Raw genomic sequence first — 115,343 nt, forward strand, 5'->3', positions numbered from 1 at the left:
CCCGTCATCACCCACGAATACCCCCTCAGCCAAGGCCTGGAAGCCTTCGAAACAGCCAGGAACTCCGCCACATCAGGAAAAGTACTCCTCAACTTCCAACCGGAATAGCACGATAAAGGACGCCCTGGTTCTGGCTGGTTCTGGGCGTTGTCAGCTCCGGCGGACGGGAAGGAACACCCGGGGCTGGTCCGTCCACGTTCCGGACAGCCGGGATGTGGTGCGGCGCATGATCTGTTCAGAAGCGGCCCGGGCCGTGGCGGCGTCCCCGGCGGCAACCGCTTCGGCGAGATCGACGTGCCACTGCAGCGCCCCCTCATGGGGGTGGTCCGGCATTAGTCCGTGGACCGTGCGCCCCGTCAGGGTCTCCGCCACCTGCCCCATCAGGTTGGCGAACATTTCGTTCCCCGATCCGGAAAGCAGGACCGAGTGAAAGGCGATGTCCAGCTCCAGGAACTTCTGCGCGTCCCCGGAGTGGCCGGCGTCGCGCAGGGCATGGGCAATGTCCACCAGCTCACGCCGGAGCTGTGCCGGGGCATTGTTCGCGGCCAGCTCGGCAGCTGCGGGCTCGACGGCGGAGCGCAGTTCGATCAGTGACCGCAGCTGGGCGCCGCGGGCGTCGCTGGACAGCCGCCAGCGGATGACCTGGGAATCGAAGGGGTTCCAGCGGCTCGGCGGCAGCACGCGGATCCCCACCCGCTTGGTGGTTTCCACGAGGCCCAGGGACTGAAGGACCCGCACAGCCTCGCGGACCACGGAACGCGAAACCTGCAGTTCTTCCTCAAGATGCTCGGCCAGCATGATGTGTCCGGTGGGCAGCTCGCCCGTGATGATCCGGGTGCCAAGGTTCTCAATGGCACGGTGGTGCAGGCTGGTCGACATGGACTCAAGCCTAAACTGGGATTGACTGGCCCCGTTCCACAAAGTGGGCACCGCTTCCCTCATGCCGATTGAATATATATGCTTTATTAGGATCCATCGGTTCGTGACAGCATGCTTCGCAGCGAACGCGGAGCCATCTGCACATCCATTGCACAACGAAATTGGAGTTTTGATGTCTGCACACATCGGTGTCACCGGCCTTGCGGTGATGGGCGCTAACCTGGCCCGCAACCTGGCCCGCAACGGCTTCACCGTTGCCCTGCACAACAGGTCCGTCGAAAAGACCGACGCGCTGCTCGAAAAGCACGGCACGGACGGCGACTTTGTCCGCACCGAAACGCTGCAGGAACTTGTTGACTCGCTGGAGAAGCCCCGCCGCGTCCTGATCATGGTCAAGGCCGGCAAGCCGGTTGACTCGGTCATCGAGCAGCTTGAACCCCTCCTGGAAGCCGGCGACATCATCATCGACGCCGGAAACTCCCACTACGAGGACACCCGCCGCCGCGAAGCCGCGCTGGCGAAGAAGGACCTGCACTTCGTCGGCATCGGCGTCTCCGGCGGTGAGGAAGGTGCCCTGAACGGCCCGTCCATCATGCCCGGTGGTTCCAAGGAGTCCTACGACGCCCTCGGCCCGCTGCTCGAAAAGATCTCCGCGCACGTCGACGGCAAGCCCTGCTGCGCCTGGATCGGCACCGACGGGGCCGGCCACTTCGTCAAGATGGTCCACAACGGCATCGAATACGCCGACATGCAGGTCATCGGCGAAGCCTTCGACCTCCTCCGCTCCGGCGCCGGCATCGAACCCGCAGACCAGGCCAAGATCTTCGAAGAATGGAACAAGGGCGAACTCGCCTCCTTCCTGATCGAAATCTCCGCCGAGGTCCTGGGCCACGTTGACACCCGCACCGGCAAGCCGTTCGTCGACGTTGTGGTGGATGCCGCAGGCCAGAAGGGCACCGGACGCTGGACAGTCATCTCCGCGCTGGAGCTTGGTTCCCCGACGTCGGGCATCGCCGAGTCGGTCTTCGCCCGCGCCCTGTCATCACAGTCCGAGCAGCGCAAGATCGCCCAGGAGCTCCTCGCCGGTGAGGAAATCGCCGTCGACGTTCCGGACACCTTTGTTGAGGACGTCCGCCAGGCGCTGTACGCGTCCAAGCTGGTTTCCTACGCCCAGGGCCTGGACATGCTGACTTCAGCAGCCAAGGAATACGGCTGGGACCTCAAGCTGGACGAGATCGCTTCGCTGTGGCGCGGCGGCTGCATCATCCGTGCAGAGCTGCTCAAGGAAATCACCAACGCCTACGCCGCCGAAGACAAGCCGGCCAACCTGCTGTTCGCCCCGGCGTTCACCAAGGCCATCGCCGAGGTCCTGCCGGCATGGCGCCGCGTGGTCTCCACCGCCGTCCAGCTCGGCATCCCCGTGCCGGTCTTCTCCTCTTCACTGGCCTACTACGACGGCCTGCGCCGCAAGCGACTGCCGGCCGCAGTGATCCAGGGCCAGCGTGACCTCTTCGGCGCGCACACCTACGGCCGCGTCGACGCTGAGGGCACGTTCCACACCTTGTGGGGCGAGGACAAGTCTGAAATCGAAGCAGTGGACACGCACTAATCCCCATGCTCTGATTGCATCAAGCTGCAAACCCTGCGGCCGGCACTTCCCGGATATTCTGGGAGCTGCCGGCCGTTGGCGTTTCCGGCAGCAGCCGCGGTGTCCGTCCATACCAAGGAGTCAGAATGCCCAAGCCAGTCGCATTTGTTACGGGAGCTTCCACGGGTATCGGCTTCGAGGCGGCGAAGAAGCTCAGCAGCCATGGCTTCATCGTCTACGCTGGCGCCCGCCGCGTGGACAGGATGGAGCCGCTGAAAGCGCTGGGCGTCCAGGTCCTGGCACTGGACGTGACGGACGACGACTCGATGCGTGCCGCCGTCGGCCGTGTCCTGGAAGAACGAGGGCGGATAGACGTTCTGGTCAACAACGCCGGCTACGGGTCCTACGGGGCGCTGGAACAGGTGGACCTGGCCGAAGGCCGGCGCCAATTCGAAGTGAACGTCTTTGGCCTTGCCAGGATGACCCAGCTGGTCCTGCCGGCCATGCGGAGTGCGGGCCGGGGCAGGATCATCAACATCTCGTCCATCGGCGGAAAATTCTACGAACCCCTCGGTGCCTGGTACCACGCCACGAAGTTCGCCGTTGAGGGCATGAGCGATGCGCTGCGGCTGGAACTCAAGCCGCACGGCATCGACGTCGCCGTTATTGAACCGGCAAGTACGCTCAGCGAATGGGGCCGGATTTCCGCTGACGGGCTGTTGGCCAGCAGCGGCGAGGGGCCGTACGCCGCCCAGGCAAAGCACATGGCGGATGTCCTGGCGTCCACGGACAGGCCGGAGACGTCAACGCAGCCAGCGGTGATTGCTGCGGCTGTACTGCACGCGGCCACGGCTGCGCGTCCCCGGACCCGGTATCCGGTGGGCAGGGGAGCGGCAGCCATTCTGGGCCTGCGGCGCGTCCTGCCGGACCGGATCTATGACGCGGTGGTCATGGCAGTCCTGAAGCGTGTTGCCGGGTAGAGGCTGCAGTAACGGATCAGATCCGGTATTCGATGTCGTACTCGGCCGGATCCACTGCGGGTTTGGTTTCGCGCTGGGCATCGCGGTGGCGCCACTTGGCGGGCACTCCGGTGACAATCGATTCCGGCGGCGCGTCCTTGACCACCACGGCGTTGGCGCCCACGGCGCTGTCCCGGCCGATGGTGATGGGTCCCAGGATCTTGGCCCCGGCACCGATGGTGACCCGGTCCTCAATGGTGGGGTGGCGCTTGACCTTGGCCAGGGAGCGGCCGCCCAACGTGACGCCGTGATAGATCATCACGTCTTCGCCGATTTCGGCGGTCTCGCCGATGACCACACCCATACCGTGGTCGATGAAGAAGCGCCGGCCGATCGTGGCGCCGGGATGGATCTCGATTCCGGTCAGGAAGCGGCCCAGCTGCGACACCAGCCGCGCCGGGAACCGCAGCCCCGGGCTTTGCCACATACGGTGCGTCAGCCGGTGGATCCAGATGGCGTGCAGCCCCGAATAGGCGAAAAAGTTCTCAAAAGAACCTCGAGCCGCCGGGTCGTGTGACCGGGCGGCGTCGAGGTCTTCCTTCAGTCTTGCGAAAAAGCCCACAAAGTTCTTTCTACAGGAAACGGGGCGACAACGGACTGATCAGCCGCGGATGTCGTCATAGAGCACGGTGGAGATGTAACGCTCACCGAAGTCGCAGACAACCGCCACGATCAGCTTGCCGGCATTCTCCGGACGCTTGGCAAGTTCCAGGGCACCCCAGACGATGGCGCCGGAGGAGATGCCGCCGAGGATGCCTTCCTTGACGCCAAGTTCACGGGCGACGCGGACGGAATCCTCCAGGGTGGCGTCCAGGACTTCGTCGTAGACGTTGGTGTCCAGGATTTCCGGGATGAAGTTGGCGCCGATGCCCTGGATCTTGTGCGGCCCGGGAGCGCCGCCGTTCAGGATGGCGGAGTCCTTCGGTTCGATGGCCACAATCTGGACGTCAGGATTGCGTTCCTTCAGGACCTGGCCGACGCCGGTGACGGTTCCGCCGGTGCCGATGCCGGCGACGAAGATGTCCACCTTGCCGTCGGTGTCGGACCAGATTTCCTCGGCGGTGGTGGTGCGGTGGATCTCAGGGTTGGCCTCGTTGGCGAACTGCTGGGCCCAGATGGAGTTCTCCGTGTTGGCCACGATTTCCTGGGCCTTTTCCACGGCGCCGCGCATGCCCTCGGAACCCGGGGTCAGCACAATTTCGGCACCGAACGCGCGCAGCATAACGCGGCGTTCGGTGGACATGGTCTCCGGCATGGTCAGGATGACCTTGTAGCCGCGGGCAGCGCCCACCATGGCCAGGGCGATGCCGGTGTTGCCGGAAGTGCCTTCAACGATGGTGCCGCCGGGCTTGAGGGCGCCGGACTTCTCGGCGGCGTCAACGATGGCCACGCCGATGCGATCCTTGACGCTGTTTGCCGGGTTGTAGAACTCCAGCTTGACGGCCACAGTGGCGCCCAGGCCCTCGGTGAGCCGGTTCAGGCGGACCAGCGGAGTGCCGCCGACCAACTGCGTTACATCGTCATAGATCCGTGCCATGTAGATATGCCTATCTCTCAAGAGTGAATGCTGAGGTCAGCCTAACGATGGCTGAGCGGCGCTGCTAAGCATTAAGCCATGCAGAGTAATATTTCCTGGCCTTGGCGAGCTTGGGATTGATGATCACCTGGCAGTAGCCCTGCTCGGGATACTTGGCGTAGTAGTCCTGATGGACCTCCTCCGCGGCATGGAACCGCGGCAGCCGGCTGACCTCGGTCACAATCGGGTGCGACCACAGCGCCTGGTTCCGTTCGATGGCTTCCTCGAAGAGAATCTTCTCCTCGGTGGTCTCATAGAACATGGACGAGCGGTACTGGGTGCCGACGTCGTACCCTTGGCGGTTGAGCGTGGTGGGATCGTGCAGGGCAAAGAACATGTCCAGGATGACCTCGGCCGGAATGACGGCCTCGTCAAAGGTGACGGCCACAACTTCGGCATGGCCGGTGGTCCCGCCGCAGACGGAGTAGTAGTCGGGGTACGGGTCGTGGCCGCCCGTATAGCCGGAAACCACCGAGCTGACGCCTTTGGTTATCTGGTAAACGGCGTCAAGGCACCAGAAGCAGCCTCCACCAAGAACAAAAGTTTTCATGACCTCTTCAATGGTTGAGTGCCCCGGATGATTCCCTGACCACCTTACGAGACTGTGACACATGCGGGCCAGATGGCTCCATGGGGTAAAAATGAGACTATGGAACCTGTGAACACCGGCGTTACAGATGCGGACAAGCACGACGACGGCACCCTTACCGGGGAGGACGCTGCAGCGGATGGTCCAGCTGCTCCCACGCTGGGCCAGGTGCTGCTGGCGGTCGAGGAACTCTGGCCCGAGTCCCTGGCCGAAAACTGGGACGAAGTTGGGCTCGTGGCCGGCCACCCCTCAGCGCCCGTTACCAGGGTGATGTTCGCCGTTGATCCCACGCTCACGGTGATCGAGGAAGCCGTGGAATGGGGTGCCGAGCTCCTGATCACCCACCACCCCTTGCTCCTCAAAGGCGTCACGTCGGTGGCCGCCACCACTGCCAAAGGGCAGGCCATCCACCGTCTCATCGAGTCCGGCACCGCTCTCCTGACCGTTCACACCAACGGTGATTCCGCCGTCGGGGGCGTTTCCGACGTCCTGGCTGATGCGCTGGGACTGGAGGGCGTTGTCCCGCTGACCGTTGCCGCAAACGGCCTGCCCGAGGAAGGCATCGGACGCGTGGGTGATCTGGCGGACGTGATGAGCCTGGGCGATTTCGCAGCCAGGGTGTTCGGCATCCTGCCGTCGGTGGCCGGGGGAGTCCGCGTGTCCGGGGATAAGGATGGGCTGGTGCGGCGTATTGCGGTTTGCGGCGGGGCCGGGGATTCCCTGTTTAACGAAGTGCGGGCCAACAACGCCGACGTCTATGTCACCGCCGACCTCCGGCACCATCCGGCGTCCGAAGCCCGGGAAGCGGCAGTGAACGGCCGGCCGTACCTGATTGACGTTTCGCACTTCGCCAGCGAATGGCTCTGGCTGCCCGCCGCTGCGTCGGCACTGGGCAATGTGCTCGCCGATCAGGGCCACGACGTCGAGATCCAGGTAAGTACCACCAACAGCGATCCGTGGGACTTCATTCTGACGCCGGGCTAAGCCTGGCGTGCGAACTCCGGAGCCGGTGGGGACCTGTCGAGCCTGGGGAGCACGCTAGGCGCTAGAGTCTATAGAGCGCCGATACGGTGCCCGGCTTCGGCCGGATTGGATTTAGCGGAGGTAAATAGTGGCCAAGGCAGCACCGGCGGAACAGTTGAAGTTGCTCGAACTGCAGGGGCTGGACGCAAAGCTCAAGTCCCTCTCCAACCGCCGTCGCGCCCTGGAAACTGATCCTCGGATCGAGGACCTGCAGTCAGCCCTTTCCGTCGCCAACGGTGAACTCGGCTCCGCCAAGATGGCCGTCCATGACGCCGAGGCCGAGCTGAAGCGCGCCGAGGCCGACGTCGAACAGGTCGCCTCCCGCATCGAACGCGACGAAGCCCGGCTCAACAGCGGAACAGGGCTGTCAAAGGACCTCGTGGCCCTGCAGAAGGACATTGCCTCCCTCAACAAGCGCCGGTCCGACCTTGAAGACGTGGAGTTGGAAGTCCTGGAACGCCTGGATTCGCTGCGCGAGCGCCAGGCTGCCCAGCAGCTCATCGTGGACAACGTCCAGGGCTCGTTCGGAGGCATCCGCGCCGAACTCGATGAGGCCCTGGCCGAGGTGGCCGCTGAAGCGACCGTTGTCCGCGGCAAGCGTGCCGAATTCGCTGCAGGACTCGACGCCGGGATGCTGGCTATTTACGAAAAGACGCTCGCTAAGCGGGGAGTGGGCGCCGCCCGGTTGTTCCACGGAACCTCTGAAGCCTCCGGCATGAAGCTGAGCCCCGGAGACCTCGCAGAAATCAAGGCCGCCGCCGAAGACGACATTGTGTTCTGCCCGGACTCCGGCGCCATCCTCGTGCGCTCCGCCGAGTGGAACACCCCCGCCCCAACTGCCTAGCAGCCCATGTAAGTAGCACTAACTGTCGTTTTGAACGTTCAAAACGACAGTTAGTGCTACTTAGTTGGGAAGGATGATGTTCAGGGCGTGCGGTTTCCGCGCTGAACCGTCAACCAACTCCGCGTCCCATTTCTCGCGCGCGGCCTTCAGCAGCTGTACCGGGGTCTGCGGGGCGTTGCCGCGGCGGGCAAGCAGGTGCCGTGCCAGCTCGCCGCGCGTGTGTTTCGCGAAGTGGCTGACCACCTTGCGCACCCCGTTGACCTCGGTGAACACGTTGATGGCCACCGTCTGAGCCGGCGGTGGTGCCCATGCCACGGCATACGTGCTGGAGCGGCAGTCCACGAGCAGATGCCCGGACACCGACTCCGCGAGGGCTTCCGAAAGCTGCGGCTTCCAGAACGAGGCGAGGCGGCCGACGTCGGGCAGTGCCGTTCCCATCGACAGCCGGTAGGCGGGCACACGATCGGCGAAGCGGATGGCACCCCACAGGGCCGAGATCACGAGCACCGAACCATCGGCCTTCCGGCGCTGCGCCGGGGTCAGCGTTTTGTAGCCGAGGGCGTCGTACAGAACGCCCGAATAAATCTGGTGCGCAGGGGCCGCCGGTTCGGCGTGGAGCCGGGTGTTGCGTTCGACGTCGTCCTGCAGTGATGCGCCGACGCCGAGCAGCGCGAGGGCATCCTCATGTGCACTCACCGTCCCCAGCGCTTCCAGGACCTTGGCCCGGTAGGTGTTGAGTTCAGGAAAACTCAGTGACGGCCAGTCGACGGCGGACCCGCGGACTGCGGGGGTCTTGCCTTCGGAGGGGGGAAGCAGAATCAGCACCGTACGATCCTACCGGCGACTGAGGGGCCTCCTTCCGGCGGTAGACTGGCTGCGGATGGGTTGACCAGGCGGCCGCGCGTCACGCAAGTGGCTCGAGGAACGTCCGGGCTCCGCAGGGCAGGGTGGTGGGTAACGCCCACTCGGGGTAACCCGCAGGCCAGTGCCACAGAGAACAGACCGCCTGCGTCTTCCGGCAACGGAAGCTCAGCAGGTAAGGGTGAAACGGTGGTGTAAGAGACCACCAGCTTCCCGGGTGACCGGGAAGGCTAGGTAAACCCCACCCGGAGCAAGGCCAGACAGGACACGTTTGAGGGCTGCCCGCCCGAGTGTCCGGGTAGGCCGCTGGAGGGCGTCGGCAACGGCGTCCGTAGATGGATGGCCGCTACTCCCGCGCTGGTAACGGCACGGGAGCACAGAACCCGGCGTATCGGTCAACCCATCCAACACCACCCGCCGGGCACCGACGCGCCCCGCATGTGAGTGATTTCACGCCGGTTGCGGCGGTCCGCGGTGTCGCTCCAGCCTAGAATAGAGAGCGAACGTAGAAGTTCTGCCGCCGGGTCTGCGTTCGCAGCCGGTGGCTTTTCTTTACGCTTCTCCACGGCACCCGGGATGGACCGCATCCTGCCGGTGCCAGAGCCCCTGGACAACATCAGGTGGCCGCCAACCGCGTACGACGACGTATGCGGCTGAACCGAGGAAGGTAGTTCTGTGAGCCAGACGTCAGATTCTTGTCTTGATACGTGGATGGGCCGGGAGGCTCTCGCCGAGGCCATGATTCCGGTGATTGGCCGGCTGTACCGCGAAAACAACGTGGTGACCAGCATTCACGGCCGCAGCCTGATCAACAAGTCCACTATGAACATCCTCAAGGCGCACCGTTTCGCCCGCCGCATGAGCAACACCGAGCTCCTGCTCGAAGAGACCGCACCGCTGCTGAACATCCTGGCTCAGCTGGAGCTAGGTGCGGCGGCCATCGACGTCGCCCGCCTCGCGGAGAAGTTCAAGGCAGAAGGCGACGGCGCCACCCTGGAAGAGTTCCTCCGCGCCGAGCTTGCCGAGGTAGTAGGCAGGCGTGGTGGCGATGACCGCACCAGCACCGACGTTGTGCTCTACGGCTTTGGCCGGATCGGCCGCCTGCTGGCGCGCCTTCTCATCGAAAAGGCCGGCGGCGGCCACGGCCTGCGCCTGCGTGCCATCGTGGTGCGCCGCGGCTCGGACAAGGACCTCACCAAGCGCGCCAGCCTTCTGCGCCGCGACTCGGTCCACGGCTCCTTCGAGGGAACCATCCGCGTGGACGAGGACGCCAACACCATCACCGCGAACGGTGTGCAGGTCCAGGTCATCTACTCGGACAACCCCGCCACGATCGACTACACCGCGTACGGCATCCACAACGCCCTGGTGGTGGACAACACGGGCCGCTGGCGCGACGCTGAGGGCCTGTCCCAGCACCTGCAGAGCAAGGGCGTTGCCCGCGTTCTCCTGACTGCCCCGGGTAAGGGCGCGCTGAAGAACATCGTGCACGGCATTAACCACGGCACCATCGAGGACACGGACCAGATCGTGTCCGCGGCGTCCTGCACCACCAATGCCATTACCCCGGTCCTGAAGGCCATCAACGACAAGTTCGGTGTGATCCACGGCCACGTGGAGACGGTCCACTCCTTCACCAACGACCAGAACCTGATCGATAACTTCCACAAGGGCGACCGCCGGGGCCGCTCCGCCGCGCTGAACATGGTCATCACGGAAACCGGTGCGGCCACCGCTGTGGCGAAGGCCCTGCCCGAACTGCTGGGCAAGCTCACGGGCAGTTCCATCCGGGTCCCCACGCCGGACGTCTCGCTGGCGATCCTGAACCTCAGCCTGGAAAACGGCACCACCAAGGATGAGGTGAATGATTATCTGCGTCAGATGTCCCTGCATTCGGACCTCCGCAAGCAGATTGACTACATCGATTCGCCTGAGGTTGTTTCCACGGACTTCGTCGGCTCGCGCCGTGCCGGCATCGTTGACGGCCTCGCCACGATCTCCAACGACAAGAACCTGATTCTTTACGTCTGGTACGACAACGAGTTCGGCTACAGCTGCCAGGTAGTCCGGGTTATGGAAGAGATGGCCGGTGTCAACCCGCAGGCGTTCCCCGCCAAGGAGGCCGCTGCGGCCTTGGCCGCAATCGCCGTCTAGGCCGTTTGCGGGCTGGCTGCCGGACATTCCCGGCTGGTTCGCTGGAATCAGCCGGGAATCGGGACCACACTGGTGGCATGGATAACGAAACTCTCCACGAGACCACCCTTGAACACGCCCTCGACGTCGCCAGGGCCAACCACAAAGAGGCCATCAGGCTCCTGGAGCAGGCCCGCGCGTCCCGGGCTTCCGGCGACGTCGGCGACGACCGCGTGCGCCAGCTCGAAGGGCTCCTTCAGGTTGCCGAAGAAGACCTGCGCCGTGTAGTCCGGGAGCAGTAGCCGGCCATAGCAGTAGGCGGATGTCCCGGGCCACTCGTCCTCCCCATTGTGGATAACCGCATGGGTGTCAGTGGGGTGGCCTAGGCTCTTCTGGTGCATTACATTTCAGGAAGAGCCGGTTGCCCATGACCGTCAGCTGGCGTGCCTACCGCCGTGCCCGCCGCCGCTCGAGGCAGGCCTGGGCTCTACTGGCGGTGCTGGCCGTGTCGGCAGTGGGCTCCGCGGGGTGGTTTTTCACCGCGGGCCAGTTCGCTGTGGCAGAACCGGCAATCGCCGGGCCCCGCGAGGCGCCTGTTTTCGACGGGACCTGGATGAAGCCCGTGATCCCGGTGCACGCTGTACCGCAGGGGAGTGCCCTGACCGCCCTCGAGCGGCTTTCCGTCAAGGGACGGGCTCCCAAAGACAATTACCAGCGGGAGGCCTTCGGGCAGGCCTGGCTGGACGTGGACCGGAACGGCTGCGACACCCGCAATGACATCCTCCGCAGGGACCTCACCGCTGTGGGCTTCACGGAGGGTTCCAAATGCAAGGTAGTGTCAGGGTCCATCCATGAGCCGTACACGGGCAAAGCCATGTTGTTCCGGCGTGGCCCGGAAAGCAGCAAGGAAATCCAGATCGATCACGTCGTGGCGCTCAGTGACGCGTGGCAGAAAGGCGCACAGGGGCTGACCCCGCAGCAGCGCCAGAGCCTGGCCAACGATCCGTTAAACCTCATCGCCGCGGACGGTCCTGCAAATCAGCAGAAGAGCGCAAGCGACGCCGCCACCTGGCTGCCGAAGAACAAAAACATCCGCTGCCATTACGTGGCCCGCCAGATCTCGGTGAAGGCATCCTATGGACTGTGGGTCACGCAGCCGGAGAAGGATGCGATGAAGCGCGTCCTGGACTCCTGCCCGGACCAGCGAACCATTACTGCGAGGTAATGCGTCGGCTCAGTGGCCGAACGGGTCCGGATCCACACCGGGCATCCAGGTCAGGCCGGGCACACCCCAGCCGCTCTTCTTGGCCAGTTTCATGGCCTTCCGTGCATAGCGGTCAATCAGCCGGTTGACGTAGAGCTTTCCGTCGAGGTGGTCGTATTCGTGCTGGATGACCCGTGCGAACCATCCGGTCGCTTCGAACTCCACAGGCTGCCCATGGCCGTCAAATCCTTCCACCCGCGCCCACTCCGCACGCTTGAGCGGGTATGCGCCGCCGGGGAAGGAGAGGCAGCCCTCTTCCTCTTCCTCGGGGTCCGGCAGCGCGCCAGAGATCTTGGACAGGGTCAGTACCGGGTTTACCAGGACCCCGATGGGCGGAGCGCCGTCGTCATTGGCGTACTTGTACACAAAGATTCTTTTGCCCACACCGACCTGCGGCGCCGCCAGGCCCACGCCGTTGGCGGCCTCGTTGGTTTCAAACATGTCCGCGATCAGGGTGCGCAGTTCGTCGTCGAAAACCTCCACCTCGGCGGCGCGGCGGTGCAGCACCGGTTCACCCCAGACGGTGATTGGCAGAACTGTCATGTCAGGCGGCCCTTCGTGCGTGCGGCGTGGCGCCGGCGGTTATGCAAAAAAATGGAGGCCGTACCGGATATCCGGTACGGCCTCCAAATGGACGGCTTTCACTGCCGCCCTATGAGGGTGAGCTACGGGGGTTGAACCCGCGACCTCCTGGACCACAACCAGGCGCTCTGCCAACTGAGCTAAGCCCACCATGCGCCCCACAGATTTCCCGGTAGTCCGGTGCTCTGGAAAGGCAACTCAAATAGCTTACCTGCTGTTTGAGGGTGCTTGCGCCATTTTTGGGCTTTTTGCGAAAATTTCCGCCAAACGTGGCGCAGATTACTCTTTCGGAATACCTGCTGTGCCCGGCGAGGCAGTGATGCGCTGGGCGACTTCACGGGCCGTGGCGCTGTCAGGCCCCGGAGCCGGAACGAAAACCGCCTCGCGGTAGTAGCGGAGCTCGTCGATGGAATCCTGGATGTCACCCAGGGCGCGGTGGCCGCCCTTCTTGGCGGGGGACTGGAAGTAAGCCCGGGCGAACCAGCGGCGGGAGAGTTCCTTAATGGTGCTCACGTCGATCACGCGGTAATGCAGGTGCTCCACAACGGCCGGCATGTCGCGGGAGAGGAAGACGCGGTCGGTCCCCACGGAATTGCCGCCCAGCGGTGCCTTGCGCGGGTCCGGCACCCACTTTTCGATGTATTCCATCACGGCGGCTTCGGCCTCGGCCATGGTCTTGCCGTGCGGCAGTTCCTTGAGCAGCCCGGACCGGGTGTGCATGTCCCTCACGAAGTCGTTCATCTGGGCGAGGGCCGCATCCTCAGGCTTGATCACCACGTCCACACCGTCGCCGAGAATGTTGAGCTCTGAGTCCGTCACCAGCGCCGCCACCTCGATCAGGGCGTCGTTCTTGATGTCCAGGCCGGTCATTTCGCAGTCGATCCAGACGATGCGTTCGTTAGATATAGGCACCGGACCAGCCTACCGTTTAGCTCCGGCGCAACCGTCCGATGCTAGGATTTCGGGTACATGGGGCGAGGATTTTGCCGCTGTGCGGTGTCTGCGCGGCCCGGGCGGCCACAGCCGCCCGCGGGACTGAAGCGCCGAGTGTAAAGAGATTGGACGATCCTAAGATGACGGCGCCTGTGCCTGCAACGGGGGAGATGGCGGCCAGCGTGATCCCGGAGCCCGGTGCGGCAGAAGTGGATAACGCCAGGTCCCCCATCCTTGCCGGTCTTGTCGGCTCGGTGCTTATGGTGTTCGGATCCCTCGGCGTCGGCTGGCTGGCCCCCGTTTCCGAACTCCGCCGCGTACCGATCTTTATCTGGATGCGGACGGAGGCCATCGGCGTTGCCCTGGCCATCGTGCTGGTTGCGGTAGGCGGCATGCTCCTGGTCCGCTCCTGGCTGAGGCTCGGCCAGCGGGTCCGCGTATGGGGGCCGGCGGCGCGAAAGGCAACGCTGCAGGCCATCGCAGCATGGGGCCTGCCGTTGATGTTCACCGTCCCGCTCTTCAGCCGCGACGTGTATGCCTACATTGGTCAGGGCAGGCTGATGGTGGAGGGGTTCAACCCCTACGAGAACGGCATCTCGGCGTTGTCCAACTATTTCCAGCTTGGCGCCGACAAGCAGTGGACTGAAGCTCCCGTGCCGTACGGCCAGCTGTTTCTGTGGATCGAGCAGTTTGTGGTCTGGTCCACCAACGTCCAGCCCGAGGCCAGCGTGATGCTTTTCAGGCTCGTGGCGCTGTTTGGTGTGGTCCTCTGTGTCATCTACGTGCCCAAGCTGGCCGAGCTTCACGGCGTCAATCCGCACCGCGCCTTGTGGCTCACCGCGGCCAACCCCCTGTTCCTCACCAACTTCATCGCCAGCGTCCACAACGACGCCCTCATGATCGGGTTGGCCCTTGCCGGGCTGTATTACGCGGCCACCAGGCGCGTGGTGCTGGGCATAGTCCTCGTCACCCTTTCCATCGCCGTCAAGCCCATCACCATCGTTTTCCTGCCGTTCATCGGCCTGATCTGGGCAGGCAAGAACGCCGGCTGGCCGCGGAAATTCCTGTTCTGGGGACTGACCGGAGGGCTGAGCCTAACCATTCTGTACGGCCTGAGCCTCGTCAACGGGTTCGGCTTCGGCTGGATCAATGGGCTGTCCGCCCCTGGCAGCCTCTTCATTTGGTACGCGCCGGTGGGCTTGGTGGGGCTGATGGTCGCTTCCGTTTCGAACGCCTTCGGCCTCGACGGGTGGACGCTCGCCGACTGGGTGTTCGACGCCGGCAAAATACTTGCCGTAGGCATCGTCGCCTTCCAGATATTCAGGGGTGAGCATGAGCGGCTGATCCGCCGCCTCACCTTGGGCTTTGCGGCCATTGTGGTGCTGGCGCCGATGATCCAGGCCTGGTACGTGGTGTGGCTCATCCCGCTGTTCGCGGTGACGGGCATCCGCAATGACTGGCAGGTCAAGGCCCTGTATTTCATCGTATCGTTCTTCATGATCTACGCCATTTCTGACCAGCTGGAGGTATTTCCCTACCTCCAGACCGAGGACCTGGGACTTGCCCTGGTCCTGGCCCGCTTCGCGGCGGCGATTACCGGCCTGCTTTTTGCCATGTACCTGATCTTCATGGATCCAGACACCAAAGGGCTTTTCCGGAAGTCGGCCGAACCGGTGACCGAACGCCCCGTTATCTAGTCTCCGCAGGCGCGGTTATCCGGCGCCGGTGATTCCCGCCGTCGTGCCCTGTTCCAGATGCCGCAAGGCTTCCTTCCGGGACAGCGGACTCAACCGCGTACCCTTTTCCACCACGAAATCGTGTACCCACTCCGGGTCCGTTTTGGCGTATTCACAAAGCGCCCAGCCAATGGCCTTCCGGATGAAAAACTCCGGGTCCGCCAGGTTCGGCTCAATGACAGCCCGCAGCAGGTCCTGATCCGTGCTGGCCTTGGCCTTCAACTGCGAGGTGATGGCCGACCGCCGGATCCAGAAGTCCTGGTCCGTGCTCCAGGCCAGCAGGAGTTCGGTCATCATGGGCCGGTGGGCCTGCAGAAGCCCGCCGATACGATGCGACACCCCATCCACGAAATCCCACCACGCGCCGGTGCGGATGATCTCCTCATAGACCGGGAGCATCAGCTGGTCACGGGCCACCAACCGGAGGCTTGTCAGGTCAATGGCCGCATAGCGTTCCTCGCATACTGTGGAGCCGCGCCAGAGTTCCAGCACCGTGGCCCGCAACTGGCCCGCCGACGTAACGGGGTGGACGGAAGCAGCGGCCAGCGCCAGCCGCCTGACTTCCGGGACTCTGACGCCCAGTGACGGCAGGGTGGACTTCATATACGCCTGCGCGCCAGTGGCCCGCACCGGGTCAGTCCGCTCCCGCAGCGCCGCGCGCACGGCATCCAGCAACTCGCGGTTCGGAGTCTCCGTACCTGGAGCATCCGTGACCGGTGCGTCCGTGTCCAGCGATTCGTCATTCGGCGACATTCGGTCCATGGTGCAACTTTAGCGAGGTGCCGGCGGCGTGGATGTCGGCCGGTCCATCCTCAGCGGGACGGCTCTAGAGTGGGACCAGACAAACTGCACGTTCCCGTGAACCGTGCTACCCGACGTCGGAGGTTCCCTGCATGTCCATGATCAAGACTCCCGAGCAGATTGCCCTCATGCGCGAAGCCGGGCGGGTGGTGGCCAATACCCTGGCGGCGGTGCGTCAGGCCGCCGGAGTGGGTGTCACCCTGCGTGACCTCGATGCGCTGGCCGCGGAGACGATTGCCACGGCGGGAGCCACACCGGCCTTCCTGGACTACCACCCGCGCTGGGCCGCAGTTCCCTTTCCCGGCGTGATCTGCACAAGTGTGAACGACGCCGTGGTCCACGGAATCCCCGACGGCTACAGACTCCAGGACGGTGACCTGCTAAGCGTGGATTGCGGGGCATTCCTGGAGGGCTGGTGCGGCGATGCGGCCGTCAGTTTCATTGTGGGAACACCCGATCCTGTGGACCAGGCCCTCATTGATGCCACGGATGCCGCCTTGGCCCGTGGGATCGAGGCAGCCCGGATCGGCAACAAAATGGGCGATCTTGCCTACGCGATCGGCGGCGCCGCGCGGCGGGCGGGCTACGGTCTGCTGGCTGACCACGGCGGCCACGGGATCGGCCGCACCATGCACGCCGAACCGCCGGTGCCCAACGACGGCAGGCCGGGACGGGGGATCAAGCTCACCGAGGGGCTGGTCATCGCCATCGAGCCTATGCTGATCCTTGGCCGCAAGGACGACTACTATCAGGACGACGACGGTTGGACGCTGCGTTCCGCCAACGGACGCCGGGCTGCCCACAGCGAACACACAGTGGCCATCACTGCCGATGGCCCGCTGATCCTTACGCTCCCTTAGGTCCGGTGAGGCTCAGGCGCACCATGGCCCGCCCTGGGACGGCGCTGCTGTCCACGGTGAACCCGGCGCGCAGGAAGAGGTTCAGCGTGCCGTGGTAAAGGTCTGCGGGTCCCGCGTTGGGCCGCTGCTCGCGGTCCACCGGGTAGCCTTCCACAACGTCGGCACCATTGAGCCGGGCATGCTCGACGGCGGCGCGCAGCAGCGCGGCTGCCACACCGCTCCGGCGGTGGCCGGCGGCGACCACGAAGCAGGTCACTGACCACACCCCGCCGGACGCATCCGGTGATGCTGTTTCGGAATCGGGCGGCCCTGGTTCCTCAGCCAGCCGCAGCATGCGGGAGCGAAGCACTCGGGGATAACAGGTCCGTGGCTCCACGGCACACCAGCCCACGGGCTGACCGTCGACGAAGGCGAGGACGCCGGGGGCGGGGGAGCCGCCGTCGAACCTTTCCTTCAACTGTGCCTTGCGGGCGGCCGGCCCCAGCGCGGAGTACTCCGGACCGGTGAGGGCAAAGAAGCGGCACCAGCAGCGGGGACGGCTCGCCGGGGCGGCTGAACAAGCGCTCGACGCCGTTCCACTGCGCCGCGGCCGTCGTCAGGCCGGGGGCGGGCCCGTCCGTCATGCTGGTCAGGCCGCCGACTCGGCGCTGGTCGGGTGTGCCACTTCGGTGCTGCGCCGGAGTATGACCTGGCCGGTTATCGGGGGCGATCCGGCATCGTCGGCGGACGGGCCGGCCGCGCTGCTGGCGGCCTGCCGTCCGATCTCCTCCAGGGGAAGGTGCACCGTGGAGAGGGCCGGCCGGAAATCGCGCAGAGTCTCAATATCGTCGAAACCGGCAACGGCGGCGTCGCGCGGGATCCGCAGTCCCTGGGAGCGCAGCGCGGCAGCGGTCCCGATGGCCATAACATCGTTGACGGCAAAGATGCAGAGCCGTTTTGTCGCGGTCCCGGGTTGGGACGCTGTGATCCGTGCAGCCAGGGCGAGGCCGGCCTCGAAGCCGCCCGCACGGGTGAAGTCCGTGCGGATGACGTCCGCGGCAGGCAGGCCGGCGCTGGCGAGGCCGCGCTGGAACCCACGGATCCGGTCGTCGGAGGTGAACAGCCCTTCCGGGCCGCCGACGATGACGAAGTCTTCTTCCCGCGACGCGGCCAGCTCGGTTGCGAGCTGCGCGGCCAGCTCCTCATTGGGCACACTCACCACGTGGTAGCCGTCCGCTGTCGCGGCCCCCACAATCCCGTGGCCGATCACGCCCACGTGGCCGCCGTTGCGGCAGTATCGGTCCAGTTCCGCAGCGAGTTCGGTGTTGCCTTCCAGGTCCTCGGTGCGGGAGGTCCGTGATCCTGCGATCACGATGGAATCGGCGCGGCGTGCGGCGAAGGCAGCCACGGCCTCCTTCTCACTGTCTGGAGCGCCCTCGGTGGTGGCCAGCAGCACCATCTTGTGCTGTTCCCTCGCGGCATCCTGGACGCCGCGGGCAATGGCTGCGAAGTACGGATCGGCAATGTCATGCACGATCAGCCCGATCAGCCCGGAGCTGGACTTGGCCAGCCCCTGCGCCTGGGCGTTGGGAATGTAGCCGAGGGATTCGGCGGCCTGGCGCACCCGGTCCGCAATATCCTTGCCGGGTATCCGGGCGGAGCCGTTCAGCACGCGGGAGGCGGTGGCCGGCGAAACGCCCGCCAGCCGGGCCACCTCGGTGAGGGTACTTGCAGCCACAACTTCTCCCGTTCGTACAGACTTTCAGCGCCGTTAGCGCCGCTTTCAGTATGGCAGTTTGAGGATACTTTGGGAAAGCGCTTGCCAACCCGAACGCGAGCGGTGCATGATGGACGCACTGGGAATGCGCTTTCCCAATATCCCTTGAGTAACACTGCTCACTCACCGTGGAGGACACATGGGCTTCGAAACGAAGACAATCCGCATCGCCATGAACGGCATTACCGGCCGCATGGGATACCGCCAGCACCTGCTGCGCTCCATTCTTCCCATCCGTGACGCGGGGGGCTTCACGCTGGAGGACGGCACCAGAGTCCAGGTCGAACCCATCCTGGTGGGCCGCAATGAAGCCAAGATCCGCGAACTGGCCGAACTGCACAAGGTGGCCGAGTGGACCACGGACCTTGATTCCGTGATCAATGACCCCACCGTGGACATCATCTTCGACGCCTCCATGACCAGCCTCCGCGCTGCCACGCTCAAGAAGGCAATGCTGGCCGGCAAGCACATCTTCACCGAGAAGCCCACGGCCGAGTCCCTCGAAGAGGCCATCGAGTTGGCCCGCATCGGCAAAGAAGCCGGCGTCACCGCCGGTGTTGTGCACGACAAGCTGTACCTGCCCGGCCTGGTCAAGCTCCGCCGCCTCGTGGACGAAGGCTTCTTCGGCCGCATCCTGTCCATCCGCGGCGAATTCGGCTACTGGGTCTTCGAAGGCGACGTCCAGGCAGCACAGCGACCGTCCTGGAACTACCGCAAAGAAGACGGCGGCGGCATGACCACGGACATGTTCTGCCATTGGAACTACGTCCTCGAAGGCATTATCGGCAAGGTCAAGAGCGTCAACGCCAAGACCGCCACCCACATCCCGGCCCGCTGGGACGAGGCAGGCAAGGAGTACAAAGCCACGGCGGACGACGCCTCCTACGGCATCTTCGAACTCGAAACGCCGGCGGGCGAGCCGGTCATCGGCCAGATCAACTCCTCTTGGGCTGTCCGCGTCTACCGCGACGAGCTTGTGGAATTCCAGATCGACGGCACGCACGGTTCGGCCGTTGCCGGACTCAACAAGTGCGTAGCCCAGCAGCGTGCCCACACCCCCAAGCCCGTCTGGAACCCGGACCTGCCCGTCACGGAATCCTTCCGCAGCCAGTGGCAGGAAGTCCCTGCCAACGCCGAGCTGGATAACGGCTTCAAGCTGCAGTGGGAAGAGTTCCTGCGCGACGTGGTGGCCGGCCGCGAGCACCGCTTCGGCCTGTTGTCCGCCGCCCGCGGCGTCCAGCTCGCCGAGCTTGGCCTGCAGTCCAACGACGAACGCCGCACCATCGACATCCCGGAGATCACGCTCTGATGACTTCCCTGATTCTTCCCACCCACGGCGGCGGCACCCGCGAGTACCGCCTCCAGGGCGGCGTGTCGTGGGCCCGCCCCACCGTCCCGCTCACGTCGCGGCGTGCCTACGCCGCCGCGCACGTCATTCCCGAGGTCCTGGCGGACAACACGCCAGGTGCCCCGGCCAGCCTCGACTGGGACGCCACCCTGGCGTACCGGCACGAACTCTGGTCCTACGGCCTCGGTGTCGCCGATGCGATGGACACCGCCCAGCGCGGCATGGGCCTGGACTGGGCCGCAACCCAGCAGCTCATCAAGCGCACCGGTGTGGAGGCCGCTTCGGTGGTCGCTGCCGGTGGCCCCGCTACCGCCGGGAAGACTGTGCGCGATCTCGTCTCGTGCGGCGCCGGCACCGACCAGCTGGACCTCGCGGCACTGCCCACCGGCAACGCAGGACTCGCCGCTGTCCTGGACGCCTACCGCGAGCAGATCGCCGTCGTCAGTGAAGCCGGACCCAAGATCATCCTGATGGCTTCCCGGGCGCTGGCCCGCGTGGCCAACGGTCCGGACGACTACCTGCACGTCTACTCCACGTTGCTGCAGGAAGTGGACCAGCCCGTCATCCTGCACTGGCTCGGAACCATGTTCGATCCCGCGCTGGCCGGCTACTGGGGTTCGGACGACGTCGCTGCCGCGACCGAGACCTTTCTGTCCCTTGTCCGCCAGCACGCGGACAAGGTGGACGGCGTGAAGGTATCGCTGCTGGATGCTTCGCACGAGGTTGCCCTGCGCGCTGCCCTGCCGGAAGGGGTCTGCCTCTACACCGGCGACGACTTCAACTACCCGGAACTGATCGACGGCGACGGCAGCCACCACTCGGACGCGCTGCTGGGCATCTTCGCTGCGATCTACCCTGCCGCATCGGTTGCGCTGCAGAAGTACGACGCCGGCAAGGCTGAGGAAGCGCGCGCCATCCTGGACTCCACCCGCGAGCTCGGCAAGCACATCTTCAGCGCCCCCACGTTCTACTACAAGACCGGGATCGCCTTCATGTCATGGCTCAACGGCAGGCAGCCCGGCTTCCAGATGGTGGGCGGCCTGCACTCCGGCCGCTCCGTCTGCCACCTGGCCAAGACCTTCGAACTTGCCGACCAGGCAGGGCTGCTGAAGGACCCGGCGCTCGCCGCGTTCCGGATGTCCGACTACCTGCGCATCAACGGAGTGGGAGTATGACATCCAATTCAGAACCGTCCCCTTTTTCACGGCTTTCCCTGAACAGCGCCACCACCAAGAAGCTGACGCTTGCCGAAGTTGTTGGTGGCTGTGTACGCGCCGGAATCCCCGCGATCGCCCCGTGGCGCGACCGGGTTGAAGAAGCGGGGCTGGACAAGGCCGCGAAGCTGATCAAGGACGCGGGCCTCCGGGTGTCCTCCCTGTGCCGCGGCGGCTTCCTGACAGCGCCCGACGCTGAGGGCCAGGCCGCCGCCCTGGCGGACAACCGCGCGGCCGTCCTCGAAGCCGCTGCGCTGGACACCAGGGAACTCTTCATGGTGGTCGGCGGCCTGGCGCCGGGGGAGAAGGACGTGGTGGCAGCCCGCCAGCGCGTTGCCGACCGCCTCGCCGATCTTGTCCCGTTCGCCACCGAGAACGGCATCCGGCTGGTGCTCGAACCCCTGCACCCCATGTACGCAGCGGACCGCGCCGTCATTTCGACCCTGGGCCAGGCCCTGGATCTTGCAGCCCCGTTTAATGCTCAGGCGGTGGGCGTCGCCGTCGACACCTTCCACGTCTGGTGGGACCCGGACCTGAAGGCCCAGATTGTACGTGCTGGCAGGGACGGGCGCATCGCCTCCTACCAGGTGTGTGACTTCAACATGCCCATAGCGGCCGATCCACTGCTGTCCCGCGGATTTATGGGCGACGGCGTCATCGACTTCGCCACCATCGGCACCTGGGTCAGGGACGCCGGGTACACCGGGGACATCGAAGTTGAAATCTTCAACCAGGAGATCTGGGACGCCGACGGAGATGCTGTCATGGAGACCGTCAAGGCCCGCTACGCGGAACTCGTCCTGCCCTACGTCTGATTCACACCGCAGGTTCGTAACACTCACACAACGAAGAACACCCCCGGTCCGAAGACCGGGGGTGTTCTTCGCTGACCGGCCCATCCGTAGCGGAGGTGCTGGTTCAACAACTTGTGCCCCAGGAGGGAATCGAACCCCCGACCGGCGGATTAGAAGGCCGCTGCTCTATCCCCTGAGCTACTGGGGCACGTGGCGCCACGACGATAGATCCGGCGCATCAAAAGTCTACATTGCCCCGACGCGCAGCAGCGTCAGCGTCGCGCACTGCCGGTACTCCTCCTCAACAGGGCGGTTGCAGGCAGGGTTGTGCACATACGCGAAGTTGTCCCTCGCGGTCCGGTGCCGTCCGCGCGAAGCTGGTTCTGCCGCTAAGGCGCTACCTTTCGAGACAGGACAAGACGATGACTGACTACCAAACATTCCGGGGCTTCGTTGCCACGGATATCAAGACCTCCACGACTCCGGGCGGCGTTGGCACCGCCTCGTTCCGCCTCGGTTCAACGGCGCGGCGTTTTGACCGGGCCACCAGCACCTGGGTGGATAGCCACACCAACTGGTTCAACGTCCAGGGCTACCGTCAGCTTGCCGGAAACATGGCCTGCAGCATCAAGAAGGGCCAGTGCGTCATCGTCGTTGGCCGGCTCAAGCTGCGCAGCTGGGAGAAAGACGGCCGGGTCTACCATTCGGCCGAAATCGATGCGGATTCCGTGGGTCACGACCTCAAGCGCGGTTCGGCCAACTACATCCGTACCAGCGACACCGGACTGCACCTCGTCTCAGACAACGGCGCGGCAGGGCAGGAGGCGTCAGCGGAGGGCAGCGGCGTCGGCCCCGCTGATCCTGACGAGGACGGCGGAGACCCGGAAGAAGGGGAGCACACGGACGACGACGCTGCAGCGTTGGGAGTCTTCCACGAGGATGCAGACGGCAACCGCATTCCGGTGGATGCTGAAACAGGCGAGCTCGCCGGAGCCACCGTCTGAAAGTGCTGGCGTTGGATACCGCACGGGACGCGGGCGGGCCCGGGGCCGGCAGTCCGCCCGCGCCGGGACCGTTCCGTCCCAGGCGTGGCCGCGTGGCAGAATGGCGGCATGAATCGCGCGACGGACAACCGGCAGGCAACCCCAATCACCAGCCGGGCCACCCGTTCCCGGCGGTTTGGGGCACGTGCGGGTCGGGCGCCTGCGGCGCTCGCCGGAAGCCTCCTGATGGTTCTTGCGCTTGCAGCCTGCACTGGCAGCTCCCCAACGGCGGCAGGCACGGGCGCTGCCACGCCCGGCGAAATGGCACCCCCCTCGGGGCTGGCAACCACGGGCTCCACCCAGCCGGCCGCCACGTCCCCGGCGGAGGATCCGGACACCGTGGCGATGAAACAGACTGTGACGGATGCGCTGGGGAAGCTGGCGGCGGGGACACCAAAGCCAGCCACAGCCCAGGTGACAGATGCCCTGACCGGCGCCGGGATTTCCCCGCCGGCGCTCGAAGTGTCGGCGAGCCGGACGCCTACCGGGCTGGAAGCTGATGCCATTGAGGTCGCTGTGTTGCAGGGCACGGACTGCGTGGTGGGACAGGTCCGTGACGGCAAGGTCACCGTTATCATTCTGCCTGTCTTGGCCAGCGGCAAGTGTTTCGTGGGAGCGGCTGCCTGACGCCTCGAATGTGAGTTAAGCCCGCCAACCCACTAGATTTGGAACCATGGCGGAATTTATCTACACAATGACCAATGCCCGCAAGGCAGTTGGCGAAAAACTCATTCTTGACAACGTAAGCATGTCGTTCTTCCCGGGCGCCAAAATCGGTGTTGTAGGCCCGAACGGTGCCGGTAAGTCCACCATCCTGAAGATCATGGCCGGACTGGACATTCCCTCCAACGGTGAGGCCCGGCTCAGCCCCGGTTACACCGTGGGGATCCTGTTGCAGGAACCGCCACTGAACGAGGAAAAGACTGTCCTGGGCAACGTCCAGGAAGGCGTTGGCGAGATCTACGGCAAGATCCAGCGCTTCAACGAGATCTCCGAGGAAATGGCCAGCCCCGACGCTGACTTCGACGTCCTGCTTGAAGAAATGGGTCAGCTGCAGGAAGCCATTGACGCTGCTGAGGCCTGGGATCTCGACTCCCAGCTTGAGCAGGCCATGGACGCCCTCCGCTGCCCGCCCGCGGACGCCGACGTGACGCTGCTCTCCGGCGGTGAGCGCCGCCGCGTGGCCCTCTGCAAGCTCCTGCTGCAGAAGCCCGACCTCCTGCTCCTGGACGAGCCCACCAACCACCTCGACGCCGAGAGCGTGCTGTGGCTGGAACAGCACCTCTCCAGCTACGCCGGCGCAGTCCTTGCCGTCACCCACGACCGGTACTTCCTTGACCACGTCGCGGAATGGATCGCCGAGGTTGACCGCGGCCACCTGTACCCCTACGAAGGCAACTACTCCACGTACCTGGAGAAGAAGCGTGCCCGCCTGGAAGTCCAGGGCAAAAAGGACGCCAAGCAGGCCAAGCGCCTCACCGAGGAACTCGAGTGGGTACGCTCCAACGCCAAAGGCCGCCAGACCAAGTCCAAGGCCCGTCTGGCCCGCTACGAGGAGATGGCTGCCGAGGCTGACCGCACCCGCAAGCTTGACTTCGAAGAGATCCAGATCCCGCCGGGCCCGCGCCTGGGCGGGCTGGTCCTGGAAGCCAGGAACCTGCAGAAGGGCTTCGACGACCGCACCCTGATCGACGGACTGTCCTTCACGCTTCCCCGCAACGGCATCGTCGGCGTCATCGGCCCCAACGGCGTGGGCAAGTCCACGCTGTTCAAAACCATCATTGGCCTGGAGCCGCTCGACGGCGGTGAGCTGAAGATCGGCGATTCTGTCAAGATCTCCTACGCGGACCAGAGCCGCGGCGGCATCGACCCGAACAAGACCCTGTGGGAAGTTGTTTCGGACGGCCTCGATTACATCCAGGTGGGCCAGGTCGAAATGCCGTCCCGCGCCTACGTTGCCGCTTTCGGCTTCAAGGGTCCGGACCAGCAGAAGAAGGCCGGGGTGCTCTCCGGTGGTGAGCGCAACCGCCTCAACCTTGCACTGACGCTCAAACAGGGCGGTAACCTGCTGCTCCTTGACGAACCCACTAACGACCTCGACGTCGAAACGCTCAGCAGCCTTGAAAACGCGCTGCTGGAGTTCCCCGGCTGCGCCGTGGTGGTATCGCACGACCGCTGGTTCCTGGACCGGGTGGCCACACACATCCTGGCCTACGAAGGCGACGAGGAAAACCCCGCCAAGTGGTACTGGTTCGAGGGCAACTTCGAATCCTACGAGGAGAACAAGGTAGAGCGGCTCGGACCCGATGCGGCCAAGCCGCACCGCGTGACGCACCGCCGCCTCACCCGCGACTGATCGCAAAGAAGGCCGGCACCCCGTCAGGGTGTCGGCCTTTCTGCTGCCTGCCGGGAGCCAGTCAGCCCGCTCTGCCAGCGGGCTCAGTCAGCCCGCTCAGCCTCAGTTCCGCCCGGCCTTGCGGATCTGGTGCTCCAGGACTTTGGACTGGAACGCGCCAACTACTTTGTTTTTCAGGTCGGTGGGAACCCGGACCATGCCCTCCTGCGCCACCGAGGCAACGTGCTGCCCGGCCCGGTTGAAAATTTTGCCCGTTGCGAGGCCGCGGGCTCCCTGGGCGCTGGGGGATTCCTGGACGTAGAGCAGCCATTCGTCCACCCGGGCGGGACGGTGCCACCACATGGCGTGGTCGAGGCTGGCGACACTCATGCCGGGCGTGATCCAGCTCAGCCCGTGGCGGCGCAGGATGGATTCCAGCAGCGTGTAGTCGCTGGCGTAGGCCAGGGCGGCCCGGTGCAGGTTTGAATCATCGGGCATGGGCCCGAACGTCTTCATCCAGACGGCGTTCCGGGCCTCCTTCTTGCCTTTGGCCGAAACGTAGAGCGGCGGGTCGACGTGCCGGATATCAAAGGGCCGCTCGTAAGCCCAATGCTGGGCGATGGGGTGGTCGAACTTGCCCAGCAGGTCGGCCGTGCTCGGCAGCGACTCAGGATCGGGAATGCCGGCGGGCATCTTGGATTCGTGGTCGAGGCCTTCGTCCAGGTCCTGGAAGGACGCGATCATCGAAAGGATGGGCACCCCTTCCTGGTAGGCATGGACACGCCTCGCCGAAAAGGACCGGCCGTCACGCAGGCGCTGGACACCGAACGTGATGGGCTTGTTGGCGTCGCCGGGCCGGAGGAAATAGCCATGCATGGAATGGACAAACCGTTCCGGGTCCACCGTCCTCATGGAAGCGACCAGCGACTGGGCCAGCACCTGGCCGCCGAACACACGCTGCCGGGGCTGCTGCTGCGATGGGCCAAGGAAGATGTCCTCATCCGTCCGGGCGCCCTCAAGCTCACCAAGGTCCAGGAGCTGGATGAGCGTTTCGGTGGGGTCGCCGCTGGGTGGCGCCAGCAGTCCGGTTTCGGCTTCAGTCATGGATCGACTCTAGACGCCGCCCGGCCGCTGCTCAACCAAGCTGCAGCCGGTAGTGTTCTTAATGTGTCTGACCTACTTACGAAGTCCTTCCGGTTCGCCGACCCGCGTGATCTCGCCGATCTGCGAACATTCACCACCCGTGCCAAGACGGTCGACGACGGCGCCATCCGGCTTCAGGCCGCAGGTTCCGTTCTCGCGGCCTACGTGTGCATTCTGCGGCCCCGCCTGTTGGGCGAATCCACCCCCACCATCCTGGGCCTGCGCACCATGGCGCTGGCGGAACCTTCCGCGATTGACGTGACGGTACCGCTCTCAGCCGTTCTTGACCGGCTTGCCAGGGCAGGGGAGGACGACGTCGAGCTGCCGGTTCCGCCGTCCACCGTCACCGAATCGTGGACAGGCGTCGGCGCACCGCGCACCGGCTGGGAACTGGTGGGTGCGTTGTCGGATGCTGAACTCCGGCGCGCGGCCGAAGCCGGCATCACCGAAGTGGCGGGCATCATGCCCGCCCAGCCGGGGGCGCTGATCGTCAACAACGCACGCGCCGCTGTGTGGGGCCGGGCCCTTGATGACTCCGGCCTTCCGGCAGGAGCCGCCTTCGCGGCCCTCACCCTGGGATTCCTCGCAGACGCGGACCAGAAGCTGTACCGGGCGGGCCGTTGGTTCCGCCTCAGTGGTCCACGCGGCCACGTCCTGGCACGCACCGGCAGCGGCCTCTAAAACCCGGCCAGCCGCCGTCGTACGCGCCCATACGCTAAGCCCGAAGGCCGCGTCAGGCCTCCGACGGGCTGTTCACCATGGACAGGGCGGCGCGTTCCATGTAGTCCCAGAGCGTTCCCTCGTACAAGGGTGGCAGTTCCAGGGCATCGACAGCGGTCCGCATGTGGAACAGCCAGCGGTCCTTGGCCTCCGGCGTGACCCGGAACGGTATGTGGCGCATCCGCAGGCGCGGGTGGCCGCGTTCCTCGCCGTACGTGGTGGGGCCGCCCCAGTACTGCTCCAGGAACATCAGGAACCGCCGTTTGGCCGGTTCGAGGTCCTCCTCCGGGTACATCGGGCGCAACAGCGGGTCCGTGGCTACGCCGTCGTAAAAGACATCGATCAGCTTGACGAACGTCTCGTGGCCGCCCACGGCGTTGTAGAAGTTGTCCGTGTAGCCGGGCTGGCTGAAGGGATCGTTCTGCATAAGCTGGCGTGGCTGCTGCGGCTCGGCGGGTATGGTCATGTCTCTATTCTCCGGCCTTTTGCTCGGTCTTTTTCGCCTCGGTGGCGGGCGCACTCAGGGCAGTGTCCGGCCCGGCGGCCGGCAAGTCCGGCACTGGCACGTAGTTGCCCTGCGAACGGTTGCCGACGCGAAGGATCTCGCCATTGCGGAGGTACCAGATGGCGCCGTCCTCCGAGCGGACCCGGGTGATGCGCAGCCCCATTGACTCGACCACACCCACTACTTCGCTGGTTTCGATGACGTCGCCGATCCCGTACTGGTCTTCGATGGTGATGAAGATCCCGGCGAGGAAGTCACGGATCAGCTGCTGCGCGCCAAAACCGATGGCGATACCCAGGATTCCCACGCTGGTCAGCAGCGGGGCGATGTTGATGTCCAGGTTCTGCAGCACGTACATGGTGGTGATCACGGCCACCAGAACTCCGACGATGCTGTTGAGCAGGGAACCGATGGTTTCCGCCCGCTGCACGCGGCGCTCGTGATCCAGGGCCCGCAGGGCGGGTGCAACCCACTTGAAGTGCGGTTTCTTGAAGAAATTGGTACCCGACGCCACTCGCTTGCTGATCCGGGAAATTACGAAGGTGGCCACCAGCCATATCGCGATTCCGACGCCAAGGCTGATCACAATGCCCGTAATGCTGACGCCGCTTGGCTGCGAGGTGAGGGGCGGGGGTGTAAGCGACATCGTGCTGAACATAGAGGTAAAACTCCTTGGGGGGTCACCGGCGGCGGCCGGGGGGATGACGTCGGCCCATGCACAGGTTCGCCCGCGGCATAAGGCTCTGTTCTCCTTCAACCCTAGCGCCGTAGCGTGGCCCCATGCGCATCCTCATTCTGGGCGGAACCGCCTTTCTCTCGTCTGAAATCGCCAGGCAGTCCGTTTCCGCAGGTCACACAGTCGCGTGCCTGGCCCGCGGATCCGCGACGGAACCGCCAGCCGGCGTCCAGTGGGTAAGAGCGGACCGTTCACTCGGCGTGAACAGCTATGCACAGGTGGCAAGGGACTGGGACGCGGTGATTGACGTGGCTCGCGATCCTGTCCCTGCCAAGGAGGCGCTGACCGCACTGGCCCACCGGACCGCCCACTGGACGTTTGTGTCCAGCTGCTCCGTCTACGCAGACCATTCGACGCCGGGAGCGGCTGAGGACGCTGACCTGCTGGCACCGCTGCCAGCAGGCACGGAATCCACTCCGGATTAGCGGCCCCGGTGACGGGACGGACCGGTACGGCTACTGGCCTGCGAGGTTCGCCAGGGACGACGGCCCGGCCGTGGTCCCGGATATCGACGCCCACGCCACGCAGGTCATTGATGTGCGGGACCTGGCGGCCTGGGTCCTCGATGCTGCCCGGCGTGGGGTGACGGGGCCGCTGAACGCCGTGGGGGACCAGGTGCCCTTTGGCAACTACATCGAGGCGGCCAAAACAGTGGCCGAATACCGGGGCGAAGTCCTCAAGGCCCCGGAGGATTGGCTGGTGGAGCACGGGATCGACTACTGGGCCGGACCGGATTCCCTCCCGCTGTGGCTGCCGCCCGGCCACGAGGGGTTCTGCAGCCGCGGCAACCACGCCGCCAGGGCCGCCGGGCTGGCCATAAGACCCTGGCAGGAAACACTGGCGGACACACTGGAGGACGAACGACGCCGCGGCCTGGACCGCCCCCGCAAGGCAGGGCTCACGCCCGCCACCGAAGCACGGCTGGCAGAGGAGCTTGTTCGAAGCCGCTGAGTCCGGCCGGACGCGAACTGGGTAGCACCCCACCCATGTAGGTCGCACTAACTGTCGTTATGACTTCCCATAACGACAGTTAGTGCGACCCAGTTGGGTCTCAGGCCACCAGGGTCACGGGCGAATGATCCACGGGGAAGTTGACGCTGCGGGCGATGAAACAGACCGCGTTGGCTTCGCGGTGAAGCTGTTCAGCCAGATCCACATGGGCCGCGTCCGCCACGGTCACCCTCGGGTTCAGCGTGACGGACTCGAACTGTCCGCTGCCGTCGCGGTTCAGCCGCATCACACCGGTGGCGTCGTCCTGATAGTCGGTCACCACCACCCCGTGCTTCACCGCCACATGCAGGAACGACAGCATGTGGCACTGCGCCAACGCCGCCAGGAGCAGCTGCTCCGGGTTGTAGCGGTCACGGTCCCCATGGAACGTCGGATCGGCGGAACCGGGCAGGACCGGCAGCCCGGGGATCCGGATGTCGTGGTCCCGTGAGTAGCCCCGGTACGACGACGTGCCGTTACCCAGGTTGCCGGTCCACTGCACCGTCAGGGAATAGTGGTGCTCGCCCAGGCCCACGGCGCCGGCCTAGGCTTCGCCCGGCAGCACGTCGGCCGCGCGTGCCCGCAACGCCCGGGCCACGCCGTCCCGGTTTTCCAGCATCATGCGGCGCAGGGCGCTGCTGTCGGCCGGAAGCCCGGCGAGGAAAGCATCCGTCCGGTCCACCGTTGCCTGCGTGGTCAGCAATGCCGGATAAAGCCCGACGACGATCTGCTGGGCGAGTGCGTGTGTGCGGTTTGCCACGATCCCGGGAACAGCCTCGAAGTACTTTTCCGCATACGGCTCGAGCAGCGAACGGTCCAGCACCCGCATGAAGCCTGTGACGGCTGAACCCTGGAGCGCATTGGAGAGTTCTCCCGTGACCACGATCGAGTCCCACGCTGCGGCCTTGGCTTCGGCGGTGGGGATGGCGGCCGTGGCCAGCGCCGCGGCGTTCTGTCCGCTGGCAGTGTTGTCGCGCTCCAGTTCGGCGTCGATCTGTGCCTGGCCCCGCCGGCCACCGGCCACCACGGACGCCAGCAGCTCCCAGCGCAGGTCCTGGTCGACGGCCAGCCCCTCCAGGGTGGCGGTGCCGTCCAGGAGCCCGGCGACGGTGTCCTGCTGGCCTGTGCTGCCGGCCAGCAGGGCAAACGACTTCACAAACTGCAGCTGGGCGTCGGACCCGCCAAGCGCTGCGCTGGCAAGGTCCCACAGCGTGTCCACGGCGGCGACCGTGGTGGCCTCGCGGTGCTCCTCGGCCACATAGAAGTTCAGCGTGGTGGCCAGCTGGCGCAGCTGGACCAGGATCACCGAAGAATCCGATTCCGCGGCCACGTTGGCCAGGATCAGCTCCACATACCGGCGCGCCGGGGACTCGCCGTCGCGGGCAGCGTCCCAGGCGGAGTTCCACACCAGGGTGCGCGGCAGGCTCTCGCTGAAGTCCTTCAGGTGCGCCGTTGCCGTGGCGAGGGACTTCTCGTCCAGCCGGACCTTGGCGTAGGCGAGGTCGTCGTCGTTGACCAGGATCAGGTCAGGCTGCGCCAGGCCCGCCAGTTCCGGGACCTCGGTGCGCTCGCCGTCGACGTCGAGCTCCTCGCGGTGCACGCGCTCCAGCTTGCCCGAGCTGTTCAGGTTGTAGAACCCGACGGCGAGCCGGTGCGGACGGATGGTGGGCCACTCCTCGACGGCTGACTGCACGATGGTGAAGGACATCAGCGTCCCGGAGCCGTCAACGGAGAGCTCCGGCTTGAGCGTATTGACGCCGGCGGTCTCCAGCCAGAGGCGGCCCCACTGGTCCAGGTCGCGGCCGCTGGCCTTCTCCAGCTCCACCATGAGGTCGCTCAGCTCGGTGTTCTGCCAGGCGTGCTTCGCGAAATACTCCCGGACCCCGGCCATAAACTGCTCCGGCCCCACCCAGGCCACCAGCTGGCGCAGGACCGAGGCGCCCTTGGCGTAGGTGATGCCGTCGAAGTTGACCTCCACGTCCTGCAGGTCGCTGATGTCGGCGAAGATCGGGTGCGTCGTGGGCAGCTGGTCCTGGCGGTAGGCCCAGGACTTCTCCACCGAGGCGAAAGTGGTCCACGCGCTCGTGAAGGACGTGTTTTCCACGGCCGCGAGGTGGGACATGTATTCGGCGAAGGATTCGTTGAGCCAGAGGTCGTTCCACCAGCGCATGGTCACCAGGTCGCCGAACCACATGTGGGCGAGTTCGTGCAGCACGGTGATGGCCCGGCGCTCGATCTGGGCCCCGGTCACCTTGCTCCGGAAAACGTAGCCTTCCAGGATGGTCACCGCGCCGGCATTCTCCATGGCGCCCGCGTTGAACTCAGGCACAAAGAGCTGGTCGTACTTCTCGAACGGGTACGGGAAGCCGAACTGCGCCTCGAAGAATTCGAAGCCCTGACGGGTCAGCTCGAAGATGTTGTCCGCGTCGAGATATTGCATCAGGGACTTCCGGGCAAAAACTCCCAGCGGGATCACCCGGCCGTCGGAACTGGCCACTTCGCTGCGGACTGACTGGTACGGGCCGGCGATCAGGGCGGTGACGTAGGAGGACAGCCGCGGTGTGGGGGCGAACGTCCAGACGGAGCGGGCGCCGCCGTCGTCCCCTGGTGTGGCTTCCACCGGGGCAGTGGTGGGGGAGTTGGAGATGACATCCCAGTGCGACGGCGCGGTGACCGTGAATCTGAAGGTGCCCTTGAGGTCGGGCTGCTCAAACACCGCGAACATCCGGCGCGAATCGGGAACCTCGAACTGGGTGTACAGGTATACCTCGTGGTCCACCGGATCCACAAAACGGTGCAGGCCTTCGCCGGTGTTCATGTACGGCGCGTCGGCCACCACCGTGAGCTCGTTGGCCGCCGCCAGGTCCGGCAACTGGATCCGGATACCGTCGGACACTGCCGCAGGGTCCAGGGCGTGCCCGTTGAGCGTGACGCTGTGCACGGCATGCGTTACGGCGTCGATGAAAGTGGTGGAACCCGGCACTGCCGTGAACTTCACCGTGGTGGTGGTCCCGAAGACCTTCCCGCCCCTGGTCAGGTCGAGGATGACATCGTAGGAGTCAACGTTGATGAGTGCGGCACGCTCGCGGGCTTCGGCGCGAGTCAGGTTCATACCTGGCAAGTGGGGCCTCCAGAAGGGGTTGCGGTTGCCGGCGGGCGGTGGCCTGCACCGGCACAGTGAAGTCATTCTGTCACGGCCTCCGGCGGGAGTAGCGTTAATGCATGGGAAAGTTCCGGGATTCGGTGGACACCAAGGCACTGCGCTTCGCCGTCGGCTTTCCCGTGGTCCTGGCGGCGGCTTTTGTGTTCTGCGCCTTCTTGCTGCGTCCCGATCTTCCTGACCCCGTAGCCATCAGCTGGACGGCCGACGGCGGCGCCTCCTTTGCCCCGTTCGGCGCCTATGCGGGCGGCGGCGCGCTGCTTATCATCGCCTCAGGCTGGCTGGTCATGTTCCAGGCGGCACCGCTGTCCCGGCCCGCTGTGATGCGCCGGATCATGATGGGGACGGGACTGTTCCTGAGCCTGTTCATCACCAGCGTCCTGGCGGCCGGGCTGGTGGGGCAGGCCGGCCTCGCGGACGCCCGGGAGTCCCGGGTGGATCTCACGGTTCTCGCATTGGGCAGCGGGGCGGCGTTGTCGCTGGGTGTCATCATGGGCTTCGTGTTCAAGGCGGACCGGCAGTGGTCGCTTGACGACGACCGGGCCCTGGAGCTGGCCCTCGCCCGCGAGCTTGACCCGGAGCTTGCGGGGGACACGTTCCGGATGTGGGTGCACGCCCGCAGCTCGGTCTTTGTGATGATCGCGGTGGCCAGCCTGTTCCCGGCCGCGCTGATCGCTGTGGCGCTTCCCTGGCTCGGGGCCCTGGTGGCTGCCCTCGCTGTGGTGGCCGCTGCTTTCCTCTGCGCCCGTGTCAAGGCCGATCGCCGCGGCCTGCGTGTCCTGGTGGCCGGAGTGCTGCCGGTCATGGATGTGCCGGCGGCCGCGATCTCCACCGCAAGTGCCGCGGACGTCCGCGCCGCCGACTACGGCGGGTGGGGCTACCGCAACCACAGCGGCACCGCCGCGATGCTGGTCAGCAGCGGCCCCGCCGTCGTCGTTCATCAAACAGATGGGCGCAACCTTACGGTCAGCGGCGGCAGCCCGGCATCCGCGGCCCGGCTGGCGGAAGTCCTGACCCGGGTGGCTGCCAGGGCGCACGGGGGCACTTCCGGCGAACGCGCGCCGGAGTCTGAGTCCTAGTAACCTTGTCCCTGATGATCTGACCCTGGCCTGAACCAGCACTGCTGGCCCCGGCGCCGAAACGAACGGATATTGCTGTGACTTCTTCCCCTGCCTTCCCGCGGGTACACATCGCCACCGACCACGCAGGCATGGAACTCAGCGCCCACCTGGTCAGCCACCTCACGGCCAAGGGCTACGACGTGGTGGACCACGGCCCCAAGGAATACGACGCCCTGGACGACTACCCGTCCTTCTGCATCAACGCAGCGCTCGCCGTCGTCGCTGACCAGCAGGCAGGAATCCACGCCCTGGGCATCGTCCTGGGCGGCTCGGGCAACGGTGAGCAGATCGCCGCCAACAAGGTCAAGGGGGTCCGCGCAGCCCTCGCCTGGAACCACTCCACCGCAACTTTGGCACGCGAACACAACGACGCCAACGTGGTGGCCGTTGGCGGCCGCCAGCACACTGTCGGGGAAGCAACCGAACTGATCGAGGCGTTCCTGGCTGAGCCCTTCAGCAACGACGAAAGGCACGTCCGCCGCATCGGCAAGATCGCGGCTTACGAAACCACCGGCGAGGTCATCGATTAGTGCCCGAAGGGCATTCAGTCCGCCGCCTGGCGCAACAGTTCGGGGACGTCTTTACCGGGGAATCGCTATCCGTGAGCAGCCCGCAGGGCCGGTTCGTTGCCGGCGCAGCCCTGCTGGACGGCCAGGTCCTGACGGATTCGCGCGCCCACGGCAAGCATCTCTTCCTGCATTTTGACCACGCCGTGGTGCTGCACGTCCACCTGGGGCTCTACGGGGCCTGGGACTTCGGCGGCGACGCGACCTTCAGCGGGGCCTCCAGCATCGGTGCCCCGCGGAAGATCGGGGAGCGCGAGGTTTTCGAGGACCCCGAAATTACCGACGACGCCGGGATGGTTGAGTACGAGGGCCCGCCCGAGCCCCGCGGCGCCGTGCGTGTCCGGCTGGTCAGCAAGCATGGCTGGGCGGACCTCCGCGGTGCCACCACTTGCGCGGCTATCACCGAGGCAGAAGCCCGGGCCGTCCTGGCCCGGCTGGGGCCGGATCCGCTGCACAACCATCCCGCGGACAGGACCCGCTTTGTGACGGGCCTTTTGTCCCGCAAGACGTCCATCGCAGCGCTGCTGATGGACCAGAAGGTGATTGCCGGCGTCGGGAATGTCTTCCGGGCCGAAGTGCTGTTCCGGCAGCGGCTGGATCCGTGGCTGCCGGGTACTGGACTCTCCAGCAGCGCCGCCGGTCTGTTGTGGGATGACACAGCCGCAGTTATGGCCGACGGCGTCCGCGACGGGCGGATCATCACCACACCGCCGGTGTATTGGGAGCCGGATAACCGGGAACCGGGGGCGCTCCTGCCCACGGGCGGCGACGCCCACTTTGTGTACAAGCGCGAAGGGCAGCCCTGCCGGGTCTGCGCCGTGCCGGTGGCCATCACCGAAATGGTGGGCCGCAAGCTCTACTGGTGCCCCGGCTGCCAGCAGTAGCCAACCCCAGCCGGCCAAACAAATAAGCAGGGCCCCTCAGCTGAGGGGCCCTGCTTATATGGAGGGGACGACGGGAATCGAACCCGCGTAATCAGTTTGGAAGACTGAGGCTTTACCATTAAGCTACGTCCCCGGAAAAATACAGCTCAGCTGTTGCGTCGGGCTGCTCTGCGTTTCTTCGGGCTGGCTGTTGAAGCCGGATACAACTAAACCTAATTCATGCCCCACGTGTCAAATGTGCAAAGAACGCCCGGATGACCGTAGACTTGCCTGTGCACTTACGGGGTGTAGCTCAGCTTGGCTAGAGCACCTGCTTTGGGAGCAGGAAGTCGCAGGTTCAAATCCTGTCACCCCGACTCTGCGGCTCGGGCCGTGCAAGCGGCCCGGGCAGAAAAATGCGTTTGCAGAAACCCATCCCACAAACCCAGGAGTACTTAGACCGTGAAGAGCGCTGTCGAGAACCTCACCCCCACGCGGGTCAAGCTCAATGTTGAGGTCCCTTTTGAGGAATTGAAGCCCAGCATCGACGAGGCATACAAGACTGTTGCTTCGCAGATCCAGGTCCCTGGCTTCCGTAAGGGCAAGGTCCCGTCCAAGCTGATTGATCAGCGCGTTGGCCGCGGCTACGTCCTGGAGACGGCCATCAACGAAGGCCTCAACGGCTGGTACCAGGCTGCAGTCCAGGAATCCGGCATCCGCCCCCTGAGCCGTCCCGAGGTTGAAATCACCGAAGTTCCGGACCCCACTTCCACGGACGGGGAACTGAAGTTCCACGCCGAGGTTGATATCCGTCCGGAGATCGAACTCCCGGACTACGCCGGCATCAAGGTCGAGGTAGCCGCAGCGGAGTCCTCCGACGAAGACGTTGACAAGGCCCTGGATGAACTGCGCGGCCGCTTCGGCACGCTGAAGTCCGTGGACCGCCCGGCCGCCGATGGCGACTTCCTGACCATCGACATCACCGCCACCATTGACGGGGCCGACGTTGATTCCGCGTCCGGCCTGTCCTACCAGGTGGGCACCGAAACCATGCTCGAGGGCCTGGACGAGGCCGTGACCGGCCTCAGCGTTGACGAGGACGCCATCTTCGAAACCACCCTGGTGGGCGGTGACCACGCCGGCGAGTCCGCCCAGGTGAAGGTTGTTGTCAAGGCCGTCAAGGAGCGCGAGCTTCCCGAGGCCAACGACGACTTCGCCCAGCTGGCCTCCGAGTTCGACACCCTTGCCGAACTCCGTGAGGACCTGGCCAAGCAGGCCGCCGAATCGAAGGTTGTTGAGCAGGGTGTAGAGGCCCGCGACAAGGTCCTGGACAAGCTCGTTGAGCTCATTGAGGTTCCGGTTCCCGACTCCGTGGTTGAAGAGCAGGTCGACGCCCACTTCAAGGAGGGCAACGGCCACGGTGAAGGCGAACACGACACCGAAGAGCACCGCGAAGAGGTCAAGGCCAACACCGCCCGCGCCTTCCAGAATGAAGTCATCCTCGACGCCATTGCCGAAAAGGAAGAAGTCAATGTCAGCCAGGCTGAGCTGATCGACTACATCGTCAGCGCGGCCAGCCAGTACGGCATGGACCCGAACCAATTCGCCCAGATCATCGATCAGAGCGGCCAGGTTCCCATGATGGTTTCCGAGGTCCGCCGCCGGAAGGCACTGGCCGTTGTCCTGGGCCAGGCCACCGTGACCGACACCGAGGGCAAGACCGTTGACCTCAGCGACTTCGTCCGCCCCGGCGGCGAAGAAGAGGCTCCCGCCGTTGAGGCCGAGTCCGCTGAAGACACTAACGCCGAGACCGCGGCCACCCCGAGTGACGACCCGGCAGCCGTGAAGTTCTAGCACGCCCCTGGTAGTGCGACTGAAGGCAGCCCCCGGACCAATAGGTCCGGGGGCTGCCTTGGTTAACGGGCTCTCGTAGGGATCGTGCGCCGTCAGCGAACAGCGCGATTCCCGCGAACAAATCGGCCACCAAACCGGTTAGTGTCCAAGTAGTGAAGTTCAGTGATGTCACCGTCACCAGCGAGAGGTAAGTACACATGTCACAGCACGCAGAGGCCCCCCGGATGGCGACTGTAGATCCGGCCGGCCAGGACAACTACATCTACAACCGCCTCCTGAAGGAGCGCATCATCTGGCTGGGCTCCGAGGTGCGTGACGACAACGCCAACGCCATCTGCTCGCAGCTGCTGCTCCTGTCCGCCGAGAACCCGGAAAAGGACATCTACCTTTACATCAACTCTCCCGGCGGCTCCGTGACCGCGGGCATGGCCATCTATGACACCATGCAGTTCATCCCGAACGACGTCGTCACCGTCGCCACCGGCCTGGCAGCCTCCATGGGCCAGTTCCTGCTCTCCTCAGGCACCAAGGGCAAGCGCTACGCCACCCCCAACGCCCGCGTCCTGATGCACCAGCCCTCCGGCGGCATCGGCGGCACGGCCTCGGACATTAAGATCCAGGCCGAGCTGATCCTGCACATGAAGAAGGTCATGGCCGAATTGACCGCGGACCAGACCGGCCAGTCAGTGGATACCATCCTCAAGGACAATGACCGCGACAAGTGGTTCACCGCGCCTGAAGCCCTCGAATACGGCTTCTTCGACAAGATCGCGGCCCACGCCGGTTCCGTCTCCGGCGGCGGCGGCACCGCCAACGGCACCTCCGGCGAGTCAGCATCCGAGAAGTAACCCGGCACTTAGAACACTTAGATCAGGAGCAACAAAAATGACTTACAACTTCGGATCGACTGCCGGTAACCTTCCGACCAGCCGCTACGTCCTTCCCCAGTTCGAAGAGCGCACGCCTTACGGCTTTAAGCGCCAGGACCCCTACACCAAGCTGTTCGAGGACCGCATCATCTTCCTCGGCGTCCAGATCGATGACGCCTCCGCTGATGACGTCATGGCCCAGTTGCTGGTCCTCGAGTCCACCGACCCGGACCGCGACATCACGCTCTACATCAACTCCCCTGGCGGCTCCTTCACGGCCATGACCGCGATCTACGACACCATGACGTACATCCGGCCGGAGATCCAGACCGTCTGCCTCGGCCAGGCCGCCAGCGCCGCCGCCGTGATCCTCGCAGCCGGCACCCCGGGCAAGCGCCTGGCCCTGCCCAACGCCCGTGTCCTGATCCACCAGCCGGCCCTGTCCGGCGGCCAGGGCGGACAGGCCTCGGACCTGGAGATCCAGGCCGCGGAAGTTATGCGGATGCGCGCCTGGCTTGAGGACACGCTGGCGCACCACTCGGGCCGCACCCCGGAGCAGGTCAACAACGACATCGAGCGCGACAAGATCCTGACCGCCGCCGAGGCCCTGGATTACGGCCTCATCGACCAGGTCCTTGATTCCCGCAAGATGAAGCCGCAGGCAATCACCAGGTAGCCAGCCTCGTCGACGGCCGGTGCGGTCCAGTAATTTGGGCCGCACCGGCCTTCGCTTTCCACCCTTGGACGCAATTGTGACCTAGAGTGGAAGATGTCACGGCCGGTCCTCCCAGGCCCGCCACGATTCCAGCAACGGTGCACAGCTGCCTGGCAGCAAGATACTAAAGGGGTTCACATATGGCTCGGATTGGCGAGAGCACGGATCTGCTGAAGTGTTCTTTCTGCGGAAAGAGCCAGAAGCAGGTGCGCAAGCTCATTGCCGGGCCCGGTGTCTATATCTGCGACGAATGCATTGAGCTCTGCAACGAGATCATTGAGGAAGAGCTCGCGGAAGTCGCCGATCTGGGAAGCTTCGAGCTGCCCAAGCCCCGCGAGATCTTCGACTTCCTGCAGGAATACGTCATCGGCCAGGAACCCGCCAAGCGTTCCCTCGCCGTCGCCGTCTACAACCACTACAAGCGGATCCAGGCCGGCCACGCCCCCAAGAGCGGCAGCCTCGCCGAGGGCGGCCACCACGACGACGTCGAAATCGCCAAGTCCAACATCCTCCTGATCGGTCCCACCGGCTGCGGCAAAACCTACCTTGCCCAGACACTGGCGCGGCGACTGAATGTTCCGTTTGCTGTTGCCGACGCCACGGCGCTCACCGAAGCCGGCTATGTGGGTGAGGACGTGGAGAACATCCTCCTCAAGCTCATCCAGTCGGCCGATTACGACGTCAAAAAGGCCGAACAGGGCATCATCTACATTGACGAAATCGACAAGATTTCGCGTAAAAGCGAAAACCCCTCCATCACCCGGGACGTCTCCGGTGAGGGCGTGCAGCAGGCCCTCCTGAAGATCCTCGAAGGAACCGTGGCCTCCGTTCCGCCCCAGGGCGGACGCAAGCACCCCCACCAGGAATTCATCCAGATCGACACCACCAACGTGCTGTTTATCGTGGCGGGCGCCTTTGCCGGGCTGGAAGAGATCATTGGTTCGCGTTCCGGGCGCAAGGGCATCGGCTTCGGCGCGCCCCTCAACGATGCCAGCAACAAGGTGGACTCCTACGGCGAGGTGATGCCCGAGGACCTCCTGAAATTCGGTCTCATCCCGGAATTCATCGGCCGCCTGCCCGTGATCACCACGGTCTCCAGCCTGGACCGCGACGCCCTCATCCAGATCCTCTCCACGCCGAAGAACGCGCTGGTCAAGCAGTACCAGAAGATGTTCCAGATCGACGGCGTGGAACTCGTTTTTGATGACGACGCCCTCAACGCCATCGCCGACCAGGCCCTTGAGCGTGGCACCGGTGCCCGCGGCCTGCGCGCCATCATGGAAGAAGTGCTGCTCCCGGTCATGTTCGACCTCCCCAGCCGCGAAGACGTGGCCAGCGTGGTCATCACCGCTGACGTTGTCCTCAGCAAGGCCGAGCCCACCCTCATTCCGCACGTGACCAAGCGACGCAAGTCCGCCTGACACGTCCACCACCCCGCCCGACACTTCCGCCTTCCCTCCCGCACGCCCAGGAACAGAGGACTCATGCATGACTGAAACAACCATCAACCAGGCCGATTTCTGGTTTGATCCGCTGTGCCCGTTCGCCTGGATCACGTCACGCTGGATCGGCGAGGTCGAGGCTGTCCGCGACATCAAAACGGTCTGGCATGTAATGAGCCTGTCTGTCCTGAACGAGGGCCGGGACCTGGAACCCGCGTACCGCGAGGCCATGGACAAGGCGTGGGGTCCGGTCCGGGTCGTCATCGCGGCCCAGGAGCAGCACGGCGACCACGTGGTGAAGCCGCTCTACGACGCCATGGGCATACTGATTCATCAGGGCGGGGAGAAGGACTTCGGCGTTGTCATCAGCAAGGCACTGGCTGAGTGCGGACTCCCGGCCAGTCTGTCAGACGTTGCCACCACGGACGCCTTTGACACCCAGCTGCGGGCCAGCCATGAGGAGGGCATCTCGCTGGTGGGGCACGACGTCGGCACGCCGGTTGTTGCCTTCAACGGAGCCGCTTTCTTTGGCCCCGTGCTGACCCGCATCCCGCGCGGCGAGCAGGCGGGCCTGCTGTGGGATGCCACCGTCACACTGGCCTCGTACCCGCACTTCTTCGAGATTAAGCGCAGTCGCAGCGAACGTCCCGAATTCAACTGACGCAGACAGCAAAGAGCCCCGGACGAACTACTCTGATGTAGTTCTTCCGGGGCTCTTGCGCATCCCAACCGTCGGGACAACAATGGATCTTACCCACTTCGAAAGAAGCGGGACGCAGGAACCAAAGATTCAGTGATATGTATCCGACGCAGCCATCGGCAAAGTCAGATACAAGCTACCAGTGACGAGGTAGGAAGACCTGAAGATCCAAGGATCCTGCCAGACCATCAAAGACGTCACCAGGATGGCCGAAAAGTCGAAGCCCCACCAACGGCAAAACGCTGATGGGGCTTCCCCTTTGCCCAAAAACAGGTCACGCCTTGGGCTGTTCCTCCGGAGCGGCCAGCACGACATCGCTGACGGTCAGTTCGCCGTCGCCTGCCACCAGGGTCAGTTCGCGGGCGTTCGAGGCTGCCTTCAGGTCGCCAAGTCCGGCCTTCAGCTGCGTGGTCAGGAATTCCGACGCCGTGATGGTGGCGGAGAGGACCTCGGTGCGCTGCTTGACCTTGGCCTCGGACTTGGCCTTGCGGACACCGCTCAGGGCCGTGCCAACGGTGGCAAGCAGGGTGGTGTCGCCGTCCACGTCCACTGCGGTGGGCCACTGTGCACGGTGTACGGAGCCGTTGCGCCACCAGCCCCAGACCTCTTCGGTGGCGAAGGGCAGGAACGGGGCGAACAGGCGCAGCAGCGTGTCCAGGCTGGTGGCGAGAGCTGCCAGCACGGAGGCCTGCTCAGCGTCGCCGGCGGCACCGTAGGCGCGGTCCTTGATGAGCTCCACGTAATCGTCCGTGAACTGCCAGAAGAAGCTCTCGGTGATCTGCAGGGCCCGGGCGTAATCGTAGTTCTCGAACGCCTTGGTGGACTGGCGCACCACATCGGCCAGCTGGGCCAGCACCGCGCGGTCCAACGGGTTGGTCAGCACCGAGAGATCGGTGGAGACCACGGAATTCTCCGTCGCCCCCAGGTTCAGGACGAACTTTGAGGCGTTCAGCAGCTTGATGGCAAGGCGGCGGCCGATCTTCATCTGCGCGATCTCGTACGCCGTATCCGCGCCGAGCTTGGCGGACGTGGCCCAGTAGCGGACGGCGTCGGAGCCGAATTCGTCCAGCACATCGGTGGGAACCACCACGTTGCCCTTGGACTTGGACATCTTCTTCCGGTCCGGGTCCAGGATCCAGCCGGAGATGGCGGCATGCTTCCACGGCGCGGCGTGCTGCAGCGCATCAGCCTGGACTACCGAGGAGAACAGCCAGGTGCGGATGATGTCGTGGCCCTGGGGGCGCAGGTCAAACGGGAAGACCTTGGCGAAGAGGTCTTCGTCCCGGCTCCAGCCGCCCACAATCTGCGGCGTCAGGGAAGACGTGGCCCACGTATCCAGGATGTCGGCGTCGCCGGCGAAGCCACCAGGAACGCCGCGCTGGGCTTCGTCGTAACCGGGTGCGGCATCGGCCGCGGGGTCAACCGGCAGCTGCTCGTCCAGGGGCACGATCGGGGCGTCGTACCGCGGGTTGCCCTCGGCGTCCAGCGGGTACCAGACGGGAATGGGCACACCGAAGAAGCGCTGGCGGGACACGAGCCAGTCGCCGTTCAGCCCGGAGATCCAGTTCTCGAAGCGGGACCGCATAAAGGCCGGGTGGAAGTCGATCTCGTGGCCGCGCGCGATCAGGCGGGCGCGGCGCTCTTCGTCGCGGCCGCCGTTGCGGTAGTACCACTGGCGTGAGGTGACAACCTCGAGGGGCTTGTCGCCCTTTTCGTAGAAGTTCACAGGGTGCATGATCTTCTTCGGTTCGCCGTCGATCAGATCTTCGGCGGCCAGGAGCTCCACCACTGTTTCCTTGGCGCTGAAGACGGTCTTGCCGGCAATGGCTTCGTAGGCGGTGCGCCCTGCATCGGTGGTGATCCAGTCCGGGGTTTCGCCGACGATGCGGCCGTCCCGGCCAACGATGGCACGGGTGGGCAGCTGGAGTTCCCGCCACCAGGTGACGTCGGTGAGGTCACCGAACGTGCACACCATGGCGATGCCGGAGCCCTTGTCCGCCTTGGCCAGCGCGTGGGCCTTGACCTCAACCTCAACACCGAAGACCGGGGACGTGACCATCTTGCCGAACAGCGGCTGGTACCGCTCGTCGTCGGGGTTTGCAACGAGGGCGGCGCAGGCTGCCAGCAGTTCGGGACGGGTGGTCTCGACATAGATCTTTTCACCGTCTTCGGTGAAGAACGGGTAGCGGTAGTACGCGCCGGCAACTTCGCGGTCTTCGAGTTCCGCCTGGGCCACGGCCGTGCGGAAGGTGATGTCCCAGAGGGTTGGCGCTTCGGCCATGTACGCGTCGCCGGCTGCCAGGTTGGCCAGGAAGGCGCGCTGGGAGACTTCGCGGGAGGCGTCATCGATGGTCCGGTACGTCAGCTGCCAGTCCACGGAAAGTCCGAGCTGCTGGAACAGGCTTTCGAACACCTTCTCGTCCTCCACGGCAAGTTCTTCACACAGCTCGATGAAGTTCCGGCGCGAGACGACGTCGAAATCGCGCTGGTTCTTGGCGGGCTCCGCCGGAGCCCGGTAGTCGGCGTCGTACGGGATGGCCGGATCGCAGCGCACGCCGTAGTAGTTCTGGACGCGGCGCTCGGTGGGCAGGCCGTTGTCATCCCAACCCATCGGGTAGAACACGTTCTTGCCGATCATGCGCTGGTAGCGGGCCAGCACGTCCGTCTGCGTGAAGGAGAACATGTGCCCCACGTGCAGGGAGCCAGATGCGGTGGGTGGGGGAGTGTCGATCGAGTAGACCTGCTCCCGGGTGGTGTCCGGGTTGAACTTGTAGGTCCCTTCGGCAAGCCAGCGCTGCGTGAGGGCAGCTTCGAGCCCCTCAAGGGCGGGCTTGTCCGGAACGTTGATAGGGGCGGTGGAGGGCGTGTCTGTACCCTGAGTGTCTTCAGCCATCTGGCAATTGTTTCATGGCCGGGACTTCATCCGGCGACATCGCTCCAAGCATGCCACCGGCCGGGCCCGTTATGGTGGTGCCATGACTGAAGATTCACTGAACAAGGCAGCAGTAGTAACCGGCGCCAGCACCGGCATCGGCGAGGCAACCGTGCGGGCATTGCGGGCGGAAGGCTGGACGGTATTCGCTGTGGCACGCCGCGCCGAACGGCTGGCCGCGCTGGAAGCTGAAACAGGCGCCGTCGGAATTCCCGCTGACATCACCGAGGACGACGACGTCGCCAGGCTCCTTGCCCGCGTCACCGAAGCCGGCGGCGTGGGGACGCTCATCAACATCGCCGGCGGGGCCCGGGGTGCTGACCTGGTGGGCGAGGCCAACACCGAGGACTGGGAATGGATGTTCCGGGTCAACGTCCTCGGCACCGTGAAGCTCACCCGGGCGTTCCTGCCGATGCTCCGCGCCACCGGCGAAGGAACTGTCCTGAACCTGACGTCGACCGCCGGACTGGTGGCCTACGAGGGCGGCGGCGGCTACAACGCCGCCAAGTTTGCCCAGCACGCACTGACCGGTGCCCTCCGGCTGGAGGAGGCGGAACACAACATCCGAGTCATCGAGGTAGCCCCGGGCCTTGTCCGCACCGAAGAGTTCGCGCTCAACCGCTTTGGTGACCAGGACGCCGCGGAGAAGGTTTACGAGGGCGTGGAGAAGCCCCTGACCGCAGCCGACGTCGCCGACGTGGTGCGCTACGCCGTCAGCGCGCCGCACCATGTCAACCTGGACCAGATCGTGATCCGGCCCGTTGCACAGGCGGCCACCCACAAGCTGATCCGCAAGCGTTAGGGAAGCTGGATCTCCAGGGTGGCGATCACTGCAGCGTGGTCGGTGCCGCGGACCGGGTGGACCGAGTAACCCGAACTTAAAATGTCCGGGCTGGTCACCAAATGGTCCAGAGCCACGCCGGGAAGGCTGTAATCCCGCATCGGCCAGGTGGGGATGAGCCGGCTGCCCAACGCGGTTGCAACATCCACCAGTTTCCGGCCGCCGCCGGCCCCCTCCAGCATCGCGCGGAATTCCCAGTGGTCATATGTCGCGTTGAAATCGCCCGCCAGAAGCGTAGGACCGGCTCCGCTGCTTGCCCGGGCCACAGCTGTAAGGTCACTTCGCCATTGATGAACTGCAATGTCCACGGGCGCGTGCGCGTGCACATTGATGACCGTCAGCCCGGCGCCGGCGCCGGCGCCTGGGTCACTGGTCTCAAGCCGGACAACCGGCATGCTGAACGCTGTGTCAGGGACCATTCCCACCTCCTTAAGCCGGAAAGACGAGTAGACGGCGCTGCCGGCCGCTCCGTTCCGGGGATGGGACACGCGGTGGGGAAGCACGCTGCCCAGGTCCGCCCGCGCCAGCCGCTTCTCCAACTCCGGGCTGTGCTCCTGGACGGTCAGCAGGTCAACATGGTGGTCCCGGACCAGCCGGACGATGGCGGCGCTATCAGCACCCCCGAGCCGGGCATTGAGGTTCATGACTGTCAGCTTCGCCGCGGCTGGAGCATCCGGCCCCCGGACCTGGGGGTACCCTCCCTGCCGGGCCAGGAACACTTCCGGCGGGAACAGCCAGGTAAGCTGTGCGGTCAGCAGGATTGCCGCCGGCAGGATAGCCCAGGCACGCCGGCTGGGCAGTGCCAGCAACACCGCGGCCGCGGCGAGGAATGCCAGCCACGGCGTAAAGGCCACTACCTGCACCACAAGCGGCGGCCACGGCGCCGGAACGGCGCGGAACCAGGACACCACCACAACAGGGGCCGCAACCAGGCCAGCAGACAACAGCCAGCCGTGGTGTGCACGATGGCCCATCAGGGACCGGAACAAATCGCCCGGGAGACTGTCATGGCACGAGTCTAAAGAGTCGCCGCCCTGGCGTCGCCCGTTGATTGGATCGGCTTTGCGATGAAGCCCAACGTTTACCGTCCAGTCGCACTCCGGCCAGCCCGCTGTGGCCTGACGTTGGCCGCAGGACGGCACTGTAGCAGGCGCAAAACTGCACACCACCAGAGTGGAGATTCCTTCCTATGCGCACCCCGATGAAGCTTGGCGCTGCCGTACTCAGCGCAGCCCTGCTCCTCACGACTTCGGTTCAGGCCCAAGCCGCTGACACGAACCCCAACGGCACGGACAACCATTTTGATCTACAGGCCCACCGCGGCGGACTCGGCCTGACCGTCGAATCCACCCTGGCGTCTTTCGCCAAGGGCCTCGAGACCGGCGTGTCCACCCTGGAACTTGACCTCCAGATCACCAAGGACGGCCGCGAAGTCATCACGCACGACCGCAAGATCAGCAACAAGAAGTGCCTCGATACCGCGCCGGTCACGCCGAACGATCCGCAGTTCCCCTATGTGGGCAAGTACGTCAAGGACTTGACCTTCGAACAGGTCCGAAGCCTGGACTGCGGTTCGCTCACCCAGCCGCAGTTCCCGGGCCAGACGGCGTCTCCCGGCGCCAATATGCCGACTCTGGCCGAGGTTTTTGAGCTCGCCGACGCCCACCGCGCCAGCCAGGTGAAGTTCAACATTGAAACGAAGGTCGAAGCCGGCGCTCCGGCGGAAACCGCCCCGCGCGAGCAGTTCATCGACGTCGCACTCCGGGAAATCAACGCCGCCCAGATGCAGAGCCGCGTCTCCATCCAGAGCTTCGACTGGGGCTCCCTGCGCCTCGTCCAGCAGCGCGACCCGCAGATCCGCACCGTGGCCCTGACCAACAAGGACTTCCTCCAGGCCGGGCAGCCGGGCAGCTCGCCGTGGCTTGGCGGGATTGACGCCGACGACTTTGGCGGCGACCTCATCGCTGCAGCGTCTTCCCTCGGCTTCGACGCCGTCTCTCCCGTGCACGGCACCCCGCAGAACGGCAAAGTGACCGATCCGGGCTACGTCCCCTACGTCACCGCGGACATGGTGGAACGTGCGCACGCTGCCGGGATGCAGGTCATCCCGTGGACCGTCGATGACCAGCCCACCATGCGGGCGCTGATCGACACCGGCGTTGACGGGATCATCACCGACTACCCGGACCGGCTCCGCGATGTCATGGCTGCTGCCGGGATGAAACTGCCGCGCGGCTTCTAGTACCGGCCCGGGCGCCCAGCCGCCGTCACTGCGTTTCGCTGCCCGGCGGACCGCGCTGTTCTTTCAAGGCAGTGTGCAGTGAAACGCAGTGACTTCTCCGGTAACATCGTCGTATCAGCTTTGACCCGGCCATCACCGGTGAGCTTCCGGAAGAACGCCCCGGCGCAAGGATCAGCACGCGCCAGGGCCGGTAGAACCGGACGGGTAAGCCCGTCACAGCAGTAATGAGCGGCCGGCGCACCAACAAGCTTCCCCCGGAGCATGGTGGAGTGCCGGTAAGTGAGGTGGTACCGCGGTAAGCGTGCAGTCCCAGGACAGCACACGAGCCGTCCTCGCATCCTGAACGGAACCATCCAGCAGCGGCTGAGTGGTTCACCAGCTCAATCCAGGATGTCGAGAATGACGTATTACCCTAAAGCCTCAGCTTCCCCTTCGGCTGCAGTTTCGAGCGGCGCTGCCGCCGGTGTCTCCGCCTCCGTCAAGTTCCCGGAGATCGAAGAGCGCATCCTGAAGTACTGGGACCAGGACGGCACTTTCCAGGCCAGCATCGACCAGCGAAGCGCCGACGCCCCCGGCGGGCAGCCCGGCAGCAACGAATTCGTCTTCTACGACGGCCCTCCCTTCGCAAATGGACTGCCGCACTACGGCCACCTCCTGACCGGGTACGCCAAGGACCTCGTGGGCCGCTACCAGACACAGCGCGGCCGCCGCGTTGAACGCCGCTTCGGCTGGGACACCCACGGACTGCCGGCTGAACTGGAAGCCATGAAGCAGCTGGGCATGACGGACAAGACCCAGATCGAGGCCATGGGCATCGATAAGTTCAACGACGCCTGCCGTGCCTCCGTAATGAAGTACGCCGATGAGTGGAAGAGCTACGTCACCCGCCAGGCCCGCTGGGTGGACTTCGACAACGATTACAAGACGCTCAACGTCGAATACATGGAATCGGTCCTGTGGGCGTTCAAGCAGCTGCACGAAAAAGGCCTGACGTACAACGGCTACCGTGTGCTGCCGTATTGCTGGAAGGACGAGACTCCGCTGTCCAACCATGAGCTCCGCATGGACGACGACGTCTACAAGAACCGCCAGGACCAGACTGTCACGGTGACGTTCCCCATCACGGCAGGGGAGTCGGCGCTGTCGAAGCAGCTCGCCGGCGTCCAGGCGCTCGCCTGGACCACCACGCCCTGGACGCTGCCCACCAACCTGGCGCTCGCCGTCGGGCCTTCCATCACCTACGCCGTTCTCCCCGCCGGACCCAACGGCGTCAAGGCCGCTTCGCCGGACGCGCCCGTCACCGGCAGTTTCCTCCTGGCCGCGGACCTGCTGGCCGCGTACGCCAAGGACCTGGGCTATGAGGATGCGGACTCCGCCGAGGCCGCCGTGACGTCAACCCACACCGGCGCCGACCTGGAGGGCCTGGCCTACCAGCCGCTGTGGAACGACTTCAGCGACGACGAAAAGTACGGGACGCAGAACGCCTGGCGCTTCCTCGTGGCCGACTACGTCACAACAACCGACGGCACCGGCATTGTCCACCAGGCCCCCGCTTACGGTGAAGACGACCAGAAGGTCTGTGAAGAGGCCGGCATCCCGGTGGTCCTGTCCGTGGACGAAGGCGCGAAGTTCCTGCACCTGTTCAGCCACGGCGACCTGCACGACATCGTGGGCCTTCAGGTCTTTGAAGCCAACAAGCCCATCACCCAGGTGCTGCGCGCGCAGGGCCGGATGGTCCGCCAGGCCAGCTATGAGCACAGCTACCCGCACTGCTGGCGCTGCCGCAACCCCCTGATCTACCGCGCCGTGTCCTCCTGGTACGTGGAAGTCACCAAGTTCAAGGACCGCATGTCCGAACTGAACCAGGACATCAACTGGATCCCGGGCAACGTCAAGGACGGCCAGTTCGGCAAGTGGCTGGCCAACGCCCGCGACTGGTCCATCAGCCGCAACCGCTACTGGGGCAGCCCCATCCCGGTGTGGCAGTCCAGCGACCCGGAATTCCCGCGCACCGACGTCTACGGCTCGCTGGCCGAGATCGAGGCCGACTTCGGCCGCCTGCCGCTGAACAAGGCCGGCGAGGTTGACCTGCACCGCCCGTTCATCGATGAACTGACCCGCCCCAACCCGGACGATCCCCGGACGCCCGAAGAGGGCCAGTCCGTGATGCGCCGTGTCGAGGACGTCCTGGACGTCTGGTTCGACTCCGGCTCCATGCCCTACGGCCAGGTGCATTACCCGTTCCAGAACGAAGCCTGGTTCGACACTCACAACCCCGCGGACTTCATCGTGGAGTACATCGGCCAGACCCGTGGCTGGTTCTACATGCTGCACATCCTCTCCACGGCGTTGTTTGACCGTCCGGCGTTCCGAAACGTCATCAGCCACGGCATTGTGCTGGGCTCGGATGGGCAGAAGATGTCCAAGAGCCTGCGCAACTACCCGGATGTCTCCGAGGTCCTGGACCGTGACGGCTCCGACGCCATGCGCTGGTTCCTGATGTCCAGCCCCATCCTGCGCGGCGGCAACCTGGTGGTCACCGAACAGGGAATCCGCGACGGCGTCCGCCAGGTCATCCTGCCCCTGTGGAACGTGTACAGCTTCTTCACGCTGTACACCAACGCTGCCGACGGTGGAAAGGGTTACGACGCGAAGCTCCGCTACGACGGGTACGCCGACACCCTGGACCAGTACCTGCTGGCGAACACCGGTGACCTGGTCCGCAACATGACCGCCCAGCTGGACAGCTACGACATCTCCGGCGCGTGCGATGAACTGCGCAGCTACCTGGACATGCTCACGAACTGGTACGTCCGCCGCAGCCGTCAGCGCTTCTTTGACGAGAGCGCTGACGCCTTCGACGCGCTGTACACCGCGCTGGAGACCGTGTCCCGCGTGGCCGCCTCGCTGCTGCCGCTGGTCTCCGAGGAGATCTGGCGCGGCCTCACCGGCGGACGCTCCGTGCACCTGGCCGACTGGCCGGACGCGGACCTGTTCCCGGCCGACGCGTCGCTGGTGGAAGCGATGGACCGCGTGCAGCAGATCTGCTCCACCGGATCCTCGCTGCGCAAGGCCGCCAACCTCCGCGTGCGGCTGCCGCTGCAGGAACTGACCGTGGTGGCACCCGGCGCGGATGCGCTGGGAGGCTTCGCCGCCGTCGTCGCCGATGAACTGAACCTGCGCTCCGTGCGCCTGCTGGACGCCGAGAGCGCCTCCCCGGAGGAGTTCGGCATCGAGCAGAAGCTCGTGGTCAACGCACGCGCCGCGGGACCGCGCCTGGGCAAGAACGTCCAGCAGGCCATCAAGGGCGCCAAGTCCGGCGACTGGTCGGTTTCCGACGCCGGAGTGGTCATCGCCGGAGGCCTGGAGCTGGAAACCCAGGAGTACACCCTGGAGACCGTGGTGGCAGAATCCGACGGCGGATCGGCTTCGGTAGCTGTCCTGCCGGGCGGCGGCTTTGTGGTGCTCAACACCGAGGTCACGCCCGAACTTGAGGCCGAAGGGACGGCTAGGGACATGGTCCGCGCCATCCAGCAGGCACGCAAGGACGCTGCACTGAATGTGAGCGACCGGATCCGCACCACCGTCACGGCCGCTCCCGCCGTGCTGGAGGCGCTGCTGGCAAACGCCGAGCTGGTCAAGACCGAAACCCTGACCCTGGAGCTGGCCACAGTTCCGGCTGAGTCAGGCGAACCACGCATTACCGTCGAAAAAGTAGAGGCTTGAGCTATGACTGACGAATTCTCCGTGGAAAGTGTCTACGCCGAGTTGCTGGGGCGTGCGCCGGAAAACAAGATGGAGCCGCGTCTTGCGCCGCTGTTCCGGGCTATGGACGTGCTGGGGGAGCCCAATAAGGCGTTCCCGATCATCCATGTGACCGGCACCAACGGCAAGACCTCCACGGCCCGGATGATTGAGGCCGGGCTGCGCGCGCACGGCCTGAGTACCGGCCGCTACACCAGCCCGCACCTGTCCAAGGTCACCGAGCGGATCAGCATCGACGGCCACCCCGTCTCTGACGAAACGTTTGTCCGGATCTGGGACGAGATCCGCCCCTACCTGCAGATCGTCGACGACGAACTCACCGCGGCGGGGGAGCCCCGGCTCACGTACTTTGAGTGCCTGACCATCCTTGGCTTCGCGATTTTCGCGGACCAGCCCGTCAACGTTGCCGTCATCGAGGTGGGCCTGGGCGGCATCACCGATGCCACCAACGTGGGCGACGGCCTGGTTTCGGTGGTCACCCCCATTTCCCTGGACCACACGGACCTGCTGGGCGATACCACCGAGGACATTGCCTACGAGAAGGCCGGCATCATCAAGCCCGGTGGTTACCTCATCAGTGCCTCGCAGCCCGTTGATGCTGCGCAGGTACTGCTGGAGAAAGCCAAGGACGTGGGAGTCCCGTTCCGGTTTGAAGGCGTGGAGTTCGGCGTCGAATCCCGGACGGTTGCCGTGGGCGGCCAGGTGGTGAGTATCCAGGGCATCGCCGGCCGGTACCCGGAACTGCTGCTGCCGCTGCACGGCGCGCATCAGGCCCAGAACGCAGCAGTGGCAGTGGCAGCCCTCGAGGCCTTCTTCGGCGGCGAGAAGGAACTTGACGCCGAGGTGCTCCAGGAGGCCTTCGCATCCGTCACGTCCCCGGGCCGCCTTGAGGTTGTCCGCACGGCGCCCACCATCATTGTTGACGCGGCCCACAACCCGGACGGCATCAGGGTCTCGGCCGAGGCCATCCAGGAGGCCTTCAGCTTCACCCGGCTGGTGCCGGTAGTGGGAGTCCTGAAGGAGAAGGACGCCGAAGAGATCCTGCGCCAGCTCAAGGAATCCTTGGGCGAGATCGCCCAGGAATACTGCTTCACCCAGTCCAATTCGCCACGGGCAGTGCCCGCGGCCGAACTGGCTGAACTGGCGGTGGAAATGGGCTTCGGCGAAGACAACATCCACATTGCTGAGAAGCTCGACGACGCCCTCGAATGGGCCGTGGAACGCGCCGAAGCCAGCGACGACCTCTCCGGCGGCGTGCTGGTGACGGGGTCCATCACCCTGGTGGCGGAAGCCCGGATCCTGCTCGGAAAGACGGAGGCCTAGCCGTGGCGAAGCTGACCAAAGCGCAGCGCGAATGGCGCCCGGGAATGCCCAAGAAGCGCCGGTCCACCAAAGTGATGTTTGCCTCCACCGTCCTGCTGCTTGAAGCGTTTGTGGTGTTCTTTGCAACGCTGGCCGTCTTTGGCCTCAGGCGCGGCGAGTTTCCGCCGGCGCTGATCCTGGGCATCGGCATCGCACTGAGCGTAGTGATGATCCTGGCCTGCGCGGTGCTGTCCAAGCCCTGGGGCGTGGGACTGGGCTGGATCCTGCAGATTGTGCTGATCCTTACCGGCATCGTTGAGCCCATGATGTTCCTGGTTGGCGCGCTGTTCGGCCTGGCGTGGTGGTACGGAATCCGCACCGGCATCCGGATCGATTCCGAAGCCGCAAAGCGCGAACGCGACCAGGCCGAGTGGAACGCGTCGCACGGGGACACCCCGGAAGCCTCGTAGAATTGTCCCGAAACCACCCATTACGCATTGGAGCAGCTATGACCATTGAGCGCACCCTGGTACTGATCAAGCCCGACGGCGTTGCCCGCAACCTCAGCGGCGCCATCCTGGGCCGCATTGAGGCCAAAGGCTACACCCTCGCCGAACTGAAGAAGGTTGACGCCAGCCGGGAACTGCTGGAGCAGCACTACGAAGAACACGTGGGCAAGCCGTTCTACGAGCCCCTCGTTGAATTTATGCTCAGCGGACCGGTGGTGGCCGCGATCTTCGAAGGTCACCGCGTCATTGAAGGCTTCCGGTCACTGGCCGGTACTACGGATCCCACCACTGCGGCTCCCGGCACCATCCGTGGCGATTTCGGCCGTGACTGGGGCCTGAAGGTCCAGCAGAACCTGGTCCACGGCTCCGACTCCGTGGACTCGGCCCAGCGCGAAATCAAGATCTGGTTCCAGGACTAACGTCCACCCGCGAACTGCGCGAACGGACACTTGAGTCCACAGTGCGAACGGACACTTGAGGCCCCGGGAAACCGGGGCCTCAAGTGTCCGTTCGCGCTTGTCCGTTCGCGCTTTTTTGTGCGTCTGGTGCGGGGGCTCGCGTCAGAAGCCCGAGGTTCCCGCAAACACCTGGATGAAGGCGAAGAAGATGCTGGCGATGACCGCCACGTACAGCAGCGCCGTAATGATCCAGCCCGATTCGCCCAGCACACGTGCCGCACCGGACGGGACGGGGATGACGCCGTGGACGACGTTGCGGATGGTTACCCAGACGAAGAGCGGGATCATCGCGGCCCAGACGATCATGCAGAACGGGCACAGAACGTGGATGTCGTAAAGTGCCTGGGACCAGAGCCACACCACAAACGCGAAGCCGAGCGTGACGCCGGCCTGGAGACCTGTCCAGTACCAGCGGGCGAAGGTGGCGCCGGACAGCAGGGCCATGCCCACGGTGATGATGACGGCGAACGCGACGATGCCAATGAACATGTTGGGGAACCCGAACGCCGAGCTCTGCCACGTCTGCATGACCTGGCCGCAGGAGATCCACGGATTAACGTCGCAGGCCGTTACATGATTCGGATCCTCGAGGACAGCGAGCTTTTCCAGGACCAGCGCCCCCGAGGCAAGCCAGCCGATGGCGCCGGTGACTACCATCAGCCAGCCGAGGGGCCGGTTACGTGCCATCGGCGGCACAGTCCCGGGCGTGGCGGGAAACGGCTCCGCCGCAGGGGAGGCAGCCGGCGTGTCGGTGCCGTGGGAGGAAATGCTGGGCATGGTGTGTGGCGTCCTTTGCTTCGGGTGCTCCTTGCCCCGATTGTAACGCCGGTGACTGGAAGCAGCATTCAGTCAGCGCCGTCAGGTACCGATCCGTTGCCCGTGGTTCCGCCGCCTTTCAGCCCGGGTGTGAGAGAATGAACATGGCTGGAGGCCGACCCACATTCGGACTCCGGTCCGGTGGCTTGTTTCAAGACCGCCAATGATGAGCAGGGCAGGCTTCGGATTCTCTGATTCGGCTTCCCGCAATTCCATTGGTCGGCACCTGGTTGTGGCGTTTAGAACAACGGGTTTCAGGACACAGCCGACGGCTCCCACGGGCTGCCGCACCCCTCTGCCGGTGCGAACCTGGGAGTATCCACTTGACTTCTGTCAACGCCTGCGGGTTTTGACAATATGTGCCCCAATGGGTGCCGGATGTGGCGGTACGTCAGGGGCAGGAGTGTTGCCACATATGGAAAACGAACAAACACCAGCCGTTAATGATGAAGCCGTCGCCGAGGCTGCGGAAGCGCCCAAGAAGGCCACCCGGACACGTCGGAAGGCAGTGCCGAAGGCCGCAGAGGCCGCACCGGTGAATGACGCCGCCGAGGCTGAGCCTGCGACGGACGCCGCACCGGAGCCTAAGGCGCCGGTCCGCCGCACCCGAGCACGTAAGAAGGTGGAAACCGCCGAACCGTTGCCGGCCTTCGCTGCTGAGGTTCTCGAGGCACCTGCCGCCGTTGTTACCGAGACTGTCGTAGAGCCCGCCGCCGCCGTCGAACCCGAGGCCGGAGCCGCAGCCCCTGAGGCTGCAGCGGAGACCAAGCCTGTCCGCCGCCGCCGCGTGGCCACCCGCAAAACTTCGGCCCCCGACGTCGCTCCCGCGGCCGTCGACCAAACGGCTCCGGAACAGGCAGCCCCTGAAACTGCGCCAACGCCGGCCCCGGAAGCAGAGGAAGCCGCCGCGCCCGCAGTTACTGCCGCCGCCGCGCCCGCAGCAACCGCCGCCGTCGCCCCCGCCAAGGCTGCCGATGTCAACGCTGCCGCCGCGCCGCCTGAAGAACCGGCTGCTGCTGAGTCTGCCAGCCCGTTCAGTTCACTGTTCCTTGAGCCGGCGTCCACCACGTCGGTACTTTTCCAGGCCCCTGACCTCAGCACCGTGGTCCGCCCCGCACCGGCCGCCGCCGTGGCTGAGGAGCCGGAAGAGGACGACGCCGAAGACGGCGAAGCGGACGACGCCAACGGCCGCCGCAGGCGCCGCAGCCGTGGTCGCCGCGGACGCAGCCGCACTGGCGAAAGTGATGCTGACGGCGATAACGAGGGCGACGACGGCGCAGCCGAAGAAACCGATGATGAATCCGCCGGGCAGGCCGATGAGGGCGTGACGTCCCGTCGTCGTCGCCGTCGCCGCCGTGGCGACCAGGATCTGGAACTGACTGGCGGAGAAGGCGACGACCCGCCCAACACGGTGACTCGCGTCCGCGCGCCGCGCGCCGCGACCGAAGCGCCGGTCAACAACCGCGTCACGTCTGTCAAGGGCTCCACCCGCCTCGAAGCCAAGAAGCAGCGCCGCCGCGAATCCCGCGACACCGGCCGCCGCCGCACCGTCATCACCGAGGCCGAGTTCCTGGCCCGCCGCGAATCAGTTGACCGGCAGATGATCGTCCGCCAGCGCGACGACAGAATCCAGATCGGCGTCCTCGAAGACGGCGTCCTGGCCGAGCACTTTGTCTCCAAGACCCAGCAGGACTCCCTGATCGGCAACGTTTACCTCGGCAAGGTGCAGAACGTCCTGCCGTCCATGGAAGCGGCGTTTGTTGACATCGGACGCGGCCGCAACGCCGTCCTGTACGCCGGTGAAGTGAACTGGGAAGCCGTTAATCTCGAAGGCAAGCAGCGCCGGATCGAAAACGCGCTCAAGTCCGGCGACACCGTCCTGGTCCAGGTCACCAAGGATCCCGTGGGCCACAAGGGTGCACGCCTGACCAGCCAGATCTCGCTGCCCGGCCGCTACCTGGTCTATGTACCCGGCGGCTCCATGACCGGAATCTCCCGCAAACTGCCCGACGTCGAGCGAAACCGCCTCAAGCGCATCCTCAAGGACCGCCTCCCGGAGCACGCTGGCGTCATCGTCCGCACCGCTGCCGAAGGCGCCTCGGAAGAGGAACTCACGCACGACATCAACCGGCTGCGCGCGCAGTGGGAGGGCATCGAAAGCCAGTCCACGTCCACCAAGATCCTCGCGCCGGAGCTGCTCTACGGCGAACCTGACCTCACCATCAAGGTGGTCCGTGATGTCTTCAACGAGGACTTCTCCAAGCTGATCGTCTCCGGTGAAGAGGCCTGGGACACCATCGAGGCCTACGTCACCTACGTTGCCCCGGACCTCGTGGGCCGCTTGGAAAAGTGGACCAAGGACCAGGACATCTTCGCTGCGTGGCGGATCGATGAGCAGATCCACAAGGCCCTGGAACGCAAGGTCTTCCTGCCTTCGGGCGGCTCGCTGGTCATCGACCGCACCGAAGCCATGACCGTGGTGGACGTCAACACCGGCAAGTTCACCGGCAGCGGCGGCAACCTCGAGGAAACCGTCACCAAGAACAACCTCGAGGCAGCTGAAGAAGTGGTCCGGCAGCTCCGGCTCCGCGACATCGGCGGCATCATCGTCATCGACTTCATCGACATGGTCCTCGAATCCAACCGCGACCTGGTCCTGCGCCGCATGGTGGAGTGCCTGGGCCGCGACCGGACAAAGCACCAGGTGGCCGAAGTGACCTCGCTGGGCCTCGTGCAGATGACGCGCAAGCGCATGGGCACCGGGCTCCTGGAAGTCTTCGGCGAGCAGTGTGAAACCTGTGCAGGCCGCGGAATTGTCACCCACGACGACCCCGTGGAACACCGCCGAGCCAACATCGTAGCCGCGGAGCACCACGTGCAGCGGGTTGACAGCCGCCCCGAAAGCCAGCGCACCGATAACATACGCACCGACAGCCAGCGCCCGGACAGCCAGCCGGGTGGCCGCACTGACCGGAAGCGCCGCCGCGGACGGGGCGGCCAGCCGCTGGAAACGGTACCGGCAGCTCCGGTGCAGATCCACACGGTCCACCCGGAAGCCAGTGATGCCGAGCGCCATGCCAAGGCGGAGGCCACGCGGGCAGCGCTTGCGAACATTGCGGCCGCAGCCCACGCTGCGCACCTGCACGACGACGAAGTGGCTCACGCATCAGCCGCCGCGGGCCGGCAGCCTGCTGCGCCGGTGCCGGCTCCGGCTGAGCGGTCCGAAACGGACTCCAACGGCCGCCCGGCCGCAGTGCTGACATTCGGCGGCGAGCGGGTGGTGCTTCCGTTCGTGGCGCACCACGATGACCAGCCGCATGCACCTGCCCTGACACTTGACCGCCTCGCGGAGGCCTTCGCCCACCTTGGCGAGCCGGCACCTGTAGCGGAAAGCAAGCCGTCGGCAGTCCAGGCAACTGAAAGCCAGCCGGCCGAACCTGCCCGCCAGCAGCAGCCAGCCGCGGCGGAGAAGGATTACTCCGACCACACCGAGGAGCCCCGCGCCCGCCGTCCCCGGCGGAACCGGAGTGCCAGCCGTGCCCAGGGTGCCGCCAACGCCACGTCCGTAGAGCATCACGAAGCCGCTCCGGCGGCTGCCGCCGGACACACCCACGCCGCCAAGGCGCCGGAGCCCGTCAAGGCTCCTGTGGCCGACAAACCGGTGGCCGCCAACGCGCCCATCATCCTGGGCGTAGGGGTTCCGGCCTCGGAGCTCTGACCAAGCTGATAGCTCTGACCAAGCAGTAGGGCAAGCGAATACAACGGCGCCCGGACGTGCCTGTGAATCACAGGCTGCGTCCGGGCGTCCGGCGTTAAGTCCCGGGGAGCGCTAGGCTGGTGACTGACACGGGGTGCCGCGCAGAGAGCCGGCTGAGATCCACACCCGTTGAACCTGTCCGGTTAGCACCGGCGAAGGGATGTCTCCTTTGGCTTCAACTTCTGTCCTTCCCCCTGCAACACCCGCGGCGGCTCTGCCGGAAACCACAGCAACCCGGGCTGAGGTCCGGCCCGCACCAGGCCGCTCTTCTGCGGTCCAGGTGCTGCGTGACGTTCCGCGGGTGCTGTCCATTGCCGGATCGGACCCTTCAGGGGGCGCGGGCGTCCAGGCCGACCTCAAAAGCATTGCTGCCCTTGGCGGCTACGGCATGGCGGCCATCACCGCGCTGACGGTCCAAAACACCCAGGGGGTCCAGGCGGTTCACGTCCCGCCTGCGTCCTTCTTGGGCCAGCAGCTCGATGCCATCAGCGATGACATCACCATCGACGCGGTCAAGATCGGCATGCTGGGCGACGCTGCGGTGATAGGCGTGGTCCGCGACTGGCTGGAAAAGGTGCGTCCCGCCGTCGTCGTTCTTGATCCGGTGATGGTGGCCACGAGCGGCGACCGGCTGCTGCAGGAGTCTGCCGAGGCGGCCCTGCGGGAGCTGCTCCCGCTCGCGGACCTGATCACCCCCAACCTGGCCGAACTGGCCATCCTGGTGGGGGAGCCGCAGGCGAGGGAATGGCACGACGCGCTCGGGCAGGGGCAGCGGTTGTCCGCCGCGACCGGTGCCACTGTCCTGGTCAAGGGCGGCCATCTCGACGGCGGTGCGTGCCCGGATGCCCTGGTCAACGCTGCCGGGCTGCTCGCCCAGGAGGTGGTGGAAGTGAGCGGGGACAGGATCCCCACGCGCAACAGCCACGGCACCGGCTGCTCGCTGTCATCGGCCATGGCCACGGCCCAGGCCAGGCTGGGGGACTGGGAAGCCGCATTGCGGCAAGTGAAGCCCTGGCTGGTGGGCGCGCTGCAGGCCTCTGACCAACTTGAGGTGGGCGGGGGCAACGGCCCCATCAACCACTTCCACCACATGCAACAGGTTCCGGCAGCCGGCGAGTTCGCAGAGACGCTGCGCCAGGCGTCGGAGCCGGATCTTGCAGCCATCTACGGACTGGATTTCATCCGCGACCTGGCGGCCGGCACATTGGCTGAGGAACAGTTCGCCTATTACCTCGCCCAGGACGCCATCTACCTCAACGGCTATTCGCGGGTCCTCGCCCGGGCCAGCGCGCTGGCGCCCACGGAAGCCGCCCAGCTGTTCTGGGCAAAGTCGGCCCAGCAATGCCTTGAGGTCGAGTCCGAACTACACCGCACGTGGCTAAGCACCAGGACAGTGGACTCAGTCTTTGGACCTGTCACCAAGTCCTACGTGGACCACCTGCTGGCGGCCTCGGCCTCCGGCAGCTACGCGGTCCTCGTGGCGGCGGTACTGCCGTGCTTCTGGTTGTATGCCGAAGTGGGACAGACTCTCCACGCGGAGTTCCTGGCTGCGGGTGCACCGGCAGCACATCCTTATGCCGACTGGCTGCGGGCCTATGCTGACGAGGATTTCGCCCAGGCCACGCGCGACGCCATCGCCTTGGCTGACGACGCCGGCCGTAGCGCTTCCGCGGATGAACGGGCGGCGATGCTCGTGGCTTTCAGGCAGTCATGCCGGTTCGAAGTGGAATTCTTCGACGCGCCGCGAATTCATTCCTGACAGGCTGCGGCCCTTGCGGCCTGTACGATAGTCAGGCACGGTTTTGGATTGTCAGTGCAGTACCTGCTTGTGGGTCCTATCACAGACAACCTGCCGTAACCAGCCTCATTTGCGGCCGAAGGCAAAATTAGCGTATTCTAGATCTTCGGTGCTTACGCCAACACTTGGGTTACGACCCCACGGCGTTGAGGCACAGCGAGAACCCAGCCAATTATGGAACAGGGTTCAGCACGCAAATTTAGTAATAAACGTCGAGAGAAGTGAGTTCCCAAGTGGTGTACGCGATTGTCCGCGCAGGCGGCCGCCAAGAGAAGGTTTCCGTTGGAGACTTCGTTACCCTGAACCGCGTCCCCGGTGGAGCCGGCAGCACCTTTGAGTTGCCCGCACTGCTCCTGGTAGACGGTGACAAAGTCACCTCTGCTGCTGCGGACCTGGCCAAGGTAACGGTTACGGCTGAGATCCTCGAAGACCTCCGTGGTCCGAAGATCGTCATCCAGAAGTTCAAGAACAAGACCGGTTACAAGAAGCGCCAGGGTCACCGTCAGGAATTGACCAAGGTCAAGATCACGGGTATCAAGTAACTCTTCGTTACTGTTCAGGTTCTTCAGCAGATTCCCCAGAATTTTAAAGGCAGGCATTTCAAATGGCACATAAAAAAGGCGCGAGTTCCACTCGCAACGGTCGTGACTCCAACGCCCAGTACCTCGGCGTCAAGCGCTTCGGCGGCCAGGTAGTTTCCGCAGGCGAGATCATCGTCCGCCAGCGTGGCACCCACTTCCACCCGGGCGCCGGCGTTGGGCGTGGCGGCGACGACACCCTGTTCGCATTGGCACCGGGAGCCGTCCAGTTCGGCACCCGCCGCGGTCGCCGCGTTGTTAACATCGTTGCTGCTGCAGCTGCAGAGTAACAAATAGTTCTGAAGCGGTGGAGCGGGCCATTTTGGTCCGCTCCACTGTTCTTTTAACCGCATTACAATCGTTTTGGCGTCTTTGGGCGTACAGGAAACAGCACTGAGGAGATCCACGTGGCGAGCTTTGTAGACCGGGTAGTACTGCACGTATCCGGCGGTACCGGCGGCCACGGCTGTGTCTCCGTCCACCGGGAGAAGTTCATCCCACTGGGCGGACCCGACGGCGGTAACGGCGGCGACGGCGGCAACGTCATCCTGCGCGTTGACCACCAGACCACTACCTTGCTCGACTACCACCACTCCCCGCACCGCCACGCCACCAACGGCGGGTCCGGCATGGGCGACTGGCGCGGCGGCAAGAATGGCGAGACCCTCATCCTGCCCGTGCCCGACGGCACCGTGGTCAAATCCAAGGACGGCACCGTCCTGGCAGACCTGGTCGGCGAAGGAGCAGAATACGTGGCGGCCGCCGGCGGCCAGGGCGGCCTGGGAAACGCTTCGCTGTCCTCGCAGAAGCGCCGTGCCCCGGGCTTCGCCCTGCTGGGCATCGAGGGTGAGGCCCGTGACGTTGTGCTGGAACTGAAGTCCATCGCGGATATCGCGCTGGTGGGTTTCCCCTCTGCCGGCAAATCCAGCCTGATCGCGGCCATGTCCGCTGCGCGGCCCAAGATCGCAGACTACCCCTTCACCACGCTGATCCCGAACCTGGGTGTTGTCCAGTCCGGCGATGTCCGCTTCACCATTGCAGACGTTCCGGGCCTCATCGAGGGCGCCAGCGAAGGCAAGGGCCTTGGCCACCACTTCCTGCGCCACGTGGAGCGTTGCGCCGCCCTGGTGCACGTACTGGACTGCGGCACGCTGGAATCGGACCGTGACCCGTTGGCAGACCTGGCCATCATCGAGGCCGAGCTGGAAAAGTACTCCGTAGACATGAGCTTCGCGGGTGCCGACGGCGAAGTGGTTCCGCTGAACCACCGTCCGCGCCTGGTCGCCCTGAACAAGGTGGACCTTCCGGACGGCAAGGACATGGCTGAATTTGTCCGCCCGGAACTCGAGTCACGCGGCTACCGGGTCTTCGAGATCTCGGCCACCAGCCACGAGGGTCTCCGCCAGCTGGGCTTCGCCATGGCGGAAATCGTCCAGGCCGCGCGTGCCGCCCTCGCGGCCGCCCCGCCCAAGGTCCAGCCGCCCATCCTGCGGCCCCGCGCCGTCAACGAAGCCGGCTTCAAGATCCGCCGCGAGGAAAAGAACCTCGAGCCGCTCTTCCGCGTACTGGGCGACAAGCCTGTCCGCTGGGTCAAGCAGACCGACTTCACCAACGAGGAAGCCATCGGCTACCTCGCTGACCGCCTGGCCAAGCTCGGCGTCGAAAACGAACTGTTCAAGCAGGGCGCCAAGCCGGGCGACGCAGTCGTGATCGGCGAAGATGACGGCGTTGTCTTCGACTGGGAGCCCACCATGAGCGCCGGAGCCGAAATGCTCGCATCACCGCGTGGCACGGATATCCGTTTCGCGGACGTCGGCGACCGCCCCACCCGTGGCCAGAAGCGTGACGAGCAGCAGGAACGCAAGGATGCCAAGGCCGCCGCCCGCGCCGAGCTCGAAGCCGAGCGCAAGGCCGGGATCTGGACCGAATCGGTCAGCGGCCGCCGCGCTGCCAAGCCTGTCACTGAGAGTGGACTGGGCGTTGAAGATGACGAGTGAGGCCACTGAAATGACCGAAAATTCCACAGTAATCATCGAGGAACCCAAAGACGACCGCAGTGTGCTCGCCCGGGCCCGCCGGATCGTTGTCAAAGTAGGGTCGTCGTCGCTGACCAGCATCAAGGGCGGCATCTCGGAAGAGTCCCTGACCGCCCTCTCAGATGTCTTGGCCGCCAAACATAACGCCGGCACGGAAATTATCCTGGTTTCCTCGGGAGCCATTTCCGCAGGCCTTGCGCCCCTCGGGCTGGTGAAGCGCCCGCGTGACCTCGCGACCCAGCAGGCCGCCGCCAGCGTGGGCCAGGGCCTGCTCATGGCGCGCTACACGCACGCGTTCGGCGCCCATGGAGTCACCGTCAGCCAGGTGCTGCTGACCGCAGATGACCTCATGCGTCGCAGCCACCACGCCAACGCTTTCCGTGCACTGAACCGCCTCCTCAACCTCGGCGTGGTGCCGGTGGTCAACGAAAACGACACCGTTGCCACGCACAAGATCCGTTTCGGCGACAACGACAGGCTCTCAGCGCTCGTGGCCCATCTGGTCCGTGCTGACGCCCTGATCCTGCTGTCCGACGTCGACTCGATATACGACGGCCCGCCCGCCAAGGGCGCCAAGCGCATTTCCCAGGTGGACGGCCCCGGAGATCTTGAGGCAGTGACTATCGGGAAGCCGGGCAAGGCAGGCGTAGGCACCGGCGGCATGCAGACTAAAGTCGAGGCTGCCATCATGGCCGCCGACTCCGGCATCCCGGCGCTGGTCACGTCCACAACCAACGCCGCAGCCGCCCTGGCCGGTGAGGACGTGGGGACCTGGTTCACCGTGAACAGCGGCCGGAAGTCCGTGCGGATGATGTGGCTGGCCCACCTGGCGCACGTTCAGGGCAGGCTCTTCCTTGACGACGGCGCCGTGCACGCTGTGCGGGACAATCGCTACTCGCTGCTCCCCGCCGGAATTTCATCGGTGGACGGCACCTTCGAAGCCGGCGACGCCGTCGAGATGGTGGCCGGCGACGGTACCGTCATCGCGCGCGGTTTGGTTAATTACTCTTCCGAAGAGCTTCCCCAGATGCTGGGGCGCTCCACAGTGGAACTGGGCGAGTCCCTGGGCCGCGGATTCGACCGTGAGGTTGTCCATATCGACGACCTGGTTCTGGTCTGAGCGGTCCGCTCGCCTAGACTTGAAGGATGACTGAGGCACTGATTTCCCAAGCCACTGGCACTTCCGACGATTCAACCGTGGTTCCTCCCGGGCGGGAACAGGGGGGGACCCACACTCCGGCGAAGGTTGAGGCGGCCGTCCACGCCATCGCTGACCGCTCACGGCAGGCAGCCCGCCAGATGGCCGGGGCCAACCGCGCCCGGAAGGACAGTGGCCTCCGGGCCATCGGTGCCGCATTGCTGGCGCGGAAGGACTTCATCCTGTCGGCCAACGCCAAGGACGTTGCGGCCGGCAAAGCCAACGGCACGTCGGCGGCCCTGTTGGACCGCCTCACCTTGACCGAAAGCCGGATCGACGGGCTCGTGGCGTCCCTGGAAAACCTGGCCAGCCTGCCCGATCCGGTCGGAAACGTGGTCCGAGGCCAGACCCTCCCCAATGGGCTGCGCCTGCGCCAGATCAACGTGCCCATGGGAGTGGTTGCCGCCATTTACGAGGCCCGCCCCAACGTCACTGTAGACATCGCCGGTCTTGGCCTCAAGAGCGGCAACGCCGTCATCCTCCGCGGCGGCACTGCTGCCGCCTCCACCAACGAAGCACTGGTCCAGATCCTCCGCGAAGCCCTGGACTCCGTCGGGCTGCCGGCCGATGCCGTGCAGACAGTGGACCAGTACGGCCGTGAAGGTGCGAATGCGCTGATGCGTGCGCGCGGCCGCGTTGATGTCCTGATTCCGCGCGGCGGCCGGGACCTGATCCAGTCCGTGGTGCTGAACGCCGCCGTGCCGGTCATCGAGACCGGCGAGGGCAACGTGCATATCTTCATCGACGAATCCGCCAGCGAGGACATGGCGGTGGAGATCCTGCTGAACGCCAAGACCCAGCGGCCCAGTGTCTGCAACACCGTGGAGACGCTGCTGGTCCATTCGCGGTCCGCCGTGCTGCCCGCCGTCGCCGCCGCGTTGCGCGGCGCCGGGGTCACCCTCCACGCCGACGAGCGCATCCGTGCGGCGCTGCCTTCATCTGTTGAGTCCGTTCCGGCAACGGATGAGGACTGGGGAACCGAGTACATGGACCTGGACCTCGCCGTAGCAATGGTGGACAGCCTGGATGACGCCGTCAAGCACATCCGGACCTGGTCCACGGGCCACACCGAAGCGATCCTCACCAACGACCTGGCCAACGCGGAGCGGTTCATCGCCGAGGTTGACTCTGCCGCGGTCATCGTCAACGCGTCCACGCGGTTTACCGACGGCGGCGAGCTGGGCCTCGGTGCCGAGGTTGGCATCTCCACGCAGAAGCTGCACGCCCGCGGCCCGATGGGACTGACAGAGCTCACCACCACTAAGTGGATCGTGCAGGGCGAAGGCCAGGTCCGCGGGTAGCAACGCGGTAATATAGACAGAAGTCCGGAACGGCGGGACAATCCGCTGCCACATCCTTGAACCCTAGGGGAGAAAATGCTGCTCCAGCAGATCGCCATGACCGTTGCCGAAGGCGGAGAACACGCACCCGCTCCGATCTGGGCTGAGCCGTGGGTGTTCGGCGCATCCATTTTCGCCATCCTGCTGGTGATGATGTTCGTTACGCTCTCCTACTCGAACCTGGGCAACCGGCACACCGTAACGGATGAGCACGCCGATCCGCACCGCCAGCACCCCAACAAGCACGACCACGGCCAAGGCCACTGAAATTTCCCGTGTTCTGCACCGTGATGGTGCGCAAAGGCGGCTGCGGCTGGGCGTGATGGGCGGGACGTTTGATCCCATCCACCACGGCCACCTTGTTGCAGCCAGCGAAGTGGCCGCCAAGTTCAGCCTGGATGAAGTGGTCTTTGTCCCCACCGGGCAGCCGTGGCAAAAGTCGCACAAGCAGGTCAGTGAGCCTGAGCACCGCTACCTCATGACGGTGATCGCCACGGCATCGAACCCCCGCTTCACCGTCAGCAGGGTGGATATTGACCGGCCCGGTCGCACGTATACCATTGATACCTTGCGGGATCTCCGGACCCAGCGTCCGGATGCGGATCTGTTCTTCATTACCGGTGCGGATGCACTGGCGCAGATTCTTTCCTGGAAGGACATCGACGAGCTGTGGTCACTGGCCCATTTTGTCGGTGTGACACGGCCGGGACATGTGCTTGATGGCATGGGCCGCAAGGACGTCAGCCTCCTCGAGGTGCCGGCCATGGCCATCTCGTCCACGGACTGCCGTGTCCGTGTAGCCGGGAACAACCCCGTCTGGTACCTCGTGCCGGACGGAGTGGTCCAATACATCGCCAAATATGGTCTGTACGCCGAGGGATCAGATCCCCAGGACGTCCGAACTACCGAAACAGACGAGCCAGCCAGTACTGAATGAGTCCTCAATGAGTCAGGAAAAGCCCCCCGTCCGCAGCCGCCGCGAACTGCGGCAGGCCAGAGATGAGAACACGGCTCCCGGGTCCAACGGCCCGGGCCAGGTTTCGCCTGCCTCAAAACAACGGCGCGCGGCTGACGCCCCGGTGGATTCCGTCCCCGAGCAGTCCCAAGCGCAGCGGTCCTCGCAGATCCGGGCCCGCGACCGCGCGGCGCTGCGTGCCATCAAAGAACTCGAGGAGAAAGAGGGCCAGCTTTCCGCAGGAGGCCCTCCCACGCGCAGGCAGTTGCGGCTCCAGCAACTGAAGGAACAGGCCGTCACCTCGGCCAATCCCATCATTCCCGCTCCCATGGGGCAGCCTTTGCCAAGCCAACCCGCGCCGAGCCAACCTAAGCCAGGCCAAGCCAAGCTGGGTCAAGCGAAGACAGCCCCAACGAGGCCAGGTCACGACACCGCTGTATCCGCCGATATGGCCGGGCCCGCCGCGCCGGCGAACGGTGCAGGTGTTCCGGCTGGCATGAGCGTGGAGCAGGCACTCGCAGCCCGCGCGCTTATTGCCGAGCAGGCCAAGAACCAGCTGGCCAAGATGGAACACATCGCCTCGCTGGACCCCGAAGCAGTGGATCCGGACATCCTTGCGGAACAGATCGCCTTGGCCGAGCGCGCGGCGGTGCTTAACCGCCGGGCGATGGCCAAGCGGAAGCTGGCCGAGCAGGCCGCCACTGCCCAGCCAGTATCAGTACCCACGCAGGCTCCCAATCCGCAGGCCGCGGCCACGCAATCCGTTCCCCAGACGGGCCCGGCCACCGCCGACAACCTGGCCATGGTCACGCCGCTGGAATTCGTGCAGGTACCCGGCGTCGACCGTCCTGTGATGAAACCCCCGGCGACCTCCTACGTGCCGCTGGCGACCCAGGCCGGACCAAAGGTCCGGCCAGGCGGCAAGGGCCGCAGGCCGTCCACTACGTCCAAAGAGCCGGCCGCGGGTTCTGCGCAGGCGGCCGCGTCGGGCCGTTCCCGGGTGATCGCCCGTGCGGAAGCTGCTGCCAGGGCCGCCGCGGCACCGAAGCGCGTCGTCCCCGTCCAGCCCATCACGGCCTCTACGCCAGTGGGGGAGACGGGCGATCTGTTCGATGACCTGCCGCGCATCCCGGCACGGTCAGCGCATGGGCTGGAGCCGCTGGATGCGGCAACGGCCGGCCTGGCCCGTGCGAAGCGGCTCAGGCTTATGCAGGTCCTCGTCCTGGCTTTTGGGATCGTGGCCCTTATTTCCGGCGTTATCCTCATCGTCAGCGGCATCTCCAGCTGACCAGGCAACGCCCTTTTACAAAGCTTTAGAAAACTACAAGGAGTCCCATGACTGCAACAGATTCATCCATCGCCATTGCCCGCCAAGCCGCCAAGGCAGCCGCGGACAAGATTGCCCACGACATTGTGGCCCTCGATGTCAGCGAACGGCTGGCACTGGCGGACGTCTTCCTCATCGCATCCGCGCCGAGCGAGCGCCAGGTCAACGCCATCGTTGACGGCATCGAAGAAGAACTTTCCAAGCAGGACCTCCGTCCGGTACGCCGCGAAGGCCGCTCCGGCGGGCGCTGGGTACTGCTGGATTACTCGGACATCGTCATCCACGTCCAGCATGAAGAGGACCGCGTTTTCTACGCCCTGGAGCGCCTGTGGAAGGACTGCCCAGTGGTTGACCTGCAGCTGGGCGAGGACACGTCAGCCAAGGCGACGGCGGCCTCCGACTCCGAATAGCAGGCCTTGCCGGCCCGAATATGCCCGATTTGGAATTTTCGGAAAAGCTGGTCTAAGATATTTGAGTTGCTCCGGGGAGACCGCGGAGTAACGAAGGTCCGGGGCTGTGGCGCAGCTGGTAGCGCACCTGCATGGCATGCAGGGGGTCAGGGGTTCGAGTCCCCTCAGCTCCACCGGATAATCCGCCGGAATCGAAAGATTCCGGCGGATTTTTTGTTGCAGGAAAATGCGCCTCCCGATTGGCGCAGCGCGCAGATTTCTATTAAGCTGATCAGGTTGCTTCGGGCGGTCTGAACCGCGGAGAAGCACAAGTTTGGGGCTGTGGCGCAGCTGGTAGCGCACCTGCATGGCATGCAGGGGGTCAGGGGTTCGAGTCCCCTCAGCTCCACCAAACAGGACGCAGGTCCGTAAAAAAATGAGCCACCCGGTCGGGTGGCTCATTTTTTGTCTCCCAAGCAGGGAGCCCGGAGAACTGGGCGCCCAGTAGTGAGTGCTTAGATCCAATCACTCCGGCGCAGCGGCGGCCCGTCCCCGCCGGCACGCTGGACCAGGACCTGGTTGACGCCCGTGATCCCGGTTTCAAAGCCCAGGGCACTTGAGGCCATGTAGAGCCGCCACACCCGCGCCCGGCCCAGGCTGGTGAGCCGGACGGCTTCGTCCCAGTTCTCTTCGAGCCTGCGCACCCACGCCCGCAGGGTCAGCGCATAGTGCTGGCGCAGGGCCTCCACGTCCAAGACCTCGAACCCGCCGGTCTCCAGTGCGCTGACCATCTCGCCCAGGCTGATCATCTCGCCGTCCGGAAAGACATAGCGCGGAATGAACGAATCCGGGTCGGGCTTGATGGGGCCGGCGTTCCAGGAGATGGCGTGGTTGAGCAGCCGGCCGCCGGGACGGAGCAAGCCGTGGAGCACGTCGACATAGTTGGGTGTCTGTTCCCGGCCCACGTGTTCGGACATGCCGATGGAGCTGATGGCGTCGAACGGCCCGTCGGCGATATCCCGGTAATCCTGGACCCGGATGTCGATGTTTTCGGTCAGGCCGGCGTCGGCCGCACGTTTGCGCGCCAGCACGGCCTGTTCGGTGGAGAGCGTCACGCCCACCACCGAGACGCCGTAATGCTGCGCCGCGTGCAACGCGAAGCTGCCCCAGCCGCACCCCACGTCCAGTACCCTCATCCCGGGCTTCAGCCCAAGCTTCCGGCAGACGAGATCCAGCTTGGCCTTCTGCGCGTCATCCAGTCCTGCCGGAAGGCCCCGTTCGGCAGGGGTGCCGCCGCCGTCTGGTCCATCCGCCCACACAGCGCACGAGTAGACCATTGAGGGTCCCAGCACGAGGGCGTAAAAGTCGTTGCCGACGTCGTAATGGTGCGAGATGGCCGCGGCGTCGCGCTTCCGGGTGTGGCGCCGGCCCTTCCGCATGACCTTGGCCTCCTCCGGCGGCGGAGCAGGGTTGGGGCCCAGCGCGCCCAGCCGGACCGCCGTGCTGACCAGCGTGGCCAGTTCACGCGGAGTCGGGGGCCGGAAGGGGCCGGGTTCGGAAAACTTGCCCACCGAGCTGAGCGCCGTGAAGGCTGCAAAGATGTCGCCGGGGGCAGCGATGTCCCCGGCGACATAGGCGCGGCTGAGCCCGAGCTGCCCCGGCGACCACAGGATCCGGCGCAGGGCGCGGCGTGACCTGAATTCGAGGACCGGGGCCTCGGGTGGCCCCGCCTCGGACCCGTCCCACGCCCGCACCCTCAGCGGTATCTCCGTCGTCCCCAGGACGATGCCCAGTGCGTTCGCCAGCAGCGACGCTGCCCCTTTTTCTGTTTTCATGGTCCTCGCCTTTCGTCCGCCTAGGCCCAACAGTACGACGCCGGCGCGCACCTGTCAGCGCAGTGGCGCGATTATCATGGGGGAGTGAATGAGACGTTGCCACCGTGCCCCGAATGCTCCAGCGCCTACACCTACGAGATGGGTGCGCTACTGGTCTGCCCGGAATGCGGCCACGAGTGGTCCGCCCAGGCGGCGGAGGCCACGGCAGAGGCCGGGCCGAGGGTCATCAAGGATGCAGTGGGCAACATCCTCGCCGACGGCGACACGGTCACGGTGACCAAGGACCTGAAAATCAAGGGCAGCTCCGGTGTCATCAAGGTTGGCACCAAAGTCCGCGGGATCCGGCTGATGGACGGTGTGGGCGATCACGACATCGACTGCAAGGTGGACGGCGTGGGGCCGATGCAGCTCAAATCCTCCGTGGTGAAGAAGGTCTAGCCGGAACCGGTCAGGGACATGGACTACGGAACCACCGACGTTGTGGTCATCGGCGCGGGCCAGGCGGGACTCTCCGCCGCCTACCACCTGCAGCGCCGAGGGGTTGAATACAAGGTCCTCGACGCCGAGGAAGGCCCGGGCGGCGCCTGGCGCCACCGCTGGAAAAGCCTGGTCATGGCGACGGTCAACGGCATCAGTGACCTTCCCGGCATCGCGAAGCCTGACGTGGATCCCACGGAACCCAGCTCGGAGTTCCTGAGCCGGTACTTCGCCGGCTACGAGCGGGACCTCGGAATTGAGGTCCTGCGCCCGGTCAAGATCACCTCGGTCGCTAGGGAAGACGCCGATCCGGCGGGGCGCCTGCGGATCAGCACCGACAGCGGCGACTGGTCAGCGAAGGCGGTCATCAACGCAACCGGTACGTGGACCCGGCCGTTCTGGCCCATCTACCCGGGCCGGGCCACGTTCCGGGGCCGGCAACTGCACGTGGCCGATTACGTCTCCGCCGAGGAGTTCCGCGGCCTGCACGTCATCGTCGTGGGAGGCGGCATTTCCGCCGTCGGGCTTCTGGAGGAGGTCTCGCAGGTGACCAGCACCAGCTGGTTCACCCGGCGGGAACCCGACTGGCGTGACGCCGCGTTCGACGCCCAGGCCGGCCACAACGCCGTCGCCCTCGTGGAGGAGCGCGTGCGGCAGGGCCTGCCGCCGCAAAGCGTGGTGGCCGTGACCGGCCTCATCTGGACCCCGGCGCTGAGGGCGGCAGCGCAACGGGGTGCGCTGGACCGTCGCCCCATGTTCACCGCGATAGAGCCCGACGGCGTCCGGCTCGCCGTCGGGAGCCTGCTCCGTGCCGACGTCATTCTGTGGGCCACCGGATTCCGTGCCGAGCTCGAGCATCTGGCGCCGCTGCATCTCCGGGGACCCGGCGGCGGCATCGCCATGGAAGGGACCCAGGTGGCAGCTGAACCGCGCGTCCATCTGGTGGGGTACGGGCCGTCGTCGTCCACCATCGGCGCCAACAGGGCGGGCCGGGCGGCCGTCACCGCCATCCTCAAACTGCCCGCGCTTGCACCAACCGCATCAACAACCAGTACATGACCAGACGGCAGGAACCAGTGGCACAGAACACTCTTGAGGACATCTTCGGCACGCTCCGGCGCCACCCGGATGTCGAAGCCCCGAACCTCCAGGCCTGGGACGCCACGGACCGGCAGCTGCTCGAAGCCGCCGCAGCGCGCACGGAACCGGGTACCCGGCTGGCAGTGATCGGCGACCGCTACGGTGCTCTCACCCTCGGTGCGCTGGGCACGCTGGGGGTCAGCCGGGTCCGTGTGCATGAGGATCTCATCACTGGGGAGCGCGCCCTGCGGAACAACGCTGCGGCTGTGGGGCTCGCAGCGGCGGATCCCGGAGCCATTGACGCCACCGGGTTCGAACAATTGCCGCTGGGGGAGGAGCTGCTGTCCGGCGCGGAGTTGGTGCTGCTTCAACTGCCGCGGACGCTGGCGGAGCTTGAAGAAATCGCAGCCGCCGTGGCGCGTTATGCCGCCCCTGACGTGGTGCTGCTCGCCGGCGGGCGGATCAAACACATGTCCCTGGGAATGAACGCGGTCCTGGAACGCCACTTCGAGACGGTCCAGCCGCAGCTGGCGCGGCAGAAGTCCCGGATCATCCTGGCCCGCGGCGCCCGGCAAACTGAGACGCACGAGTGGAGTCCCGCCGTCGAACGCCTTGCCGAGCTGGACCTGGACGTTGCTGCGCACGGTGCCGTCTTTGCTGGAGCGAAACTGGACATCGGGACCAGGTTCCTCCTGACCTTCCTGCCGGAGATGCCTGAAGCCGGGCACGCCATCGATCTGGGCTGTGGCACCGGCATCCTCGCCGCCATGTACGCCCGCCAGAACCCGGCCTCAAGGGTCACGGCCACGGACCGGTCTGCCGCCGCCGTCGCGTCCGCCCGGGCCACGGCGCAGGCCAACGGCCTCGAGGAGCGGATTACCGCCCTCCAGGATGACGCCATGAGCACCCTCCCGGCCGGAAGCGCCGACCTGATCCTGCTGAATCCGCCCTTCCACCTGGGCGCCAGTGTGCATGCCGGGGCGGGCATTAAACTGTTCGAGGCGGCGGCCAGGGTCCTGGCGCCGGGCGGTGAGCTGTGGACGGTGTTCAACCGGCACTTGCAGTACCTCCCGGCGCTGGAGCGGCTGGTGGGTCCCACCACTGTGAGGGGCGGCAATCCAAAGTTCACGGTGGCGGTCAGCACCCGGCGGCCATAGGCGTGCCAGCACGGCAAGGTGGCGCCCCGGCCGCGGCGCGGCCTCACCTCCGGCTCTGGGCGTTGATCAGGAGGTAACGTACCATTCAGACATAATCATGAATACGCGGCCGAAAACCTAGGGGAGACCGTGCCAGAAATCCGCCAGTCCTCGGCGCCACGGCGCGGGACTAATCTTCCGCGCATGGGGGACTTCAACCTCACGGTCATCCTGGATGCCATCCGCCGGTCATCCGGGGGGCTCAGCCGCGTGGAGCTCGCCCAGATTGTGGGCCTCTCGCCGCAGACCATCTCCAACATCTCCCGCCGCCTGCTGGACCAGCACCTGATCGTCGAAGCGGGCAAAGAAGGCAGCGGCCCCGGCAAACCGCGCACCATGCTTCGCCTCAACCCGGGCGGAATGTATGCCATCGGCGTCCACCTGGACCCCGCCGTCACCACGTTCGTGGTCCTCGATCTTGTGGGCGCCGTTGTACAGCATTCACGGATTAGGACACCCGGCGGGAGTGATCCTGCAGCCGTTATATCCACCATGGCCACCGAGATCGAGCACCTCGTTGCCGAGTCCGGCGTGGACACCAGCCGGATCGCCGGCCTGGGCCTGGCCGCTCCGGGACCCATCGACCTGGACAACGGCACCGTGGTGGACCCGCCGCTGCTGCCGGGCTGGGACCGCGTGGAACTTCGGGACGCCCTGGCCAAAGCCACCGGCTATTCCGTCCTGGTGGATAAGGACGTCACCAGCGCCGCCGTCGCCGAGACATGGGCCGGCGGGCCCAGCGGCTCGGGCACTTTCATCTTTATGTACATGGGCACGGGTATCGGCTGCGGCATCGTCCTCAACGATGAGGTGGTCCGTGGAACATCAGGAAACGCCGGCGAGATCGGCCACATAGTGGTGGACCCCGATGGCCCGGTCTGCGACTGCGGACTGCGCGGCTGCGTTAAGTCCTCAGCCATCCCGCAGGTGCTCGTGGCGGAGGCCGTTGCCGCCGGCATCCTGGACGGCTCCGGCAAGCACACCAGCGGAGCCGAAGTGCAGCAGAGCTTCTCCCAGCTGTGCGACCTTGCCGATGCCGGCGATGCCAAGGCCCTGGCGATCATCGACAAGTCAGCCGTGCTGGTGGCCCGGGCCGTCTCCGTGGTCGCCAACACGCTGGATGTGGAGCGGGTTGTGTTCGGCGGGCCCTTCTGGAGCCGGATCGCTGACCGCTACCTGGAGAAGATCCCGGCGCTGGTGGACGCCAACAGCGCGGCGCGCCTGATCCACACCATCGAGGTTGTCGGCACGGGCGTCGGTGAGGACGTGGGCGCCGTTGGAGCTGCCTGCCTTGTCCTGGAGCATACACTGGCGCCCCGGGCGCAGCGGCTTCTCCTGGAAGTCTGAACCGGGGCTCCTTGCCAGTGGCAGGAGCCCCATCTAGCATGTGGATATCGCCGCGGCTGGGGGCCCGCAGACACAGGGGACGGCAGCCATTGACCGAAATGGAGCATCATGCGTCGTCAGGCCCTTGGAATCACGTCACTCATTGCCGCCGCAGCCTTTGTGCTGACGGCATGTTCCCCCGCCGCCCCCGAAGCGGAGACCAAAACGCTGAAGGTGGTCTACCAAAAGACCGATTCCTTCACTGCCCTGGACACGCTCTTCCAGGCGGCCAAACAGGAGTTTGAGGCCGCCAACCAGGGCGTCACGGTGGCTCTGGAGCCCATCCAGGCGAACGACGACGACTACGGCACCAAGCTTGCCCTCGCTCTCCGTTCGCCCTCCACCGCCCCGGATGTCTTCTATGAGGACACCTTCAAGGTGCGTTCCGACGTCGACGCCGGGTACCTCCTGAAACTGGACAGCCACCTTGAGGGGTGGAAGGACTGGGATACCTTCGATGCTGGCGCCAAGGCCGCCGGCCTTGGGGACGACGGCGGCACGTACGCGGTCCCGCTGGGCACCGACACGCGAGCTATCTGGTACAACAAGAAGGTGCTCACCGCCGCAGGCGTCAGCGTCCCGTGGGAGCCCCGCACATGGCAGGACGTCCTGGACACCGCCCGGAAAATCAAGGCCAGCGATCCCAGCGTGGTGCCGTTCAACATGTACGCCGGCAAGGCCTCCGGTGAAGGCACCGTGATGCAAAGCTTCTATGAGCTGCTCTACGGAACGGACTCCGAACTCTACGACGCCGACGCCAAGAAATGGGTGGTCGGTTCCCCCGGGTTCACCGACTCGTTGGGGTTCCTCAAGACCCTCTACGACGAAAAACTGGCCGTCTCCCCGGCGGAGGCCCTCGACGCGAATGTGTGGAAGAAGGTCTTCGGCGAGTGGCTGCCGCAGGGCAAGATGGGCGCCACTGTTGAGGGTTCCTATACGCCGTCCTTCTGGCAGAAGGGCGGCAGCTACGAATGGGCCGGGTACGGGCAGGACATGGGCGTGACGGCGTTCCCCACCCAGAACGGTCAGGCACCCGGCGGTGTCAGCATGTCCGGCGGCTGGACCCTGGCGGTAGGGGCGGAGACCAAAAACCCAGACCTCGCGTTTGAGTTCCTCGCCACGGCCCTGAACCAGAAGAATTCCCTGGCCTTCAACATCGCCAGCTCCCAGATCGCCGTGCGGAAGGACGTCGCCGCCGACGCCGGCTACCAGGCGGCCAACCCGTTTGTGAAGGACGTGTCCGAGCTTGTGGCCGTCACGCACTACCGGCCAGCCACGGCCGACTACCCGCGGATCTCCGCGGCCGTCCAGGAGGCCACGGAAGCTGTGATTACCGGGGCGAAATCCCCGGAGCAGGCGGCCGCCGACTATGACGCGGCGGTGAAGGGCATCGTGGGTGAGGCCAAGACCGTCGCCCAATAGCCTGTGGCGGTTTCCCTCAGGAGTGACCGGTCTGGCAACCGGCGGCGTCGCCCCGGACTCCGGCGTCAGGCACGGCTGCTCCCCGTACTCCCGGCAGTGGTTCTGCTGCTGGTGTTTTTGGCCGGTCCCGTGCTGTGGGCCTTCCACGCGTCATTCACCAATGCAGCCCTGACCGGCCGCAATGCCCGCAGTCCCGGTTGGATCGGGTTCGACAACTACGCCAGGCTCCTGTCGGACCCCATGCTGCCGCTCTCGCTGGGCCTGACTGTCCTGTTCGTGGGCGGCTCTGCTATCCTGGGCCAGAACCTGCTGGGGCTCACCCTCGCGGTGCTGATGCGGCGGGCCCGCCGGACGGTGGCCGCCGTCGTCGGTACTGCGGTGGTGGCTGCGTGGGTGCTGCCCGAGATCGTGGCCGCCTTCGCCGCCTATGCGTATTTCAGCCGCGACGGGACCCTGAACCAGCTGCTGGGCGGGCTGGGGCTAGGGCAGACCGACTGGCTGTATTCGTTCCCGATGGTCGCCATTCTGCTTGCCAACATCTGGCGTGGCACGGCGTTCTCCATGCTCGTCTACCGCGCCGCGCTCAATGACATCCCCGGTGAGGTCACGGAGGCCGCGCTGATGGACGGTGCCGGGGGCTGGCAGCGGCTGGCCTTCATCACCATCCCCATGATCCGCGGCAGCATCGCCACCAACCTCATGCTCATCACTCTGCAGACGCTGGCGGTGTTCACCCTCATCTGGGTGATGACAGCGGGCGGTCCTGCCAACGCCAGCACCACGCTGCCGGTGCTGGCGTACCTGGAGGCCTTCAAGTTCGGCGACATCGGCTACGGCACGGCGGTGGCCTCGGTGCTCATCCTCATTGGCGTGGTGTTCGGTGCCGCCTACGTCCGGCTCCTGCGGGAGACCAAACCATGACGACGACGGCGGGGACCTCCGCACGGGGGCAGCTCCGGTCCGGGACTGGCGCAGTTTCCCGCGCCCAGCAGCGTGCCCGGATGCCGGCGGACGTTTCCCTCATCCTGATCGGTGCCTGCTTTGTCCTGCCGCTGCTCTGGCTGGTGTTTGCGTCCCTTGATGCCTCCGCCGGGCATGAGACAAGGCTCCCCGGTAGGGTCTCCCTGGAAAACTTTGCCGCCATCATGACACCGGGGCTGCTGTTCCAGCCGCTTTGGAACAGCATCGTGCTGTCCGCCGGCACGGCCGCCGTGAACCTCGTGGCAGCCGTCCTGGCTGCCTACCCGCTGTCCCGATACCAGTCCAGGTTCAACAAGCCGTTTATGTACACCATCCTGTTTGGAACCTGCCTTCCCATCACGGCCATCATGGTGCCGGTGTACGGGTTGTTTGTGCAGCTTCAACTGCTGGATTCGATGCCCGCCACGATCTTTTTTATGGCCACCACCACGTTGCCCATGGCCGTCTGGATGACCAAGAACTTCATGGACGCGGTTCCGGTGTCGCTGGAGGAAGCAGCCTGGGTGGACGGTGCGTCAGGTTTGACGGCGCTGCGGACCATCCTCCTGCCCCTGATGCGGCAGGGACTGGGTGTGGTGTTCATTTTTGTGTTCATCCAGGCCTGGGGGAACTTCTTCGTCCCGTTCGTGCTGCTCCTGTCCGAAGCCCGGCAGCCAGCGGCGGTGTCGATCTTCAGCTTCTTCGGACAGCACGGCGCAGTGGCGTACGGCCAGCTGGCCGCCTTTTCCATCCTGTATTCAGTCCCGGTGCTGGCTCTCTATGTCATCGTGGCCAGGGGCGCGGGGAGTTCCTTCGCGCTCTCGGGTGCGGTCAAGGGCTAGTGCTGCGCGGCTTGCGAAGCCGGCCGGAACCTCAGTCGATGTCCTCCACCACCACGCCGAAGGGGATGCTGTCATCGAGGTGGGCCTGGTGGCCGGTGGGACCCGCGTTGTAGGTAACCCGGACACCATGGGATTTGTCGGCAGCGGACTGCTGCAGAACAGGCTTGACGGCAAGGATGAACCGCTCGCTCTTGTCGGCGAGAAACTCTTTGTAACTGGCTGGAAGCTCACTCATGGCAAAAGAATAGACCTGCAGAGCCGCGATGGGGAGGGGTCTCCATTGCGGCCGCACCGGGAGGTGTCTTGGATAGGATGGCGGACGGAGTGCAGCCGCACGGCAGCACACCCGGGCTAACATCCGTAGACCACCAGCCATCAGGGGGAAATCCATTGCTTCAAACCAGTGCGCCCGCACGAATCGAACCGGCGGAACTGGCCCGTGCACAGCAGGTAGTGGCGAACATTTCCCGCAGCTTCGATGCCAAAGTGGTGGGCCAGGCACGGCTGCGTGAATCCCTGCTGGTGGGCCTGATGACCGGTGGGCACATCCTGCTGGAAAGCGTTCCGGGCCTGGCGAAGACCACCGCCGCCCAGACCGTGGCCGAAGCAGTCAGCGCAGAGTTCCGCCGGATACAGTGCACGCCGGACCTGCTCCCCAGCGACATCGTGGGCACGCAGATCTACGACGCCGCCAAGGGCACCTTCATCACGCAGCTGGGGCCGGTGCACGCCAACATCGTCCTGCTTGATGAGATCAACCGCTCCAGCGCCAAGACCCAAAGCGCCATGCTGGAGGCCATGCAGGAGCGGCAGACCTCCATCGGGGGAGAGGAGTACCGGCTGCCGTCCCCGTTTATGGTGCTGGCCACGCAGAACCCCATCGAGCAGGAAGGCACGTACCAGCTGCCGGAGGCGCAGATGGACCGCTTTATGCTCAAGGACGTGCTGGACTACCCCACGCCGGCCGAGGAAACGGAAATCATCCGCCGGATCGACGCCGGGGTCTTCAGCGCCGAGCAGAAGCCGGCGGCCGCCGCCTCACTGGACGCCGTCATCGGCGTCCAGGCTCTCGTGAAGCGGATCTATATCGACCCGGCCGTCATCAACTACATCGTGGGCCTGGTGTTCGTCACCCGGAACGCCGGGCAGTACATCGACCAGCGGCTCGCCGGCTTCATCGAGTTCGGCGCCAGCCCGCGCGCCAGCATTGCCTTCAGCCAGGCCGCCCGGGCAGTGGCACTTCTCAACGGCCGGGACCACGTGATCCCGGAGGACGTGAAGTCCCTCGCCCACCGTGTGCTCCGGCACCGCCTCATCCTGGGGTTCGACGCCGTCGCCGAGCAGGTGCCGGTGGAGACGATCATCGACGCGGTCGTGGCCTCTGTCCAGACTCCCTGAGCCAGCAGTGACCAGTCTCCTGCAGCGCGGACCGTCCTGCTGATTGCCGATACAGGCCGAGGCATGGCCGCAGAGTCCCGCGACGGCGAAACCAAAAAGGACATCGCCGTGATGGCATTCGGCGTGGTGGGCTACCTGGCGCACCGGCATGGCGACGTAGTGGGCCTGGTCTGCGGCGACCGCAACGGGACACGCTCCATCCCGGCCAAAGCCGGTGAGCCGCATCTGGAACGGCTCCTGCGCGAGGTTGACTCATCCACCTCCCTGGACTCTGGCCCCAGCAGGATCGAGGACCAGCTGGAGTACGTGGCCCGCAACGTCAAGGGCCGGTTCCTGCTGTTTGTGGTGTCCGACGAACATGCCGCCGGCCCCGACACGGAACAGCTGCTCCGCCGCCTCCGTGCCCAGCATGAGGTCCTCTGGCTCACCATCCGGGACGCTGACTTGGCCGGGGAAGGAAACACCGGCCAGGACGCCTTCAGCGTGGCAGACTCGTCGATGCTGCCAGCACACCTGGCAGCCTCCCCGGCAGTCGCGGCGGCCTATGCCAAGGCAACAGGGGAACGGGACGCCGCCCGGCAGGCCATGCTCCGCCGCGCCGGCATTACCCAAGGCCACGTGACCGGCAGCAGTGCGGTCATGACGGAACTCTTCGCCCTCCTGGAAAGGCACCGGCGTGCAGGCTGACCCGGGCATCTACGGACCCCTCCAGTACAGCCAGGCGTGGCTGTGGACAGGGCTCGCCCTACTGGCAGCGGTCCTGGGCTGGTACGCGTTCGTTTTCCTGAGCACGCGCGAACCGAAGGTGCCGGAGCAGGCGCCCCGGTTCGCGCCGCCGTCGGACCTTGCGGGCCTCAAGGAGGCCTACCTGCAAAGGATCGACGCCGTCACGGCAGACGCCGCCGCCGGGCTGCTGACCGCACGGGAGGCGCACCAGGAACTTAGCCTGCTGGTCCGCCGGTTCGCCCGCGACGTCACCGGCATTGACGCCCCCAGGATGACCCTTGCGGAGCTGCACGGGCACCCGCTGCCCCCAGTGGCCGAGGTTGTCCGCAAGATCTACCCGGGCGAGTTCGGCCTGGAACCGCTGCCGCCGGTCACGCAATCGGCCGCGACTGCCCGCCAGGCGGTGCGGCAATGGAACTGATGTTCTGGTGGCTGATCCCTCCGGCGCTGGTCATCGCGGCCCTGGCAGGATGGCGCGCCTACCGCCCGGACCGCCACGCAAACGCTCGACGGCGGCCGGTGGCCAATGCGGACCGCCTCACCGCGCTGCCCGAATACCAGGCGGCCCTCCGCCGGCACCGCCGATGGCTGGCCGTAGCCGCTCTCGCAGCCACAACCTTGCTGGTCTCCGCGGTGGCCGCGGCGGCGCGTCCGGTGGAACTGACCACCATCCAGCCGGAGCAACGCAACCGGGACATCATGCTGTGCCTGGACACGTCGGGCTCCATGAGCAGCGCCGACGCGGCCGTGGTGCAGGTGTTTGCCGAACTGGCGAAGGAGTTCGACGGCGAACGGATCGGCCTCACCGTCTTCGACAGCAGCGCCGTCCAGGTCTTCCCCCTCACCGACGACTATGGGTATGTCCAGGAACAACTCCAGCTGGCCCAAAACGCGTTCGAGGGAAGCCCCGGCAGCGCGGGGTTCCTGGACGGCACCTGGAACGGCCGCGGATCGTCACTGATCGGCGACGGCCTGGCATCCTGCGTCAACGGGTTCCCGTACACCGGCGCCGCGGATGCCCGCAGAGCGGAGACCGGCACCCCTGAAGCCGGTCAGCGGCGCTCGCGGTCCATCGTCCTGGCAACGGACAACTACCTGTCCGGCGATCCCATCTTCACCCTGGAACAGGCGGCCGCCCTGGCCAAGGAGCGCGATGTGCGTGTTTACGCCCTGAACCCCGGCGACTTTGACTACGGACCCGGCCCCGGCCAGCCCGGAGCCAGGTTGCGCACAGCGGCCGAAGCCAGCGGTGGGGCGTACCACCAACTGGACAGCCCGGAGGCTGTGGCGGACCTCGTCCATTCCGCGCAGGAAACCGAAGCCACGGCCATGAAGGGAGCACCCCGGGCCGTGGTCTCGGACCGGCCTGAGCTGCCGCTCACGCTGGCACTCCTGTCCGGCCTGGTACTGGCGGGCGCGTCGTGGAGGCTCCGGCCATGACACTGCAACCGATCCTTCCCTGGTGGGTTATGGTCCCGCTCATCGCCGCGACCGTGCTGTTTCTGGTCTGGCGTCTCGTCCAAGCGTCGCGGGTGCAGTCTGCCGGTACACGCCGCGACTGGCTGTTCAGGAGCGCCCTGGTGCTGCTGCTCCTGGCCGCGGCGCTCCGGCCGGGTGTTCCCGGCGGAAGCTCCCAGGCCGCGGCGGCGGATGTCAACGTTTTCTTTGTGGTGGACACCAGCAGCAGCATCGCTGCCGAAGACTACGGCGACGGCTCGCCCCGGCTGGACGGGGTGCGGCAGGACATCATGGCCATCGCGGGTGAACTGGCCGGGCCCCGCTTTTCGCTCCTGACGTTCGACAGCAACGCCATTGTCCGGATGCCCCTCACCACCGACGCCACCGCCCTGGACGCCAGCGTGTCCGTCCTGCATCCGCAGGTCACGGCATTTTCGAAGGGCAGCAGCGTCACCGCTGCCGGAACCTTGCTGGCGGAGCGGCTGCGCGCCGCGCGGGACAGCCATCCCGAACGGGCGTGCCTGGTCTACTACCTGGGCGACGGGGAACAGACCAGCGCCAAGGCGCCGGCGGCGATCAGGCTCGCCGGCGGCCTGGTGGACGGCGGCGCGGTGCTCGGCTACGGCACGGCGGACGGCGGCCGGATGAAGGAAAACACGGGTCAGGGTTCGGGGCAGGACGCCGGCGCAGGCTACATCCAGGACCGGTCGTCCGGAACCGGCAAGGATGCTCTATCGGTCATCGACGAAGGCCGCCTGCAAGGGATTGCCGGTCAGCTGGGGGTGCCCTATGTCCACCGTTCGGCCGGTGACCCGGTGGCGCCGATGATGCAGGCCGCTGATCCCGGGGACTTCCAATGGGCACCGGCGGATGGCGGCGTTGCCGGCCGGACCGAGCTGTACTGGCTCCTCGCCGCTGGAGTGTTCCTGCTGGCTCTCCGCGAAACTTTCCTGGTGCTGCGCCAATGGCGGCAGCTCCGGCCCGGAGCGGGAGTTCGAACATGATGCGGCCAACGCCAACGCCAACGCCAACGCCAACGCCAACGCCAACGCCAACGCCAACGCCAACGCCAACGCCAACGCCAACGCCCACGCCGGCACCCCCGGAACCGGCACCCCAGGAACCGGCACCGCAGAAACAGGCACCGCCAGTGACCTCGCGGGACCGGCGGGAGCGACGCCGTCGGCTGTTGTGGTGGTCTGCGCTGCCCGCACTCCTGGTCCTGTGCCTGGCCGCGAAGATGCTCAGCGTGGGCATCCTCGCCGACACTGCTGCCCGGTCCTTCGCGGCCGGGGACTCCGGCAGCGTGGCGGATGCTGCGGGCGGACTGAGGACCGCCAATTTCATCGAGCCGCACAAGGCGCCGTTCGCCGAGGGTGACGGCCTGTTCCTCGCCGGGGACTTCGCTGGTGCCCGCCAACGTTTCGAGGAAGCACTGTCCCTGGCGGGCCCGGCCGACGAGTGCGTCGTCCGGGTCAACCTGGCCCTCACCATCGAACGCCTCGGTGACGCCGAGGCCAAAACAGAAGATCCGACGGCGGCGGCCCGGCTGTTCGCCGAAGGCGTTGCGGTGGTGGAGGCTGCTCCGGAGGGCTGCTTTGCCTCCGGCGCGGATGCCGGCGCTGATGCCAGCGCCGAATCCGGCGCGGGGGAGCAACTGAAACAGGCGGCGGAGCGGCTGCAGCAAAAGGCCGATGCAGCGGCTGCGGACAACACCACCCCGCAACCGCCGGAAGCGCCTGGGCAGGACGCGCTTCCGGCGGATCCGGGCCAGCAGAGCCAGCTTGAGCAGCTCAGGGACAGCGCCAGGGAAGCCCAAAGCGAGCGGAATTCCGGGCAGGAGCGGGACGAGTACCTCCGGGACGATGGCTTCGGGCCGGGTGTTGACCGGCCCTGGTAACAGGCCAAGGCAGCGGCGGGTCTGCAGTATGCCCCGATGAATCCGTTGACCAATATGGCGAACAAAATTCTGCACCAATGCGAAACACGCCGTAAAGCTGCGTCTTAATTCGGCAGTGGACTTGAAGGGTGCCCCGCGGGCTCCTAGAGTTCTATACAAGTTACCGAGGTAACGTGTCAGCGATCCTCCGATTGTGGAGGGTGTGGGTGCCCCCATGTGGGCCTGACATTTGCTCACGGACAACTTCATTACAGGCGTAACAGTCGCGGCTGCGTCCCTGTGGAGTTTTTCGTGTTCCCAAACTCAAATTCATTCCCGGCTTCACCGTCACATTTGCTGACCGGTAGCCGGCAATGGCCCAAAGCCAAGGACGCAAATGTCACCGCCAAGCCTTATTGAAACGCATCCGAACCTCACCGAGACTGCCCCCGTGGCGCTCTCGTACGAGCTCTTCCCGCCCCGCTCGCCGGCCGCGGCCGAGTCGCTCTGGACCACCATCCGGGAACTGGAAACCACCGAGCCGGACTATGTCTCCGTCACCTACGGTGCCAGTGGCTCGAACCGGGACACCGCCGTCGAACTCATCAACAGGCTCCTCCTGGAAACCACGCTCCGGCCCCTCGCCCACCTCACCTGCGTGGGCAACACGCCGGAGGAACTTGCGGAGATCATCGGCGACCTCCTGGACACCGGGGTCCGGGGCATCCTGGCCCTCCGGGGCGACCAGCCCAAGGACGGTGCACCGCTCGCCGCAGGGTCACTGCGGTATGCGCAGGACCTGATCGAACTTATCCGGCGGGTTGAACAGCGGCGGTCGGCCCTGCTGTGTGCAGGCAAGATCGCCGTGGGCGTCGCCGCGTACCCCACCCGGCACCCGGAATCACCCAGTGAAGCCCACGACGTCGAGGTGCTGCTCGCCAAGCAGCGTTCCGGCGCCGACTTTGCCATCACGCAGGTCTTCTTCCATACCGAGCAGTACGCGAACCTCATCAGCCGCGCACGCCGGGCCGGGGTCACCATCCCCATCATCCCGGGCGTTATGCCGCTCACCAGCCTGCGCCGGGTCACACGGCTCGGCGAACTGACCGGCGTTGAACCGGCACCGGAACTCCTGGCCCGCCTGGCCGCGGCGGACAGCGACAGCGAACGACTCCGGATCGGTGTCCGGGCCACGGTGGACCTGGCCAACGCGGCCCTCGAGGCCGGAGCGCCGGGCATCCACATCTACACCTTCAACGAACACCAGAGCGCGCTGGAGGTGCTGGACAAACTGGCACTTCCGCGCCAGTCCCGTTCAGTTGCCCGCCGCAGCGCCACCCTCCGGCGCCAGCTCGCCAGCTGACCTTCCAACATCCGCCAGACCATTCACAGTTTCCACTAACACTCAAGGAATCTCCCATGACTGAACAGAACACCCCCGCCACTCCGTTCCCGGCCGCGTCACTCCTCGGCTACCCGCGCATCGGCCGCCGCCGCGAGCTCAAAAAGGCCATCGAAGCCTACTGGGCCGGCAAGATCGACGCTGCTGCCCTGGACGCCGCCGCCAAGGGCATCCAGCTGACCATCGCCAAGCGCCTGCAGGAACTGGGCCTCACCGAAGCCGCCGCTGTTCCGGGCACGTTCTCCTACTACGACCAGGTCCTGGACGCCACCGCCCACCTCGGCGCTGTCCCGGCCCGCTTCGGCAAGCTCCTCAACGCCGAAGGCCAGCTCGACATCGACGGCTACTTCACCCTGGCCCGTGGCACCAAGGACCAGCAGCCACTGGAAATGACCAAGTGGTTCGACACGAACTACCACTACCTCGTTCCGGAGATCGGCCCGGAGACCGAGTTCACCCTCGCCTCCAACCGCATCGTTGATGAATTCGAGTTCGCCCTGGCCAACGGCATCGAGACCCGCCCGTACATCGTTGGCCCGGTCACTTACCTGCTGCTCTCCAAGGCTTCAGATGAGGCCCCCGCAGGCTTCGCTCCGCTGTCCCGCCTCGAAGACGTCCTGCCGGTTTACGTACAGCTGCTCGAGAAGCTCGCCGCCGCAGGCGCCAGCTGGATCCAGCTTGACGAGCCCGCACTGGTTGTTGATCAGGACACCCCGGCCGCAGAAATCGAAGCAGCCGTTGCCCGCGCCTACGAAGTCCTCTCCGGTGCAGCCAAGCGCCCGCAGATCCTCGTCTCCACCCCGTACGGCGCCCTCGATGGCCAGCTGGGCACGCTTGCCGCCACCAACATCGACGCCCTGCACATCGACGCCTTCAAGGGTGCGGTCCCCTCCGCAGCGGCCCTGGCCGGCCTTGGCAACAAGACCCTGGTTGCCGGCGTCGTTGACGGCCACAACATCTGGCGCAACGACCTCGCCGTCGCCGCCGCCAAGCTGGACGAACTGAAGGCTGCCGCCGGCCGGATCGCCGTCAGCACCTCTACCTCCACCCAGCACGTGCCGCACGACGTCACTGAAGAAGGCCAGCTCTCCGACGAGCTGCGCAGCTGGCTCGCGTTCGCCGACCAGAAGGCCGTAGAGGTCAAGACCCTCGCGTCCTACCTGGCCGATCCGGCCTCCGCCAAGGCAGCCATCGACGAGGCATCGGCCGTCATCGCCGCCCGCGCCACTGCCGAGGGCGTGCGCCGCGACGACGTCCGTGCCCGCATCGGGGCTCTGACCCCGGCGGACTTCAGCCGCTCCGCCTACGCAGTCCGCGAAGCCGCCCAGGAAGAGGCCCTGCACCTGCCGCCGTTGCCCACCACCACCATCGGTTCCTTCCCGCAGACGTCCGAAATCCGCTCGGCGCGTGCCCGCAACAACAAGGGCGACCTCACCAACGAGCAGTACGAGCAGCTCATGAAGGACGAGATCAAGCGCGTCGTCGAGCTGCAGGAAGAGCTCGGCTACGACGTCCTGGTGCACGGCGAGCCCGAGCGCAACGACATGGTCCAGTACTTCGCCGAGAACCTCGAAGGCTTCGACGTCACGGTCCACGGCTGGGTCCAGTCCTACGGCTCCCGCTGCACCCGCCCGTCCATCCTCTGGGGCGACGTCACCCGCAGCGCCCCCATCACGGTGGCCTGGGCCGAGTACGCCCAGTCGCTGACCAGCAAGCCCATGAAGGGCATGCTCACCGGTCCGGTCACCATCCTGGCCTGGTCCTTCGTCCGCGACGACCAGCCCCTGGGCGAGACCGCCAACCAGGTTGGCCTGGCCCTCCGCGACGAAATCGCGGACCTCGAGGCTGCCGGCATCAAGGTCATCCAGGTGGACGAGCCCGCACTGCGCGAACTCCTGCCGCTGCGCAAGGCCGACCACGCCGCTTACCTGTTGTGGTCAGTGGATTCCTTCCGACTGGCCACCGCCGGTGCGGCCGACGCCACGCAGATCCACACCCACCTCTGCTACTCGGAATTCGGCGTGATCATCGACGCCATTGACGGCCTCGACGCCGACGTCACCTCCATCGAAGCAGCACGGTCCCGCATGGAGGTTGTCCACGACCTCGAGTCCCACGGCTTCGGCCGCGGCGTTGGTCCGGGCGTCTACGACATCCACTCGCCGCGTGTTCCGGGCGAAGCGGAGGTCACTGAACTCCTGGCCACCGCCGTCAAGCACGTCCCGTCACGCCAGCTCTGGGTCAACCCGGACTGCGGCCTGAAGACCCGCGGCTACGCCGAGACCGAAGAGTCCCTGCGCAACCTGGTCAAGGCCACCAAGACGGTCCGCGCCGGCCTGCTGGAGTCCGCGAAGTAACAACACCCGGTGGTTGAGCTTGTCGAAACCTGGACAAGCTCAACCACCGGATAGCGAACGGGCGGCCGGTCACCGAAAGGTGACCGGCCGCCGTCGTGCGTTAAGGGTTCAGGACTCCCAGAGGATTTCGTCGTCCACCACGCCGTCTTCGTCGGCGGCTACCACCAGGACCTCGTCCGTGAAGTGTGAGCCCAGGGTGAAGTCCATCACGAAGTAGCGTTCAGGCTGTCCGGGGAAGATGCCCACGTGGCCGAGTTTGAGGGCTTTGAGGAAGACGTCGTTGGTGAGCTGGCTGCGTTCCTCCACGCCGAAGACTTTCTGCAGGTGCTCGTCCTTGAGGGCGCTGCAGTGGAAGTGGAGGTATTCCTGGGGGCTGGTGCCTTCCTGCTCCAGCTCGTCGGCGATCATCTGCCGCACCTCATCCACCAGTTCGGGGAGGAACCGCAGCCGGTAGTCCACCTTGTGCATGGCCGCTTCGTCAAAGTGGTCGTGTGCGTTGATGTTCAGGTCAAGTTCCAGTACCTGGCCACCCAGCTCATGTTTGGCGGCGATGTTGTGATCCCTGCCGTGGTTGAGCTCGATTTCTCCAAAGTGCTGGCTCGCTACCCTGTTCATACCTTCAACATAGCCCCCAAGTGCTGCGCTTTCCAGCATTCCGGGCTAATTGCCTGAGGACCCCGCAGCGGCCATCGTCTCGGCGAGCAGGTCCACAAACAGCTGCACCCGGGCGGTCTTCTTCTCGTTGATGAGCAGGGCAAACACGTTCCGGGCCAGCCGGATCTCGGGAACGTCCAGCACTACAACGCCGGCCGGCCGGTTCCGCAATGCGAGCTCGGGCACCAGCGCCGCGCCCAGTCCGGCGGCCGCCATTTCGAGGCTGGCATGGAAGTCGTCGCTGTGGGCCACCACGCGCGGATGCAGGTTGCAGCTGGCAAAGAGACGCTCAATCACTACGGCATCGGGGCTCCCGGGGTGGTGCATGATCCAGGGCAGCTCGGACAAATGGTCCGCCGCCACCTTGGCGTCCGTGCGGAAACCCCAGCCCGCGGGGAGCACTACGCGGAAGTTGTCATCGCCGATCCACTGCCGGTTAATAGTGTGCGGCCAGGCGAGCCCGGACTGGCCCACCTGGAAAACGAGCGCCACATCCAGCTCTCCGCCGGTGCGCAGTCCCTGGATGGTCTGGGCCGGTTCGGCCACCGTTACTTTGAGGTCGATGGCCAGGTCCTTCCACGCCGGATTCTTCAGGATGCGCGGGAGGACATAGGTAGCCAGGCTGGGGAAGATTCCCAGCCGGAGCTCCTGGCTGGTGCTGCTGTGTGTCTTGGAGGCTGCCGCCATCAGCGCTTCGATGTCCGTCAGCACCTTCGCGGCGTGCCGGGTCATCACTTCCGCCGCTTCCGTGGGGACCACGCTGCGGGCCGAACGCTGGAACAGGACCACGCCCGTTTCGCGTTCCAGGGCGGACATCTGTTGCGAGACAGCCGACGCCGTGTAGCCCAGGCGTGCCGCTGCGGCCGCGAACGAGCCCAGCCGGGTAACTTCCAGGAGGGTCTTCAGATGTACGGGATTTACCAACGCTGTCCTTCGGTCAGGGCCGCCTTGGCACTGCGGTGTGCCGGGGATGGAACGCCCGCTTCATTCTGGCACAAAGATTTACCGCAACTCAGTCATCCACCGGCCCCACGGCGTCGAACTGCCCCTAGAGAGTTTGCACCGAGCAAGCGCACATGCAGTCCGAGCAGGGGAGCAAAACAGTGTCTTTGGCAGGGAACTCGACCTTCAAGCCGCACGGACGGCGCATCGCCGTCGTGGGCAGCGGAGTGGCCGGCCTGACGGCCGCGTATGTCCTGAACCGGCAAGACAACGTCACCCTTTTCGAGGCGGACAGCAGGCTGGGCGGCCACGCCCACACCCACAATGTCGCGCAGCCGGATGGATCCGTCCTCGGCATCGACACCGGCTTCATCGTCCACAACGAGCGGACCTATCCCACCCTGCTGCGGCTGTTCGCCGAGCTGGGCGTGGAGACGCAGGACTCCGAAATGAGTATGTCCGTCCGCTGTGACGGCTGCGGCCTGGAATACGCCGGGGCCCGTGGGGGCGGTCGCGGCATCATCGCCCGCCCGTCCAGCCTGCTGCGCGGACGCTACCTGCTGATGCTGCTGGAGCTCATGCGCTTCTACCGCAGGGCCCGCACTCTGATTGAGTCGGCTCCCGCGTCCGACGCCGGCCCTGGTGCGGGCGGCGCGGAGCTGACCCTCGGTGACTTCCTGGCAAAGGAACGCTTCAGCAAGTACTTCATCTCCCATTTCATGACGCCGGTGGTCAGCGCGGTGTGGTCGTGCGATCCCACCACGGCACTGTCCTATCCGGCGCGCTACCTCTTCACGTTTTTGGGCCACCACGGCATGCTGGGCGTCAAGGGTTCGCCGCAGTGGCGGACGGTCACCGGCGGTTCGGGGCAGTACGTGGCGAAGTTGGCCGCCACGCTCCCGGACATCAGGCTTAGCAGCCCGGTCACCGCTATCCGGCGCCACGCCCTCGGCGTGGAAGTGGACACCGACCACGGAGTCGAGGATTTCGAGGCCGTGGTCATCGCCACGCACCCGGCCCAGGCCCTGGGCTTCCTCGCGGACGCCACGCCGGCCGAAAGGGAAGCCCTGGGGCAGATGCCGTACTCGGTCAACCACACGGTTTTCCACCGGGACCCGGCCGTTTTGCCCTCCGCGGACAATGCCAGGGCGTCCTGGAACTACCGGCTCCCGGGCTGCGAAGCCCGCCCGGACAAGGTGCTGGTCAGCTACGACCTCACCCGTCTGCAGCGCCTGGAGCCGGCCGATGGCCAGCCGTACCTGGTGAGCCTGGGGGAGTCCGAGCTCATCGCCGAGGACCGGGTCCTTGAACGCATGGTCTACGAACACCCCCAGTACACCCCCGAATCATTGCGGGCACAGCAGCGCATTGCGGCCCTGAGTGATGACCGCATTGCCTACGCCGGCGCCTACCTGGGCTGGGGGTTCCATGAGGACGGCGCCCTGGCCGGTGTCCGTGCCGCCGCGAGCCTGGGACGCACCTGGGACACTTCCGGGATCCAGGCACCCGAGCCCGAACTGCTCCCAGCCTCGGAGGGCGCATGAGCTCAACCGCAGCCATCTACCGCACGTCCATTTCCCACGTGCGCCAGACGCCGCTGAAGAATGCGTTCACCTACCGGAGCTACAGCTGGTTTGTGGACGTGGACCGGATCCCCGTCCTGCCCCGGCTCATGCGGCCGCTGGCTGTCTTCCGGGCCGCCGACCACCTCGGCGATCCCGAGGACACCATCCGCAGCAACGTGGAACGGTTCCTGCTGACCCGGGGGATAGAGCCCGACGGCGGGGCCATCCGGATGCTGACCAGCGCCCGGGTTTTCGGCCACGTCTTCAACCCGCTCACCATCTTCTGGTGCTACCGGATGTCCGGGGAGCTGCAGTGCGTCATCGCCGAGGTCCACAACACCTACGGCGAACGCCACTGCTACCTCCTGGAAACGGATCTTTCCGGCCGGGCCAGCGTGCCCAAGGCCTTCTACGTTTCACCGTTCAATGACGTTGACGGGCAGTACCGGATGAAGCTGCCCGCCCCGGAGCAACGGCTGTCCGTCTCCATCGTCCTGGAGCGGGAAGGTCAACGGCCGTTCGCCGCAACCATGGACGGGGACCGGCACCCGGCCACCGTCAGGAACATCCTGGCAGCGGCCATTGCCGTCCCGGCCGCGCCGCTGCTGGTATCGGCGCTGATCCGGATCCAGGGCATCAAACTCTGGGCTCGACGCCTGCCAGTCATCAAAAAACCACATCACCCCTCACAGGAGGCAGTCCAATGACCATGACCGATGAGAACGGAACAGCCGCGACTGCGGAGGTCTCCGCCGCGAAGTCAGCCGCACGGCACCCGGTGACGGAACGGACCGCTGCCGGGGTACCGGCGTCGCCGGCCACCATCGATCCGGAAGTGTGGCCCGGTGTTGCCCACGCGCCGTCGGGCACTAAAGCGCTGGTGGCGGGCAAGGCCGCCGGCCTGCTGTTCAAGGCGGCCGTACGCCGGCTGCCCCTGCGCATTGCCTACCCGGACGGTTCGGTGCTGGGCGCCGGTGGCCCGGACGCACCGGTGATGACCATGCTCAGGCCGGCAGCGTTCGAAGTTCGGATCGGTGACAATGGCCTGATCGGGCTGGGCGAATCGTTTATGGCGGGGGACTGGGAAGCATCAGACCTCGCCGGAGTGCTGGAGGTCTTCGCCGCATCCGTGGACACCTTGATCCCCGCACCGCTGCAGAAGCTGCGGACCCTGTACCTGCCGCGGACGCCGCGGCAGGAACGCAACGAAGAGCACAACACGCGCAGCAACATCTCGCGGCACTACGACCTCTCCAACGAGCTCTTCTCCCACTTCCTGGACACCACCATGAGCTACTCCTCGGCGCTTTTCCCGCTGAGCGACGGTGCGCTGGATGCGGTCCCGTGGGACGCGTTGGCGGAGGCCCAGCAGACCAAGATCGACAGGCTGCTGGACAAGGCCGGCGTCGGATCAGGCACGCGGCTGCTGGAGATCGGCACCGGCTGGGGTGAACTGGCCCTCCGGGCAGCAGCCCGTGGTGCCACCGTTTACAGCGTGACGCTGTCCAGTGAGCAGCGGGCGCTGGCGCAGGAAAGGATTGCGGCTGCCGGTTACGCAGACCAGGTGACGGTTGCGCTGCAGGATTACCGGGCCGTGGAGGGCGAGTTCGACGCCGTGGTGTCGGTGGAGATGATCGAGGCGGTTGGTTATGAGTACTGGCCCATCTACTTCCAGACCATTGACCGCGTGCTGGCCCCGGGCGGGAAGGTGGCCATCCAGGCCATCACCATGCCGCACGGCCGCATGCTGGCTACGCGCAACGCGTACACCTGGGTGCACAAGTACATTTTCCCCGGTGGCTTCCTTCCCTCAGTGCGGGCCATCGAAAGCGTGACCCAGCAGCACACCACACTCCGCGTGCGGGAACGGATGGGCCTGGGCGATCACTACGCCGCGACCCTGCGCCTCTGGGAGGGGCGGTTCATGGCCCGCTCACTGGAGGTGGGCGGGCTGGGGTTCGACGCCGTGTTCCAGCGGATGTGGCTGTTCTACCTGTGCTATTCACGGGCGGGTTTCCAGTCCGGCTACCTGGACGTGCAGCAGATTGTGCTGGACCGCAGGGAGGCTCAGCTTTAATTTTCAGGTGGTCACACGCACGGTCACACGCCGGCGCTGGAAACTCCAGTTATGGAAACTAATTGGAACACCACAGCAGAACTGAATACCTTCATCACCCTCACAGCCGACCGTATCGTGGCTGAGGGCACCCAGAGGGATCGCCGGACCCTGGAGATGATGGCATCCGCGGTCCAGCAGTTTGCGCCGGGCGCGGCGGCCGCGCTCAATGACTGGGACGGTTCGGAGGTAGCCCGGCTGCGGGCATTTGGCATCGTTCACGGTGTGTTGGTGCGTGAGTTGGTTGCGCCCGCCCAGGCTGAACTCCTGGCGCAGCTCAATCCGGCACCCGCTCTGGTGCTGGCTGCCTGAGCGTTGCTACATTGTGCTTGTGCTGCGCCTTCGGTTGATCGGCAGATTGGGTCTTGAACGCGACGGCCAGCCGATTCCCGGGCCCAGAGGCCACAAGAGCTGGGCCGTATTGGGGAGGCTGGTCCGGTCATCGGGGCCGGTTTCCCGCCAGGTTCTCGTGGATGAGCTGTTTTCTGACGCCGACGATCCCATGGGGGCACTGCGGTGGACGCTGGCTGAACTGCGTCGGAAAACGGGCCTGGCCGAAGCTTTCCGGGGCAACCCTGTCTCGCACGGGCTCGGTCCGGATACAGCTGTGGACGTGGCCGAACTCTCGCGGGGCGTGCTGGAAACGGAGATTCCCGAAGGGCACTTCCTGGAAGGGATCGACGTCAAGGGATCGCCAGGGTTTGAGTCCTGGCTCCTGGTGGAGCGCCAGAGGGTGGACAGTGAGGTGCTCAGCGCCCTGAGGCAGGCCGCTCTTCGGGCGCTTTCTGCCCGGCAGTCCGCCCGGGCCGTGGAACTTTCCCGGGCCATGGTGGCACGGGCGCCCTTCGAAGAAGGGCCGCACATCCTGCTGGTCAAGGCGCTGGCCTCATCCGGTGATGTGGACGCTGCCCTCCGGCAGGCCGACGTCAGCGAAGCAATGTTCGCCGCCGAGCTCGGAACAAGGCCCACCGCGGCCCTCCGCGCGGCCGCACGGCCCGCCGTCGCTGCGCCGGTACCCGGTGTTTCAGCCCGCGCGTCCGCCCAGTCCCTGTGCGAGGCCGGGCTTGCCGCCCTGTCAGCCGGCGCTGCCGACGCCGGGATCGAATGCCTGCGCGGAGCGTCCGCCGCAGCCGAGTTATCCGGCGACAAGGAACTGCTGAGCCGCTGCCTGACCGAGCTCGGCGCGGCGCTCGTCCACTCAATTCGAGGCTACGACGACGAAGGCTCTATCATTCTTGCCGCCGCCGTAGACCTGGCGTCTGCCGCCGGCGCGGAGCCGGTAGCGGCAAAGGCGCTGTCAGAGCTGGCATATGTTGACATCCTCGCCGGACGGCGGGCCAGTGCCGCCGGATACCTGGAAACTGCCCGCGGGCTGGCAACCGGGGATCCGTCCCTCGACGCGGCGATCGCCGGGTTTGAAGCCATGAACCTCAGCGACTGGGGCAAGCTTGAAGCAGGTGCCGACCAGTTCGCTGCCGCCGTCGAACTGAGCCGGAGTGCCGGTGCCGTCAGGCGTGAAGCCTGGAACCTGGGACTGGGGGCACGAAGCCTGTTCCTCCTGGGCCGCGTGGACGAGGCCGGAGAATGGGCCCGGCAATCCTGCGAACTGGCCCGCCGCGAACGCTGGACGGCATTCCGGCCCTGGCCGGAAGCGTGGCTGGCCCATGCCCGTCTGTCCGATGGAGAACGGCCCGGGGTGGTCCGGGAGCAGGCGGAGGCAACCTTCGCGCTCGCACGCCAGCTGCAGGACCCCTGCTGGGAAGGCCTTGCTGCGAAGACCATCGGGCTCACGCATTTGCTGGAAGGCAACGCCGATACTGCACTGGAGTGGATGAAGAACGCGGGGATCCTCTGCAGCCGGGTCACTGATTCGTACGCCTGGGTACAGGTTGAGATCCTCCTGGCAGAGGCCAGCGCGGCGCTGGAGTCCGGGGACACGGTCCGTGCGGATGCCGTGGCGAGGCAGGCTGTGGCCGGAGCGGCCCGGGGAAGCATGGATGACCTGCTCGACCGCGCCATGGGCCTCTTGGCGTCGCTGCCCACGGTACGGAGCTAAGACTCCGGTTTGGCCTGTTCGAGCCACGCGCGACACGCCGTCCCGCAGGCGACACGCCGGGTCGGAAAATGTGGCTAAGTACTCCACAGGGTGTGGATGACGTCCGCAAAAACGGCGGGATTCCGGACATTTTGAGGGCCTCTGCCTGTGGATTAAAAGTGCATTAAATGACATACTTGTAATACATCATCTTGGGGTTCCGAAGAGCCGTCTGCACTACATGTAGTATCGACGTACAGCTTGGGCGGGACAAAGACGAGCGAAGATTTCGATAAAGGGGACAGGGACCATGACCGTTACGGTTTACACCAAACCTGCGTGTGTACAGTGCAACGCAACCTACCGTGCGCTGGACAAAAAGGGCATCACTTACCAGAGCGTTGACATCTCCCAGGACGCCGAGGCCCTCGAGCGCCTGAAGGCGCTGGGCTACATGCAGGCACCTGTTGTAGTCACGGACCAGGACCACTGGTCAGGCTTCCGCCCGGACAAGATCGAGGAACTGGCGCTGTCTGCCGTTTCCTCCGTGGCCTAAGGCCCTGCACTTTTCGCCAGCCGGCAACTTTCAATACCCACACATGAGGTGACTCCCGTGTCAGCACTGGCAGTGGCCAGGGCCCAGGTGGACCCGTTGCAGCCTGTCACCACACAGAGCCAGCTCATCTACTTTTCCTCCACCTCCGAGAACACCAGCCGCTTTGTCGCGAAGCTCGGACGTGAGCTGGCACGGATCCCGCTCCATACAAAGGATGCACGCCTTCTCGCCACCCGGCCTTACGTGCTGGTGGTGCCGACGTACGGGGGCACCGGGGGAGAGGGCTCAGTGCCCAAGCAGGTGATCCGCTTTCTGAACAACCCGCGGAACAGGCAACTGATCCGTGGGGTTATCGGTGCAGGCAACACAAACTTCGGGGACAACTACTGCATGGCAGCGGACATCATTGCCGCCAAGTGCAACGTCCCCCGGCTTTACAGATTTGAACTTATGGGCACGCCAGAAGACGTCGCCCGCGTACACAATGGATTGGACACGTTTTGGACACGACTGTCGCAGACACAGAAGTAACCAGGGCCGAAGGCCAGGGCACCCGCGCAGGCGCCGCCGTCGAAAAGCCCGAGATGCCAGCCGCCTATAAGGGCCTGGGCTATCACGAGCTCAACGCCATGCTGAACCTGTACGGTCCGAACGGCGAGATCCAGTTCGAGGCCGACCGCGAGGCTGCACACCAGTACTTCCTGCAGCATGTGAACAACAACACCGTCTTTTTCCATGACCTGGAAGAGAAGCTCGACTACCTCGTGAAGAACCAGTACTACGAGCGCGAAACCCTCGACCAGTACACGATGAACTTCATCCGCGAGCTCTACAACCGCGCGTACAAAAAGAAGTTCCGCTTCGAGACCTTCCTGGGCGCGTTCAAGTTCTACACGTCCTACACGCTGAAGACGTTCGACGGCAATCGATTCCTGGAGCGCTACGAGGACCGCGTCTGCATGGTGGCCCTTCACCTGGCCCGTGGTGACGAGAAGCTCGCCCTGCAGATGGTGGACGAGATCATCGAAGGCCGCTTCCAGCCGGCCACGCCCACGTTCCTGAACGCCGGCAAGAAGCAGCGCGGCGAGCTGGTCTCCTGCTTCCTGCTCCGCATCGAAGACAACATGGAATCGATCGGCCGGTCCATCAACTCGGCGCTGCAGCTGTCCAAGCGCGGCGGCGGTGTGGCGTTCGCGCTGACCAACATCCGCGAAGTGGGCGCCCCGATCAAGCAGATCGAGAACCAGTCCTCCGGCGTCATCCCCGTGATGAAGCTCCTCGAGGACAGCTTCTCCTACGCCAACCAGCTCGGTGCCCGCCAGGGTGCCGGTGCGGTGTACCTGCACGCGCACCACCCGGACATCTACCGCTTCCTGGACACCAAGCGCGAGAACGCGGATGAGAAGATCCGCATCAAGACCCTCTCGCTGGGCGTTGTCATCCCGGACATCACGTTCGAGCTGGCCAAGAAGGACGAGGACATGTACCTGTTCTCCCCGTACGACGTGGAACGCGTCTACGGCATGCCGTTCTCCGACGTCTCGGTCACCGAGAAGTACTACGAGATGGTGGACGATTCCCGGATCAAGAAGACCAAGATCAAGGCGCGCGAGTTCTTCCAGACCCTCGCCGAGATCCAGTTCGAATCCGGCTACCCGTACATCATGTTCGAGGACACCGTGAACCGGGAAAACCCGATCGACGGCAAGATCATCATGTCCAACCTGTGCTCGGAGATCCTCCAGGTCTCGCAGCCCACCACGTACCATGACGATCTGTCCTACGACCAGACCGGCAAGGACATCTCCTGCAACCTGGGCTCGCTGAACATCGCCAAGGCCATGGACAGCCCGGACTTCGGACTGACCATCGAGACGGCCATCCGGTCCCTCTCGGCAGTCTCGGACATGTCCAACATCACCTCGGTACCGTCCATCGCCCGCGGCAACGACCAGTCCCACGCCATCGGCCTGGGCCAGATGAACCTGCACGGCTACCTGGCCCGCGAGCGGGTCCACTACGGTTCCGAAGAGGGCCTGGACTTCACCAATATCTACTTCTACTCGGTGGTGTACCACGCGGTCCGCGCCTCCAACCTGCTGTCCATCCAGACCGGGCAGACCTTCGGCGGCTTCGAGAAGTCCAAGTACGCCTCGGGCGAGTTCTTCGACAAGTACACGGACCAGGAATGGGTGCCGCAGACCGAGAAGGTCGCGGAGCTGTTCAAGAACATCCACATCCCCACCCAGGATGACTGGCGTGAGCTGAAGGCTTCCGTCATGGAGCACGGCATCTACAACCAGAACCTGCAGGCTGTGCCGCCGACGGGCTCGATCTCCTACATCAACAACTCCACCTCCTCGATCCACCCGGTGGCGTCCAAGATCGAGATCCGCAAGGAAGGCAAGCTGGGCCGCGTGTACTACCCGGCGCCGTACCTGACGAACGACAACCTGGAGTACTACCAGGACGCGTACGAGCTCGGCTACGAGAAGGTCATTGACACTTACGCCGCCGCCACCCAGCACGTGGACCAGGGCCTGTCCCTGACGCTGTTCTTCAAGGACACGGCCACCACGCGCGACATCAACCGGGCCCAGATCTACGCCTGGAAGAAGGGCATCAAGACCATCTACTACATCCGTCTCCGCCAGCTCGCGCTGGAGGGAACCGAGGTGGACAATTGCGTCAGCTGTATGCTTTAATCTTCAACTAAATCTGGACAGTACGACGGCGGGCGCCCGCCCGCCGTCGTACGCTTAACTTCAAAGAACAACCCAACTTTTAGGGGATGACATGACCGAGAAGGTCAAGCTGCTTAGCCACGTCGAAGCGATCAACTGGAACCGCATCCAGGACGATAAGGACGTAGACGTCTGGAACCGCCTGGTCAACAACTTCTGGCTGCCCGAGAAGATCCCGCTCTCCAACGACGTCCAGTCGTGGGCCACGCTGACCCCGGACGAGCAGCAGCTCACCATGCGCGTGTTCACCGGCCTGACCCTGCTGGACACCATCCAGGGCACCGTCGGCGCCGTATCTTTGATTCCGGACGCGATCACCCCGCACGAGGAAGCCGTCTACACGAACATTGCGTTCATGGAGTCCGTGCACGCCAAGAGCTACTCCTCGATCTTCTCCACCCTGGCCTCCACCAAGGAGATCGACGAGGCATTCCGCTGGTCCACTGAGAACGTGAACCTTCAGAAGAAGGCCCAGATCGTCATGGACTACTACCAAGGCGACGACCCCTTGAAGCGCAAGGTGGCCTCCACGCTGCTGGAGTCCTTCCTGTTCTACTCGGGCTTCTACCTGCCCATGTACTGGTCCTCACGGGCCAAGTTGACGAACACGGCCGACTTGATCCGCCTGATCATCCGCGACGAAGCCGTGCACGGCTACTACATCGGCTACAAGTTCCAGAAGGGCCTTGAAGGTCTCTCCGAGGAGCGAAAGCAGGAGATCAAGGACTACACGTTCGAGCTGCTCTTCGAGCTCTACGAAAACGAAGTCCAGTACACGCACGACCTCTACGACTCCGTTGGCCTGGCCGAGGACGTCAAGAAGTTCCTGCACTACAACGCCAACAAGGCGCTGATGAACCTGGGCTACGAAGCCATGTTCCCGGCTTCCGTCACCGACGTGAACCCGGCGATCCTCTCCGCGCTGTCCCCGAATGCTGACGAGAACCACGACTTCTTCTCAGGCTCGGGTTCGTCTTATGTGATCGGCAAGGCCGTCAACACCGAGGATGACGACTGGGACTTCTAAGTTCCTGTAGATGGACAACCTACTTGGTCCTTTGGACAACCTATTTGGTCCTGTGTTGTGAGTTGCCAAGATAGTTGGCACAAGTGACAAGGTAGTTGGCCAGCGACAAATGACATGGCATCCGTGACAAGCCAGTTGGCAAACGGCGGGGCCTGAGGCTAGTTGGCGTTTCGAGCGCTAGTGTGAGACCCCGACCTAACTGAGCAATTTCGCAGTATCTGAGCAAAAACAGCCTCGTATCTGAGCATTGCTTCCTCCTTCATCCTTCTTCTTTCTGGCTTTCTACTTCCTAAGCTCAGGGGTGGTCCTGCAAATGCTGACAGGATGCACCAATGGCTATATCAGCGCACGTCGAAAGAGATGACAGTGGATTTAGTGACCACGTTTGTTCCAGGAGTCATTGTGGCTCTGCTGATTCGTTTGGATGCGAAGCTAATTGGCCCATACTTTGCATTGAGCGAACTTGTTCCAGGATTTCCTGGTTTTGATGCTCCTCTATGGACGCAACGTGGTGCCCTACGCTTTGCTGTAGCCAGGCGGGCGCTCTATCCGTTTCTTCTCGGTTGCATCTTCGGGCTAAGCGGTTTGTCGCTGTATGTAGCAGGGGTGGCTGGCGGAATGGCAGCGTTCCTGCTTCTTTGGCCCGGCTTTTTCATGCCACGCCCGTGGGGGGTTCGGCAGTTTGAGTGGCGGCTTATCCTGCTCCATGTGAGCATGCTCGCGGCTTTTGCTGGGTTCTCAGCGTTGGGGGTAGTAGTCGTTGGTACAATGGAGGCTCTCGGTGACGGGGACATCCTCAAATATGTTGCGGAAAACCTCTTTAATTGGATTGTTACGCTTGTCGTGACGATCGCTGCCAGTGCCTTCACAAAGGGCCTCTTCCTTTCAATGAAGGAACGTTCTGAAGATCGGCGGCGCCGCAGTTTCAATCCGGTGTCTTCTACTCATGACAGCAGCAATTGAGCCCGCGTTAGCCGGGAGTCCAATAGGGCACTTTTTGTGGCGGCTCGAAGATATATCTCAAAGCCGCATTTTCAAGCGCTTCGTACGGATCATTGAGCGCCGCATCCATAGTAAAAACCTGGATGAGGACTGGGTGCTCTATCTCTCGGCTATCTGCTTAGTCGAAACCTCGCAGCGTCCCTTGCCAGTTCGTTTCGTTGAGCGCTGTTGTGCTCCCATCGCACGCCTGTGGCGCAACGGGAAGCCGATCACCTTGGGGCCGCTCCAACTTGCAAACGCTCCTTTTTCCTTTGCCAGAGCCGTCGATGACGCCATTTGCTTTTTAATAGAACGCAACTTTGATCCAACTTCAACTCACACGGTTCAAGCGTTAGCAACTCACTGGAACGGATCAATTGGGGCAGATGCGGGGTCAACTTTCAGCTACTCTGATGCTCTGTCCGCGGCTATCTCTGTGCTGGCTCCCATGCATTGCGAGGAAGTTTCTGAGCAAAATTCGAATCTGGGACAGAATAGGAACTCAGATGCCGCAAATAGCAATCGTGGTGATGACCTTCCCTGGCGTTCCGAACCGCACAAGCATGAAGACTGTCGCGTTCATACATGGTTGCCGAGTCCCTTGGGAATGTATAGGCGCGAGTGCACCGATTTTGCGCTCTGGCGGCTGAATCTGACTTCCGGTGTTACCGCGAGCCCTTGGAGATACCATAATTCGGCATTGTTGTTAGGCGATGCGGAATTTTGGATCAACGCCTGGCATCGGCATGGCTGGTCCACCGGCACAAGACCTGAGATCGGTTCAGTGGCCTATTTTGTCCCCGGCTCAGGTGGTGCAGGAGATTTAGGCCATGTTGCTGTCGTGGCTTCTTTTGACGAAGTGAATGTGACGATCGAAGAATACAACTTTCAGCCGCCGCCAAATGATCACAGCTATGGCATCAGAGTAATCCCACTTGCGTTACCCAGCATCTATCTTCATCGTCCTGAACTTTAGGCAGCAGGACTCAAAGGGGATCCAGGCGATCGCCTCCTAGCCTCGGGTTAGTGTTGGCATCTCCTGGATTATGTTGGAGGCGGATCTGGGGTTGGACGCGACTCTCTACTTGAGTCGTAAGGGCCGGCCGTCCGTACACTGAAGAAGTCCGATCTGGAGAACCGCGAACGGATACAGGGTGTCATCCTTCCTCGGCCAAGACCCGCGGCCGCTCAGGGCTCATCTCAGGGATTCGTTTCCCCACGAACCGTGAAGAGCCGGCAATGCCTTGAGCTGCCGCGGGACTCGGTTACCGGGTCGGTGTCGGCGACTAGCGGATTATCTACACATCTAGGACGACGTGCTCATGATAGTGATCGTCAACCTAGGACACCGGCGGGACATCTACCTGAAGTGAGGATCTCCGGACGTGCAATCAAAGACCCTGCGGGGTGGCTAGCCGGTTGTTACGCGCCCGGTCCAGTCCCCGGATGATAAGTTCTCCAGCCACGCCGAGGCCCAGCAGCATCAAAAGAGTCCCGTTCCGGGCGGAACTCGCGGCAATGTAAGTGTTCTGCGCAGCAGTGACAGCGGCGATGTCATTGGCGTACCAGCCGTTGACAACTGTTTGCTGCGGGGCACCCTTTGTCTCGCCGTTGTTCATGGTGTTCTTTAGATCGGCTGCGCTGAGCTCCGACTTCCAGTCGGAAGGGCTGCTGCCACTCTGAAAGACGGGATTGTTTGCCAACCAGGTGATGATCAGAAGCAACGCCAGCACAGTTCCCAGAATAGTTCGGGCACCATCGGCGGATGGGAGCTTCGTTAACTTCAGCCGCTTGGCCTTCAGCTGCGGTGCGTGGTCTGGTGTCGGCGGTACGTCCGGCACCGCGTTTCCATTGGATGTTTCGTAGGTAGTCATTTCCCCATTTTTCATAGTGTTGTTGTTGCAATCGCCTTTTGGCAGAAATCTCTTGGGCTACGTCCGCGCCTCGGCAAACCGCGGCGCCATGGACTCCATCTGCTCCATGACGAGCTTGATCGCCTCCGGCTGCTTGTCCGGCGGATATCCATTGAGGACCAACAGTCGTTTGATCGAGGAACGGAGTTTGGCGCGGACGTCATCACGCACAGTCCAGTCGGTCCGTACGTCGCGTCGCATCACATTTACGAGTTGGCGCGCGATCTCGGCCAGCTTTCCTTCGCCCTGGACTTCCACCGCGGATTCGTTCGAAGCCACGGCATCGTAGAACGCGAGTTCGTCGGAGTTCAGCGGGGGAGTGAAGTGCGCACCACGGTTGCCTTCGGCCGCAACCTCCCGCGCCAGTTCCACCAGCTCGGCAATGACCTCCGCAGACGTCAGCTGCTGATTTGTGTACTTCTTCATCAGCTCGGTGATGCGCTCCGAGAACGCCCGCTGACGGATGACATTGTTCCGCGTCGACGCGGCGGACTCATCGGCAATGAGCTTCCGCAATGCCTCAATAGCCAGTTGCGGATTCCGCGCGCTTTGGGTCTTGGCGATGAATTCCGGCGTTAGGTCATCCAAGGACGGCTTTGGCATTCCGGCAGCATCATAGATATCCAGCACTTCGCCTGACGACGTGGCGTTGGCGATCAGCTGACCCAGCAAGCGTTGGATCTCCTCCGGCACCGGCTCGCCGCTAGCCTGTCGGTCGGCTGCGTCGTACTTGGCCATCCAGACGCGGATTTCCTCGTACACCTGGATCTCCGGTCGCAGCTCGGCTAATGTCTCCGAACCGGAGCACAACGCCCATGCGCGTGACAGCTGGCTGGAAAACTTGCGGTACTTCGAGGCGAGGGTCTCTTCGCCGTCCGTCGGCTGGTTGCCGGGTGTGCCAGGATTGCGCAGGTAACTGACAGCACCCGTGACGGCGTTCAGGAAGGCCTTGGGCCCGCCCTTCATCAGCACAGCCTTCCAGTTGTGGCCTGCCAGCAAGGAACGGAGGGACTCCACCAGAGACACCGTCAAGCCAACGGCCTCGTCGATGTTCTTGCCCACCGGCTTGTTCGCCCGGTCGTCCTTCGTGTACTCGCCCAGCGCCTTCGCAAGATTTTCCGCCAGCGGCGCATACGCAACGAGTAGCCCATCCTCCTTGCCGCGGAAGGTGCGGTTCACGCGCGCCAGCGTCTGCATCAGCAGCGCGCCCTTGAGCGGCCGGTCGAGGTAAAGGGTGTGCAGGGGAGGAGAGTCGTAGCCGGTGAGCATCATGTCTTTGACGATCACCAGCTCCAGCTCGTCGTCAACGTTCTTGAGCCGCTCCTTCACCTGGGCATTCAACGAATCCCGGCGCACATGGTCTGACACGGGAGGCGCATCAGTCGCATCGCCCGAGTACACCACCTTGATCTTGCCCTTCGACAGGTCGTCTGAATGCCAGTCGGGCCGCAGTTCCACAATCGCGGAGTACAGCTTCGCGCAGATCTCCCGCGTTCCGCCCACAACCATCGCCTTGCCCGGCGCCTCGATGAACTTTCCCATCCGGTCACGCCGGTTCTCCCAGTGCGTCACCAGATCCTCGGCGAGTGCGCCGATCCGCTGCGGGGCACCATAAACGGCGTTGACGACGGCGACGCTCGCCTCGAGGCGCGCCCGCTCGGTGTCGTCCAGGCCCAGCGTCGCCTCGTCGGCTGCCTGGTCAAGAATCTCCTCGGTGACGTCTGAAGCTAGGCCGACTTTGATCAGCCGCGGCTCGAAGTACACCGGCACTGTCGCACCGTCTTCGACGGCGCGGGAGAGGTCGTAGATGTCGATGTAGTCACCGAAGACGTCCTGGGTGTTGCGGTCATCAAAGGAGATGGGTGTTCCGGTGAATGCGATCAGGGTGGCATGGGGGAGTGCGTCGCGCAGGTGCCGGGCGTAGCCATCCAGGTCGTCGTAGTGCGACCGGTGTGCCTCGTCCACCACCACGATGATGTTGCGCCGGTCGGACAGCAGCGGATGGTCGGCGCCGGCGTCCTTCTCCGATTTGCTGCGGCCGAATTTCTGCAGCGTGGTGAAATAGATGCCGCCGGTGGTCCGGTTGCTGAGTTCGTCCCGCAGTTCGGAGCGCTTCTTGACCTGCTTGGGTGACTCGGCGAGGAGCAGGCTGCGGTCGAAGCCCTCGAACAGCTGGCCGTCGAGCTCGTTCCGGTCGGTAATCACCACGACGGTCGGGTTCTTGAGCTTTGGCTGGCGGGCCACCATGTTCGCGTACAGTTCCATTTCCATGGACTTGCCCGAACCCTGGGTGTGCCAGACAACGCCGGCCTTGCCGTTGCTTTCCACCGCCTGGATGGTGCTGGCCACCGCCTTGGTGACGGCGTAGTACTGGTGCGGCTTGGCAATGCGTTTGGCCAGGCCGCCCGAACCCTGGTCGAAGGCTGTGAAGTTGCGTGTCAGCTGGAGGAAGCGTTCCTGGTTGTAGAGCCCGTCCAGCGCAGTGTCCAGGGCGGTGACGGCGTCGCCGTCGACAATGTAGCCCTGGGGGACGGGGATGCCGTCGTCGTCCACGTTCCACGGTGAGAAGTGGTTGAAGGGGGTGAACGGCGTTCCGTACTTGGCCTGGATCCCATCAGTGGCGAGTGTCAACACACAGAAGCGGAAGGCCATCGGGAATTCGCGGAGATAGGTTTGGAGCTGGGCGTGGGCGCCGGGTAGGTCGGCGTGCGTGCTGCCCGCCTTCTTCAGCTCGATGATGCTCACAGGCATCCCGTTGCAGTAGAGCACGACGTCGAATCGCCGCTTGTAGTCACCTTCCACCAGTGTGACCTGGTTGACGGCGAGCCAGTCGTTCTGGTCCGGTTCCTGGCTGATGAGGCGGATGGTTGGGTTTGCTTCGTTTCCGTCGGAGTCGATGTAGGTCAGCCGGTAGCCGTCCACGAGGCAGTTGTGGATCCGGTGATTCTCGGCGAGAGCGTCGTTGGATTTGGGTGCCGCGATTTCCGACAGTGCCTGCTGTAGGTATTGGGCTGGGACCGTTGGGTTGAAGCGCTGGAGCGCCGTGAGCAACCGCGGCCGGATAAGCAGTTCGGCCCAAGAATCGCGTTCTCCGGTGCCGGGAGCGATGGCTTGGCCCTCCAATGGCTTCCAGTCAAGCTCGCCCAGCCGCTCCTTCGCGGCGCCTTCCCAGTCAGCTTCGGAAAAGGCTACTGTTGGCGCTTGCGTCACTGTGATTCCCCCTGGTTGACCAGATTCGCTGGTGAAAGTTCTTCCGCTAGCTCGACTTCTGGTTCCTGGATAATGGGCAGAGTGGCCGCGAATTCCTCGGGCAATGATTCCACAATTCCCGTTCTCCGTTCCTTGACGCCGGTGAGAATTTCTGTGGTCTGAAGCGAATTATCGGCCTTGTCGTCGCGGGAAATCTCGAATCGAGGCGATTGAACATCCGCGAACTGGGTCCTACTGCTCTGGGTGAAATCTACGGCGCCCGGTTCAATGGCTGCCCCTTCATTGGCAATCCCAAATGGCACGTGTACGCCCGCAACGAAGGAGGAAGCCGGATCTAGGTGGCTCTTCTGATCGTCGAAGAAGATATGCGGACGCATCACTTCCAACACTTTCGACTTGGCAATTCCGCCCAAGAAGAAGGCGTCGTTAACAGTGACATCCCATGCCGCTAGTGATTGGACGGCCCGCTCATGAGCAGGGGCATTGCGCGCCGTCACAAGTGATATTCGCACGCGAGGCTCGTAGTTCGAATCTGTTGCTTTCTTCTTCGACTCCAGTCTCTGAATCAAGTTGAGGTCACGAAGTAATTCATTGAGCGGGCCAGGAATCAACGCGCGATCCCGGTTTTTCGTCTCGTATTCCTGGAAATCTTTCAGGCTTCCAGTTTCCTTGTATATCCTTTCGGCCTCGTCATCCCCAAGCACTCCGTCAAAGTCGAAAGCAATTCGCAAAGTTTGATCGCCGTCGTCGTAGACAGCCGTCGAGGGCAAGACGTGCCCTGCTGGGTAGCCCAGAGCCGTTGCTGCGTCTACATCGGCTCGGTTGCCGGACAGGAACAGAGACATGTCGAAGGCGCCGATGTACTTGTAAGGTGCCTGCCCTTGGGTGAAGACGGCTCGCGTAATGGTTAGTCCGTACGTCCTGATGGACCGAAGGACCCTTAGCCCTGTAGAGGGGTCGTTCTTCGACAATACGATGACTTCAACAAGGGGGTCGTCGTGTTCGCGCAAGTTGTTGAGGCCAAGGAGCCGTGAAATGAATGGGAATGCCACTCCGCGCCCAAGGGTGGAATCAATGTGCTGGTCTTGAAATTCGCGGTAAGCTTCTTCGCCATGTTCGCGAAAGTATGAATCGGACTCCGTCAGATCAAAAAGTGCGCTTGACGCTACACCGACGACAAGCCGGTTCTTCAACTCGTATGCCATGGATCTTCCCCTCAAGAATGGCTTTGCCGGACAGCGTCCGGACCGAAAATGAAAGTTGCAGACGGTATCTGCAACTTTGGCGCTGGGGCTAATGGCATTTGTGCAGCTGGCTGCTGCACAAATTCTTCATGGCCCAGCGCTGGTTGCTTTATCCAAGCCAACTCTGTGTCCGATCCCGGACACGCGCACGTAGTGGATCATCGCGAAGTGTTTCAACGGACGGTGCAATTCTCCCTGCCCCGGCCAATCTTGCAAGTACCCTTGCAAGATTGGAACGGCCCTGGCCGAAGTTGTGCAATGCGTTGCACAACTTGAAGAGTCGCTCGCGTCTCAATTGGGCAAGTGGTGCTTGCACAATTGAAACCTCCACCTTCAACACCACCGCAACGCGTTGCACGTTCATACCCCGGCGCCCTCCAACACAGATTCGGCATCCCTGACCCGGAGTTTGCCGGACATGAGCTGGGGGAGAAGGGCGTCGCGCGTGGCGGCGAGGGTCCGATACTCGTCCGTCAACGACTTCATCAGCTTGAAATTGGCCGTGCTGATCTCTCCGAAGTGCGCAAGTGCGACCGGATCCGGCTTGCACAATGTGTATCCCGCCAGATCAAGTGCAGAGACGCGTTGGCGCCCTGACGTCCCAACCATGTGCCGGATAGCGAATGTTCGGAAGCGTTCGCTGGTCGCGAGGAAGTATGAGAGAGGCGTTGGTACCTCTGGCAATGATCGAAGAACAATGAATTCGGTCGATCCGATGCCCACTTGCCCTTCGTCGAGGAAATCCACGAAGCCGGTCTTGCGGTTCTCAAGGCATGGCGTAATTCGGGCCAGAAGCGTGTCGCCGGTCATGAACCGAGCGCCGCCTTTGGCAGGACGATGGTCCCAATCGCTGATGCCCATGTTGTTGACTGGAAGCTTCTGCATGTCGACGTACACGGGCTCGGGTTCAACCGGTGTTGCGACTTTGGGGTTGATCTCAACCAAGTCGCCGAGCCCTATGACTTCGGAATCATCTTCTGGATTCTGACTGAGCCCCAAAGCATCAAAGCGGGCTTCGAGAAGTGTGACCAGAATCGTGGCGAGTTTGGTGTTGGCGGCGATTTTGTCGTCAAGGGCACCCAGGATTTCTGATACTGCTCGCTGCTGAGCTAAATCCGGAAGCTCGATAGGAATCCCACGAAGCGAAGTCAGCGGCTGCCCAATTCCTGGCGTTCCTACCGTGGAAGCCCGCATCAGCAGCTCGCGCTCGCCGGGACCTCTGAAGTAGTACAAGACATACTTTGGAACGGCCTTCGACAGGTCAACGGTCAATTTCATCATGCTCGATGAGAGCAGCATTCGACGTTTGCCGACGAGCCCGACCCGGCCAATTGCGCCGCGATGTGGAAAGACAAGATCACCTTCATCCAGCATGGATGAAGAAAGCTTTTCTGCAGTCTCTGGCGAAACGAAAACTAAGTCGTCCTCGTCGAGAATTGGACTCGCCTTGATGTTCTGCCCACGGACAACAGGAACGCCAGATTGAGTGTAGAGATCGGCCTTCAGGTTGGATCCAAACGGTCCGATGGAAATAGAGCGCGGTGTTGGAGCTGCGATGTCTTGAATTGTCCTACGCTTCAGGTTCATGAAACCCTCCCCAGCTGCTCGCGTACGACCTGTGCCAGCCGCTGTGACTCTTCGAACTGCTCGAACAGCTCCTTTGACAGCCGGGCGATCTTCTCCTCAATCGGCTCACCGTCGTCCTCAACATCGGCAGCACCGACGTACCGCCCAGGCGTCAGCGCGTAGTCCGCTGCCTTGACCTCCGCGAGGCTGGCCGAATAGCAGAAGCCAGCCTCGTCGTCGTACGTCAATCCTGACTCGACCGCCGAAGCCGTGCCGCGCCAGGCGTGGTACGTATTGGCGATCTTGGCGATGTCTTCATCGGACAGCGCGCGCTCGGCGCGGTCCACCATGTAGCCCAGGTTCCTCGCGTCGATGAACAGAACCTGCCCGGTCCGGTCCACAGAACCGCGCGGCCCGGCGGTCTTGTCCTTCGCGAAGAACCAGGTGCAGACCGGGATACCGGTGCTGCGGAAGAGCTGGGTGGGCAGCGCCACCATGCAGGAGACCAGATCGGCCTCCACCAGCTGGGCGCGGATCTCGCCCTCGCCGCCGGAGTTGGAGGACATGGAGCCGTTGGCCATGACCACGCCGGCGCTGCCGCCAGGTGCCAGCTTGGAGATGATGTGCTGGATCCAGGCGTAGTTGGCGTTGCCGGCCGGGGGCACGCCGTACTTCCAGCGCGGGTCGGACTCGGAGCGGGCCCAGTCCTTGATGTTGAACGGCGGGTTCGCCATGATGAAATCCGCGCCGTTGCTACCGCTCAACTCGGGGTGCTGGTCGCGGGCGAACGTATCGCCCCAGCGCGAGGCCAGGTTGGCGTTGAGCCCGTGGATGGCGAGGTTCATCTTGGCCATCCGCCAGGTGCGCTCGTTGAGCTCCTGGCCGTAGACCGAGATGTCCGAGCCCTCCATGTTGTGGGCCGCCAGGAACTTCTCGGCTTGGACAAACATGCCGCCCGAGCCGCAGCAGGGATCATAGACGCGGCCGCGGTGCGGTTCCAGCACCTCCACCAAAACCCGGACCACACCGGCCGGCGTGTAGAACTCCCCGCCGCGCTTGCCCTCGGCCTTGGCGAACTTCTCCAGGAAGTACTCGTACACCTCGCCCAGCAGGTCGCGCGCCTTGCTGGCGCCCTGGCCGGTGAAACGGGCCGAGTTGAACAGGTCCAGCAGCTCGCCCAGGCGGCGCTGGTCCACGTTGTCCCGGTTGTAGATGCGGGGGAGCGTGGCCGCCAGGCTTTTGTTGTCGGCCATGATGAGCTCCATGGCTTCATCGATGAGCAGCCCGATGGACTTGGGCGCGGAGCCGTCCACCGCATCCAGGCCCTTGGCGTTCTCCGCCAGGTACGTCCAGCGCGCCCGAGGCGACACCCAGAACACGCCGCGGCCGGTGTACTCGTCCACGTCGTCAATCAGCTGGGCGATCTGCTCTTCGTTGAGCCCGTCGGCCTCCAGCTCGGCCTGGATGATCCCGCGCCGCTCCTCGAACGCGTCCGACACGTATTTCAGGAACACCAGCCCCAGGATCACGTCCTTGTACTGCGAGGCATCCATCGAACCGCGGAGCTTGTCCGCCGCCTTCCAGAGGGTGTCCTTCAGTTCCTTCATGGTGGACGGGGCGAGGTCCACCTTCAATTTCGGAGGCATTATGCGGTTCCTTCTGTTGGTGCGGCGATGGAGATGGGGTCTGTCAGGGTAAGGCTTCCGCCCGCTACGCCGTCCGTAATCAGGGTAGCGAGTTCTTCCAGTCGGTTGAGCCGTTGACGGGCTTCAGCCTGCTCGTGTTGCAGCCTGGCCAACGAGTGGGAGAGGGGCTGACGCTGCACTTCCGGGGCCCGGCGCAACCGCCAGTTCCGCCAGGACTTGTCTGCGGCGGGGCGGTTGCTGATGTCAGCGGCAACCACGACCGGCACCAGACCGCCGGGATCACCGCCGTCGATTCTCAGTATCCGGGCGGGGAAGACCACGACGGCGCCGCCGTCCGCATCGACCAGCGCGGCGGGCCGCGGGCTGGTGCAGAAAACAATGTCGCCTGGTTCGGTGAGGCGCCCGGCCGGGTATCTGGCCGCGAACTCGAGGAGCGTGATGAACCGTGGCTTGGCGTTGTTCAGATCCGTGAGTTCCTCACGGCCCAGGATCCGGATTCCCGCCTGCCGGTTGAGGTCAGTCGCCTCCACCCTGATGCCTTTGACGTACTTGAGGTTTCCTGCCGACAGGAGTTCCTGAACTGAAGCGGGCCGGAGTCCAGTGCCCGGTACGGCCGGCTGTACTCCGGGCAGTGCAGATGTTGACGCCCCAGTCGACAACAGGCGCACAAGTTCCTCGACCCGGAGCGCAGACTCGGCGCCGCCCGCCGCCGTCGTACTTCTGACAGGCAGACCGCTCACGAGGGAACCCTTGCTGGCGAGCAGGACCCGGGTCTGCACCAGCCGGGTGAACCTGAACGAGTGTGCGCGGATGGTGGCACGATCGCCCATGGAGGCGACGACGTCGCTGATCAGGTCCTGGCTGACATCCAGGGTGAGCGGAGTGGTGCTCAGGTCCGCCACGCTTGTCCAGCGCTCCGCAATCGGCACATCAGCGAAGGACGGTCCCAGTACCCAGAGGGCCTGCGGCTCCCGGGGCTTGGAACGAAGAAGCCCCGGCTGGAGGCGGACGATGGCACGAACTCTGCCCGAGCGCAACAGATCTGAGCGCAAGTTGCCGGCCTCTCCAGCGAGAGCGTCGCACAATACCCGGGCAGGCGCGATGACAACGGCTCGCTGACTGTCGTCCATTTGCAGGACGATGTTTTCAATGCTGTTCAGGATGCCAGTGGTGTCCAAAGCTGGATTGCCCGGGGCGGGGTATTGGGCCACGTGCACCGCAGGGCCGCTGACCGCGAAGGCTCCCTTGGCGTCGATCTTCACGGGGCTGCTGTCCGTGCCATGCACTGCCAGACGACGGCGGGCCAGTCGCGACGCTCTGCCATGGTGGTCGGCTGCCAGGAGAGTGATGGGCCGCGACTCTCCGACTTGCTCGACGATGCTCAGCATCACGTCGCTCCCGCCGGGCGTCGAGTCGACGAATAACAGCCTGCTGTCCAGGGTGGATGCCAGTTCCATGGCAGTTGCGCCCACGAGCTTCAGTGCCTCTTCCGTCAGCGCGGTGTCTGATTGCTCTCGCAGCCCCTCCTTGAACCGGTGGGCGAGCAGTTTTTCAAAGGCCGCCGGCGCGCTGAACGCACTGTCCGCCAACCGGTCGGCGAAGCCAGCCAATCCTGAGAGCGCCGAGCCGAGCGCCTCGAGTTCGGAGTATAAGAACACATCGTCAGGGTCCGCTTCATCTGCGGCATCCAACAGTTCGGCTGCAGAACTTTGTGCCAGAGCCTGTCCCGTGATGACCTTCAGGGCGAGGAGCGCGGTCAGACCATCGAACGTCTGCCGACTGTCCCGTTGCATTTCGCCAAGCGGTGCAGCAAGTCTCGCAAAGACCGCAACGTCGTTCCGAGCCTCCGGGTTGTTGCCCCGGCCGGTGGCCTGGAGCCAAGCGGTGATGTGGTCTGCGTCGAACAGCTCCACGCCGTTGGTTTGCGCAGTGGATGCCGGGAATGGCAGTGGGCCTCCGCTGCTGCGCTTGCGCCACATGGAAACGACGGGGCGCTGAACCTGGGCAAGCGAGGCGACATCGGAGAGCGTCATACGCAATGTTTCCGTGAATGTCTCCATGGCTGCCCCCTTCAGTCGTGATCGTCCCATCAGCTTAGTGGCGGCGACAGACATTCTAAGGTTTCAACTGATAACCCGGGTTATCAGTCCGATTATGCGAGAGTTCACAGATTCGATCGTAGGTTCATTCTGCAGCCACGAAGCAATCTTCCGGAGCTGCGACGGCGGCGGGGAACCGCGTATTGGGGGATCAGTATCCCGCCGCCGTTTAGCGGTCATCCACAAACAGAGGAAGAGAACATGTTGAACACAGACGACGCCGGCACGCCGGTGCCAGACAGTCCGGAATTCTCGGAGCCGGAGGCTCAGCCGGCAGCTGCGGCGCCGAAACGCAGCCGGAAGAAGCACATCCTTCAGGCGACAGCCGCCGTCGTACTTCTCGCCGGTGGGGTGGCCTTCGGAACCATACTTCCCGACCCGAAGGCCAGCGATGCCTACGCGGCGCTGGCGGACGAGAAGGCAACGGTCGAGATTGAGCGCGACGCCGCGCTGTCCAGTTACGCGTCCGTGAAGGGCAAGTACGACAGCCTGCAGGGCGGCATCACAGACCGGGAATCCAAGGTTTCCGCACGGGAAACCGAAGTGGGCAAGGTCGACGCTGCAGTCAAGACTGCCGAAGCCGCCGTGAAAGCCCGCGAAGAGGCTGTCACTGGAGCGGAAAAGACGAAAGCGGCCAACACCATTGGCGACGGCACCTGGTCGGTGGGCACGGACATCGAGCCCGGAACCTACCGCGCCGCCGCGGCAGTGGGATCCACCTGTTACTGGGGGATATACCGCAGCGGCAGCAACGGCGGCGACATCATCGAAAACGACATCCCCGGCGGTGGCCGACCAGTGGTCACGCTCTCTCCGGGTCAGGACTTCAACTCAACCCGCTGCGGCAAATGGGAAAAGCAATAGCACCCGCAGCATCACCAATCGCACCCTTGAAAGGCACCACCACCATGTCTCACCAGAACTTTGATTCAGTCCCGTCCATGCCGGTTGCTACGGCAACAGTCAAGCGCCCGTTCTACAAGAAGAAGCGCTTTGTGATTCCGGCTGGCGTCCTGCTGCTCGGAATCGTCATGGGCTCCTGCTCCAGCGGCAGTAAGCCTGTGGCGGACACCAGCCCCATCGCTTCGGCGGCTGCCTCCGCGGCTCCCTCCGAGGCTGCGGCGCAGCCGGCGGCAGCACCGCCGTCGGCCGCCCCGGCACCGGCGGCTCCCACGGGACCGGCGGTGGGGACACCCTTCCCCGTGAAAATGCGCAACGGCGACGTCGCCAGGATTACGATCGTCTCCGCTGTGCGGACTGACGCGGTGACCACCACGGCCTTTGCGTCGCCGCCGAAGAACGGAACCTACCTGCTCCTGGACGTGCTGTGGGAGACCGAGGCGGGGAAGACCAGCTCGAATCCCTTCTACTTCTCAGCCAAGGACGAAAGCGGCCGGAAGGCTGACCTCAGCATGTTTGCCGATAATCAGCTGGGTTCCGGTGACGTCCTGCCGGGGGACAAATCCCGCGGCTTCATCGCGTTCGACATGGCACCCGGGGCGGCAACAGTGATGATCTCCGACCCGCTGATGCAGGAAGCGGCGCGGATCCAGATCCCGGGGTAACCGGAACTTCAGCGGGACGCGGAGGGAGTCCTGTCGGCTACAGCCGGCAGGACTCCTTCAGCATGAATCACGGGCGGCTTTCCTTCATCGCCGCTTCGAATGCCGGCAAGCTGCGTTCGATCATGTCCTCGTTGGCTGTCAGGGAGATCCGGAAGAAGCCTGGCGTCTCGAACAGCACGCCCGGCAACACGAAGACATCCCGGCTGGCAAGTGAGTTGGTGAACGCCTCATCGTCCGAAATGGGGGACGTGACATACAGGTAGAACGTGCCCTCCGGCCGCAGGACGCGGTACCCCATGCCGCCGAGCACATCGACGAGACGGTCCCGGCGCCGCTGCAACTGGCCGACGTCGATGGTGAACTTCTCCAGTTCGGGAAGCGCATGCTGCAGCAGGGCGTTCGGATACACCCAGCCCATCGCGACCTGCAGGCCGGTGATAGCCGGCTCCATCTCATCCCGCTGCGGCATGGTGGGCGGCAACGCCAGGTAGCCGACGCGCTGGCCTGGGGAGAGATGGGTCTTGCCGTAGGAGTAGGCCAGGAGCGTGTGCGGGTAGAACTCCACAGGGCTGTGGAATCGCGAGCCGTCGAACACGATCCGGTTGTAGGCTTCGTCCGAGATGAGGAAGATCCGCCGTCCAATCCTCGCCGAGGCCGCCTCCATCAATTCGGCCAGCCGGACCAGCAATTCGGGGGGATAAATCCGCCCCGTGGGATTGTTGGGCGAGTTGACGATCACTACCCGGGTGCGTTCCGTGATGGCTGCCTCGATCGCGTCGAGGTCCAGGTCGAACGTGGTTGTGTTGATTTTCACCTTCACCGGTACGAGCCCGGCTTCAAGGATCAGCGGCTCGTATAGGAACCAGGGCGGCAGGCTGTAAATGATCTCGTCGCCGGGATCGGCGACGGTCTTCAGGGCAAGGGCGATGGCGGCGAAGCCACCGGTGGTGAGGTAAATATCCTCCGTCCGGAAGGGCACATCCAGCAGCCTGTGAAGGGATTGAGCGGCCGCTTCCCGGGCGGCCTCGCCGTTGGTCTGGTAGGCGAACCACTGATCATTCTGAGGAGTCAGCGCGTCCCGAAGCGTATTGACGTAGCGGTCAGCCGGCATCTGGTGCGGGTTGCCGAAGGTGAAGTCGCAGCCCGGCACCTGCCCGTGCCCGCGGGCACTGTACTCCCGGATGTAGGCGTTAACCCGTTGAAGGGATGGGATCGACGCCAGCCGTGCAGCGCGATCAGATACCGCCGACGTTGTCTGGGATGTGGCTGTCGGATCGTTCATGTCAGTGCTCCTGTGTAGGGCAGCCCGGTGGGGCGGCAGTCGGATGGGCGGCGCGCTGCCGAGCCAGCGGAGGCTGTTGTTAGAGCCATTGTTGACTCGACGATGCGTTGGAGTAAAGGGGCATTGCGTCAATTGTGCAAGCGGCACTTGCCCAATTTGGCACTTCCCCTATTCATAGCGTTGCAAGGCCTGCTCGGCATGGTCATGGGCGCATGCTTCTGCGGCAGCAAGCCGTGGCGGATTCCAGCCTCATCACTTATGCCGCCGCGTCCGCGGCGCACCGGCGACAGCTCCAGCACCTGCCGCTCTGGCAAGACCGACAGTGGGGACACCTTTCACCATGAAAATGCGCAACGGCGACGTTGCCAGAATCACGATCGTCTCCGCTGTGCGGACGGACACGGTGACCGCGACTGCGTTTGCGTCGCCGCCGAAGAACGGAACCTACCTGCTTCTGGACGTGCTGTGGGAGACCGAGGCGGGGAAAACCAGCTCGAATCCCTTCTACTCCTCAGCCAAGGATGAAAGCGGCCGCAAAGCTGACCTCAGCATGTTTGCCGATAACCAGCTGGGCTCCGTGAAGTCCTGCCGGGTGAGAAGTCCCGTGGGTTTATCGCGTTCGACATAGCACCCGGGGCGGCGACCGTGATGATCTCCGACCCGCTGATGCAGGAAGCGGCGCGGATCCAGATCCCGGGGTAACGGCGGCTGGTAAGGCGTGCAGTGTATGCCTAACAGAATGCCCTGCACCCGCTTGGTGCAGGGCATCCTGGCACACCGTTTCGTTGAGGGCGCTGACGTCAACCGCACTTCAAGAAGTCGCCAAGAAAGACATCTCCGAAGCCGAACACCCCTTTGCAGCGTGGACCGGCAGTAACCTAAACAAAGGTCTTGGAGTCATTGGATTTGCCGACGCCCGCTACAAAATTACAGAAACCGCGGACCCAAATCTGCCCTGGCACCTCCCCTTTTCGATAGACGAACTCAACATTCTCGCCCTTTGGGCGCATCAGCTGAATCGTGAGTTGAGGTATGTTCGCGTGACCCATCAGATAGTCGAGCGTCACGCTGGCTTCCTGGCAACCGATAGGGCACTGCTGATGGGGGACTTCAACAGCAACACGGTCTGGGACAGGGAGCATCCTGGAAGAAACCACAGCATGCTGGTAGACAAGCTTGCCGGGCTCGGGCTCAGCAGCGTGTACCACCGCCACGAGGTTGCGGACCATGGTGCGGAAACGGCCAAGACGTATTATCACCAGTGGAACGAGCGATTTGGGCATCATATCGACTACGCGTTCCTGAGCGACGGAACCGCAGCCAATCTGCGAATAGGGGATGCTGACGCCTGGTTGGCACATAGCGACCACATGCCGCTGATCCTCGATATCGGATAAGTCAATGATGCCTGTCATGTACACTCGAGGCGCTTAGATGTACATTTGAGGAATGTCAACCATCAACATCACTGACGCGCGTTCCCATCTACCGGAACTCCTCCGTGTGGCTGAATCCGAGCCGGTATTCATTGAGAGCAGGGGGCGTCGGGCAGCCGTTCTTGTGTCCCCGGAGCGCTATGAGCAGATGTTGGATGCCCTTGAAGAGGTCGAAGATATCGCAGCGTTCGACGCGGCCATGGCCGAAGAGGGCGAAAATATCCCCTGGGCCCAAGTGAAAGTCGATCTTGGCTGGGCATGACCAGCTATCGGATTGAGCTAAGTCCTGCGGCCCTTCGGGCCCTCAGACAGATCCATCCGAACGAGCGCGATCGTATTCACGGCGCCATCGCACTCCTAGGCTCCGATCCGCGGCCGCCCAAGGCCATTGCCTTGCGTGGCCGTCCGGGATTTCGGGTCGCTGTTGGCGATTATCGGATCATCTATACGGTCCAGGACGATGTTCTGCTGGTGGTTGTTATCACCCTTGGTCATCGGCGCGATGTCTACGGCAAGTAGGCTCTCGAGCTCAAGCTCATCATGACTGCCCGACATGGCGATGAAATCGACGACGGAGCCCAGCCCTCCGCTCCTCGTCCGGTGCTTGTAACATTTGAAACGGACCCAGTCCAAATTGTGCAACGCTTTGCACAATTGCTCGGCTTCAATTGGGCAAGCACTTGCCCAATTGACACCTCCCATATGTGCAGCGTTGCCAGCCTTGCTCGGTGTGGTCATAGGCCTCCATCTCCATCGGCAGCAAGCCTGTGGCGGATTCGGGTCCCATCGCTTCTGCCGCTGACTCCGCGGCTCCGGCGGAGGCAGCGGCGCAGCCTGCGGCAGCCTCGCCCGTCGACCGCCCCTGCACCGGCCGCTCCCACGGCACCGACGGTGGGGACACCGTTCAGCGTGAAGCTGCGCAACGGGGTCGTCGCCCGTGCCCGGGTGAGTCTTAAACTTCGTCGCGGGTAGCGCTCCCGCCTGGACCCTCGAACGCTCGCTGAGGATTAGGCCGTGGCCGTTCCATCGAGAACAAGAGCCATCCCGATCAGAGCAGCACGGCGACTATGCCGGCGCCGCCAAGCCAGGTCAGCGGGTTGTGCCTCGGCGGCAATTGTGAAAGTGGCTCTTTCACATTTCGTTGGCGTCCGTCCGACAAGCGGGGCCTGCCGGCTTGGGAAACTCCACAGCGAGTTGCCGGCCCGGGTTACTTCTGTGCTGTTACGTTCGACGCCGGCCGCTCCGTACAAACTGGCAGGCCGTCGTCGGAGCCGGTACCGACGTCGCAGCGACGTACCTGCCGCAGACGCAGGCGCCATTTCCGTCTGATGCGCGCACAATGGTAGGGACAGGCAGGGCCTGGCCGGCCCTGGTTTCCGGAGTCGAGGACGGTCACCGTGAGAGCGATTCAGACCAAGGCCGCAGTGCTGCTGATGGCGGCGCTCCTCGTGGGCGGGTGCGGCTCCGGCGGCGGAAGTCCCGCAGCGTCCTCCGAGCCGGGGACAGCGACGACGGGAGCGGTCACCCCCGGAGCGCCAG

Annotated in this window: 103 protein-coding genes, 6 tRNA genes, 1 other RNA gene, 1 pseudogene and 1 riboswitch (1 of these 112 running past the window's edge); of the genes and pseudogenes, 79 read left to right on the forward strand and 32 right to left on the reverse strand. The window is 64.6% G+C overall.

Going from position 1 to position 115,343, the window contains the following annotated elements; genetic code table 11:
• Positions 1–150: 150 nt before the first annotated feature.
• Positions 151–879 (reverse strand): FadR/GntR family transcriptional regulator, encoded by a 729-nt coding sequence (locus tag NG698_RS09545; RefSeq protein WP_252601543.1) that lies wholly within the window; start codon positions 877–879, stop codon positions 151–153.
• Positions 880–1,051: 172 nt separating this feature from the next.
• On the opposite strand from NG698_RS09545, the gene gnd reads away from it, so the two are divergent.
• Both gnd and NG698_RS09555 read left to right on the forward strand, forming a co-directional pair.
• Entirely contained in the window at positions 1,052–2,488 is a 1,437-nt protein-coding gene (gene gnd / locus NG698_RS09550; protein WP_104060870.1) for an NADP-dependent phosphogluconate dehydrogenase, read from the forward strand.
• Positions 2,489–2,613: 125 nt separating this feature from the next.
• The gene (locus tag NG698_RS09555) at positions 2,614–3,447 is read left to right on the forward strand and encodes an oxidoreductase (protein WP_252601540.1); all 834 of its coding nucleotides are present in this window, start codon (positions 2,614–2,616) and stop codon (positions 3,445–3,447) included.
• A gap of 16 nt (positions 3,448–3,463) precedes the next feature.
• Here NG698_RS09555 and epsC read toward each other — a convergent pair whose 3' ends face one another.
• From epsC to msrA, 3 genes are all read right to left on the reverse strand, one after another.
• Positions 3,464–4,048 (reverse strand): serine O-acetyltransferase EpsC, encoded by a 585-nt coding sequence (gene epsC / locus NG698_RS09560; protein ID WP_252601539.1) that lies wholly within the window; start codon positions 4,046–4,048, stop codon positions 3,464–3,466.
• A 39-nt stretch (positions 4,049–4,087) separates the two neighbouring features.
• Positions 4,088–5,023: a cysteine synthase A gene (cysK, locus tag NG698_RS09565; protein ID WP_058932137.1), complete on the reverse strand. Its 936-nt coding sequence runs from the start codon at positions 5,021–5,023 to the stop codon at positions 4,088–4,090.
• Positions 5,024–5,087: 64 nt separating this feature from the next.
• The gene (gene msrA / locus NG698_RS09570; protein ID WP_252601537.1) at positions 5,088–5,612 is read right to left on the reverse strand and encodes a peptide-methionine (S)-S-oxide reductase MsrA; all 525 of its coding nucleotides are present in this window, start codon (positions 5,610–5,612) and stop codon (positions 5,088–5,090) included.
• A gap of 99 nt (positions 5,613–5,711) precedes the next feature.
• On the opposite strand from msrA, the gene NG698_RS09575 reads away from it, so the two are divergent.
• On the forward strand, positions 5,712–6,635 hold the full coding sequence (locus NG698_RS09575) for a Nif3-like dinuclear metal center hexameric protein (RefSeq protein WP_252601535.1): 924 nt from the start codon (positions 5,712–5,714) through the stop codon (positions 6,633–6,635).
• A 127-nt stretch (positions 6,636–6,762) separates the two neighbouring features.
• The gene (locus NG698_RS09580; protein ID WP_252609452.1) at positions 6,763–7,518 is read left to right on the forward strand and encodes a zinc ribbon domain-containing protein; all 756 of its coding nucleotides are present in this window, start codon (positions 6,763–6,765) and stop codon (positions 7,516–7,518) included.
• Positions 7,519–7,578: 60 nt separating this feature from the next.
• On the opposite strand, the gene NG698_RS09585 is transcribed toward NG698_RS09580, so the two are convergent.
• Positions 7,579–8,343 (reverse strand): YaaA family protein, encoded by a 765-nt coding sequence (locus NG698_RS09585; protein WP_252601531.1) that lies wholly within the window; start codon positions 8,341–8,343, stop codon positions 7,579–7,581.
• Positions 8,344–8,399: 56 nt separating this feature from the next.
• On the opposite strand from NG698_RS09585, the gene rnpB reads away from it, so the two are divergent.
• The 4 genes from rnpB to NG698_RS09605 all read left to right on the forward strand — a co-directional run bounded on the left by rnpB (position 8,400) and on the right by NG698_RS09605 (position 11,737).
• Positions 8,400–8,786, forward strand: an RNA gene (gene rnpB, locus NG698_RS09590) — RNase P RNA component class A.
• Between the two features lie 268 nt (positions 8,787–9,054).
• Positions 9,055–10,533 (forward strand): glyceraldehyde-3-phosphate dehydrogenase, encoded by a 1,479-nt coding sequence (locus NG698_RS09595; RefSeq protein ID WP_308293026.1) that lies wholly within the window; start codon positions 9,055–9,057, stop codon positions 10,531–10,533.
• A 77-nt stretch (positions 10,534–10,610) separates the two neighbouring features.
• Complete coding sequence (locus tag NG698_RS09600; RefSeq protein ID WP_252609453.1) at positions 10,611–10,814, forward strand: hypothetical protein; 204 nt, start codon at positions 10,611–10,613, stop codon at positions 10,812–10,814.
• Positions 10,815–10,939: 125 nt separating this feature from the next.
• Positions 10,940–11,737, forward strand: a complete 798-nt coding sequence (locus tag NG698_RS09605) for an HNH endonuclease family protein (protein WP_252609455.1) — start codon at positions 10,940–10,942, stop codon at positions 11,735–11,737.
• Between the two features lie 9 nt (positions 11,738–11,746).
• Here the strand turns inward: NG698_RS09605 and def are convergent, their stop codons facing one another.
• From def to orn, 3 genes are all read right to left on the reverse strand, one after another.
• A complete protein-coding gene (def, locus tag NG698_RS09610) occupies positions 11,747–12,319 on the reverse strand; it encodes a peptide deformylase (RefSeq protein ID WP_252599552.1) in 573 nt (190 codons plus the stop codon).
• 116 nt (positions 12,320–12,435) lie between these two features.
• Positions 12,436–12,508 (reverse strand) — tRNA-His (locus tag NG698_RS09615).
• Positions 12,509–12,637: 129 nt separating this feature from the next.
• Complete coding sequence (gene orn, locus NG698_RS09620; protein ID WP_082575783.1) at positions 12,638–13,270, reverse strand: oligoribonuclease; 633 nt, start codon at positions 13,268–13,270, stop codon at positions 12,638–12,640.
• 161 nt (positions 13,271–13,431) lie between these two features.
• Between orn and mptB the strand changes: the two genes are divergently transcribed.
• Positions 13,432–14,988 (forward strand): polyprenol phosphomannose-dependent alpha 1,6 mannosyltransferase MptB, encoded by a 1,557-nt coding sequence (gene mptB, locus NG698_RS09625; protein ID WP_252609457.1) that lies wholly within the window; start codon positions 13,432–13,434, stop codon positions 14,986–14,988.
• A gap of 15 nt (positions 14,989–15,003) precedes the next feature.
• On the opposite strand, the gene NG698_RS09630 is transcribed toward mptB, so the two are convergent.
• A complete protein-coding gene (locus tag NG698_RS09630; protein WP_374210091.1) occupies positions 15,004–15,780 on the reverse strand; it encodes a DNA alkylation repair protein in 777 nt (258 codons plus the stop codon).
• Positions 15,781–15,920: 140 nt separating this feature from the next.
• Between NG698_RS09630 and map the strand changes: the two genes are divergently transcribed.
• Positions 15,921–16,688 (forward strand): type I methionyl aminopeptidase, encoded by a 768-nt coding sequence (gene map, locus NG698_RS09635; protein WP_252599549.1) that lies wholly within the window; start codon positions 15,921–15,923, stop codon positions 16,686–16,688.
• Here the strand turns inward: map and NG698_RS09640 are convergent.
• Positions 16,675–17,145, reverse strand: coding sequence for a GNAT family N-acetyltransferase (locus NG698_RS09640; RefSeq protein WP_252609462.1), 471 nt, complete (start codon positions 17,143–17,145; stop codon positions 16,675–16,677). The genes map and NG698_RS09640 overlap by 14 nt on opposite strands.
• A gap of 171 nt (positions 17,146–17,316) precedes the next feature.
• Complete coding sequence (locus tag NG698_RS09645; RefSeq protein ID WP_252609464.1) at positions 17,317–18,405, reverse strand: LacI family DNA-binding transcriptional regulator; 1,089 nt, start codon at positions 18,403–18,405, stop codon at positions 17,317–17,319.
• A gap of 178 nt (positions 18,406–18,583) precedes the next feature.
• Here NG698_RS09645 and NG698_RS09650 point away from each other — a divergent pair, with 178 nt between their 5' ends.
• Genes NG698_RS09650 through NG698_RS09660 form a run of 3 tightly spaced genes read left to right on the forward strand, consistent with a single transcriptional unit; the run spans position 18,584 to position 21,821 of the window.
• Positions 18,584–19,753, forward strand: a complete 1,170-nt coding sequence (locus tag NG698_RS09650; RefSeq protein WP_252609466.1) for a Gfo/Idh/MocA family protein — start codon at positions 18,584–18,586, stop codon at positions 19,751–19,753.
• A complete protein-coding gene (locus NG698_RS09655; RefSeq protein ID WP_252609468.1) occupies positions 19,753–20,967 on the forward strand; it encodes a dihydrodipicolinate synthase family protein in 1,215 nt (404 codons plus the stop codon). Before NG698_RS09650 ends, NG698_RS09655 begins: the two co-directional genes overlap by 1 nt.
• Positions 20,964–21,821, forward strand: a complete 858-nt coding sequence (locus NG698_RS09660) for a sugar phosphate isomerase/epimerase family protein (protein WP_252609470.1) — start codon at positions 20,964–20,966, stop codon at positions 21,819–21,821. The genes NG698_RS09655 and NG698_RS09660 overlap by 4 nt, the downstream gene beginning before the upstream one ends.
• Before the next feature lie 114 nt (positions 21,822–21,935).
• Here the strand turns inward: NG698_RS09660 and NG698_RS09665 are convergent.
• A tRNA-Arg gene (locus tag NG698_RS09665) sits at positions 21,936–22,008 on the reverse strand.
• 214 nt (positions 22,009–22,222) lie between these two features.
• Between NG698_RS09665 and NG698_RS09670 the strand changes: the two genes are divergently transcribed.
• The 3 genes from NG698_RS09670 to ettA all read left to right on the forward strand — a co-directional run bounded on the left by NG698_RS09670 (position 22,223) and on the right by ettA (position 25,199).
• On the forward strand, positions 22,223–22,804 hold the full coding sequence (locus tag NG698_RS09670; RefSeq protein WP_252599543.1) for a single-stranded DNA-binding protein: 582 nt from the start codon (positions 22,223–22,225) through the stop codon (positions 22,802–22,804).
• Positions 22,805–22,912: 108 nt separating this feature from the next.
• On the forward strand, positions 22,913–23,470 hold the full coding sequence (locus NG698_RS09675; RefSeq protein WP_252609472.1) for a DUF6993 domain-containing protein: 558 nt from the start codon (positions 22,913–22,915) through the stop codon (positions 23,468–23,470).
• Between the two features lie 46 nt (positions 23,471–23,516).
• Positions 23,517–25,199 carry an energy-dependent translational throttle protein EttA gene (gene ettA, locus NG698_RS09680; RefSeq protein ID WP_058932192.1) on the forward strand — a complete coding sequence of 561 codons (1,683 nt, stop codon included), beginning with the start codon at positions 23,517–23,519 and terminating at the stop codon, positions 25,197–25,199.
• Positions 25,200–25,301: 102 nt separating this feature from the next.
• On the opposite strand, the gene NG698_RS09685 is transcribed toward ettA, so the two are convergent.
• Entirely contained in the window at positions 25,302–26,282 is a 981-nt protein-coding gene (locus NG698_RS09685) for an acyl-CoA thioesterase (protein ID WP_252599541.1), read from the reverse strand.
• Positions 26,283–26,345: 63 nt separating this feature from the next.
• Between NG698_RS09685 and NG698_RS09690 the strand changes: the two genes are divergently transcribed.
• Complete coding sequence (locus NG698_RS09690) at positions 26,346–27,002, forward strand: DUF8185 domain-containing protein (RefSeq protein ID WP_104060850.1); 657 nt, start codon at positions 26,346–26,348, stop codon at positions 27,000–27,002.
• A 52-nt stretch (positions 27,003–27,054) separates the two neighbouring features.
• Here NG698_RS09690 and NG698_RS09695 read toward each other — a convergent pair whose 3' ends face one another.
• Positions 27,055–27,507, reverse strand: coding sequence for a globin (locus NG698_RS09695; protein WP_305884324.1), 453 nt, complete (start codon positions 27,505–27,507; stop codon positions 27,055–27,057).
• 4 nt (positions 27,508–27,511) lie between these two features.
• On the reverse strand, positions 27,512–28,204 hold the full coding sequence (locus NG698_RS09700) for a mechanosensitive ion channel family protein (RefSeq protein ID WP_252599540.1): 693 nt from the start codon (positions 28,202–28,204) through the stop codon (positions 27,512–27,514).
• Between the two features lie 122 nt (positions 28,205–28,326).
• On the opposite strand from NG698_RS09700, the pseudogene NG698_RS09705 reads away from it, so the two are divergent.
• Positions 28,327–29,233: pseudogene (locus NG698_RS09705) on the forward strand (Rossmann-fold NAD(P)-binding domain-containing protein).
• Between the two features lie 100 nt (positions 29,234–29,333).
• Here the strand turns inward: NG698_RS09705 and NG698_RS09710 are convergent.
• Together NG698_RS09710 and pepN are read right to left on the reverse strand one after the other, a co-directional pair.
• On the reverse strand, positions 29,334–29,807 hold the full coding sequence (locus NG698_RS09710; RefSeq protein ID WP_252599538.1) for an OsmC family protein: 474 nt from the start codon (positions 29,805–29,807) through the stop codon (positions 29,334–29,336).
• Between the two features lie 9 nt (positions 29,808–29,816).
• Positions 29,817–32,384, reverse strand: a complete 2,568-nt coding sequence (gene pepN / locus NG698_RS09715) for an aminopeptidase N (RefSeq protein ID WP_252609474.1) — start codon at positions 32,382–32,384, stop codon at positions 29,817–29,819.
• A gap of 110 nt (positions 32,385–32,494) precedes the next feature.
• Between pepN and NG698_RS09720 the strand changes: the two genes are divergently transcribed.
• The 3 genes from NG698_RS09720 to NG698_RS09730 all read left to right on the forward strand — a co-directional run bounded on the left by NG698_RS09720 (position 32,495) and on the right by NG698_RS09730 (position 35,003).
• Positions 32,495–33,511, forward strand: coding sequence for a hypothetical protein (locus NG698_RS09720; protein WP_252609476.1), 1,017 nt, complete (start codon positions 32,495–32,497; stop codon positions 33,509–33,511).
• A 77-nt stretch (positions 33,512–33,588) separates the two neighbouring features.
• Positions 33,589–34,083, forward strand: coding sequence for a ribose-5-phosphate isomerase (locus NG698_RS09725; RefSeq protein WP_252609477.1), 495 nt, complete (start codon positions 33,589–33,591; stop codon positions 34,081–34,083).
• On the forward strand, positions 34,083–35,003 hold the full coding sequence (locus tag NG698_RS09730; protein WP_252609478.1) for an Fpg/Nei family DNA glycosylase: 921 nt from the start codon (positions 34,083–34,085) through the stop codon (positions 35,001–35,003). The genes NG698_RS09725 and NG698_RS09730 overlap by 1 nt, the downstream gene beginning before the upstream one ends.
• 59 nt (positions 35,004–35,062) lie before the next feature.
• On the opposite strand, the gene NG698_RS09735 is transcribed toward NG698_RS09730, so the two are convergent.
• Positions 35,063–35,136 (reverse strand) — tRNA-Gly (locus NG698_RS09735).
• Between the two features lie 148 nt (positions 35,137–35,284).
• Between NG698_RS09735 and NG698_RS09740 the strand changes: the two genes are divergently transcribed.
• The 6 genes from NG698_RS09740 to NG698_RS09765 all read left to right on the forward strand — a co-directional run bounded on the left by NG698_RS09740 (position 35,285) and on the right by NG698_RS09765 (position 40,523).
• A tRNA-Pro gene (locus tag NG698_RS09740) sits at positions 35,285–35,359 on the forward strand.
• An 85-nt stretch (positions 35,360–35,444) separates the two neighbouring features.
• The gene (tig, locus tag NG698_RS09745; RefSeq protein ID WP_058932203.1) at positions 35,445–36,836 is read left to right on the forward strand and encodes a trigger factor; all 1,392 of its coding nucleotides are present in this window, start codon (positions 35,445–35,447) and stop codon (positions 36,834–36,836) included.
• Between the two features lie 224 nt (positions 36,837–37,060).
• Positions 37,061–37,684, forward strand: a complete 624-nt coding sequence (locus tag NG698_RS09750) for an ATP-dependent Clp protease proteolytic subunit (RefSeq protein ID WP_252609614.1) — start codon at positions 37,061–37,063, stop codon at positions 37,682–37,684.
• Between the two features lie 37 nt (positions 37,685–37,721).
• Positions 37,722–38,381 (forward strand): ATP-dependent Clp protease proteolytic subunit, encoded by a 660-nt coding sequence (locus tag NG698_RS09755; protein ID WP_056340578.1) that lies wholly within the window; start codon positions 37,722–37,724, stop codon positions 38,379–38,381.
• 179 nt (positions 38,382–38,560) lie between these two features.
• Entirely contained in the window at positions 38,561–39,841 is a 1,281-nt protein-coding gene (gene clpX / locus NG698_RS09760) for an ATP-dependent Clp protease ATP-binding subunit ClpX (protein WP_056340575.1), read from the forward strand.
• Between the two features lie 67 nt (positions 39,842–39,908).
• A complete protein-coding gene (locus NG698_RS09765) occupies positions 39,909–40,523 on the forward strand; it encodes a mycothiol-dependent nitroreductase Rv2466c family protein (RefSeq protein WP_252609479.1) in 615 nt (204 codons plus the stop codon).
• Between the two features lie 313 nt (positions 40,524–40,836).
• Here the strand turns inward: NG698_RS09765 and valS are convergent, their stop codons facing one another.
• Positions 40,837–43,455, reverse strand: coding sequence for a valine--tRNA ligase (gene valS / locus NG698_RS09770; RefSeq protein WP_252609480.1), 2,619 nt, complete (start codon positions 43,453–43,455; stop codon positions 40,837–40,839).
• Between the two features lie 82 nt (positions 43,456–43,537).
• Here valS and NG698_RS09775 point away from each other — a divergent pair, with 82 nt between their 5' ends.
• Positions 43,538–44,296: an SDR family oxidoreductase gene (locus NG698_RS09775; RefSeq protein ID WP_141140833.1), complete on the forward strand. Its 759-nt coding sequence runs from the start codon at positions 43,538–43,540 to the stop codon at positions 44,294–44,296.
• Here NG698_RS09775 and NG698_RS09780 read toward each other — a convergent pair.
• Positions 44,293–45,309: an endonuclease/exonuclease/phosphatase family protein gene (locus NG698_RS09780; RefSeq protein ID WP_252609481.1), complete on the reverse strand. Its 1,017-nt coding sequence runs from the start codon at positions 45,307–45,309 to the stop codon at positions 44,293–44,295. The genes NG698_RS09775 and NG698_RS09780 overlap by 4 nt on opposite strands.
• Positions 45,310–45,524: 215 nt before the next feature.
• Between NG698_RS09780 and NG698_RS09785 the strand changes: the two genes are divergently transcribed.
• The 5 genes from NG698_RS09785 (at position 45,525) to ndk (ending at position 52,572) form a co-directional block, all read left to right on the forward strand.
• Positions 45,525–46,577 (forward strand): glycerophosphodiester phosphodiesterase, encoded by a 1,053-nt coding sequence (locus NG698_RS09785; protein WP_252599530.1) that lies wholly within the window; start codon positions 45,525–45,527, stop codon positions 46,575–46,577.
• A 399-nt stretch (positions 46,578–46,976) separates the two neighbouring features.
• Positions 46,977–50,303: an isoleucine--tRNA ligase gene (ileS, locus tag NG698_RS09790; RefSeq protein WP_252609483.1), complete on the forward strand. Its 3,327-nt coding sequence runs from the start codon at positions 46,977–46,979 to the stop codon at positions 50,301–50,303.
• 3 nt (positions 50,304–50,306) lie between these two features.
• A complete protein-coding gene (locus NG698_RS09795) occupies positions 50,307–51,665 on the forward strand; it encodes a bifunctional folylpolyglutamate synthase/dihydrofolate synthase (RefSeq protein WP_252609485.1) in 1,359 nt (452 codons plus the stop codon).
• Between the two features lie 2 nt (positions 51,666–51,667).
• Positions 51,668–52,114 carry a DUF4233 domain-containing protein gene (locus NG698_RS09800; protein WP_111909021.1) on the forward strand — a complete coding sequence of 149 codons (447 nt, stop codon included), beginning with the start codon at positions 51,668–51,670 and terminating at the stop codon, positions 52,112–52,114.
• Between the two features lie 38 nt (positions 52,115–52,152).
• Positions 52,153–52,572 (forward strand): nucleoside-diphosphate kinase, encoded by a 420-nt coding sequence (gene ndk, locus NG698_RS09805; RefSeq protein ID WP_252609487.1) that lies wholly within the window; start codon positions 52,153–52,155, stop codon positions 52,570–52,572.
• A 141-nt stretch (positions 52,573–52,713) separates the two neighbouring features.
• On the opposite strand, the gene NG698_RS09810 is transcribed toward ndk, so the two are convergent.
• A complete protein-coding gene (locus NG698_RS09810) occupies positions 52,714–53,388 on the reverse strand; it encodes a vitamin K epoxide reductase family protein (RefSeq protein WP_252609489.1) in 675 nt (224 codons plus the stop codon).
• Between the two features lie 454 nt (positions 53,389–53,842).
• Between NG698_RS09810 and NG698_RS09815 the strand changes: the two genes are divergently transcribed.
• The 13 genes from NG698_RS09815 to NG698_RS09875 all read left to right on the forward strand — a co-directional run bounded on the left by NG698_RS09815 (position 53,843) and on the right by NG698_RS09875 (position 67,217).
• Complete coding sequence (locus tag NG698_RS09815) at positions 53,843–57,145, forward strand: Rne/Rng family ribonuclease (protein WP_252609491.1); 3,303 nt, start codon at positions 53,843–53,845, stop codon at positions 57,143–57,145.
• A gap of 119 nt (positions 57,146–57,264) precedes the next feature.
• Positions 57,265–57,362, forward strand: a riboswitch (TPP riboswitch).
• Positions 57,345–58,943: a bifunctional hydroxymethylpyrimidine kinase/phosphomethylpyrimidine kinase gene (thiD, locus tag NG698_RS09820; RefSeq protein ID WP_252609493.1), complete on the forward strand. Its 1,599-nt coding sequence runs from the start codon at positions 57,345–57,347 to the stop codon at positions 58,941–58,943. It overlaps the preceding riboswitch by 18 nt.
• Positions 58,944–59,215: 272 nt before the next feature.
• Positions 59,216–59,524 (forward strand): 50S ribosomal protein L21, encoded by a 309-nt coding sequence (gene rplU / locus NG698_RS09825; protein WP_018773353.1) that lies wholly within the window; start codon positions 59,216–59,218, stop codon positions 59,522–59,524.
• 62 nt (positions 59,525–59,586) lie between these two features.
• On the forward strand, positions 59,587–59,850 hold the full coding sequence (rpmA, locus tag NG698_RS09830; protein ID WP_056340543.1) for a 50S ribosomal protein L27: 264 nt from the start codon (positions 59,587–59,589) through the stop codon (positions 59,848–59,850).
• Positions 59,851–59,967: 117 nt separating this feature from the next.
• The gene (gene obgE, locus NG698_RS09835) at positions 59,968–61,557 is read left to right on the forward strand and encodes a GTPase ObgE (protein WP_252609495.1); all 1,590 of its coding nucleotides are present in this window, start codon (positions 59,968–59,970) and stop codon (positions 61,555–61,557) included.
• Between the two features lie 10 nt (positions 61,558–61,567).
• Positions 61,568–62,716 (forward strand): glutamate 5-kinase, encoded by a 1,149-nt coding sequence (gene proB, locus NG698_RS09840; RefSeq protein ID WP_252609497.1) that lies wholly within the window; start codon positions 61,568–61,570, stop codon positions 62,714–62,716.
• Positions 62,717–62,742: 26 nt separating this feature from the next.
• Positions 62,743–64,095 (forward strand): glutamate-5-semialdehyde dehydrogenase, encoded by a 1,353-nt coding sequence (locus NG698_RS09845; protein ID WP_252599521.1) that lies wholly within the window; start codon positions 62,743–62,745, stop codon positions 64,093–64,095.
• 75 nt (positions 64,096–64,170) lie between these two features.
• A complete protein-coding gene (locus NG698_RS09850) occupies positions 64,171–64,401 on the forward strand; it encodes a hypothetical protein (RefSeq protein ID WP_252599520.1) in 231 nt (76 codons plus the stop codon).
• Entirely contained in the window at positions 64,340–65,071 is a 732-nt protein-coding gene (gene nadD / locus NG698_RS09855; protein ID WP_256470950.1) for a nicotinate-nucleotide adenylyltransferase, read from the forward strand. Before NG698_RS09850 ends, nadD begins: the two co-directional genes overlap by 62 nt.
• Before the next feature lie 7 nt (positions 65,072–65,078).
• Complete coding sequence (locus NG698_RS09860) at positions 65,079–66,377, forward strand: hypothetical protein (protein ID WP_252609499.1); 1,299 nt, start codon at positions 65,079–65,081, stop codon at positions 66,375–66,377.
• A 47-nt stretch (positions 66,378–66,424) separates the two neighbouring features.
• Positions 66,425–66,826 (forward strand): ribosome silencing factor, encoded by a 402-nt coding sequence (gene rsfS / locus NG698_RS09865; RefSeq protein WP_058932218.1) that lies wholly within the window; start codon positions 66,425–66,427, stop codon positions 66,824–66,826.
• A 100-nt stretch (positions 66,827–66,926) separates the two neighbouring features.
• A tRNA-Ala gene (locus NG698_RS09870) sits at positions 66,927–66,999 on the forward strand.
• A gap of 142 nt (positions 67,000–67,141) precedes the next feature.
• Positions 67,142–67,217: transfer RNA gene (locus NG698_RS09875), tRNA-Ala, on the forward strand.
• 103 nt (positions 67,218–67,320) lie between these two features.
• Here the strand turns inward: NG698_RS09875 and NG698_RS09880 are convergent.
• The gene (locus tag NG698_RS09880; RefSeq protein ID WP_252609501.1) at positions 67,321–68,640 is read right to left on the reverse strand and encodes an SAM-dependent methyltransferase; all 1,320 of its coding nucleotides are present in this window, start codon (positions 68,638–68,640) and stop codon (positions 67,321–67,323) included.
• A gap of 84 nt (positions 68,641–68,724) precedes the next feature.
• Here NG698_RS09880 and NG698_RS09885 point away from each other — a divergent pair, with 84 nt between their 5' ends.
• From NG698_RS09885 to NG698_RS09915, 7 genes are all read left to right on the forward strand, one after another.
• A complete protein-coding gene (locus NG698_RS09885; RefSeq protein WP_252599517.1) occupies positions 68,725–69,078 on the forward strand; it encodes a zinc ribbon domain-containing protein YjdM in 354 nt (117 codons plus the stop codon).
• A gap of 18 nt (positions 69,079–69,096) precedes the next feature.
• Positions 69,097–70,176, forward strand: a complete 1,080-nt coding sequence (locus tag NG698_RS09890) for an FAD-dependent oxidoreductase (protein ID WP_252599516.1) — start codon at positions 69,097–69,099, stop codon at positions 70,174–70,176.
• A 17-nt stretch (positions 70,177–70,193) separates the two neighbouring features.
• Positions 70,194–71,354 (forward strand): class I SAM-dependent methyltransferase, encoded by a 1,161-nt coding sequence (locus tag NG698_RS09895; RefSeq protein WP_252599515.1) that lies wholly within the window; start codon positions 70,194–70,196, stop codon positions 71,352–71,354.
• Positions 71,355–71,537: 183 nt separating this feature from the next.
• Positions 71,538–72,740, forward strand: coding sequence for an ROK family transcriptional regulator (locus NG698_RS09900; protein ID WP_252609509.1), 1,203 nt, complete (start codon positions 71,538–71,540; stop codon positions 72,738–72,740).
• A gap of 108 nt (positions 72,741–72,848) precedes the next feature.
• Positions 72,849–74,201 (forward strand): extracellular solute-binding protein, encoded by a 1,353-nt coding sequence (locus NG698_RS09905; protein ID WP_252609511.1) that lies wholly within the window; start codon positions 72,849–72,851, stop codon positions 74,199–74,201.
• A 96-nt stretch (positions 74,202–74,297) separates the two neighbouring features.
• A complete protein-coding gene (locus NG698_RS09910) occupies positions 74,298–75,122 on the forward strand; it encodes a carbohydrate ABC transporter permease (RefSeq protein ID WP_252609513.1) in 825 nt (274 codons plus the stop codon).
• Positions 75,119–76,003 carry a carbohydrate ABC transporter permease gene (locus NG698_RS09915; RefSeq protein ID WP_374210090.1) on the forward strand — a complete coding sequence of 295 codons (885 nt, stop codon included), beginning with the start codon at positions 75,119–75,121 and terminating at the stop codon, positions 76,001–76,003. Before NG698_RS09910 ends, NG698_RS09915 begins: the two co-directional genes overlap by 4 nt.
• Positions 76,004–76,034: 31 nt before the next feature.
• Here the strand turns inward: NG698_RS09915 and NG698_RS09920 are convergent, their stop codons facing one another.
• Entirely contained in the window at positions 76,035–76,238 is a 204-nt protein-coding gene (locus tag NG698_RS09920; RefSeq protein WP_056341538.1) for a hypothetical protein, read from the reverse strand.
• A 155-nt stretch (positions 76,239–76,393) separates the two neighbouring features.
• Here NG698_RS09920 and NG698_RS09925 point away from each other — a divergent pair, with 155 nt between their 5' ends.
• The 8 genes from NG698_RS09925 to metE all read left to right on the forward strand — a co-directional run bounded on the left by NG698_RS09925 (position 76,394) and on the right by metE (position 85,223).
• On the forward strand, positions 76,394–77,401 hold the full coding sequence (locus NG698_RS09925; RefSeq protein ID WP_141140814.1) for an AAA family ATPase: 1,008 nt from the start codon (positions 76,394–76,396) through the stop codon (positions 77,399–77,401).
• 36 nt (positions 77,402–77,437) lie between these two features.
• Complete coding sequence (locus NG698_RS09930) at positions 77,438–78,088, forward strand: DUF58 domain-containing protein (protein WP_445260434.1); 651 nt, start codon at positions 77,438–77,440, stop codon at positions 78,086–78,088.
• Positions 78,078–78,548 carry a hypothetical protein gene (locus tag NG698_RS09935; RefSeq protein ID WP_252599510.1) on the forward strand — a complete coding sequence of 157 codons (471 nt, stop codon included), beginning with the start codon at positions 78,078–78,080 and terminating at the stop codon, positions 78,546–78,548. The genes NG698_RS09930 and NG698_RS09935 overlap by 11 nt, the downstream gene beginning before the upstream one ends.
• On the forward strand, positions 78,539–79,567 hold the full coding sequence (locus tag NG698_RS09940) for a vWA domain-containing protein (protein WP_252599509.1): 1,029 nt from the start codon (positions 78,539–78,541) through the stop codon (positions 79,565–79,567). Before NG698_RS09935 ends, NG698_RS09940 begins: the two co-directional genes overlap by 10 nt.
• Positions 79,564–80,589: a vWA domain-containing protein gene (locus tag NG698_RS09945; protein WP_252609515.1), complete on the forward strand. Its 1,026-nt coding sequence runs from the start codon at positions 79,564–79,566 to the stop codon at positions 80,587–80,589. Before NG698_RS09940 ends, NG698_RS09945 begins: the two co-directional genes overlap by 4 nt.
• A gap of 146 nt (positions 80,590–80,735) precedes the next feature.
• Entirely contained in the window at positions 80,736–81,485 is a 750-nt protein-coding gene (locus NG698_RS09950; RefSeq protein ID WP_252609517.1) for a hypothetical protein, read from the forward strand.
• A 376-nt stretch (positions 81,486–81,861) separates the two neighbouring features.
• Positions 81,862–82,827: a methylenetetrahydrofolate reductase gene (locus NG698_RS09955; protein ID WP_252599506.1), complete on the forward strand. Its 966-nt coding sequence runs from the start codon at positions 81,862–81,864 to the stop codon at positions 82,825–82,827.
• A 56-nt stretch (positions 82,828–82,883) separates the two neighbouring features.
• Positions 82,884–85,223: a 5-methyltetrahydropteroyltriglutamate--homocysteine S-methyltransferase gene (gene metE / locus NG698_RS09960; RefSeq protein ID WP_252609518.1), complete on the forward strand. Its 2,340-nt coding sequence runs from the start codon at positions 82,884–82,886 to the stop codon at positions 85,221–85,223.
• 108 nt (positions 85,224–85,331) lie between these two features.
• On the opposite strand, the gene NG698_RS09965 is transcribed toward metE, so the two are convergent.
• Both NG698_RS09965 and NG698_RS09970 read right to left on the reverse strand, forming a co-directional pair.
• The gene (locus NG698_RS09965) at positions 85,332–85,838 is read right to left on the reverse strand and encodes a DUF2004 domain-containing protein (protein WP_104060889.1); all 507 of its coding nucleotides are present in this window, start codon (positions 85,836–85,838) and stop codon (positions 85,332–85,334) included.
• A 45-nt stretch (positions 85,839–85,883) separates the two neighbouring features.
• Positions 85,884–86,801: a LysR family transcriptional regulator gene (locus tag NG698_RS09970; RefSeq protein WP_252599504.1), complete on the reverse strand. Its 918-nt coding sequence runs from the start codon at positions 86,799–86,801 to the stop codon at positions 85,884–85,886.
• 152 nt (positions 86,802–86,953) lie between these two features.
• Here NG698_RS09970 and NG698_RS09975 point away from each other — a divergent pair, with 152 nt between their 5' ends.
• The 11 genes from NG698_RS09975 (at position 86,954) to NG698_RS10025 (ending at position 98,819) form a co-directional block, all read left to right on the forward strand.
• Positions 86,954–88,363: an NAD(P)/FAD-dependent oxidoreductase gene (locus NG698_RS09975; RefSeq protein ID WP_252609520.1), complete on the forward strand. Its 1,410-nt coding sequence runs from the start codon at positions 86,954–86,956 to the stop codon at positions 88,361–88,363.
• Positions 88,360–89,091 (forward strand): DUF1365 domain-containing protein, encoded by a 732-nt coding sequence (locus tag NG698_RS09980; RefSeq protein WP_252609522.1) that lies wholly within the window; start codon positions 88,360–88,362, stop codon positions 89,089–89,091. Before NG698_RS09975 ends, NG698_RS09980 begins: the two co-directional genes overlap by 4 nt.
• Positions 89,088–90,461: a class I SAM-dependent methyltransferase gene (locus NG698_RS09985; protein WP_252609524.1), complete on the forward strand. Its 1,374-nt coding sequence runs from the start codon at positions 89,088–89,090 to the stop codon at positions 90,459–90,461. Before NG698_RS09980 ends, NG698_RS09985 begins: the two co-directional genes overlap by 4 nt.
• Before the next feature lie 51 nt (positions 90,462–90,512).
• Entirely contained in the window at positions 90,513–90,812 is a 300-nt protein-coding gene (locus NG698_RS09990) for a hypothetical protein (RefSeq protein WP_252609526.1), read from the forward strand.
• A 157-nt stretch (positions 90,813–90,969) separates the two neighbouring features.
• Entirely contained in the window at positions 90,970–92,556 is a 1,587-nt protein-coding gene (locus NG698_RS09995; RefSeq protein ID WP_252609528.1) for an AfsR/SARP family transcriptional regulator, read from the forward strand.
• A gap of 289 nt (positions 92,557–92,845) precedes the next feature.
• On the forward strand, positions 92,846–93,091 hold the full coding sequence (gene nrdH / locus NG698_RS10000) for a glutaredoxin-like protein NrdH (RefSeq protein ID WP_013601222.1): 246 nt from the start codon (positions 92,846–92,848) through the stop codon (positions 93,089–93,091).
• A gap of 66 nt (positions 93,092–93,157) precedes the next feature.
• On the forward strand, positions 93,158–93,622 hold the full coding sequence (gene nrdI / locus NG698_RS10005) for a class Ib ribonucleoside-diphosphate reductase assembly flavoprotein NrdI (protein WP_252609616.1): 465 nt from the start codon (positions 93,158–93,160) through the stop codon (positions 93,620–93,622).
• Between the two features lie 53 nt (positions 93,623–93,675).
• Complete coding sequence (gene nrdE, locus NG698_RS10010; RefSeq protein ID WP_252599564.1) at positions 93,676–95,796, forward strand: class 1b ribonucleoside-diphosphate reductase subunit alpha; 2,121 nt, start codon at positions 93,676–93,678, stop codon at positions 95,794–95,796.
• A 91-nt stretch (positions 95,797–95,887) separates the two neighbouring features.
• On the forward strand, positions 95,888–96,862 hold the full coding sequence (gene nrdF, locus NG698_RS10015) for a class 1b ribonucleoside-diphosphate reductase subunit beta (RefSeq protein ID WP_024368367.1): 975 nt from the start codon (positions 95,888–95,890) through the stop codon (positions 96,860–96,862).
• Between the two features lie 402 nt (positions 96,863–97,264).
• On the forward strand, positions 97,265–97,825 hold the full coding sequence (locus NG698_RS10020) for a hypothetical protein (protein WP_252609530.1): 561 nt from the start codon (positions 97,265–97,267) through the stop codon (positions 97,823–97,825).
• A complete protein-coding gene (locus NG698_RS10025) occupies positions 97,809–98,819 on the forward strand; it encodes a CHAP domain-containing protein (RefSeq protein WP_252609538.1) in 1,011 nt (336 codons plus the stop codon). Before NG698_RS10020 ends, NG698_RS10025 begins: the two co-directional genes overlap by 17 nt.
• Positions 98,820–99,234: 415 nt before the next feature.
• On the opposite strand, the gene NG698_RS10030 is transcribed toward NG698_RS10025, so the two are convergent.
• The 6 genes from NG698_RS10030 to NG698_RS10055 all read right to left on the reverse strand — a co-directional run bounded on the left by NG698_RS10030 (position 99,235) and on the right by NG698_RS10055 (position 109,482).
• Positions 99,235–99,717: a hypothetical protein gene (locus NG698_RS10030; protein ID WP_252609540.1), complete on the reverse strand. Its 483-nt coding sequence runs from the start codon at positions 99,715–99,717 to the stop codon at positions 99,235–99,237.
• Positions 99,718–99,774: 57 nt separating this feature from the next.
• Entirely contained in the window at positions 99,775–102,966 is a 3,192-nt protein-coding gene (locus tag NG698_RS10035; protein ID WP_252609542.1) for a type I restriction endonuclease subunit R, read from the reverse strand.
• The gene (locus tag NG698_RS10040) at positions 102,963–104,171 is read right to left on the reverse strand and encodes a 5'-nucleotidase (RefSeq protein WP_252609544.1); all 1,209 of its coding nucleotides are present in this window, start codon (positions 104,169–104,171) and stop codon (positions 102,963–102,965) included. The genes NG698_RS10035 and NG698_RS10040 overlap by 4 nt, the downstream gene beginning before the upstream one ends.
• Positions 104,172–104,570: 399 nt before the next feature.
• Complete coding sequence (locus NG698_RS10045) at positions 104,571–105,797, reverse strand: restriction endonuclease subunit S (protein ID WP_252609546.1); 1,227 nt, start codon at positions 105,795–105,797, stop codon at positions 104,571–104,573.
• Positions 105,794–107,422, reverse strand: coding sequence for a class I SAM-dependent DNA methyltransferase (locus NG698_RS10050; protein WP_252609548.1), 1,629 nt, complete (start codon positions 107,420–107,422; stop codon positions 105,794–105,796). Before NG698_RS10050 ends, NG698_RS10045 begins: the two co-directional genes overlap by 4 nt.
• Positions 107,422–109,482, reverse strand: a complete 2,061-nt coding sequence (locus tag NG698_RS10055) for a hypothetical protein (protein ID WP_252609550.1) — start codon at positions 109,480–109,482, stop codon at positions 107,422–107,424. Before NG698_RS10055 ends, NG698_RS10050 begins: the two co-directional genes overlap by 1 nt.
• Before the next feature lie 240 nt (positions 109,483–109,722).
• Here NG698_RS10055 and NG698_RS10060 point away from each other — a divergent pair, with 240 nt between their 5' ends.
• Both NG698_RS10060 and NG698_RS10065 read left to right on the forward strand, forming a co-directional pair.
• Entirely contained in the window at positions 109,723–110,385 is a 663-nt protein-coding gene (locus tag NG698_RS10060) for an Rv1352/Rv1906c domain-containing protein (RefSeq protein WP_252609552.1), read from the forward strand.
• Between the two features lie 44 nt (positions 110,386–110,429).
• A complete protein-coding gene (locus NG698_RS10065) occupies positions 110,430–111,086 on the forward strand; it encodes a DUF4352 domain-containing protein (protein ID WP_252609554.1) in 657 nt (218 codons plus the stop codon).
• Between the two features lie 67 nt (positions 111,087–111,153).
• On the opposite strand, the gene NG698_RS10070 is transcribed toward NG698_RS10065, so the two are convergent.
• Positions 111,154–112,368, reverse strand: coding sequence for an aminotransferase class I/II-fold pyridoxal phosphate-dependent enzyme (locus NG698_RS10070; RefSeq protein ID WP_252609556.1), 1,215 nt, complete (start codon positions 112,366–112,368; stop codon positions 111,154–111,156).
• A 340-nt stretch (positions 112,369–112,708) separates the two neighbouring features.
• Between NG698_RS10070 and NG698_RS10075 the strand changes: the two genes are divergently transcribed.
• The 5 genes from NG698_RS10075 to NG698_RS21790 all read left to right on the forward strand — a co-directional run.
• The gene (locus tag NG698_RS10075) at positions 112,709–112,996 is read left to right on the forward strand and encodes a hypothetical protein (RefSeq protein WP_252599491.1); all 288 of its coding nucleotides are present in this window, start codon (positions 112,709–112,711) and stop codon (positions 112,994–112,996) included.
• Positions 112,997–113,153: 157 nt separating this feature from the next.
• A complete protein-coding gene (locus tag NG698_RS10080; protein ID WP_252599490.1) occupies positions 113,154–113,765 on the forward strand; it encodes an exonuclease/endonuclease/phosphatase family protein in 612 nt (203 codons plus the stop codon).
• Positions 113,766–113,817: 52 nt separating this feature from the next.
• Positions 113,818–114,066, forward strand: coding sequence for a type II toxin-antitoxin system Phd/YefM family antitoxin (locus tag NG698_RS10085; protein ID WP_252609558.1), 249 nt, complete (start codon positions 113,818–113,820; stop codon positions 114,064–114,066).
• Complete coding sequence (locus NG698_RS10090; protein ID WP_252599488.1) at positions 114,063–114,323, forward strand: type II toxin-antitoxin system RelE family toxin; 261 nt, start codon at positions 114,063–114,065, stop codon at positions 114,321–114,323. Before NG698_RS10085 ends, NG698_RS10090 begins: the two co-directional genes overlap by 4 nt.
• A gap of 878 nt (positions 114,324–115,201) precedes the next feature.
• Positions 115,202–115,343 carry the start of a cupredoxin domain-containing protein gene (locus NG698_RS21790; protein ID WP_252599487.1) on the forward strand. 242 nt of this gene lie beyond the right edge of the window, so 142 of the gene's 384 nt are visible here — the first part of the coding sequence; it begins with the start codon at positions 115,202–115,204; its stop codon lies off the right edge, out of view.

The sequence above is a fragment of the Pseudarthrobacter raffinosi genome, assembly GCF_023913735.1.
Lineage (GTDB): Bacteria > Actinomycetota > Actinomycetes > Actinomycetales > Micrococcaceae > Arthrobacter > Arthrobacter raffinosi.

Excerpts from the sequence above, each read along its gene's own strand:
- NG698_RS09545 (WP_252601543.1), bottom strand. The coding sequence starts at position 879 with ATGTCGACCAGCCTGCACCACCGTGCCATTGAGAACCTTGGCACCCGG.
- gnd (WP_104060870.1), top strand. The coding sequence starts at position 1,052 with ATGTCTGCACACATCGGTGTCACCGGCCTTGCGGTGATGGGCGCTAAC.
- NG698_RS09555 (WP_252601540.1), top strand. The coding sequence starts at position 2,614 with ATGCCCAAGCCAGTCGCATTTGTTACGGGAGCTTCCACGGGTATCGGC.
- cysK (WP_058932137.1), bottom strand. The coding sequence starts at position 5,023 with ATGGCACGGATCTATGACGATGTAACGCAGTTGGTCGGCGGCACTCCG.
- msrA (WP_252601537.1), bottom strand. The coding sequence starts at position 5,612 with ATGAAAACTTTTGTTCTTGGTGGAGGCTGCTTCTGGTGCCTTGACGCC.
- NG698_RS09575 (WP_252601535.1), top strand. The coding sequence starts at position 5,712 with ATGGAACCTGTGAACACCGGCGTTACAGATGCGGACAAGCACGACGAC.
- NG698_RS09600 (WP_252609453.1), top strand. The coding sequence starts at position 10,611 with ATGGATAACGAAACTCTCCACGAGACCACCCTTGAACACGCCCTCGAC.
- NG698_RS09605 (WP_252609455.1), top strand. The coding sequence starts at position 10,940 with ATGACCGTCAGCTGGCGTGCCTACCGCCGTGCCCGCCGCCGCTCGAGG.
- def (WP_252599552.1), bottom strand. The coding sequence starts at position 12,319 with ATGACAGTTCTGCCAATCACCGTCTGGGGTGAACCGGTGCTGCACCGC.
- mptB (WP_252609457.1), top strand. The coding sequence starts at position 13,432 with ATGACGGCGCCTGTGCCTGCAACGGGGGAGATGGCGGCCAGCGTGATC.
- NG698_RS09630 (WP_374210091.1), bottom strand. The coding sequence starts at position 15,780 with ATGTCGCCGAATGACGAATCGCTGGACACGGACGCACCGGTCACGGAT.
- map (WP_252599549.1), top strand. The coding sequence starts at position 15,921 with ATGTCCATGATCAAGACTCCCGAGCAGATTGCCCTCATGCGCGAAGCC.
- NG698_RS09650 (WP_252609466.1), top strand. The coding sequence starts at position 18,584 with ATGGGCTTCGAAACGAAGACAATCCGCATCGCCATGAACGGCATTACC.
- NG698_RS09655 (WP_252609468.1), top strand. The coding sequence starts at position 19,753 with ATGACTTCCCTGATTCTTCCCACCCACGGCGGCGGCACCCGCGAGTAC.
- NG698_RS09660 (WP_252609470.1), top strand. The coding sequence starts at position 20,964 with ATGACATCCAATTCAGAACCGTCCCCTTTTTCACGGCTTTCCCTGAAC.
- NG698_RS09670 (WP_252599543.1), top strand. The coding sequence starts at position 22,223 with ATGACTGACTACCAAACATTCCGGGGCTTCGTTGCCACGGATATCAAG.
- NG698_RS09675 (WP_252609472.1), top strand. The coding sequence starts at position 22,913 with ATGAATCGCGCGACGGACAACCGGCAGGCAACCCCAATCACCAGCCGG.
- ettA (WP_058932192.1), top strand. The coding sequence starts at position 23,517 with ATGGCGGAATTTATCTACACAATGACCAATGCCCGCAAGGCAGTTGGC.
- NG698_RS09685 (WP_252599541.1), bottom strand. The coding sequence starts at position 26,282 with ATGACTGAAGCCGAAACCGGACTGCTGGCGCCACCCAGCGGCGACCCC.
- NG698_RS09695 (WP_305884324.1), bottom strand. The coding sequence starts at position 27,507 with ATGACCATACCCGCCGAGCCGCAGCAGCCACGCCAGCTTATGCAGAAC.
- NG698_RS09700 (WP_252599540.1), bottom strand. The coding sequence starts at position 28,204 with ATGTTCAGCACGATGTCGCTTACACCCCCGCCCCTCACCTCGCAGCCA.
- pepN (WP_252609474.1), bottom strand. The coding sequence starts at position 32,384 with ATGAACCTGACTCGCGCCGAAGCCCGCGAGCGTGCCGCACTCATCAAC.
- NG698_RS09720 (WP_252609476.1), top strand. The coding sequence starts at position 32,495 with ATGGGAAAGTTCCGGGATTCGGTGGACACCAAGGCACTGCGCTTCGCC.
- NG698_RS09750 (WP_252609614.1), top strand. The coding sequence starts at position 37,061 with ATGGCGACTGTAGATCCGGCCGGCCAGGACAACTACATCTACAACCGC.
- NG698_RS09755 (WP_056340578.1), top strand. The coding sequence starts at position 37,722 with ATGACTTACAACTTCGGATCGACTGCCGGTAACCTTCCGACCAGCCGC.
- clpX (WP_056340575.1), top strand. The coding sequence starts at position 38,561 with ATGGCTCGGATTGGCGAGAGCACGGATCTGCTGAAGTGTTCTTTCTGC.
- NG698_RS09765 (WP_252609479.1), top strand. The coding sequence starts at position 39,909 with ATGACTGAAACAACCATCAACCAGGCCGATTTCTGGTTTGATCCGCTG.
- valS (WP_252609480.1), bottom strand. The coding sequence starts at position 43,455 with ATGGCTGAAGACACTCAGGGTACAGACACGCCCTCCACCGCCCCTATC.
- NG698_RS09775 (WP_141140833.1), top strand. The coding sequence starts at position 43,538 with ATGACTGAAGATTCACTGAACAAGGCAGCAGTAGTAACCGGCGCCAGC.
- NG698_RS09780 (WP_252609481.1), bottom strand. The coding sequence starts at position 45,309 with ATGGGCCATCGTGCACACCACGGCTGGCTGTTGTCTGCTGGCCTGGTT.
- NG698_RS09785 (WP_252599530.1), top strand. The coding sequence starts at position 45,525 with ATGCGCACCCCGATGAAGCTTGGCGCTGCCGTACTCAGCGCAGCCCTG.
- ileS (WP_252609483.1), top strand. The coding sequence starts at position 46,977 with ATGACGTATTACCCTAAAGCCTCAGCTTCCCCTTCGGCTGCAGTTTCG.
- NG698_RS09795 (WP_252609485.1), top strand. The coding sequence starts at position 50,307 with ATGACTGACGAATTCTCCGTGGAAAGTGTCTACGCCGAGTTGCTGGGG.
- ndk (WP_252609487.1), top strand. The coding sequence starts at position 52,153 with ATGACCATTGAGCGCACCCTGGTACTGATCAAGCCCGACGGCGTTGCC.
- NG698_RS09810 (WP_252609489.1), bottom strand. The coding sequence starts at position 53,388 with ATGCCCAGCATTTCCTCCCACGGCACCGACACGCCGGCTGCCTCCCCT.
- NG698_RS09815 (WP_252609491.1), top strand. The coding sequence starts at position 53,843 with ATGGAAAACGAACAAACACCAGCCGTTAATGATGAAGCCGTCGCCGAG.
- thiD (WP_252609493.1), top strand. The coding sequence starts at position 57,345 with ATGTCTCCTTTGGCTTCAACTTCTGTCCTTCCCCCTGCAACACCCGCG.
- rpmA (WP_056340543.1), top strand. The coding sequence starts at position 59,587 with ATGGCACATAAAAAAGGCGCGAGTTCCACTCGCAACGGTCGTGACTCC.
- proB (WP_252609497.1), top strand. The coding sequence starts at position 61,568 with ATGACCGAAAATTCCACAGTAATCATCGAGGAACCCAAAGACGACCGC.
- NG698_RS09845 (WP_252599521.1), top strand. The coding sequence starts at position 62,743 with ATGACTGAGGCACTGATTTCCCAAGCCACTGGCACTTCCGACGATTCA.
- NG698_RS09850 (WP_252599520.1), top strand. The coding sequence starts at position 64,171 with ATGCTGCTCCAGCAGATCGCCATGACCGTTGCCGAAGGCGGAGAACAC.
- nadD (WP_256470950.1), top strand. The coding sequence starts at position 64,340 with ATGAGCACGCCGATCCGCACCGCCAGCACCCCAACAAGCACGACCACG.
- NG698_RS09860 (WP_252609499.1), top strand. The coding sequence starts at position 65,079 with ATGAGTCAGGAAAAGCCCCCCGTCCGCAGCCGCCGCGAACTGCGGCAG.
- rsfS (WP_058932218.1), top strand. The coding sequence starts at position 66,425 with ATGACTGCAACAGATTCATCCATCGCCATTGCCCGCCAAGCCGCCAAG.
- NG698_RS09880 (WP_252609501.1), bottom strand. The coding sequence starts at position 68,640 with ATGAAAACAGAAAAAGGGGCAGCGTCGCTGCTGGCGAACGCACTGGGC.
- NG698_RS09890 (WP_252599516.1), top strand. The coding sequence starts at position 69,097 with ATGGACTACGGAACCACCGACGTTGTGGTCATCGGCGCGGGCCAGGCG.
- NG698_RS09900 (WP_252609509.1), top strand. The coding sequence starts at position 71,538 with ATGGGGGACTTCAACCTCACGGTCATCCTGGATGCCATCCGCCGGTCA.
- NG698_RS09905 (WP_252609511.1), top strand. The coding sequence starts at position 72,849 with ATGCGTCGTCAGGCCCTTGGAATCACGTCACTCATTGCCGCCGCAGCC.
- NG698_RS09915 (WP_374210090.1), top strand. The coding sequence starts at position 75,119 with ATGACGACGACGGCGGGGACCTCCGCACGGGGGCAGCTCCGGTCCGGG.
- NG698_RS09920 (WP_056341538.1), bottom strand. The coding sequence starts at position 76,238 with ATGAGTGAGCTTCCAGCCAGTTACAAAGAGTTTCTCGCCGACAAGAGC.
- NG698_RS09940 (WP_252599509.1), top strand. The coding sequence starts at position 78,539 with ATGGAACTGATGTTCTGGTGGCTGATCCCTCCGGCGCTGGTCATCGCG.
- NG698_RS09945 (WP_252609515.1), top strand. The coding sequence starts at position 79,564 with ATGACACTGCAACCGATCCTTCCCTGGTGGGTTATGGTCCCGCTCATC.
- NG698_RS09955 (WP_252599506.1), top strand. The coding sequence starts at position 81,862 with ATGTCACCGCCAAGCCTTATTGAAACGCATCCGAACCTCACCGAGACT.
- metE (WP_252609518.1), top strand. The coding sequence starts at position 82,884 with ATGACTGAACAGAACACCCCCGCCACTCCGTTCCCGGCCGCGTCACTC.
- NG698_RS09965 (WP_104060889.1), bottom strand. The coding sequence starts at position 85,838 with ATGAACAGGGTAGCGAGCCAGCACTTTGGAGAAATCGAGCTCAACCAC.
- NG698_RS09975 (WP_252609520.1), top strand. The coding sequence starts at position 86,954 with ATGCAGTCCGAGCAGGGGAGCAAAACAGTGTCTTTGGCAGGGAACTCG.
- NG698_RS09980 (WP_252609522.1), top strand. The coding sequence starts at position 88,360 with ATGAGCTCAACCGCAGCCATCTACCGCACGTCCATTTCCCACGTGCGC.
- NG698_RS09985 (WP_252609524.1), top strand. The coding sequence starts at position 89,088 with ATGACCATGACCGATGAGAACGGAACAGCCGCGACTGCGGAGGTCTCC.
- NG698_RS09990 (WP_252609526.1), top strand. The coding sequence starts at position 90,513 with ATGGAAACTAATTGGAACACCACAGCAGAACTGAATACCTTCATCACC.
- nrdH (WP_013601222.1), top strand. The coding sequence starts at position 92,846 with ATGACCGTTACGGTTTACACCAAACCTGCGTGTGTACAGTGCAACGCA.
- nrdE (WP_252599564.1), top strand. The coding sequence starts at position 93,676 with ATGCCAGCCGCCTATAAGGGCCTGGGCTATCACGAGCTCAACGCCATG.
- nrdF (WP_024368367.1), top strand. The coding sequence starts at position 95,888 with ATGACCGAGAAGGTCAAGCTGCTTAGCCACGTCGAAGCGATCAACTGG.
- NG698_RS10025 (WP_252609538.1), top strand. The coding sequence starts at position 97,809 with ATGACAGCAGCAATTGAGCCCGCGTTAGCCGGGAGTCCAATAGGGCAC.
- NG698_RS10030 (WP_252609540.1), bottom strand. The coding sequence starts at position 99,717 with ATGACTACCTACGAAACATCCAATGGAAACGCGGTGCCGGACGTACCG.
- NG698_RS10040 (WP_252609544.1), bottom strand. The coding sequence starts at position 104,171 with ATGGCATACGAGTTGAAGAACCGGCTTGTCGTCGGTGTAGCGTCAAGC.
- NG698_RS10045 (WP_252609546.1), bottom strand. The coding sequence starts at position 105,797 with ATGAACCTGAAGCGTAGGACAATTCAAGACATCGCAGCTCCAACACCG.
- NG698_RS10050 (WP_252609548.1), bottom strand. The coding sequence starts at position 107,422 with ATGCCTCCGAAATTGAAGGTGGACCTCGCCCCGTCCACCATGAAGGAA.
- NG698_RS10055 (WP_252609550.1), bottom strand. The coding sequence starts at position 109,482 with ATGGAGACATTCACGGAAACATTGCGTATGACGCTCTCCGATGTCGCC.
- NG698_RS10060 (WP_252609552.1), top strand. The coding sequence starts at position 109,723 with ATGTTGAACACAGACGACGCCGGCACGCCGGTGCCAGACAGTCCGGAA.
- NG698_RS10065 (WP_252609554.1), top strand. The coding sequence starts at position 110,430 with ATGTCTCACCAGAACTTTGATTCAGTCCCGTCCATGCCGGTTGCTACG.
- NG698_RS10070 (WP_252609556.1), bottom strand. The coding sequence starts at position 112,368 with ATGAACGATCCGACAGCCACATCCCAGACAACGTCGGCGGTATCTGAT.
- NG698_RS10075 (WP_252599491.1), top strand. The coding sequence starts at position 112,709 with ATGAAAATGCGCAACGGCGACGTTGCCAGAATCACGATCGTCTCCGCT.
- NG698_RS10085 (WP_252609558.1), top strand. The coding sequence starts at position 113,818 with ATGTCAACCATCAACATCACTGACGCGCGTTCCCATCTACCGGAACTC.
- NG698_RS10090 (WP_252599488.1), top strand. The coding sequence starts at position 114,063 with ATGACCAGCTATCGGATTGAGCTAAGTCCTGCGGCCCTTCGGGCCCTC.